This window comes from Streptomyces sp. XD-27 (assembly GCF_030553055.1).
Taxonomy (GTDB): domain Bacteria; phylum Actinomycetota; class Actinomycetes; order Streptomycetales; family Streptomycetaceae; genus Streptomyces.
Genome location: NZ_CP130713.1, coordinates 3995352 through 4110694, shown reverse-complemented (window position 1 = coordinate 4110694; position 115343 = coordinate 3995352). Strand labels below are relative to the sequence as shown.

95 protein-coding genes, 3 tRNA genes and 7 pseudogenes (2 of these 105 cut by a window edge) are annotated in these 115343 nt (G+C 71.7%); 58 read left to right on the top strand and 47 right to left on the bottom strand.

Going from position 1 to position 115343, the window contains the following annotated elements:
• The 5 genes in view from Q3Y56_RS17705 to rpmH are tightly spaced (at most 16 nt apart) and all read right to left on the bottom strand, a layout consistent with a single transcriptional unit that may run on beyond the window.
• Positions 1–147: the beginning of a R3H domain-containing nucleic acid-binding protein gene (locus Q3Y56_RS17705; protein WP_304462880.1), read on the bottom strand. It extends 363 nt beyond the left edge of the window; only the first 147 of its 510 coding nucleotides appear in the window; the start codon lies at positions 145–147; its stop codon lies off the left edge, out of view.
• 14 nt (positions 148–161) lie between these two features.
• Positions 162–1313 carry a membrane protein insertase YidC gene (gene yidC / locus Q3Y56_RS17700; RefSeq protein ID WP_304462879.1) on the bottom strand — a complete coding sequence of 384 codons (1152 nt, stop codon included), beginning with the start codon at positions 1311–1313 and terminating at the stop codon, positions 162–164.
• Between the two features lie 3 nt (positions 1314–1316).
• Positions 1317–1634, bottom strand: coding sequence for a membrane protein insertion efficiency factor YidD (gene yidD, locus Q3Y56_RS17695; RefSeq protein WP_304462878.1), 318 nt, complete (start codon positions 1632–1634; stop codon positions 1317–1319).
• A complete protein-coding gene (gene rnpA / locus Q3Y56_RS17690) occupies positions 1631–2029 on the bottom strand; it encodes a ribonuclease P protein component (protein WP_304462877.1) in 399 nt (132 codons plus the stop codon). The genes yidD and rnpA overlap by 4 nt, the downstream gene beginning before the upstream one ends.
• Before the next feature lie 16 nt (positions 2030–2045).
• Positions 2046–2183 carry a 50S ribosomal protein L34 gene (rpmH, locus tag Q3Y56_RS17685; RefSeq protein ID WP_125638610.1) on the bottom strand — a complete coding sequence of 46 codons (138 nt, stop codon included), beginning with the start codon at positions 2181–2183 and terminating at the stop codon, positions 2046–2048.
• Positions 2184–2605: 422 nt separating this feature from the next.
• Here rpmH and dnaA point away from each other — a divergent pair, with 422 nt between their 5' ends.
• From dnaA to Q3Y56_RS17630, 11 genes and pseudogenes are all read left to right on the top strand, one after another.
• The gene (gene dnaA, locus Q3Y56_RS17680) at positions 2606–4561 is read left to right on the top strand and encodes a chromosomal replication initiator protein DnaA (RefSeq protein ID WP_304462876.1); all 1956 of its coding nucleotides are present in this window, start codon (positions 2606–2608) and stop codon (positions 4559–4561) included.
• 840 nt (positions 4562–5401) lie between these two features.
• Positions 5402–6532, top strand: coding sequence for a DNA polymerase III subunit beta (gene dnaN, locus Q3Y56_RS17675; protein WP_304462875.1), 1131 nt, complete (start codon positions 5402–5404; stop codon positions 6530–6532).
• Positions 6533–6690: 158 nt separating this feature from the next.
• A complete protein-coding gene (gnd, locus tag Q3Y56_RS17670; protein ID WP_304462874.1) occupies positions 6691–7566 on the top strand; it encodes a phosphogluconate dehydrogenase (NAD(+)-dependent, decarboxylating) in 876 nt (291 codons plus the stop codon).
• A 108-nt stretch (positions 7567–7674) separates the two neighbouring features.
• Positions 7675–8805, top strand: a complete 1131-nt coding sequence (gene recF, locus Q3Y56_RS17665; RefSeq protein ID WP_304462873.1) for a DNA replication/repair protein RecF — start codon at positions 7675–7677, stop codon at positions 8803–8805.
• The gene (locus tag Q3Y56_RS17660; RefSeq protein ID WP_304462872.1) at positions 8802–9377 is read left to right on the top strand and encodes a DUF721 domain-containing protein; all 576 of its coding nucleotides are present in this window, start codon (positions 8802–8804) and stop codon (positions 9375–9377) included. Before recF ends, Q3Y56_RS17660 begins: the two co-directional genes overlap by 4 nt.
• Before the next feature lie 316 nt (positions 9378–9693).
• Complete coding sequence (gene gyrB, locus Q3Y56_RS17655; RefSeq protein ID WP_304462871.1) at positions 9694–11724, top strand: DNA topoisomerase (ATP-hydrolyzing) subunit B; 2031 nt, start codon at positions 9694–9696, stop codon at positions 11722–11724.
• A 43-nt stretch (positions 11725–11767) separates the two neighbouring features.
• A pseudogene (gene gyrA, locus Q3Y56_RS17650) lies at positions 11768–14394 on the top strand (DNA gyrase subunit A).
• Positions 14395–14525: 131 nt separating this feature from the next.
• A complete protein-coding gene (locus Q3Y56_RS17645) occupies positions 14526–15131 on the top strand; it encodes a DUF3566 domain-containing protein (protein WP_304462870.1) in 606 nt (201 codons plus the stop codon).
• Between the two features lie 65 nt (positions 15132–15196).
• A tRNA-Ile gene (locus tag Q3Y56_RS17640) sits at positions 15197–15270 on the top strand.
• Positions 15271–15452: 182 nt separating this feature from the next.
• Positions 15453–15587 (top strand): DLW-39 family protein, encoded by a 135-nt coding sequence (locus tag Q3Y56_RS17635; protein WP_003958712.1) that lies wholly within the window; start codon positions 15453–15455, stop codon positions 15585–15587.
• 178 nt (positions 15588–15765) lie between these two features.
• Positions 15766–17199 (top strand): hypothetical protein, encoded by a 1434-nt coding sequence (locus tag Q3Y56_RS17630; RefSeq protein ID WP_304462869.1) that lies wholly within the window; start codon positions 15766–15768, stop codon positions 17197–17199.
• Here the strand turns inward: Q3Y56_RS17630 and Q3Y56_RS17625 are convergent.
• Together Q3Y56_RS17625 and Q3Y56_RS17620 are read right to left on the bottom strand one after the other, a co-directional pair.
• Positions 17183–18675 (bottom strand): annotated as a pseudogene (locus Q3Y56_RS17625) (serine/threonine-protein kinase). The gene Q3Y56_RS17630 and the pseudogene Q3Y56_RS17625 overlap by 17 nt on opposite strands.
• Positions 18676–18749: 74 nt before the next feature.
• Entirely contained in the window at positions 18750–19295 is a 546-nt protein-coding gene (locus tag Q3Y56_RS17620; RefSeq protein ID WP_304462868.1) for a DNA-binding protein, read from the bottom strand.
• A gap of 120 nt (positions 19296–19415) precedes the next feature.
• Between Q3Y56_RS17620 and Q3Y56_RS17615 the strand changes: the two genes are divergently transcribed.
• Positions 19416–19488, top strand: a tRNA-Ala gene (locus tag Q3Y56_RS17615).
• Between the two features lie 90 nt (positions 19489–19578).
• Here Q3Y56_RS17615 and Q3Y56_RS17610 read toward each other — a convergent pair.
• Entirely contained in the window at positions 19579–20142 is a 564-nt protein-coding gene (locus Q3Y56_RS17610; protein WP_304462867.1) for a hypothetical protein, read from the bottom strand.
• Positions 20143–20466: 324 nt separating this feature from the next.
• On the opposite strand from Q3Y56_RS17610, the gene Q3Y56_RS17605 reads away from it, so the two are divergent.
• The 3 genes from Q3Y56_RS17605 (at position 20467) to Q3Y56_RS17595 (ending at position 24324) form a co-directional block, all read left to right on the top strand.
• Positions 20467–21696, top strand: coding sequence for an MFS transporter (locus Q3Y56_RS17605; protein WP_304462866.1), 1230 nt, complete (start codon positions 20467–20469; stop codon positions 21694–21696).
• Between the two features lie 124 nt (positions 21697–21820).
• Positions 21821–22351 (top strand): hypothetical protein, encoded by a 531-nt coding sequence (locus Q3Y56_RS17600; RefSeq protein WP_369696858.1) that lies wholly within the window; start codon positions 21821–21823, stop codon positions 22349–22351.
• A gap of 41 nt (positions 22352–22392) precedes the next feature.
• Positions 22393–24324, top strand: a complete 1932-nt coding sequence (locus Q3Y56_RS17595; RefSeq protein WP_304462864.1) for an AarF/ABC1/UbiB kinase family protein — start codon at positions 22393–22395, stop codon at positions 24322–24324.
• A 130-nt stretch (positions 24325–24454) separates the two neighbouring features.
• On the opposite strand, the gene Q3Y56_RS17590 is transcribed toward Q3Y56_RS17595, so the two are convergent.
• The 4 genes from Q3Y56_RS17590 to Q3Y56_RS17575 form a co-directional block, all read right to left on the bottom strand.
• On the bottom strand, positions 24455–24655 hold the full coding sequence (locus Q3Y56_RS17590; RefSeq protein ID WP_304462863.1) for an SCO3870 family protein: 201 nt from the start codon (positions 24653–24655) through the stop codon (positions 24455–24457).
• 96 nt (positions 24656–24751) lie between these two features.
• Positions 24752–25405 carry a response regulator transcription factor gene (locus Q3Y56_RS17585; protein ID WP_304462862.1) on the bottom strand — a complete coding sequence of 218 codons (654 nt, stop codon included), beginning with the start codon at positions 25403–25405 and terminating at the stop codon, positions 24752–24754.
• A gap of 156 nt (positions 25406–25561) precedes the next feature.
• Positions 25562–27271 (bottom strand): sensor histidine kinase, encoded by a 1710-nt coding sequence (locus Q3Y56_RS17580; RefSeq protein WP_304465659.1) that lies wholly within the window; start codon positions 27269–27271, stop codon positions 25562–25564.
• Positions 27272–27730: 459 nt separating this feature from the next.
• Positions 27731–28456 (bottom strand): DUF5324 family protein, encoded by a 726-nt coding sequence (locus Q3Y56_RS17575; protein WP_304462861.1) that lies wholly within the window; start codon positions 28454–28456, stop codon positions 27731–27733.
• Positions 28457–28685: 229 nt separating this feature from the next.
• On the opposite strand from Q3Y56_RS17575, the gene Q3Y56_RS17570 reads away from it, so the two are divergent.
• Together Q3Y56_RS17570 and Q3Y56_RS17565 are read left to right on the top strand one after the other, a co-directional pair.
• Positions 28686–29219 (top strand): peptidylprolyl isomerase, encoded by a 534-nt coding sequence (locus Q3Y56_RS17570; protein WP_304462860.1) that lies wholly within the window; start codon positions 28686–28688, stop codon positions 29217–29219.
• Between the two features lie 109 nt (positions 29220–29328).
• A complete protein-coding gene (locus tag Q3Y56_RS17565; protein WP_304462859.1) occupies positions 29329–30219 on the top strand; it encodes a rhomboid family intramembrane serine protease in 891 nt (296 codons plus the stop codon).
• 307 nt (positions 30220–30526) lie between these two features.
• On the opposite strand, the gene crgA is transcribed toward Q3Y56_RS17565, so the two are convergent.
• Positions 30527–30784 carry a cell division protein CrgA gene (crgA, locus tag Q3Y56_RS17560; protein WP_304462858.1) on the bottom strand — a complete coding sequence of 86 codons (258 nt, stop codon included), beginning with the start codon at positions 30782–30784 and terminating at the stop codon, positions 30527–30529.
• Positions 30785–30988: 204 nt separating this feature from the next.
• Between crgA and Q3Y56_RS17555 the strand changes: the two genes are divergently transcribed.
• From Q3Y56_RS17555 to Q3Y56_RS17530, 6 genes are all read left to right on the top strand, one after another.
• Entirely contained in the window at positions 30989–31723 is a 735-nt protein-coding gene (locus Q3Y56_RS17555) for a DUF881 domain-containing protein (protein WP_304465658.1), read from the top strand.
• A gap of 42 nt (positions 31724–31765) precedes the next feature.
• On the top strand, positions 31766–32533 hold the full coding sequence (locus Q3Y56_RS17550) for a class E sortase (protein WP_304462857.1): 768 nt from the start codon (positions 31766–31768) through the stop codon (positions 32531–32533).
• Between the two features lie 97 nt (positions 32534–32630).
• Positions 32631–32807 (top strand): hypothetical protein, encoded by a 177-nt coding sequence (locus Q3Y56_RS17545; RefSeq protein ID WP_304462856.1) that lies wholly within the window; start codon positions 32631–32633, stop codon positions 32805–32807.
• Positions 32804–33457 carry an aminodeoxychorismate/anthranilate synthase component II gene (locus Q3Y56_RS17540; RefSeq protein WP_304462855.1) on the top strand — a complete coding sequence of 218 codons (654 nt, stop codon included), beginning with the start codon at positions 32804–32806 and terminating at the stop codon, positions 33455–33457. Before Q3Y56_RS17545 ends, Q3Y56_RS17540 begins: the two co-directional genes overlap by 4 nt.
• Complete coding sequence (locus Q3Y56_RS17535; protein ID WP_304462854.1) at positions 33454–35211, top strand: class E sortase; 1758 nt, start codon at positions 33454–33456, stop codon at positions 35209–35211. Before Q3Y56_RS17540 ends, Q3Y56_RS17535 begins: the two co-directional genes overlap by 4 nt.
• Before the next feature lie 52 nt (positions 35212–35263).
• A complete protein-coding gene (locus Q3Y56_RS17530) occupies positions 35264–36001 on the top strand; it encodes a class E sortase (RefSeq protein WP_304462853.1) in 738 nt (245 codons plus the stop codon).
• A gap of 137 nt (positions 36002–36138) precedes the next feature.
• On the opposite strand, the pseudogene pknB reads toward Q3Y56_RS17530, so the two are convergent.
• The 6 genes and pseudogenes from pknB to Q3Y56_RS17500 all read right to left on the bottom strand — a co-directional run bounded on the left by pknB (position 36139) and on the right by Q3Y56_RS17500 (position 44361).
• Positions 36139–38132, bottom strand: a pseudogene (gene pknB / locus Q3Y56_RS17525) (Stk1 family PASTA domain-containing Ser/Thr kinase).
• Between the two features lie 201 nt (positions 38133–38333).
• The gene (locus Q3Y56_RS17520; RefSeq protein WP_304462852.1) at positions 38334–39809 is read right to left on the bottom strand and encodes a penicillin-binding protein 2; all 1476 of its coding nucleotides are present in this window, start codon (positions 39807–39809) and stop codon (positions 38334–38336) included.
• Positions 39806–41239 (bottom strand): FtsW/RodA/SpoVE family cell cycle protein, encoded by a 1434-nt coding sequence (locus tag Q3Y56_RS17515; protein WP_304462851.1) that lies wholly within the window; start codon positions 41237–41239, stop codon positions 39806–39808. Before Q3Y56_RS17515 ends, Q3Y56_RS17520 begins: the two co-directional genes overlap by 4 nt.
• 22 nt (positions 41240–41261) lie before the next feature.
• The gene (locus tag Q3Y56_RS17510; RefSeq protein ID WP_304465657.1) at positions 41262–42869 is read right to left on the bottom strand and encodes a PP2C family serine/threonine-protein phosphatase; all 1608 of its coding nucleotides are present in this window, start codon (positions 42867–42869) and stop codon (positions 41262–41264) included.
• A gap of 75 nt (positions 42870–42944) precedes the next feature.
• Entirely contained in the window at positions 42945–43481 is a 537-nt protein-coding gene (locus tag Q3Y56_RS17505) for an FHA domain-containing protein (protein WP_304462850.1), read from the bottom strand.
• Between the two features lie 10 nt (positions 43482–43491).
• Positions 43492–44361 carry an FhaA domain-containing protein gene (locus Q3Y56_RS17500; RefSeq protein WP_304462849.1) on the bottom strand — a complete coding sequence of 290 codons (870 nt, stop codon included), beginning with the start codon at positions 44359–44361 and terminating at the stop codon, positions 43492–43494.
• A gap of 481 nt (positions 44362–44842) precedes the next feature.
• Between Q3Y56_RS17500 and Q3Y56_RS17495 the strand changes: the two genes are divergently transcribed.
• A tRNA-Leu gene (locus tag Q3Y56_RS17495) sits at positions 44843–44926 on the top strand.
• A gap of 112 nt (positions 44927–45038) precedes the next feature.
• Here Q3Y56_RS17495 and Q3Y56_RS17490 read toward each other — a convergent pair.
• On the bottom strand, positions 45039–45692 hold the full coding sequence (locus Q3Y56_RS17490; RefSeq protein WP_304462848.1) for an FMN-dependent NADH-azoreductase: 654 nt from the start codon (positions 45690–45692) through the stop codon (positions 45039–45041).
• Between the two features lie 157 nt (positions 45693–45849).
• Here Q3Y56_RS17490 and Q3Y56_RS17485 point away from each other — a divergent pair, with 157 nt between their 5' ends.
• From Q3Y56_RS17485 to Q3Y56_RS17470, 4 genes are all read left to right on the top strand, one after another.
• Positions 45850–46221, top strand: a complete 372-nt coding sequence (locus Q3Y56_RS17485) for a helix-turn-helix domain-containing protein (protein ID WP_304462847.1) — start codon at positions 45850–45852, stop codon at positions 46219–46221.
• Between the two features lie 388 nt (positions 46222–46609).
• Complete coding sequence (locus Q3Y56_RS17480; protein ID WP_304462846.1) at positions 46610–48025, top strand: DUF2252 domain-containing protein; 1416 nt, start codon at positions 46610–46612, stop codon at positions 48023–48025.
• Positions 48026–48236: 211 nt separating this feature from the next.
• Entirely contained in the window at positions 48237–49049 is an 813-nt protein-coding gene (locus Q3Y56_RS17475; protein WP_304465656.1) for a hypothetical protein, read from the top strand.
• A gap of 72 nt (positions 49050–49121) precedes the next feature.
• Complete coding sequence (locus Q3Y56_RS17470; RefSeq protein ID WP_304462845.1) at positions 49122–49469, top strand: rhodanese-like domain-containing protein; 348 nt, start codon at positions 49122–49124, stop codon at positions 49467–49469.
• Positions 49470–49500: 31 nt separating this feature from the next.
• On the opposite strand, the gene Q3Y56_RS17465 is transcribed toward Q3Y56_RS17470, so the two are convergent.
• The 6 genes from Q3Y56_RS17465 to paaA all read right to left on the bottom strand — a co-directional run bounded on the left by Q3Y56_RS17465 (position 49501) and on the right by paaA (position 54352).
• Positions 49501–50673: an acyl-CoA dehydrogenase family protein gene (locus tag Q3Y56_RS17465; protein ID WP_304462844.1), complete on the bottom strand. Its 1173-nt coding sequence runs from the start codon at positions 50671–50673 to the stop codon at positions 49501–49503.
• A 149-nt stretch (positions 50674–50822) separates the two neighbouring features.
• Entirely contained in the window at positions 50823–51917 is a 1095-nt protein-coding gene (locus tag Q3Y56_RS17460) for a 2Fe-2S iron-sulfur cluster-binding protein (RefSeq protein WP_304462843.1), read from the bottom strand.
• Entirely contained in the window at positions 51917–52414 is a 498-nt protein-coding gene (paaD, locus tag Q3Y56_RS17455; protein ID WP_304462842.1) for a 1,2-phenylacetyl-CoA epoxidase subunit PaaD, read from the bottom strand. The genes Q3Y56_RS17460 and paaD overlap by 1 nt, the downstream gene beginning before the upstream one ends.
• Positions 52408–53109, bottom strand: a complete 702-nt coding sequence (gene paaC / locus Q3Y56_RS17450; protein ID WP_304462841.1) for a 1,2-phenylacetyl-CoA epoxidase subunit PaaC — start codon at positions 53107–53109, stop codon at positions 52408–52410. Before paaC ends, paaD begins: the two co-directional genes overlap by 7 nt.
• A complete protein-coding gene (paaB, locus tag Q3Y56_RS17445) occupies positions 53106–53405 on the bottom strand; it encodes a 1,2-phenylacetyl-CoA epoxidase subunit PaaB (RefSeq protein WP_304462840.1) in 300 nt (99 codons plus the stop codon). The genes paaC and paaB overlap by 4 nt, the downstream gene beginning before the upstream one ends.
• Entirely contained in the window at positions 53402–54352 is a 951-nt protein-coding gene (gene paaA / locus Q3Y56_RS17440) for a 1,2-phenylacetyl-CoA epoxidase subunit PaaA (protein ID WP_304462839.1), read from the bottom strand. Before paaA ends, paaB begins: the two co-directional genes overlap by 4 nt.
• Before the next feature lie 231 nt (positions 54353–54583).
• Here paaA and Q3Y56_RS17435 point away from each other — a divergent pair.
• From Q3Y56_RS17435 to Q3Y56_RS17425, 3 genes and pseudogenes are all read left to right on the top strand, one after another.
• A pseudogene (locus Q3Y56_RS17435) lies at positions 54584–55245 on the top strand (DUF5819 family protein).
• Complete coding sequence (locus Q3Y56_RS17430; RefSeq protein ID WP_304462838.1) at positions 55242–56648, top strand: HTTM domain-containing protein; 1407 nt, start codon at positions 55242–55244, stop codon at positions 56646–56648. Before Q3Y56_RS17435 ends, Q3Y56_RS17430 begins: the two are co-directional and overlap by 4 nt.
• Positions 56649–56755: 107 nt before the next feature.
• Positions 56756–57538 (top strand): RNA methyltransferase, encoded by a 783-nt coding sequence (locus tag Q3Y56_RS17425; protein WP_304462837.1) that lies wholly within the window; start codon positions 56756–56758, stop codon positions 57536–57538.
• Positions 57539–57584: 46 nt separating this feature from the next.
• Here the strand turns inward: Q3Y56_RS17425 and paaN are convergent, their stop codons facing one another.
• The gene (paaN, locus tag Q3Y56_RS17420; protein WP_304462836.1) at positions 57585–59291 is read right to left on the bottom strand and encodes a phenylacetic acid degradation protein PaaN; all 1707 of its coding nucleotides are present in this window, start codon (positions 59289–59291) and stop codon (positions 57585–57587) included.
• 201 nt (positions 59292–59492) lie between these two features.
• On the opposite strand from paaN, the gene Q3Y56_RS17415 reads away from it, so the two are divergent.
• Entirely contained in the window at positions 59493–61028 is a 1536-nt protein-coding gene (locus Q3Y56_RS17415; RefSeq protein ID WP_304462835.1) for a 3-hydroxyacyl-CoA dehydrogenase, read from the top strand.
• Complete coding sequence (locus Q3Y56_RS17410; RefSeq protein WP_304462834.1) at positions 61025–61615, top strand: TetR/AcrR family transcriptional regulator; 591 nt, start codon at positions 61025–61027, stop codon at positions 61613–61615. The genes Q3Y56_RS17415 and Q3Y56_RS17410 overlap by 4 nt, the downstream gene beginning before the upstream one ends.
• A 24-nt stretch (positions 61616–61639) precedes the next feature.
• Here the strand turns inward: Q3Y56_RS17410 and Q3Y56_RS17405 are convergent, their stop codons facing one another.
• A complete protein-coding gene (locus tag Q3Y56_RS17405) occupies positions 61640–62128 on the bottom strand; it encodes an Lrp/AsnC family transcriptional regulator (RefSeq protein WP_304462833.1) in 489 nt (162 codons plus the stop codon).
• Positions 62129–62296: 168 nt separating this feature from the next.
• Here Q3Y56_RS17405 and pdhA (Q3Y56_RS17400) point away from each other — a divergent pair, with 168 nt between their 5' ends.
• The 8 genes and pseudogenes from pdhA (Q3Y56_RS17400) to Q3Y56_RS17365 all read left to right on the top strand — a co-directional run bounded on the left by pdhA (Q3Y56_RS17400) (position 62297) and on the right by Q3Y56_RS17365 (position 71610).
• Positions 62297–63439 (top strand): pyruvate dehydrogenase (acetyl-transferring) E1 component subunit alpha, encoded by a 1143-nt coding sequence (gene pdhA, locus Q3Y56_RS17400; protein WP_304462832.1) that lies wholly within the window; start codon positions 62297–62299, stop codon positions 63437–63439.
• On the top strand, positions 63436–64482 hold the full coding sequence (locus tag Q3Y56_RS17395) for an alpha-ketoacid dehydrogenase subunit beta (protein ID WP_304462831.1): 1047 nt from the start codon (positions 63436–63438) through the stop codon (positions 64480–64482). The genes pdhA (Q3Y56_RS17400) and Q3Y56_RS17395 overlap by 4 nt, the downstream gene beginning before the upstream one ends.
• Positions 64482–65980 (top strand): annotated as a pseudogene (locus Q3Y56_RS17390) (dihydrolipoamide acetyltransferase family protein). The gene Q3Y56_RS17395 and the pseudogene Q3Y56_RS17390 overlap by 1 nt, the downstream one beginning before the upstream one ends.
• Before the next feature lie 138 nt (positions 65981–66118).
• Entirely contained in the window at positions 66119–66976 is an 858-nt protein-coding gene (locus tag Q3Y56_RS17385) for an NTP transferase domain-containing protein (protein WP_304462830.1), read from the top strand.
• A complete protein-coding gene (locus tag Q3Y56_RS17380) occupies positions 66973–68928 on the top strand; it encodes a molybdopterin molybdotransferase MoeA (protein ID WP_304462829.1) in 1956 nt (651 codons plus the stop codon). Before Q3Y56_RS17385 ends, Q3Y56_RS17380 begins: the two co-directional genes overlap by 4 nt.
• Positions 68929–69085: 157 nt before the next feature.
• The gene (locus Q3Y56_RS17375) at positions 69086–70063 is read left to right on the top strand and encodes an NAD(P)H-quinone oxidoreductase (RefSeq protein ID WP_304462828.1); all 978 of its coding nucleotides are present in this window, start codon (positions 69086–69088) and stop codon (positions 70061–70063) included.
• Positions 70064–70290: 227 nt separating this feature from the next.
• The gene (locus Q3Y56_RS17370; RefSeq protein ID WP_304462827.1) at positions 70291–70782 is read left to right on the top strand and encodes a hypothetical protein; all 492 of its coding nucleotides are present in this window, start codon (positions 70291–70293) and stop codon (positions 70780–70782) included.
• Positions 70783–71046: 264 nt separating this feature from the next.
• The gene (locus Q3Y56_RS17365; protein ID WP_304462826.1) at positions 71047–71610 is read left to right on the top strand and encodes a bacterial proteasome activator family protein; all 564 of its coding nucleotides are present in this window, start codon (positions 71047–71049) and stop codon (positions 71608–71610) included.
• 255 nt (positions 71611–71865) lie between these two features.
• Here Q3Y56_RS17365 and Q3Y56_RS17360 read toward each other — a convergent pair.
• Positions 71866–73550, bottom strand: a pseudogene (locus Q3Y56_RS17360) (protein kinase).
• 350 nt (positions 73551–73900) lie between these two features.
• Between Q3Y56_RS17360 and Q3Y56_RS17355 the strand changes: the two are divergent.
• On the top strand, positions 73901–75562 hold the full coding sequence (locus Q3Y56_RS17355) for a protein kinase (RefSeq protein ID WP_304462825.1): 1662 nt from the start codon (positions 73901–73903) through the stop codon (positions 75560–75562).
• An 88-nt stretch (positions 75563–75650) separates the two neighbouring features.
• Here the strand turns inward: Q3Y56_RS17355 and Q3Y56_RS17350 are convergent, their stop codons facing one another.
• The 3 genes from Q3Y56_RS17350 to Q3Y56_RS17340 all read right to left on the bottom strand — a co-directional run bounded on the left by Q3Y56_RS17350 (position 75651) and on the right by Q3Y56_RS17340 (position 78117).
• Complete coding sequence (locus tag Q3Y56_RS17350; protein WP_304462824.1) at positions 75651–76703, bottom strand: phosphotransferase; 1053 nt, start codon at positions 76701–76703, stop codon at positions 75651–75653.
• 24 nt (positions 76704–76727) lie between these two features.
• On the bottom strand, positions 76728–77279 hold the full coding sequence (locus Q3Y56_RS17345) for a pyridoxamine 5'-phosphate oxidase family protein (RefSeq protein ID WP_304462823.1): 552 nt from the start codon (positions 77277–77279) through the stop codon (positions 76728–76730).
• A 166-nt stretch (positions 77280–77445) separates the two neighbouring features.
• Positions 77446–78117 (bottom strand): response regulator transcription factor, encoded by a 672-nt coding sequence (locus Q3Y56_RS17340; RefSeq protein WP_304462822.1) that lies wholly within the window; start codon positions 78115–78117, stop codon positions 77446–77448.
• A 324-nt stretch (positions 78118–78441) separates the two neighbouring features.
• Between Q3Y56_RS17340 and pdhA (Q3Y56_RS17335) the strand changes: the two genes are divergently transcribed.
• The 3 genes from pdhA (Q3Y56_RS17335) to Q3Y56_RS17325 are packed head-to-tail and all read left to right on the top strand — an operon-like array spanning position 78442 to position 82062.
• Positions 78442–79605 carry a pyruvate dehydrogenase (acetyl-transferring) E1 component subunit alpha gene (gene pdhA / locus Q3Y56_RS17335; protein WP_304462821.1) on the top strand — a complete coding sequence of 388 codons (1164 nt, stop codon included), beginning with the start codon at positions 78442–78444 and terminating at the stop codon, positions 79603–79605.
• Position 79606: 1 nt separating this feature from the next.
• Complete coding sequence (locus Q3Y56_RS17330; RefSeq protein ID WP_304462820.1) at positions 79607–80587, top strand: alpha-ketoacid dehydrogenase subunit beta; 981 nt, start codon at positions 79607–79609, stop codon at positions 80585–80587.
• Between the two features lie 23 nt (positions 80588–80610).
• Positions 80611–82062, top strand: a complete 1452-nt coding sequence (locus tag Q3Y56_RS17325; protein WP_304462819.1) for a dihydrolipoamide acetyltransferase family protein — start codon at positions 80611–80613, stop codon at positions 82060–82062.
• 167 nt (positions 82063–82229) lie between these two features.
• Here the strand turns inward: Q3Y56_RS17325 and Q3Y56_RS17320 are convergent, their stop codons facing one another.
• Positions 82230–83012 (bottom strand): class I SAM-dependent methyltransferase, encoded by a 783-nt coding sequence (locus Q3Y56_RS17320; RefSeq protein ID WP_304462818.1) that lies wholly within the window; start codon positions 83010–83012, stop codon positions 82230–82232.
• Between the two features lie 172 nt (positions 83013–83184).
• On the opposite strand from Q3Y56_RS17320, the gene Q3Y56_RS17315 reads away from it, so the two are divergent.
• The 4 genes from Q3Y56_RS17315 (at position 83185) to Q3Y56_RS17300 (ending at position 87289) form a co-directional block, all read left to right on the top strand.
• Positions 83185–84021, top strand: coding sequence for a GNAT family N-acetyltransferase (locus tag Q3Y56_RS17315; protein ID WP_304462817.1), 837 nt, complete (start codon positions 83185–83187; stop codon positions 84019–84021).
• Between the two features lie 72 nt (positions 84022–84093).
• Positions 84094–84765, top strand: a complete 672-nt coding sequence (locus Q3Y56_RS17310; protein WP_304462816.1) for a GntR family transcriptional regulator — start codon at positions 84094–84096, stop codon at positions 84763–84765.
• A complete protein-coding gene (locus tag Q3Y56_RS17305; protein WP_304462815.1) occupies positions 84762–86087 on the top strand; it encodes a nitrate/nitrite transporter in 1326 nt (441 codons plus the stop codon). Before Q3Y56_RS17310 ends, Q3Y56_RS17305 begins: the two co-directional genes overlap by 4 nt.
• A 113-nt stretch (positions 86088–86200) precedes the next feature.
• On the top strand, positions 86201–87289 hold the full coding sequence (locus Q3Y56_RS17300; RefSeq protein ID WP_304462814.1) for an alanine racemase: 1089 nt from the start codon (positions 86201–86203) through the stop codon (positions 87287–87289).
• A gap of 139 nt (positions 87290–87428) precedes the next feature.
• Here Q3Y56_RS17300 and Q3Y56_RS17295 read toward each other — a convergent pair whose 3' ends face one another.
• Positions 87429–88256 (bottom strand): maleylpyruvate isomerase family mycothiol-dependent enzyme, encoded by an 828-nt coding sequence (locus Q3Y56_RS17295; RefSeq protein WP_304462813.1) that lies wholly within the window; start codon positions 88254–88256, stop codon positions 87429–87431.
• A 146-nt stretch (positions 88257–88402) separates the two neighbouring features.
• On the opposite strand from Q3Y56_RS17295, the gene Q3Y56_RS17290 reads away from it, so the two are divergent.
• Both Q3Y56_RS17290 and Q3Y56_RS17285 read left to right on the top strand, forming a co-directional pair.
• Positions 88403–89221: a carbon-nitrogen family hydrolase gene (locus tag Q3Y56_RS17290; protein ID WP_304462812.1), complete on the top strand. Its 819-nt coding sequence runs from the start codon at positions 88403–88405 to the stop codon at positions 89219–89221.
• A gap of 149 nt (positions 89222–89370) precedes the next feature.
• On the top strand, positions 89371–91203 hold the full coding sequence (locus Q3Y56_RS17285) for an NHL domain-containing thioredoxin family protein (RefSeq protein WP_304462811.1): 1833 nt from the start codon (positions 89371–89373) through the stop codon (positions 91201–91203).
• Between the two features lie 119 nt (positions 91204–91322).
• Here the strand turns inward: Q3Y56_RS17285 and Q3Y56_RS17280 are convergent, their stop codons facing one another.
• From Q3Y56_RS17280 to Q3Y56_RS17265, 4 genes are all read right to left on the bottom strand, one after another.
• The gene (locus tag Q3Y56_RS17280) at positions 91323–92045 is read right to left on the bottom strand and encodes a DUF4232 domain-containing protein (protein WP_304462810.1); all 723 of its coding nucleotides are present in this window, start codon (positions 92043–92045) and stop codon (positions 91323–91325) included.
• Between the two features lie 119 nt (positions 92046–92164).
• Positions 92165–94255 (bottom strand): BTAD domain-containing putative transcriptional regulator, encoded by a 2091-nt coding sequence (locus Q3Y56_RS17275; RefSeq protein WP_304462809.1) that lies wholly within the window; start codon positions 94253–94255, stop codon positions 92165–92167.
• A gap of 1 nt (position 94256) precedes the next feature.
• Positions 94257–95549, bottom strand: coding sequence for a M18 family aminopeptidase (locus tag Q3Y56_RS17270; RefSeq protein ID WP_304462808.1), 1293 nt, complete (start codon positions 95547–95549; stop codon positions 94257–94259).
• A 122-nt stretch (positions 95550–95671) separates the two neighbouring features.
• Positions 95672–97498, bottom strand: coding sequence for an acyl-CoA dehydrogenase (locus tag Q3Y56_RS17265; protein WP_304462807.1), 1827 nt, complete (start codon positions 97496–97498; stop codon positions 95672–95674).
• Positions 97499–97667: 169 nt separating this feature from the next.
• Between Q3Y56_RS17265 and Q3Y56_RS17260 the strand changes: the two are divergent.
• Together Q3Y56_RS17260 and Q3Y56_RS17255 are read left to right on the top strand one after the other, a co-directional pair.
• Positions 97668–98438, top strand: a pseudogene (locus Q3Y56_RS17260) (RNA-guided endonuclease InsQ/TnpB family protein).
• 34 nt (positions 98439–98472) lie between these two features.
• Positions 98473–98952: an SseB family protein gene (locus tag Q3Y56_RS17255; RefSeq protein WP_304462806.1), complete on the top strand. Its 480-nt coding sequence runs from the start codon at positions 98473–98475 to the stop codon at positions 98950–98952.
• A 58-nt stretch (positions 98953–99010) separates the two neighbouring features.
• On the opposite strand, the gene Q3Y56_RS17250 is transcribed toward Q3Y56_RS17255, so the two are convergent.
• Both Q3Y56_RS17250 and Q3Y56_RS17245 read right to left on the bottom strand, forming a co-directional pair.
• Positions 99011–99655 (bottom strand): TetR/AcrR family transcriptional regulator, encoded by a 645-nt coding sequence (locus Q3Y56_RS17250; protein ID WP_304462805.1) that lies wholly within the window; start codon positions 99653–99655, stop codon positions 99011–99013.
• Complete coding sequence (locus Q3Y56_RS17245; RefSeq protein WP_304462804.1) at positions 99655–100527, bottom strand: class I SAM-dependent methyltransferase; 873 nt, start codon at positions 100525–100527, stop codon at positions 99655–99657. The genes Q3Y56_RS17250 and Q3Y56_RS17245 overlap by 1 nt, the downstream gene beginning before the upstream one ends.
• A 181-nt stretch (positions 100528–100708) precedes the next feature.
• On the opposite strand from Q3Y56_RS17245, the gene Q3Y56_RS17240 reads away from it, so the two are divergent.
• Both Q3Y56_RS17240 and Q3Y56_RS17235 read left to right on the top strand, forming a co-directional pair.
• Positions 100709–101662 carry a pirin family protein gene (locus Q3Y56_RS17240; protein ID WP_304462803.1) on the top strand — a complete coding sequence of 318 codons (954 nt, stop codon included), beginning with the start codon at positions 100709–100711 and terminating at the stop codon, positions 101660–101662.
• A 216-nt stretch (positions 101663–101878) separates the two neighbouring features.
• Entirely contained in the window at positions 101879–103003 is a 1125-nt protein-coding gene (locus tag Q3Y56_RS17235; RefSeq protein ID WP_304462802.1) for an AI-2E family transporter, read from the top strand.
• 64 nt (positions 103004–103067) lie between these two features.
• Here the strand turns inward: Q3Y56_RS17235 and Q3Y56_RS17230 are convergent, their stop codons facing one another.
• Positions 103068–105278, bottom strand: coding sequence for a SpoIIE family protein phosphatase (locus tag Q3Y56_RS17230; protein ID WP_304462801.1), 2211 nt, complete (start codon positions 105276–105278; stop codon positions 103068–103070).
• Between the two features lie 163 nt (positions 105279–105441).
• On the opposite strand from Q3Y56_RS17230, the gene aspS reads away from it, so the two are divergent.
• The gene (aspS, locus tag Q3Y56_RS17225; RefSeq protein WP_304462800.1) at positions 105442–107220 is read left to right on the top strand and encodes an aspartate--tRNA ligase; all 1779 of its coding nucleotides are present in this window, start codon (positions 105442–105444) and stop codon (positions 107218–107220) included.
• A gap of 189 nt (positions 107221–107409) precedes the next feature.
• On the top strand, positions 107410–108306 hold the full coding sequence (locus Q3Y56_RS17220) for a L,D-transpeptidase family protein (protein ID WP_304462799.1): 897 nt from the start codon (positions 107410–107412) through the stop codon (positions 108304–108306).
• A 16-nt stretch (positions 108307–108322) separates the two neighbouring features.
• Here Q3Y56_RS17220 and Q3Y56_RS17215 read toward each other — a convergent pair whose 3' ends face one another.
• From Q3Y56_RS17215 to Q3Y56_RS17190, 6 genes are all read right to left on the bottom strand, one after another.
• On the bottom strand, positions 108323–109105 hold the full coding sequence (locus tag Q3Y56_RS17215; RefSeq protein ID WP_304462798.1) for a polysaccharide deacetylase family protein: 783 nt from the start codon (positions 109103–109105) through the stop codon (positions 108323–108325).
• A gap of 111 nt (positions 109106–109216) precedes the next feature.
• A complete protein-coding gene (locus Q3Y56_RS17210) occupies positions 109217–109654 on the bottom strand; it encodes a DNA-binding response regulator (protein ID WP_304462797.1) in 438 nt (145 codons plus the stop codon).
• A gap of 96 nt (positions 109655–109750) precedes the next feature.
• Complete coding sequence (locus Q3Y56_RS17205; RefSeq protein WP_304462796.1) at positions 109751–110146, bottom strand: type II toxin-antitoxin system VapC family toxin; 396 nt, start codon at positions 110144–110146, stop codon at positions 109751–109753.
• Positions 110143–110409: a hypothetical protein gene (locus tag Q3Y56_RS17200; protein ID WP_304462795.1), complete on the bottom strand. Its 267-nt coding sequence runs from the start codon at positions 110407–110409 to the stop codon at positions 110143–110145. Before Q3Y56_RS17200 ends, Q3Y56_RS17205 begins: the two co-directional genes overlap by 4 nt.
• Positions 110410–110458: 49 nt before the next feature.
• On the bottom strand, positions 110459–112189 hold the full coding sequence (gene metG / locus Q3Y56_RS17195; protein WP_304462794.1) for a methionine--tRNA ligase: 1731 nt from the start codon (positions 112187–112189) through the stop codon (positions 110459–110461).
• Positions 112190–112404: 215 nt separating this feature from the next.
• Entirely contained in the window at positions 112405–114705 is a 2301-nt protein-coding gene (locus Q3Y56_RS17190) for a VWA domain-containing protein (RefSeq protein WP_304462793.1), read from the bottom strand.
• A 440-nt stretch (positions 114706–115145) separates the two neighbouring features.
• Here Q3Y56_RS17190 and Q3Y56_RS17185 point away from each other — a divergent pair, with 440 nt between their 5' ends.
• On the top strand, positions 115146–115343 hold the beginning of the coding sequence (locus Q3Y56_RS17185; RefSeq protein WP_304462792.1) for a PhoX family phosphatase. Its footprint extends 1875 nt past the window's final position; only the first 198 of its 2073 coding nucleotides appear in the window; its start codon is at positions 115146–115148; its stop codon lies off the right edge, out of view.

Sequence of the window (115343 nt, the reverse complement as noted above, 5' to 3'; positions counted from 1 at the left end):
GTCGGCCTCGACGTCCATGTCGATGTCACCGTCGAGGTCCGCGATGTCCAGCAGCCCTTCCAGGTAGTCGGCCGCGATCTCCCCTTCCTGCTCAAGGCGGGTCAGGGTGTCGCTCCCCTCAGCAGCTGGCGTGGTGCCTTCCGTCACGGATGGACTCCTTCTTACTTCTTGGACGGGTGCTTGGGCCGCTGCTGGCCCTTGCGCCCACCGGACTTGGCCTTACCGGAGGAACCGCCGGCCGGCTTGCCGCCCTGCGCCTCGTTCTTCTTCTCTCCCTCGCCCTTCTGCAGCGAGGTGGAACCGGCGGCCTTCGGGCCCCCGGTCTGCGCCCGGGACCGGCCCTGCGGCTGCCCGCCGCCGGTCTGCCGCTGCGGCTGGGCACCGGCGGTGTGCCGCTTCGCCTTCGTCTGGCGCTTGGGCTGCTGCCGGGCGGCACGCGCCGCCTCCGCGGCCTTCTTCGCCTCGACCTCGGCGGGCTCCTCCTTGATCTTGCCCTTGGCCCGCAGCCGCTCCTGGCGCTGCTCGTACGCGACGCTGCCCGGAGTGGGGTTCCGGCGGATGATGAACATCTGCTGGCCCATGGTCCACACGTTGGTGGTCAGCCAGTACACCAGCACACCGACCGGGAAGTTGATGCCGAAGACGGCGAACATGACCGGGAAGATGTACATCAGCATCTTCTGCTGCTGCATGAACGGCGTCTTCGCCGTCAGATCGACGTTCTTCGTCATCAGCTGGCGCTGCGTGAAGAACTGCGACGCCGACATCAGCACGATCATGGTGATCGTGACGACCCGCACGTCGGTCAGCGAGGCACCGAGGTCGTGGACCTTCTCCGCGCTGGACATGAACTTCACGGCCAGCGGGGCGCCGAAGATGTGCGCCTGGCGGGCGCTGTCCACCAGGTTGCCGTCGATGAAGCCGACTTCGTGGCCGTTCGAGACCTTGTTGAGGACCTGGTAGAGCGCGAGGAAGAACGGCGACTGGGCCAGAATCGGGAGACAGCTCGCGAGCGGGTTGGTACCCGTCTCTTTGTAGAGCTTCATCATCTCTTCTTGCTGGCGCTGCCGGTCGTTCTTGTAGCGCTCCTGGATCGCCTTCATCTTCGGCTGAAGCGCCTGCATGTTCCGCGTCGCCTTGATCTGCTTCACGAAGAGCGGGATCAGGCAGATACGGATCAGGACGACCAGCGAGACGATGGACAGACCCCACGCCCAGCCACTGTTCTTGTCGAAGATCAGGCTGTAGAACGAGTGGAACTGGACGATGATCCAGGAAACTACGTCATAAAGAGGACCGAGGATCGTGTCCACGAATCAGACTCCTTGGGCATTGGGCTGAGTGTCGGGCTGTGCGGCGGGCGGAACAGCGGGGTGCCCACCGAGGCGGCTCCTCAGCCGCTGATGCCAGACCGGACGCTTCCGGGGTGGGACGTGGTCGACGCCCCCGAGCGACCACGGATTGCAGCGCAGGATGCGCCAGGCGGTCAGCGCCGTCCCTTTCACCGCGCCGTGCACGTCGATGGCCGTGTAGCCGTAGTGCGAGCATGACGGGTAGTACTTGCAGACGGGCCCCAGCAGGGGACTGATGGTCCACTGGTACAGCTTGATCAGCCAGAGCAGCGGGTACTTCATCGCGGTACCCTCCCCGTGCCTTCGGTAGGGGCGGCCCCGCCCAGCAGCCGCTGCAAAGCGGTGTCCAGGTCACGGGCCAACTGGTCGTGGCCCGCTTCACCCGCACCGGGCAGCGCCCTCACGACCACCAGGCTACCCGCGGGCAACCGATCGAGGCGGTCGCGCACGAGATGGCGCAGCCTCCGCTTCACCAGGTTGCGGACGACCGCTCCGCCCACCGCCTTGCTGACGACGAAACCCGCACGCACCGGGGAAGCACTCTCCCCAGGTGCGTGCGGGTCCGTTGTACCGCTACGTAGGTGGACGACAAGGAGCGGGCGACCGGCCCTGCGTCCTCGGCGTACCGCGGCCGCGAAGTCCTCGCGCCGCCTCAGCCGATGCTCGGTAGGCAGCACGACATGACCTGTTTGATCAGGCGGACAGGCGTGCGCGACCCTTGCCACGGCGGGCCGCGAGAATCGCGCGGCCGGCACGGGTGCGCATCCGCAGCCGGAAGCCGTGGGTCTTAGCGCGGCGGCGGTTGTTCGGCTGGAAGGTGCGCTTGCTCACTCGGGGGCTCCAGAAATGAATCGTGTGGTGGCGGGACATCGCCTGGCTGTCACCGTGCGCCCACGAGTAGCTCGCAATACGCCCGAGTGCACCGCTTCATGACCACACCAGGTGATCGTTGCCCATCGGAGGCAGGCGGCAGCAGCCATCGACAACTCGACCTGGTTACGGTACGCGCGGCTACGCCATCCGGTCAAACCGGCAGCGCCCACTCCGCTCCCCGCACCGCCGCCACGGGGGCAGTAGAACGCGGGGCGACATCGCATGGCACATTTGTACACACCCTGTGGACAACGACTTGAACCGCGCACCTCGGCCTGACTACCGTGGCCAAGCTCCGATTCCTTCCCGCCCGTCCCGAGAACCACACATTCGTGGGACCTGTCGGCGTCCCCCACCCAGCGAGTGAGAGAGCGTGCCCTGTGGCTGACGTACCTGCCGATCTTGCCGCAGTGTGGCCACGCGTGCTCGAACAGCTCCTGGGCGAAGGCCGGGGCCACGGTGTCGAGGCGAAGGACGAGCACTGGATCCAGCGATGCCAGCCGCTGGCCCTGGTCGCCGACACCGCGCTGCTCGCCGTACCCAACGAGTTCGCCAAGGGCGTACTGGAAGGCCGGCTGTCCCCGCTGATCAGCGAGACGCTCAGCCGCGAGTGCGGCCGCCCGATCCGGATCGCGATCACCGTCGACGACTCCGCGGGCGAACCGCCCGCCCCGCCGCAGCGCCCGCAGCCGTCCTCGCGCTACGAGGACCCCCAGCGCGACACGTACGAGCGCGACGACCGCGACGGCCGTGAGACGTACGACCGCGACGGCTATGAGTCCCGCGACGGCTACGGCGGCCGGGACACCTACGACGGCGGCCGCGAGGGCTACGAGAGCTACGGCGCGCGGGCCGCGGACGACCTGCCGACCGCCCGCCCCGCCTACCCCGACTACGACCGGCCGCGCCCCGAGCCCGGCGCCTGGCCCCGGGCAGGCGAGGACTACAGCTGGCAGCAGCAGCGGCTGGGCGGCTTCCCCGACGGCGGCGACCCGTACTCCTCCCAGCACACGCCGCGCCCATACGAACAGCAGCGCCGTGACCTGCCCGAACACCGGGACCGGCCGCGCACGGGTCCCGGCGGCGGGCCCGCGGGCCCCGGCGGTGCCAACAGCCCCGGCGGACCCGGCCCCGGCGGCCGCGGCGGCCCCGGGGGCGCGCACCGCAGCCCCGGTGGATCCGGTGGACCCGGTCGACCCGAGGGCCACGGCGGGCCGTCCGGGCCCGGTGGCCCGAGCGCGCCCACCGGCGCCCCCGGCCCGCTCGCCGCGCAGCCCGCGCCCGCCTCGGGCCCCGGTGAGCCGACCGCGCGCCTGAACCCCAAGTACCTCTTCGACACCTTCGTGATCGGGGCGTCCAACCGCTTCGCGCACGCCGCCGCGGTCGCGGTCGCCGAGGCCCCCGCCAAGGCGTACAACCCGCTGTTCATCTACGGCGAGTCCGGCCTGGGCAAGACGCACCTGCTGCACGCCATCGGGCACTACGCGCGCAGCCTCTACCCGGGCACCCGCGTGCGCTACGTGAGCTCCGAGGAGTTCACCAACGAGTTCATCAACTCCATCCGCGACGGCAAGGCGGACGCGTTCCGCAAGCGCTACCGCGACATGGACATCCTGCTCGTCGACGACATCCAGTTCCTCGCGAGCAAGGAGTCGACGCAGGAGGAGTTCTTCCACACCTTCAACACCCTCCACAACGCCAACAAGCAGATCGTGCTCTCCTCCGACCGGCCGCCCAAGCAGCTGGTCACCCTGGAGGACCGGCTGCGCAACCGCTTCGAGTGGGGCCTGATCACCGACGTCCAGCCGCCCGAGCTGGAGACCCGGATCGCGATCCTCCGCAAGAAGGCGGTGCAGGAGCAGCTCAACGCGCCGCCGGAGGTACTGGAGTTCATCGCGTCGCGGATCTCGCGCAACATCCGCGAGCTGGAGGGGGCGCTGATCCGGGTCACGGCCTTCGCCAGCCTCAACCGGCAGCCGGTGGACCTCGGCCTCACCGAGATCGTCCTGAAGGACCTGATCCCCGGCGGCGAGGACACCGCGCCCGAGATCACCGCCACCGCGATCATGGCGGCGACGGCCGACTACTTCGGGCACACCGTGGACGACCTGTGCGGCGCCTCGCGCAGCCGGGTGCTGGTGACCGCGCGGCAGATCGCGATGTACCTGTGCCGTGAGCTGACCGACCTGTCGCTGCCGAAGATCGGGGCCCAGTTCGGCGGCCGCGACCATACGACCGTGATGCACGCCGACCGCAAGATCCGGGCTCTGATGGCCGAGCGGCGCTCCATCTACAACCAGGTGACCGAGCTGACGAACCGCATCAAGAACGGCTGACGCGGCCGCCGCGCCCCCTCCCAAGGCGCTCCGGGACAACCTCCCGGAGCGCCTTTCGCCGTCTCCGTGCCCGGAACGGACCGCCGAACACACCGTCGCCGGTGTTCGATTACCGCTCTGAGCAGCGAGTTCTCCACAGAATCCACGACTGTCCACCGTCCACACCCTGGGGAAGTCGAGGTTGTCCCGATCCTGTCCACAGGGGGCGGCTGTGGAACAGTGTCAGTCCAGGTCAGCGGGTTGTGGAATTGTGGCAAACGGCTGTCCACAGACTGTGGACGACGCGACCGTCCACAGGGGGCCCGCGCGGTTGTCCACCGCCCGCCCACAGCGAGATCGTGGTTGCCCACAGCTTCTCCACACCCTTGTCCACTGTTCGGCAACGCGACACCCCCCGTCGCTGACACGAGTGAAAGGCGTCACATCAAGATGCCGGGTTGGGCTGTGGGGAACCTGGGTAAAACTGGGGACAGCGCTGGGGAGAACCAGGGCTCCTCTGTGCATGGCCTGTGCAGAACTTCCGGCGATCCACAGACACCCCCGGTTATCCACCGCGGCCACCCACAGGGCCGGTGGATAAAAAACCCGCTCTGACCTGCGAAAAGGCAGTTGTCCACGGTTTCCACAAGCCCTACTACTACGACCACGTAGTTAGAGCGAGGAAATCGTTTCGAAGCGGGGCCTGTGCACAACTCGGCTCCGAGCCGCACCGCGCCTCTGGCCCCGACTTGACCCCGAGCCGCACCGGCTGTCCGTGGCGTGCGTCAGACTGGTCAGGCGGCAGTCAGCCGACGACGAAGGCCAGCAGGGCGAGCCAGCAACAGCAGGAGGCGGCTTACGGTGAAGATCCGGGTGGAGCGCGATGTACTCGCGGAGGCAGTGGCCTGGGCGGCCCGCAGCCTTCCGGCCCGTCCGCCGGTGCCGGTTCTCGCGGGCCTGCTGCTGAAGGCGGAGGAGGGCGCGCTGAGCCTCTCGTCCTTCGACTACGAGGTCTCGGCCCGGGTGTCGGTGGAGGCGGACATCGACGAGGAGGGCACCGTTCTCGTCTCGGGCCGCCTGCTCGCCGACATCTGCCGCGCCCTCCCCAACCGGCCGGTGGAGATTTCCACAGACGGTGTACGAGTGACCGTGCTCTGCGGCTCCTCGCGGTTCACACTCCACACCCTGCCTGTGGAGGAGTACCCGGCCCTGCCCCAGATGCCGACCGCGACCGGCACCGTGCCCGGCGAGGTCTTCGCCGCGGCCGCCGCCCAGGTCGCCATCGCCGCGGGCCGCGACGACACGCTCCCGGTGCTCACCGGCGTCCGGATCGAGATCGAGGGCGACACCGTCACGCTCGCCTCCACCGACCGCTACCGCTTCGCGGTCCGCGAGTTCCTGTGGAAGCCCGAGACGCCGGACATCTCCGCGGTCGCGCTGGTGCCCGCCAAGACCCTTCTCGACACCGCCAAGTCGCTGACCAGCGGTGACACCGTCTCGCTGGCGCTGTCCGGCTCGGGCGCGGGCGAGGGGCTGATCGGCTTCGAGGGCGCCGGACGGCGCACCACCACGCGGCTGCTGGAGGGCGACCTGCCCAAGTACCGCACGCTCTTCCCGACCGAGTTCAACTCCGTCGCGGTGATCGAGACGGCCCCGTTCGTCGAGGCGGTCAAGCGCGTGGCGCTGGTCGCCGAGCGCAACACCCCGGTGCGGCTGAGCTTCGAGCAGGGCGTGCTGATCCTGGAGGCCGGCTCCAGCGACGACGCACAGGCTGTGGAGCGCGTGGACGCGCAGCTCGAAGGCGACGACATCTCGATCGCCTTCAACCCGACGTTCCTGCTGGACGGCCTCAGCGCGATCGACGCCCCGGTGGCCCAGCTGTCGTTCACCACGTCCACCAAGCCCGCGCTGCTCAGCGGTCGCCCGGCGGTCGACGCCGAGGCGGACGACGCGTACAAGTACCTGATCATGCCGGTGCGGCTGTCGGGCTGAGTCTGACGCCATGGCCGGCCTGCGGGGCCTGGCGGAACGGCTCGGCCGGTGGCGCGAGTGAGCGGCTGAGCCCACGGATGTGCGCGGGGGCGCGGGCGTAGGCTCGTAACCCAGTACGAAGCGCGCGACAGCGCAACGACGACGTCAAAGGATCACTGATGGAGCTCGGTCTCGTCGGCCTCGGCAAGATGGGCGGCAACATGCGCGAGCGCATCCGCCGCGCAGGCCACACCGTCATCGGTTACGACCGGAACCCGGACCTCGCCGATGTCCACAGCCTGAAGGAGCTTGTGGACGGGCTGCAGGGCCCGCGGGTCGTGTGGGTGATGGTCCCCGCGGGCGCGGCGACCCAGTCCACCATCGACGAGCTCGGCGAGCTGCTCTCCCCCGGAGACGTGGTCGTGGACGGCGGCAACTCCCGCTGGACCGACGACGAGAAGCACGCCGAGGAGCTCGCCGCCAAGGGCATCGGCTTCGTCGACTGCGGCGTCTCCGGCGGCGTCTGGGGCCTGGAGAACGGCTACGCGCTCATGTACGGCGGCGACGCCGAGCACGTCGCCAAGGTCCAGCCGATCTTCGACGCGCTCAAGCCCGAGGGCGAGTTCGGCTCCGTGCACGCGGGCAAGGTCGGCGCGGGCCACTTCGCCAAGATGGTCCACAACGGCATCGAGTACGCGATGATGCAGGCCTTCGCCGAGGGCTGGGAGCTGCTGGAGGCCGTGGACTCCGTCACCGACGTCCGCGAGGTCTTCCGCTCCTGGCAGGAGGGCACGGTCATCCGCTCCTGGCTGCTCGACCTGGCCGTGCGCGCCCTGGACGACGACGAGCACCTGGACAAGCTGCGCGGCTTCGCGGCCGACTCCGGCGAGGGCCGCTGGACGGTCGAGGCCGCCATCGACAACGCCGTCCCGCTGCCCGCGATCACCGCGTCCCTCTTCGCGCGCTTCGCGTCCCGCCAGGACGACTCCCCGCAGATGAAGATGATCGCCGCGCTGCGCAACCAGTTCGGCGGCCACGCCGTAGAGAACAAGTAACCCGGCAACACCCAGCACCACAGCAGCAGCCGGGGGAGGATGGGGTACCGCCCAGAGCCCGGAGGTCCCCCAGCTACCGCTGGGAGGTACCCCCAGGGGGAGGTCACCGTGCACGTCTCACATCTGTCGCTCGCCGACTTCCGCTCGTACGCCCGGGCTGAGGTTCCACTCGACCCGGGCGTCACCGCGTTCGTCGGGCCCAACGGCCAGGGCAAGACCAACCTGGTCGAGGCGATCGGCTACCTGGCCACCCTCGGCAGCCACCGGGTCTCCTCCGACGCACCGCTGGTGCGGATGGGCGCTGACCGGGCCGTCGTACGGGCGGCGGTGGTGCAGGGCGAGCGGCAGCAGCTCATCGAGCTGGAGCTCAACCCGGGCCGCGCGAACCGGGCCAGGATCAACAGGTCCTCCCAGGTCAGGCCGCGCGACGTGCTCGGCATCGTGCGGACCGTGCTGTTCGCGCCGGAGGACCTGGCGCTGGTCAAGGGCGACCCCGGGGAGCGCCGCCGGTTCCTGGACGAGCTGATCACCGCGCGCGCTCCGCGGATGGCCGGGGTGCGCTCCGACTATGAGCGGGTGCTCAAGCAGCGCAACACCCTGCTGAAGTCCGCGGCCATGGCCCGACGGCACGGTGGCAGGTCCATGGACCTGTCCACGCTCGACGTCTGGGACCAGCACCTGGCGCGGGCGGGCGCCGAACTGCTGGCCCGCCGCCTCGACCTGATCGCCACGCTCCAGCCGCTGGCCGACAAGGCGTACGAGGAGCTGGCGCCGGGCGGCGGCCCGCTCTCCTTCGACTACCGCGGCTCGGCCGGTGAGGCGACCGCGGACGCGCGCGGCCGCGAGGAGCTGTACGAGGTGCTGCTCGCCGCGCTCGCCGAGGCCCGCAAGCAGGAGATCGAGCGCGGTGTCACGCTGGTCGGTCCGCACCGCGACGACCTCGTGCTACGGCTGGGGCAGCTGCCCGCGAAGGGGTACGCGAGCCACGGCGAGTCCTGGAGTTACGCGCTGGCGCTGCGCCTGGGCAGTTACGAGCTGCTGCGCGCGGAGGGCAACGAGCCCGTACTCGTCCTGGACGACGTCTTCGCCGAACTGGACGCGCGGCGCCGCGAGCGGCTGGCCGAGCTGGTCGCCCCGGGCGAGCAGGTGCTGGTGACGGCCGCGGTGGACGACGACGTACCGCGGGTGCTGGCCGGTGCCCGGTTCGCGGTCGCGGGCGGCGAGGTGACGCGCGTATGACCGGGCAACCCGGCCTCCCACAGGGAGGCGCGCCCCACGGCGGCACCCCGGGGACCCCGGCTCCGAGCGGCCCCGAGCCCTCCGGAGTGGACCTGGCGCGGGTCGCGCTGCGCGCCGCCAAGGAGCAGGCGCGCGCCCGCGGCGCCGCGGCGCAGGCGAAGAAGCAGGCGCGGCGCGGCGGCCTGCGGTCCGGGGCGCGTGCCGACGGGCGCGATCCGCTGCCGCTGGGCGCGGCGATCAACCGCCTGATCACCGAGCGCGGCTGGGAGGCGCCGGCCGCGGTCGGCGGGGTGATGGGCCGGTGGCCGCAGATGGTGGGCCCGGAGGTGGCGCAGCACTGCGAGCCGCAGCGGTACGACGAGGAGGCGCGGGTGCTGACGGTGCGCTGCGACTCCACGGCCTGGGCGACGCAGCTGCGGCTGCTGGCTCCGCAGCTGGTCGCGCGGCTCAACCAGGATCTGGGCCAGGGCACGGTGCGGCTGATCAAGGTGCTGGGGCCGGGTGGCCCCGCGCGGCGCTACGGGTCGCTGCGCGCGCCGGGGAGCACGGGTCCGGGCGACACCTACGGCTAGGGCGGGGTGGGTCCGGGCGGTTTTGCCACCGGGTTGTGCCGTTTTGCCACGGGGTCGCGGCCCGGTCCCCGGGTTCGGTTGCCACGGGTTGACAGTCGGAAGCGCTGAGTGCCTGTGTGAGCCTCTTGGAGCCCTCACCCAGATATGGGGAGTCGGCTGAGGCCGGTTCAGGGCGGCACATGCGTACTCAGGCGCCCGCAAACCCCCATTCATGTCACCGCTACCGGTAGACTGAGGGGAAATCCCGCCCCACTCCGCGGGACACGTCGACAAGCACTGAACGACGCAGCCGCTCCCGATTGCCCGGAGCCGGCGTGTGCTGTGCCAGAAAGGGCGCTTCGTGGCCGATTCCGGCAACCTCAACGAGAACATCCCGTCCGACACCGACGGCGACGCCATGGCATCGCCGTCGTACGACGCCAGCGCGATCACCGTCCTGGAGGGTCTGGACGCGGTCCGCAAGCGCCCCGGCATGTACATCGGTTCCACCGGTGAGCGGGGCCTGCACCACCTGGTGCAAGAGGTCGTCGACAACTCCGTCGACGAGGCGATGGCCGGTCACGCGGACACCATCGATGTCACGATCCTCGCCGACGGCGGCGTGCGCGTCATCGACAACGGCCGTGGCATCCCGGTGGGTATCCACCCCGTCGAGAAGAAGCCGGCCGTCGAGGTCGTGCTCACCGTGCTGCACGCGGGCGGCAAGTTCGGCGGCGGCGGCTACGCCGTCTCCGGCGGTCTGCACGGCGTCGGTGTCTCCGTCGTGAACGCGCTGTCGACCAAGCTCGCCGTCGAGATCAAGACTGACGGCCACCGCTGGACGCAGGACTACAAGGGCGGCGCCCCGACCGCCCCGCTCGCCCAGCACGAGGCCACCGACGAGACCGGCACCTCGGTCACCTTCTGGGCCGACGGCGACATCTTCGAGACCACCGAGTACTCCTTCGAGACGCTGTCGCGGCGCTTCCAGGAGATGGCGTTCCTCAACAAGGGCCTGACCATCTCGCTGACCGACCTGCGCGAGGCGCACGTCGACGAGGAGGGCAAGCCGCTGTCGGTCCGGTACTTCTACGAGGGCGGCATCGTCGACTTCGTGAAGTACCTGAACTCGCGCAAGGGCGAGATGGTCCACCCCACCGTCATCGGCTTCGAGGCCGAGGACAAGGAGCGGATGCTCTCCCTCGAGGTCGCGATGCAGTGGAACACCCAGTACAGCGAGGGTGTCTACAGCTTCGCGAACACCATCCACACCCATGAGGGCGGTACTCATGAGGAGGGCTTCCGCGCCGCGCTGACGACGCTGATCAACCAGTACGCGCGCGACAAGAAGCTGCTGCGGGAGAAGGACGACAACCTCACCGGCGAGGACATCCGCGAGGGTCTGACCGCGATCATCTCGGTCAAGCTCGGCGAGCCGCAGTTCGAGGGCCAGACGAAGACCAAGCTGGGCAACACCGAGGCGAAGACCTTCGTTCAGAAGATCGTCCGCGAGCAGCTCAACGACTGGCTGGACCGCAACCCCAACGAGGCCGCGGACATCATCCGCAAGTCGATCCAGGCCGCGACCGCCCGTGTGGCGGCCCGCAAGGCGCGCGACCTGACCCGCCGCAAGGGCCTGCTGGAGTCCGCGTCGCTGCCGGGCAAGCTGAGCGACTGCCAGTCCAACGACCCGGCGAAGTGCGAGATCTTCATCGTCGAGGGTGACTCCGCGGGCGGCTCGGCCAAGTCCGGCCGCAACCCGGAGTACCAGGCGATCCTCCCGATCCGAGGCAAGATCCTCAACGTGGAGAAGGCCCGCGTCGACAAGATCCTCCAGAACAACGAGGTCCAGGCGCTGATCTCGGCGTTCGGCACCGGTGTGCACGAGGACTTCGACATCAGCAAGCTCCGCTATCACAAGATCATCCTGATGGCGGACGCCGACGTCGACGGCCAGCACATCAACACCCTGCTGCTGACCTTCCTCTTCCGCTTCATGCGGCCGCTGGTCGAGGCCGGGCACGTCTTCCTCTCCCGTCCCCCGCTGTACAAGATCAAGTGGGGTCGGGACGACTTCGAGTACGCCTACTCCGACCGCGAGCGCGACGCGCTGATCCAGGCCGGGCGGGAGAACGGCAAGCGGATCAGGGACGACTCGGTCCAGCGCTTCAAGGGTCTGGGCGAGATGAACGCCGAAGAGCTGCGCGTGACGACGATGGACGTGGAGCACCGCGTCCTGGGCCAGGTCACGCTGGACGACGCCGCGCAGGCGGACGACCTGTTCTCGGTGCTGATGGGCGAGGACGTCGAGGCACGACGCTCCTTCATCCAGCGCAACGCCAAGGATGTCCGCTTCCTCGACATCTGAGTCGGCCCGCACCAGCACCGCTTCGAAAGGATTTTGACCAGCCATGGCCGACGAGATCACCCCTTCGCCGTCCGACGCCCCCACGCCCGCCGAGGCGTCCGCCGCTGCCGCCGCCGAGGGCGCCGGTCTCCGCATCGAGACGGTCGGTCTCGAGACGGAGATGCAGCGCTCGTACCTCGACTACGCGATGAGCGTCATCGTGAGCCGCGCGCTGCCGGACGTGCGGGACGGCCTCAAGCCGGTGCACCGCCGCGTGCTGTACGCGATGTACGACGGCGGCTACCGCCCGGAGAAGGGCTTCTACAAGTGCGCCCGCGTCGTGGGCGACGTCATGGGTACGTACCACCCGCACGGCGACTCCTCGATCTACGACGCGCTGGTGCGGCTGGCGCAGCACTGGTCGATGCGCATGCCGCTGGTGGACTCCAACGGCAACTTCGGTTCTCCGGGCAACGACCCGGCCGCGGCCATGCGGTACACCGAGTGCAAGATGATGCCGCTGGCCATGGAGATGCTCCGGGACATCGACGAGGAGACCGTCGACTTCCAGGACAACTACGACGGCCGCAACCAGGAGCCGACGGTCCTGCCGTCCCGGATCCCGAATCTGCTGGTCAACGGCTCGGCCGGCATCGCGGTCGGCATGGCGACCAACATCCCGCCGCACAACCTGCGCGAGGTCGCCGAGGGCGCCCAGTGGTTCCTGGCCAACCCCGAGGCCACCCCCGAGGAGCTGCTGGACGCGCTGATCGACCGGATCAAGGGCCCGGACTTCCCGACCGGCGCGCTGGTCGTGGGCCGCAAGGGCATCGAGGAGGCGTACCGCACCGGCCGCGGCTCGATCACGATGCGCGCGGTGGTCGAGGTCGAGGAGATCCAGGGCCGCCAGTGCCTGGTGGTCACCGAGCTGCCGTACCAGGTCAACCCGGACAACCTCGCGCAGAAGATCGCCGACCTGGTGAAGGACGCCAGGATCGGCGGCATCGCGGACGTCCGCGACGAGACGTCCTCGCGCACCGGCCAGCGGCTGGTCATCGTGCTCAAGCGGGACGCGGTCGCCAAGGTCGTCCTCAACAACCTGTACAAGCACACCGACCTCCAGACGAACTTCGGCGCCAACATGCTGGCGCTGGTCGACGGGGTGCCGCGGACCCTCTCCCTGGACGCGTTCATCCGCAACTGGGTGACCCACCAGGTCGAGGTCATCGTCCGCCGGACCCGCTTCCGGCTGCGCAAGGCCGAGGAGCGGGCGCACATCCTGCGCGGTCTGCTCAAGGCGCTGGACGCGATCGACGAGGTCATCGCGCTGATCCGGCGCAGCGACACGGTCGAGGTGGCGCGCGAGGGCCTGATGGGCCTGCTGACCATCGACGAGATCCAGGCCAACGCGATCCTGGAGATGCAGCTGCGCAGGCTCGCGGCCCTGGAGCGGCAGAAGATCATCCAGGAGCACGACGAGCTCCAGGCGAAGATCAACGAGTACAACGCGATCCTCGCCTCGCCCGAGCGGCAGCGGCAGATCATCAGCGAGGAGCTGACCGCGATCGTCGAGAAGTTCGGCGACGACCGGCGGTCCCAGCTGATCCCCTTCGACGGCGACATGTCCATCGAGGACCTGATCGCCGAGGAGGACATCGTCGTCACCATCACGCGTGGCGGCTATGTGAAGCGGACGAAGACCGACGACTACCGCTCGCAGAAGCGCGGCGGCAAGGGCGTGCGCGGCACCAAGCTGCGCGAGGACGACATCGTCGACCACTTCTTCGTCTCCACCACGCACCACTGGCTGCTGTTCTTCACCAACAAGGGCCGGGTCTACCGGGCCAAGGCGTACGAGCTCCCCGACGCCGGCCGGGACGCGCGCGGGCAGCACGTGGCGAACCTGCTGGCCTTCCAGCCGGACGAGCAGATCGCCCAGATCCTCGCCATCCGCGACTACGAGGCCGTGCCGTACCTGGTGCTGGCCACCAAGTCGGGCCTGGTGAAGAAGACGCCGCTGAAGGACTACGACTCGCCGCGCTCCGGCGGCGTCATCGCCATCAACCTCCGGGAGACCGACGAGGGCGGCGAGGACGAGCTGATCGGCGCCGAGCTGGTCTCGGCCGAGGACGATCTGCTGCTGATCAGCAAGAAGGCGCAGTCGATCCGGTTCACCGCCACCGACGAGGCCCTGCGCCCGATGGGGCGCGCGACCTCGGGCGTCAAGGGCATGAGTTTCCGCGAGGGGGACGAACTCCTCTCGATGAATGTCGTCCGGCCCGGTACGTTCGTGTTCACCGCCACCGACGGTGGATACGCCAAGCGCAGCCCCGTGGACGAGTACCGCGTCCAGGGCCGCGGCGGCCTGGGGATCAAGGCCGCCAAGATCGTGGAGGACCGGGGTTCGCTGGTGGGCGCGCTGGTGGTCGAGGAGCGCGACGAGATCCTCGCCATCACCCTCGGGGCGGTGTGATCCGTACGCGGGTCAACGAGGTCAGGGAGACGGGCCGTGACACCATGGGCGTCCAACTGATCAACCTGGGCAAGCGCGATGCCGTCGTGGGCATCGCCCGGAACGCCGAGGCCGGCAGCGAGGCCGAAGAGGTCGAAGGGACCGAGGCGGCCGACGCGGCCGAGTCCGAGGTGCCGGCCGAGGGCATGGCGCCCCCGGCCGAAGAGACCGAGGAGTAGGCAGTGAGTGGAGCCACGGGCACCCCGGAGCGCGGCGGGGCGGCGGATTCCGAAGGAAATCCGGCGGCCGGACCGACGATCGAGGGTGGTGCCCGTGGCTTCGCCGCAGACTCCCGAGGGGGACGCAGACCGTGACGGACGGCCGAGGGGCGCAGCAGGGCTACGAGTCGTATCCGGCGGGCCCCCTCCCCGGCGAGCGGTCCGCCCGCCCGCAGCCCGCGCAGCCGTACCACCCGCCGCAGGCGTACACCCCGCCCGCGGCGGACACGTCCTCCGGCGCGGGCAGCACCGCCGTGCCGGCGGGCAAGGCCACCGCCCGCCGCCCTCGCCCGCAGGCCCCGGCCGCCGCGGGCCGTACGGTCCCGCGGACCCGCAAGGCGCGGCTGCGGGTGGCGAAGGTGGATCCCTGGTCGGTGATGAAGGTCAGCTTCCTGCTGGCCATCGCGCTGGGCATCTGCACGATCGTCGCGGTCGCGGTGCTGTGGTCGGTCATGGACGCGATGGGCGTGTTCAGCACGGTCGGCGGGACGATCAGCGAGGCGACCGAGTCCAAGGAGGGCAGCGGCTTCGACCTGGAGTCCTTCCTCTCCCTGCCGCGCGTGCTGGTCTTCACCTCGGTCATCGCGGCGATCAACGTGGTGCTGGCGACCGCCCTCGCCACGCTGGGCGCCTTCATCTACAACCTGTCGGCGGGCTTCGTGGGCGGCGTGGAGGTCACGCTGGCGGAGGACGAATAGCGCCCGCCGGCGACCGATTTTGGGACATGGCCACTGGTGCGCTAATCTTTCGGTGCAGCGAACGCGCGGGTATAGCTCAGACGGTTAGAGCGCATCCCTGATAAGGATGAGGCCCCAGGTTCAAGTCCTGGTACCCGCACCGTGTATGACCGGAAGGTCACAGACGCCCGGAACCTCCTCGGAGGGGCCGGGCGTTTCGCATAGGTCCCGGCCTTGATTGCTTCGGTATCGGTGTGGGTATAGGTCACCGATTGATATCGGGCGGTGTGTATCATCGGGCGCCAGAGGTCCCCTACGTCAAGGAAGAGACGAGGTCGCGCGGTGAAGAAGCTTCTCCTGGTCGCACTGGCCGCCATCGGCGGGCTCCTCGTGTACCGCCAGATCCAGGCGGATCGCGCCGAGCAGGATCTGTGGACGGAGGCGACTGACTCCGTGCCCGCAGGTTCGGGTGTCTGAGTCGACAAGTCCTGTGCGGGGCCCTGATCGCGATGGCGGTCGGGGCCCCGTTGACGTTGGCCGGCGGAATCGGGCGGCTCAGGGCAATCGCGACTCGGCACGGCGATTCACTTTCGCGAACTGATTGATTGCAGTGGCAAAGCGTGTGCGGCGGCGGCCGGACGAGGGGTGACGCGTGATGAGGGACCGCAGCAAGGTCAGGACCGGCCTCGCCGCGGTGGGGGCGGCGCTGGGGGTGCTCGCGGGGACGCCCGGGCCGGTGCTGGCCGCGCCCGCCGACGGATCCGAAGGCGTCGCGTCGTACCGCCCCCGGGGTACGGAGATCGCCGGCACCTCCGGCAAGGACGGTGCGCCTCGCCTGGCGCCCAAGGGCACGTACGTGGACGGCATCGGCCCCGGCCAGCGGCGGCACTACCGGGTCGAACTCGACGCCGACTCCACCGCGTACCTCTCGGCGGTCGCGGTCCCGCCGCCCGGCTCCGACCCCGCCGCGCGCGCCGACGGCATCAAGGTCTCGCTGCTCGACGGCGACGGAGCCGTCTGCGACCGGACGGACGTGCGGGCCCAGGTGCGCGGAGTGGCGTTCCCGCTCGCCGGATACGCCTCCCGGCGGAAGGAGACCGGCCCGCGCGCGACCTGCCAGGAGGCCGGTGCGTACGACTTCGTGGTGGAGCGCACCGGCGTATCGGGCGGCGCGTCGGACGAGGGGACGGGGGAGGCGGCGGAGGGCCTCTCGGGCGGGGACCGCTGGCCGCTGGAGCTGAGTTTCCAACGCGAACCCGCCGTCAGAGGCGAGGAGTCGGCGCGCCCGGCGGCACAGGGGCTGCCTACGCGTCCGTCCGAAATGCCCCAGGGGCCGGCACGTGAACTGAGGCCCGGCGGCACCGGGTTCAGCGACGCGCGGGCGCTGTCCACAGGCGTGTGGAAGCTGCGGATGAAGCCCGGCGAGACCCGCTTCTACCGTGTGCCGCTCGATTGGGGGCAGCAGTTCTACGCCGACGTCGAACTCCCCGACGCCACCCGGGGGGTGGACAAGGACCGGGGCACGGGCGCGCCCACGGGCCCGGGAACGGGCGGCGGAACGGGCACGGGAACGGGCAGCCGCACGGGGTCGGGCGCGTACGTGGGCGACGCGCTCGGGGTCTCGCTGTACAACCCGGCGCGCGGGCTGGTCCAAAGAGGCGCGTTCGCGCCGTACAAGGGAGCCAGGGCCGAGGACCGCCTGGGCCTCACCGCACCCGTCACCTACGGCAACCGCTACGAGAGCGCGAAGGCGCGGGTCCGGGCGATGAGCGTGGCCGGTCCCTACTACCTGGCGGTCACCCTCAACGCCGGTACCGCGCCGTACTTCGAGGGCAGCGCGCCGGTCACGCTGCGGGTGGCCGTCGAGGGCGAGCGGCGGCCCGCGCCGGGCTACCGGGAGGATCCGGACGGCGCCGGCCTCGGGGCGCCGCGCGGGGACGGACCGGCCGCGGCCTCCGGCACGGACGACGGGCCCGACGGCACCCTGCGGGCCGTCGCCTACGCGTCGTTCGGCACGGGCACGCTGCTGCTGCTCGGGCTGGGCCTGTGGACGGTGCTCGGAGTACGGCGGCTCAGCCGGACGCCATGAAGGCCCACGCCCCCACGGCGAAGCACAGCAGCGCGAGCAGCAGCACGGGAACGGCCACCTTCGCGGGGGCCCGGGCCGGGGGCGCCGCGCGGCGGCGGGTGCTGCGGGCGCCGTGGGGCGCGGAGCAGGCTGCTGAGCGGACTGCGGAACGGTGTACGGCCGTGTCGGGGCGCTGCCGTAACCGGGCGGCGTGTGGGCCCCTGTGAGCGAAGGCGTGGGCGTGGACGTCGGTGTTGGTGTCGGTGTCGGCGGCATGGGCGGGCCGAAGGGCGGCGGAGTGAACGACGGGGTCGCCGTGGGCGGCCCCGGCGGCACCGGTGGCGGGGCCCCGGCCGACATCGGCGGACCCGCCACCGGCCGCCCGGGCCCCGGAGCCGCCGGGTGGTCCGGGTCCGGGTGGTCCGGAGCCGGGTCCGCCCCGTCCTGCGGCCCGCCCGGCAGCGGCGGCGGGAGATGGAAGCTTCCGGTGTCCGACATCGACGGCACCGGTGCGACGGTCGTCGCCTCGGAGGAGCCGGGAGAGGGGGACGGGGACGGGAACGGGGAGGGAGCGGGAGAAGAGGCGGCCGGCTTGCGGTGGGAACGTTTCGGCCTGCGCTCCGGCCCGTCCGGGCCGAACCCCGCCGGAAGCGGCCCGAGATGGTCGAAGACCTCGATCACCTCGTCGTCCAGATCCGGCTCCGGCAGCAGTTCGACCGCCGAGGCGAGCGCCTTGCGCGCCCCCGTCGCCGTACGGAACCGGTCCTCCGGATCGGGTTGCAGCAGGTTGGCGATCACCTGCCACAGCGGCTCGGGCACGCCCTCGGGCGCCCCCGGCACGCCGTGCTCCTCGAAGCGCCGCACGATCGCGTCGGCGTCCGGCTTGTGCCCGCTGATCAGGTACAGCGCCACCAGCCCGACGGCGAACAGGTCGGCGGGGAAGTCGGGTTCGGCGCCCTGCATCTGCTCCGGCGCGAAGTAGCCGGGCGTACCCATCACGAAGTCGGCCTCGGTGAGCCGGGGCTCGCCCTTGGTCAGCGCGATGCCGAAGTCGGAGAGGCGGACGTGCGGCCGCCCGGTGCCGGTCGCCTCCAGCAGGATGTTCGCGGGCTTGATGTCGCGGTGCACCACGCCCTCCGCGTGGACGGCCGCCAGCCCCGAGAGCAACTGGTCCAGCAGCGTGCACACGTAGACCGGCGGCAGCGGGCCGTAGTCCCCGATGAGGTGCGCGAACGAGCCGCCGCCCACCAGGTCCATGGTGAACAGCACCTTGTCGTCGTCGGCCGCCCAACTCGCGGGCGCCAGCACGTGCGGGTGGTCGATGCGCAGCGCCTGTTCGCGGACGAAGCGCAGCAGGGTGTGCGCGTCGCTCTGCTGGAGCACCTTCGCCGCGACGTAGCGGCGGCGCCGCTGGTCCCAGGCGCGCCATACGGCTCCCACGCCGCCGCGGCCGATCGGATCCACCAGTTCGTACCGGCCTGCGAAGACCTCACCCATCCGTTCCGTCCCGCCCCGCGCCTGTTCCGTGTCCCAGTGACCAGTCCCCGGTGCCCGCCCCGGCGGCCCGGGTGTCAGTTCTGGTGCGCCTCGTAATGGGCGACCGCCTCGGCGGTCCGGCCGGCGCCGTAGACCCGCAGGAACTCCGCGAGTTCGGGGTGGGTGGCGGCGAGGGAGTCCGCGGCGTCGATGATGTCGCCGGCCGCGGCCACCGAGCGCAGCAGCGACTGGATCTCGCGGACCACGCGGCGCACGGTCGGCGCGCCGGTGCTGGCGGTGGTCTGCGTGGTGTTGAGCACGGATCCGCCCGCGGTCTTCTTGATCTCCTCCATGCGCTCGGCGGCCTCCGCGGCGCTGACCCGGCCGTCCGCGACCTGGCTGGAGAGCTCCTGGAGCGCCTGCACCCGCTGGACGACGGCGGGGTTTCCGATCTTCGCGCGCTGTCCGCTCATGAGCTGCGAGAGCATGGGCGCGGAGAGGCCGAGTACGGACGCGAGGCGGGCCTGGTTGAGGCCGAGGTCGTCGATGAGGCGGCGGAACAGCGCCCCCAGCGGCTCCCCGTACCAGCTGCGCTGCAGCTCCCGTGCGCGGGCGGTGGCGTCCTGCTGTGCTGCGTCCATCTCGCTGTCTCCCCTTCGCTTCGCTGCCGCGAATCTCGCGAGGCATCCTACGGACGGTGGCACGCACGAGCGATACCCGGTCGGGAAAGGGTCCCGACACCGGGTATCCTGATCGGCGACGGGGCCTTAGCTCAGTTGGTAGAGCGCCGTCTTTGCATGGCGGATGTCAGGAGTTCGACTCTCCTAGGCTCCACGTCGTAAGACCCCTCTGACCTGCGGAAACGCTGGCAGAGGGGTCTTTTTTGTGTTGATTTCCCTGTGACCGGGCTGTGCGGTGACCGGGTCAGGGGATCCAGACGCTGAAGGTGCCGTCGGCGGTCAGCACGATGTACGCGCCGTTGGCGTTGACGGCGGTGTCGCGCCCGTTCGCGTCCAACGTGGCCATCACGTGCCCTCGGTGAACGATCTGCATGCGGGCGTGGTGGGCTCCCACCTTGGTCACCTTGGCGGTGGAGCCGTCGGCCAGCTTGAACGTCCCCGGCCCGTACTGCTCCCCACCCGTCCAGGAACGCACCTCGCCGTCGGCGGTGAACACCACGAACATGCCGTTGGCGTTGACGCCGGTGTCCCGCTGGTTCGCGTCCAGCGTCGCCACCACGTAGCCCTGGGAGACGATCTTCAGGGTGTGGTGGTGGGCGCCCCGCTTGTAGATCTTGGCGGTGCTGCCGTCGATCAGCTTCTCGGTGCGGACCGAGCCGACGATCTCGGACCGCGCGGCGGCGGGGGCGGGAGCCTTCGCCGGGCCTGCGGCGACGGCGCTCGCGGCCGGCGCGAGGAGGGCGGCCGCCAGGGCCGCGGCGGCGATGGCGGGAACGGCGGTGCGGCGGCGGAGCTTGACGATGGGCATGCGTATCTCCAGGTCAGGGAGGTAAGCGGGCGATTGGGCCACATGCCGCCTGTGCTCTCGTGTGGGGCCGTGAGGTCTGGCCGGCTGCGTTGCCCAACGTAAAGATCACGTCCGTCGGAATCATCTCGTCCACGTAACGGATATCCAGCGGGAATGCCCCGTTTCTCCATCGCTCATACGGTTCCCCGACGAAGCCGATTTCTTGGCATGCGCTCGGCCGTATCTCCCGCATCGCCACCCACCGGCAGCCGCATGAAGTGGCCCAGTAAATGAGGCCCTCATTGTCCTGTCTGAGCGAGCCACTGCCTGTGTACCGTTCGAGCCATGTCCCCCCTGCTGCCGCCTGCCGGTCCCCAACGCAAGCTTGCTCTCGCCCAGTTGAGTAATTCCGTGGGTGACGGCGCGTACTACGTCACCTCGGCCCTGTATTTCACGCATGTCGTCGGTCTGGCACCCGCCAGGATCGGTCTCGGCCTCACCCTGGCCTGGGCGGTCGGCTCGGTCGTCGGGGTGCCGCTCGGCCGGATCGCGGACCGGCGTGGCCCACGCGGCACATCGGTGCTGCTCGCCCTCGCGACCGCCGCCGCGGTCGCGTCCTTCCTGGTCGTACGGGACTTCGTGCCGTTCGTCGCGGCTGCCTGCCTCTACGCCACCGCGCAGTCGGGCCTCGCCGCCGCCCGGCAGGCGCTGCTCGCGGGCCTGGTCTCCAAGGAGGAGCGCACCCGTGCGCTGGCCCATCTGCAGTCGACGCTCAACGGGGGCCTCGCGGTGGGCGCCGCACTCGGCGGGCTCGCGCTCTCCGCGGGGACCCGGTCGGCCTATCTCGCCGTCTTCGCGATCGATGCCCTGAGCTTCCTGTGCTGCGCGCTCCTGCTGTCGCGGTTGCCTGCCGTCGTGCCCGTTCCCCTGGTCCGGGGCGCGAAACTCCAAGTCCTTCGGGATCGGCCGTACGTCGTCGTGACGCTCCTCAACACCGTGCTGCTGCTGCGGATGCCGCTGCTCAGCCTCGGCCTGCCCCTGTGGATCACCGAGCGCACCGACGCCCCCGAGTGGCTGGTCTCCGCGCTGTTCATCCTCAACACCGGTGGCGTGATGCTCTTCCAGGTCCGTGCCGCCGGCTCGGTCACCGGACTGCCCACGGCGGCCCGTGCCATCCGTCGATCCGGCGCACTCATGCTGCTCACGTGCGGGGTCTTCGCGTTCTCGGCCGGTCGTTCGCCCTGGGTCGCGGTCGCCGCCCTGGTCGGCGGCTCGGTGCTGCTGGTCGCTGCCGAGATGCTCCAGTCGGCCGGTTCCTGGCAACTCGGCTTCGATCTGGCACCGGTGGGGCGCGTCGGCGAGTACCAGGGCTTCTTCGGCACCGGCACCACGGTCGCCCGCACGCTCGGGCCGCTGATACTCACCGGGCTGCTCATGGGGATGGGCGCGACGGGCTGGCTGCTGCTCGGCGGACTGTTCCTGGTGGCGTCGTACGCGATGGGGCCGGTGGCGCGGTGGGCTGCGGGAACCCGCAGCGAGCAGGCCCTGGTGCCCGAGGCCGTACGGACCGTCTGAGCTCACAGGCGTACGGGCAGGCGCTCCGTGTCCCAGGTCCTCCCTCAGCGGATGTGCCCTCCTCCGCGAGGCGGAGACGGTCCGCCGTAGCGAACGATGCGCGGCTGTCATGGCTACGGCCAGCATGGACGTCATGACGACAGCGACCGCGCCCCTCCCCACCCCGGCAGGCGCCACCACCCCCGCACCCGCGCCTGTCTGGGCTCGTCGCGCCGCCCACGCCATCGCTCTGTGCGCCCTCCCGTCCGGCCTGTGGCGCATCGCCATGGCATCCGGCGTCTACGTGGGCTACAGCGACCAGGTGCTGCGCGACGTCTTCGACATCCCGGGCTGGGGCATCGCCTACGTCGTCGGCCTCTCTGTCCTTGCCGAACTGGCCGCTCTGCTTCCGCTGCTGCTCGTCAGCGACCGGTGGCGGCCGCTGCGCCCGCGGACCCTTGCCGCGCTGGCCTGGACGGCCTCGGGCGTCCTGATCCTGGTGGCGCTGTGGCAACTCGTGGTCGCTTTCACCGTCGAGAGCCAGACGTACATGACGAGCGGTACGGCACAGACCGTCTGGGGCTTCGTTTTCGCCCCGCTGTTCGCCATCCCGGCCCTGATGACCGCGGTGACCTGGTCGTACGCAAAGCGGCACCGTGCGGGGGGACAGGCATAACCTCCCACCGCGTTCGCACACGCGTGCTGTTGGATGACTTCATGTGGATCACCGGTGCGTTGGTCGGGACGCTCGTCTTCTTGCTTGTGGTGGTGGCGCCTGCGGTGGTGGGGCGGCGGCTGCTGGGGGTGCGGGCGGGGGCGGTGCGCGTCGGGACTGCGGGGATGTGCGGACTCGCGGTGTCCGGGGGGCTGTTCGGGCCCCGGCTGGAGGAGTCGGGGGAGCTCGCGCCGCTGCTGTCCTTGATGGTCGGGGTGGGGATGCTCGCCTCGATGGTGGTGCTCATCGCGCTGGACATCGTGGTGCCCATGGGGACCGTACGGCCGCTCGGGTGGGCGCAGTCGGTGCGGGGGCGGATCGCGCGGGCGCGGCGGTACTCCGGGGTGGTGCGCATCGCCACCCGGCACGGGCTCGGGCCGTATCTGCGAGGGCGGCGGCGCGCGCCCGGGGTGCGGCACGAGTTGCTGGCGCGGGAGCTGCGGCAGGCGTTGCAGGCCGGCGGGACCACCTTCGTGAAGCTGGGGCAACTGATGTCGACCCGGCGGGACCTGCTGCCCGAGGTGTATGTCGAGGAGCTCAGTCTCCTTCAGGACCAGGTGCCGCCCGCGCCCTGGGGCGAAGTCGAGACACAGCTCCAAGAAAGCCTGGGAGCGCCGGTGCGGGACCTGTTCGCCACGTTCGAGCGGGTCCCGCTGGCCGCAGCCTCCATCGCGCAGGTGCACGCGGCCGTCCTGCATGACGGCACCGAGGTCATCGTCAAGGTGCAGCGGCCCGGGATACCGGAGCTCGTGGAGCGCGACCTGGACATCGTCGCGCGCCTGGCCGCCGCCCTGAGCGACCGCACCGCCTGGGGGCGTGGTCTCGGGCTGAACGAGCTGGCGCAGGGCTTCGCCGTCGCGCTGCGCGAGGAACTGGACTTCCGCGTCGAGGCTCGCAACATGACCGCGGTGCGCCGGGCCGCCGAGGCCCGCGGCGACTCCAGCGTCGCCGTCCCCGTCCTGCACGGGCAGTTCACCACGGAGCGCGTCCTCGTCATGAGCCGCATCGAGGGCACCTCGCTCGGCAAGGCGGTCCCCGACGACGAGCGGCACGGCACCAAGCTGGCCGAGACCCTGCTCACCGCGCTGCTCAACCAGATCATGCTGGACGGCGTCTTCCACGCCGATCCGCACCCCGGCAACATCCTGCTCCAGCCCGACGGCACGGCCGCCCTGCTCGACTTCGGATCCGTCGGCCGGATCGACGCCGGGCTCCGCGAGGCGATGGGCGGTCTCTTCCTCGCCGTCGACCGCGGCGATCCGCTTGCCCTGCGCGAGGCCCTCCTGGAGATCACCGACCGTCCCGAGGAGGTCGACGAACAGCGGCTGCTGCGCGTGCTCGGGCAGTTCAGCGCCCGCCATCTGGGGCACGGATCCGCGCCCGACGTGGAGATGTTCAGCGATCTGTTCCGGCTGGTGGCCGACTTCCGGCTGGCGGTTCCGCCGGAGATCGCGGCCGTGTTCCGGGCCCTGGCCACCCTGGAGGGCACACTGGTCCGCCTCTCCCCCGGCTTCAACATGCTGGAGGCGTCCCGTACGTACGCCTCAGCCCGGCTCACCGACCGGCTGGGACCGCAGAGTGCCCGTGACACGGCCCGCGACGAGCTGATCGCGCTGCTGCCTGTCCTGCGGCGGCTGCCGCGCCGCCTCGACCGCCTTGGCGGTGCGCTCGAGGAGGGGCGGCTCGGGGTCAATGTGCGGCTCTTCGCCGATCCCCGCGACCGGCGGGTCGTCGGCGAGCTCGTCGGGCGGGTGGTGCACGCCCTCGTCGGGATCTTCCTCGGGTTCGCGGGCCTCCGACTCCTGGGCATGGACGGCGGGCCGCGCGTGGGCGAGGACCTCGGGCTGTACGGGCTGATGGGCTGCAACCTCCTGGTGCTCTCCGCCGCCGTCGTCCTCCGCACCGTCTATGTCACCAGCCGGCCCATGGAGTGATCGGCCTTCTTGCACTCGCTCCGGCACATCGGTGCCACCGACGAACAGGGGCGACACCGAACGGCGGCGGCGCCAGGGGCAGATGCCCTGGCGCCGCCGCCGTGGTCGAAGGATTGGTCGCGGCCGAAGCTCAGCCCGAGCGCAGCCGGCGGTCACGGGCCCACGCCACCCCGACCATGATCGCGGCGACGTACAGCACGACGCTGGCGTTGTTCACCGATCCGACGTACTGCTCGTAGCCGTCTGCGCGCAGCTCGATCGCGAGGAAGCCCAGCGCGGTCGCGAGCGCCGCGAGCGCGGCGACCAGGGCGCCGAAGGGGGCCTGTGACATCTCATCTCCTACGTACGGGTCGTCAACTACCCTACGCCTCCCCAGAACAGCGCAGCTCACGCACGTGGTGAAGCACTTCGGACAGGTGCCCGGGGCTCAGGTGCCCAGACCTGCGTCCCGCGCCAGCAGCGCGGCCTGCACCCGGTTCTCGCACCCGAGTTTGGCCAGGATGCGGCTCACGTACGTCTTGACCGTGGCCTCGCTCATACGGATCCGCTGACCGGCGTCCGCGTTGGACAGGCCCTCGCCCAGCAGCGCCAGCACCTCCACCTCGCGCGCCGTCAGCGTCTCGAGCCGACGGCGTGCCCGCTCGGCGCGGTGCGTGGTCCGGCCGGACGCCAGCGAGTCCACGACATGGCGGGTGGCGCCCGGCGACAGGTACGCGTCGCCGGCCGCGGCGGCCCGTACCGCCCGCATGAGCTCCGCGGGCGCCGAGTCCTTGAGCAGAAAGCCCGCGCTGCCCTCCGACAGGGCCCGCAGCACGTTCTGCTGCTCCCCGAACGTCGTCAGGATCAGCACCCGCGTGTCGGGGACGGTCCGGCGCAGCTCGGCCAGGGCCGTCAGCCCGTCCATGACCGGCATCTGGATGTCGAGCAGCACGACGTCCACGCGCCGGCTCCGAGCCACCTCGACCGCCTCACGGCCGTCGGCTGCCTCCGCGACCACGTCGATGTCGTCGGCGGAGGAGAGGATCATCTTGATGCCCGCCCGGATGAGCGGCTCGTCATCCGTGACGAGAACCCTGATCACGACTCTCCTGCGCGGTCTTGAGCGGTCATACCTGCGGGCACCTCGCCATCATCCCCGATCGAGCCGCCCGCCCTGAAGCACGGCCCCGGTCGTCCCCAACCCCTGACCGCGCCCCCAGCCCTTGACCGCGCCTCCCCGGCCCTTGACCTCGGGTCCTCAGCTCTTGACCTCGAAGGACTTCTTCTCGATCAGCTTGCCGTCCTTGAAGCAGAACCGGAAGACCGGCTCCTTGTCCAGGCTGCTGCCCATCTCCGTGGACATCAGGCTGAGGCACTTCGCCCCCTTGGGCTCGGGCGGCGCGCCCTTGTCGAGACCGTCGGTGAGGAACGAGTCTCCGTTGGGCAGCCGGTCCCGGACCTCCGCCTCGGTCTGGCCCACCTTCACCGCGTCGTACTGCTTCGGCTCGATCATGGCCTTGTCCGTCTCGCCCATGAACAAGAACGCCCCGACGACCACCGCGATCACCAGCACCAGGCCGATCAGTGCCACCACCCCGCAGCCGATGGCTATGCCGCTCCGCTTCTTGTCCCTGCTCATTGCCTTGGCCAGCTCCTTCGGCACGCCGTTCCAGTCGATGACCGGATCACCCTCGCCGAGGGAGCCCCCGGGTATCTGCTCCCGAAAGTCGCCTGCCGGATCAACGAACGTCGGTGCCCCCGCGCCGTCGGGCGGCGGGTCCGGGAAACCGCCCTCGGGCGAGGTGTACGGCAGCACGCCCGCCAGCCGGAAGCCGCCGTCCGCCGTCGGGCCCGCGTGCACCATGCCCCCGATCAGCCGGGTCCGCTCGCCGAGCCCGGTCAGCCCCTGACCACCGCTGACCGCACCGCGGCCGGCATCCGCCGCCTCGGGCACGGGGCCATTGGCGACCTCCACGACCAGCGCGTCCGGCTCGTACCGCAGCTCGATGGTGATCGTGGCGCCCGGGGCGTGCTTGTGCGCGTTGGTCAGGCCCTCCTGGGCCACGCGGTACGCCGCGTGGTCGGCGGTCGGGGCGAGCGGGCGCGGCTCGCCGGAACTCCGCAGCTCCACGGCCGTGCCCGCGCCCCGGGACGCCTCCACCAGGCCCGCGATACCGGCCACCCCGCGCGACGGCGCCTTGGCCTCCTCCTCCCCCAGTGCCTCAAGGGCCTGGGAGGAGCCCGCGTGGCCGGGGGCCTCCGTGCCGTCCCGCAGCAGCCCCACCACCTCGCGCAGCTCGTGCATCGCGGCCACCGACGCCTCGCGCAGCACGCCAACGGCCTCCCGCTGCCGTCCGGTCAGCTCGCGGTCCACCTCCAGCGCGCCGGTGTGCACGGAGATCAGGGCCAGCTGATGGCCGAGGCTGTCGTGCATGTCCTGTGCGATGCGCTGCCGCTCCCGTATCCGGGCCTGTCCGGCGACCATCGCGCGTTCGCGCAGCAGCTGGGCGTTGTACTCCCGGAGCGTGTCGGTCAGCGCGCGGCGCTGCGCCGAATAGCGGCCGGCGAGGCCGGGCACGACGATCGCGACCAGCAGCCACAAGGTGACGAAGACCAGGAGCGACAGCGAGAAGTGCGGCAGTTCCTGTAGGACGAGCAGCGCGAGGGTGAGGACGTAGGCGAGGGCGAAGGTGCCGGCCGCCCTGCCGACCCCGTCGATCCGCCGCCCGGCCGACCAGGCGGCGATGAGGACCAGCGGGGCGAGGCCCATGAACGCGGAGGAACCGACGGCGATCACCAGCAGCACGGTCGCGGGCAGCACCCGGCGCAGCGGTGACAGCAGCCCGGCGGCCAGCCCGACCGCGACGATCCGCACGAGGCCGCCGTCGACGGCCTCGGCAGCCGCCGCCAGCAGCCCGAACAGCACGCTCAGCAGCGATTCGCCCACGATGCGCCGGGCAGGCCACATCCCGGGCGCGAAGAGCGCCCTGGCCGGGTCGGCCAGCCGCCCGGCCGCCGAACGCAGCCGCGCCACCGGCGCCTGGCGGGTCGCCGATGCCTGGCGAGCCACTGGCGCTTGGCGGGCCACCGGCACCTGGCGGGCCGATGCCGCAAGGGCCGTAGATTCCACACGAGTCACGCAGCCACGTTAGGGATCCCCGGCCGGACACCGCATCGGCCATTGGTCGCGACGGCCATATACGAAAGTCACACGCTCGTGCCGACTACTTCGCCGGAGCCGGGGCAGGGGACGCTGCCCCGTAGCGGGCGCGGCCGAGGCTCGCCGTGACGGTCAGCGGCACCGTGAGCACCGCCGTGACAGTCAGGCGCCGTGAGCACCGCCGCGACCAGGAAGAGGCCCCGATACGCCCCGTGCTCGGCCGCGCCCGCGCCCGCGTCCGCCGTGACGCCGCCGAACGCCCGGCGGTCAGGGCTGGTCGCCCTTTTCCCTTCGCTCCGGCGACTCCCGCCCGGACCGCTCGTCCGGGGCGCCGCCTTCCGGACCGCTGCCGTCGACCGAGGTCAGCTGCTGGCCCTCGGCGAGTTCCGTCGGGGCGGGCGGCTCCACCAGCCAGTCCGGGTTCGCCTGCTTGTCCCACCACTTCCAGGCGGCGTAGGCGCCGCCCGCCAGGAGGCCCCCTGCCGTGAACCGCTTGAACGCCCGCCGGGTGCGGGCCCGGCGGGCGCGGTGCTTGGCGATCCTGGTGATCTCCGCGGCGGTCACCTGGCCGCGCAGGGCGGCGAGGGCCGCCGTGCCGCGGGCCATGGCCTCCTCGCGGGCGGGCTGGGCGACGGCCCGGGTCGCGGCGACCGCGTGCTCGACGCGCGGCGCGGTGTAGTCCGCGGCGTGGCGCGCGGCCTTGCGGGTACGGGTCGCGGCGCGCGTCGCGGCGGCGTCGACCTTCGGCGGTAGCGCGCCGCGGGCGTGTTCGACCTGGCGGGCCACGGGGCCGTGGTACCAGGCCGCGGTCGTCGCCCCGGCCCGGTGCGCGGCGTGGGAGACCTTGGGCCCCAGCCGGACGCGGGCATGGTGGGCGTAGTGCGCGGCGGCTTCCTTGGCCGTGCCGGCGTACGGCGCCACCACCTCCGCGGCGTGCAGAACGCTGTCCTTCGCGGTGCCGGTCGCGGCGCGCACGCTGTCAGTGCGGGTCACGGCATCCTCCTCCTCGGTGGCCTACTCCGGGATCCGGGGCTGTCCCCACTTGGAGATCATGCCTGCCGGTGCGCCACGCGGCATGTGAGGGCGGGCATACGGGGCATAACGGGCCCCCTGTGCGGTGGCCGCCGCGCGACCCGCTCCCGCGCCCGCCGCCGCGGTTGCTCCTGGTGCCCCGGTCCATGCGAGGATCGGAAGGGTCAGTGAAGACTATGGAAGGTAGATCGTGGCCGAGCAGCTCTACGCCACCCTGAAGACCAACCACGGCGACATCGAGGTCCGGCTCCTGCCGAACCACGCCCCGAAGACGGTCAAGAACTTCGTCGAGCTCGCCGAGGGCTCCCGTGAGTGGGTCCACCCGAAGACCGGGAAGAAGACCACGGACAGGCTGTACGACGGCACGGTCTTTCACCGCGTCATCAGCGGCTTCATGATCCAGGGCGGTGACCCGCTGGGCAACGGCACCGGCGGCCCCGGCTACAAGTTCGCCGACGAGATCCACCCGGACCTGTCCTTCAACAAGCCCTACCTGCTGGCCATGGCCAACGCCGGTCCGGGCACCAACGGCTCGCAGTTCTTCATCACGGTCTCCCCGACCACCTGGCTGACCGGCAAGCACACGATCTTCGGCGAGGTCACCAGCGACGCCGGCAAGAAGGTCGTCGACGCGATCGCCGGCGCCCAGACCAACCCGCGCACCGACCGCCCGGTCAACGACGTCGTCATCGAGTCCGTCGTCGTGGAGAAGCGCGAAGGCTGACCGCCTCCGGGGGACCGTACGGGAACCCTGTGCCCCGCCCGTCCGTCTTGAGGGCAGGCGGGGCGGTTCGGCCGGACAAGCGAACACACAGGGCAGGGCAAGGGGAGACATGGAAGACCAGGCGGTCTGCTGCTACCGGCACCCGGACCGGGAGACCGGCATCAGCTGCACGCGCTGCGAGCGGCCGATCTGTCCCGCGTGCATGGTCAGTGCTTCGGTCGGTTTCCAGTGCCCCGAGTGCGTGCGCGGCGCGCACGCCGCGTCCGACCCGGCCGCGGGCCCCGGCGTCCGCGCTCCGCGGCGCACACCGATGCAGCCGCGCACCATATCCGGCGCGTCGCTGGCCGCCGACCCGCGGTTGATCACCAAGGTCCTGCTGGGGATCAACCTCGCCCTGTGGATCGCGGTCTTGGCGTACGGCGACCGGCTGCTGGACGATCTGATGCTGATCGGCCAGGCCAGCGTGCCGCACGGCGTCCAGTTGGAGGGAGTGGCCGAAGGCGATTGGTACCGGCTCCTGACGGCGGCCTTCCTGCATGAAGAGCCGATGCACATCGCGTTCAACATGCTGTCGCTGTGGTGGCTCGGCCCGCCGCTGGAGGCCGCGCTCGGCCGCGCCCGCTTCCTGGCGCTGTACCTGCTGTCCGCCCTCGGCGGCAGCGCGCTGACCTACCTGATCTCCGAGCCCAACCAGGGCTCGCTGGGCGCCTCCGGCGCGATCTTCGGTCTGCTGGGCGCCACGGCGGTGCTGATGCGCCGCCTCGACTACGACATGCGGCCGGTCCTCGTCCTGCTCGGACTGAACCTGGTCTTCACCTTCGCCCTGAGCGACATCGCCTGGCAGGCCCACATCGGCGGTCTGATCACCGGGACGGCGGTGGCCTACGGGCTGGTGCACGCGCCGCGGGAGCACCGCGCCCTCGTCCAGCGCGGAACGTACGCGCTGGCGCTGCTGGCGATCGTCGTCCTCGTGGGTGTGCGGACGGCCCAGCTCGGCTGAAGGCCGACGCTGCGGACCGAGCGCTGCGGACCGACGCTGAGGACCGATGTTGTCCACAGCATGTGTTCGAGTTCGCGCTTCCTGTGGAGAAAATCCGCCGACGCCCGCGTGGCCGACCCGTTCGGCGTTTCCCCAGGACAGAACGGGTGTGGCCGACCGTTCTCATATGTGCGGTGCGGTCAGACCGGCGTCAACGCCACAGAGGTTATCCACAGATCTTCTGAGTTTTTCCCCTGCTGTGGATAACTCTGTGGACACCTCTGGGGAGGGGCGCCGGGGAACGCTCACCGACGGGAGCCGGAAGCGCCTACTTCCACTGTGTGGAAACCACGAACCCCGCGGCGATGAACCCGAAGCCGACCACGATGTTCCAGTTGCCGATCGCCTCGATCGGCAACTGCGCATCGGTCACGTAGAACAGCACGATCCACACCAGACCGAGCAGGAACATGGCCAGCATCAGCGGGGCGACCCAGCCGCGGCCCGCGTTCAGGTTGATGGTGGTGACCTGCTTCGCGGGCGGCGGCGTGTAGTCGTCCTTCTTGCGGATCCGTGACTTCGGCACGAGGAACTCTCCTGTCGATGCGCTGCGTGACCGCGCGGAAACTATAGGGACGGCTGCGCCGGGGCCGGACGGCGCAGGGGCAGCACTTCCTTCCCCCGGCGTCCGTTAGCGTAGTGCTTCCGCGGCGTCGTAAGGAGTAAGGGTACGTTGAGCAATTCTGCTGACTCCAACGCCCCGGCACCGCGCCGCCCCTTCTTCCGCCCCATGCGCCCGTCCTTCCGCCCCATGCGGCTGCTGACACTGGCGATCTTCGCCCTCGCCGGGCTCATCTTCTGGATGAGCTTCAACACCGCCAAGGGCACCGACCTGCGCAGCGACGAGTCCATGCTGCGGCTGTCCGACCTCATCCAGGAGCGCAGCCGCAAGAACGCCGATCTGGAGGAGAGCACCGGCAAGGTCCGCTCCGAGGTCGACGCGCTCGCCCGCCGCGACGACGGCAGCACCAAGGAGGAGGACGCCCGCCTCGCCGCCCTGGAGAAGGCCGCCGGGACCCGCCCCGTGCGCGGCGCGGGCCTGACCGTCACCCTCTCCGACGCCCCGGCCGACGCCACCGCACGCATCCCCGGCGTACCCGAGCCGCAGCCCAACGACCTGGTCATCCACCAGCAGGACCTCCAGGCCGTCGTGAACGCCCTGTGGCAGGGCGGCGCCAAGGGCATCCGGGTCATGGACCAGCGGCTGATCTCCACCAGCGCCGTCCGCTGCGTCGGCAACACCCTGATCCTCCAGGGCCGGCTCTACTCGCCGCCGTACAAGGTGACCGCCGCCGGCGACCCGGACGCGCTGCGCCGCGCGCTCGCCGAGTCCCCCGCGATCCAGAACTACCAGGGGTACGTCGAGGCCTACGGGCTCGGCTGGGATGTCGAGCAGCATGACACGGTGACTCTTCCCGGCTACTCCGGCACAGTGGACCTGCATCAGGCGCAGCCCGTGAAGTAGCGGCCGCACGCGGCGGCCGCCGGCCAGCAGCTGGAGCAGCCGATGAGGGTGCGGACGGTCGTCAGGACGCTGAGCGAGATCTGCCTCACCTTGGGCACCGTGATCGTGCTGTTCGTGGTCTACGTCCTGTACTGGACGGGGGTGCGCGCCGACGCCGCCATGGACCGTGAGATCGACCGCCTCCAGGACCGCTGGTCGACCGGCGCCCTGACCGGCACGGATCCGGGCGCGGGCACGGACACCGGCACCGGCCCGGACGCGGACGCGGACGGCGGCAGCGGGTCCGGAGCGGACGCGGACGGCGCCGACCCCGGCCCGGGCTCCCGCGCCCGCCCCGGCCGCCCCGGCGAGTCCTTCGCGATCATGTACATCCCCCGGTTCGGCCGCGACTGGGCCAAGCCCGTCCTCGAGGGCACCGCCGCCGGCACCCTCAAGAAGGGCCTCGGCCACTACACCGGCACCGCCGCTCCCGGGGCCCGCGGCAACTTCGCGGTCGCCGGCCACCGCCGCACCTACGGCGACCCGTTCAAGGACGTCCCCCGGCTGCGCCCCGGAGACGCGGTGGTGCTCACCGACGGCACCACCTGGTACACGTACCGCGTCGACGCGAAGCCGTACCGGACCCTGCCCTCCGACACCGGCGTCATCGCACCCGTCCCCGAGCGGTCCGGCTACCGTCGCCCCGGCCGCTACCTCACCCTCACCACCTGCGACCCCGAATGGGGGCACAGCCACCGGCTGATCGTCTGGGCGCACCTGGAGCGCACCTCGCCCGCCGCCCTCGGGAAGCCGGACACTTTGCCCGGCTGACCCTCCGGCCCCGCCCTCCGACCCTTACTCTGTTGCTGCGCTCCGGTGCTCGTCTCCGGTGCCGCGCACGGCTTGGTCATCGGCGAGTAGGGACGGCATGTACGGCTGGATCTGGCGGCATCTGCCGGGCAACGCGTGGATTCGGGCACTGATCTCGGTCATGCTCGTGCTCGGGATCGTCTATGTGCTCTTCCAGTACGTGTTCCCGTGGGCGGAGCCGCTGCTGCCGTTCAACGACGTGACGGTCAACGAGGGACGGGCGGTCAACCGGTGAGCAAGGCACGCGTCCTCGTCGTCGACAACTACGACAGCTTCGTCTTCAACCTCGTCCAGTACCTCTACCAGCTCGGCGCCGAGTGCGAGGTGCTCCGCAACGACGAGGTCTCCCTCAGCCACGCTCAGGACGGCTTTGACGGCGTCCTGCTGTCGCCCGGACCCGGCACCCCCGAGGAGGCGGGCGTCTGCGTCGACATGGTGCGCCACTGCGCCGCCACCGGCGTACCGGTCTTCGGCGTCTGCCTGGGCATGCAGTCCATGGCCGTCGCGTACGGCGGCGTGGTGGACCGCGCCCCCGAGCTGCTGCACGGCAAGACCTCGCTGGTCGAACACGAGGGCAAGGGCGTCTTCGCCGGGCTGCCTTCGCCGTTCACCGCGACCCGCTACCACTCGCTGGCCGCCGAACCCGCCACCGTCCCGGACGAGCTGGAGGTCACGGCCCGTACGCACGACGGCATCATCATGGGGCTGCGCCACCGGGAACTCCCGGTCGAGGGCGTGCAGTTCCACCCCGAGTCCGTCCTCACCGAATGGGGTCACCGCATGCTCGCCAACTGGCTGGTGACGTGCGGGGACACCGGCGCGATACGACGGTCGGAGGGGCTGGCGCCAGTGGTCGGCATGGTCGGCGGCAAGGCCGTCGAGTGACCGCACTCCGCCCCGAGCGTGAGGGCGCGGACCCCCAGGACACTGCGCCGTACGCGCACGAGACGTACGAGGCGCGGGAAACGTACGGCACGGACGGCACGTACGGGGCCTACGAGGCGTACGACGCCTACGGGGAGCGGGCCGCGCTCGCGGCGGCCGTCGACCGGCTCGATGATCCGCTCAACGATCCGCTGCCGCCACCGCCGCCGGTTCCGGGGACGGGGGAGCGGCCGGGAACGACGCCCGGCGCGGCGTCCGGAGCGGCTCCGGGAACGGCCTCGGGAGCCGCCTCGGGAGTGGAGGAGCCGCCGAACAGCGCCGCTTACGGCCGTGTCCCGCTGCCGCCCGAACGGTCGGTGCGGTACGAAACACCGGTGGGATACGAACAGTCGGTGCGGGACGACGAGACCATGGCGCTGCGGACCGCGCGGCCGCGGTCACGGCCGCCGTCGTGGGCATATACGCAGGCGCCATCGTGGGCACAGCCGCTGCCGCAGCAGCAGCAGCCGGCGCGGCCGGGGCCCGGGGCGTCGGAGCCCGGGTCGGAGCCGCCGCCGTCCCGGCCGGAGCCGGACTCCGGTCCGGAGCCGGGGGCCGGGCCGCCGCAGGAGTCCCCACCGCAGCCGCCGCAGGAGTCCCGGCCGTCGCAGGAGTTCCAGCCGCCGACGGGGCCGGGGACGGGGACGGTGCCACCGCCCCGCGACGACGAGACCGTCGCGCTGCGCCGGCTGCCGCCCGGCACCGCGGAGGCCACGCGGGAGGTGCCGTCACCGCGGGCCCCCGAGGCGCCGCAGCCACCCGAGTCGCCGGAACCGCAGGAATCCGCATCGCAGGAAACCCCGTCGCGGGGCACCGGGTCCGAGGCGGCTGCACCGGAGGCACCCGCGCCGGGTGGACGGGCCGCGCGCCGCAAGGCGGCCAGGGCCGCCCAGGAGGCCGCCCGCCGGGGCGGCAGACGCGGGCGCCGCGCACCCGCGGCCCCTCCGAAGTCCCCGGCGGCGTCAGGCAGCGACAGCACCGCCAAGGCGGCGCCCCGTACCCGGCTGGAGGCGAGGCGCGCCGCCCGTGCCCGCAAGGACAGCCCGGGCATCGTCGTCAGCCGGGTCGCCGGCGAGCTGTTCATCACGCTCGGCGTGCTGATGCTGCTCTTCGTCACCTACCAGCTGTGGTGGACCAACGTCATGGCCCAGCAGATCGCCAACCGCGAGACCGACAAGCTCCACAAGCAGTGGGCCGAGCGCGGGAACGAGCGGGCACCGGGCACGTTCTCGCCCGGCAAGGGGTTCGCCATCATGTACATCCCCAAGCTCGACGTGAAGGTCCCTGTCGCCGAAGGCATCAACAAGCACAAGGTCCTCGACCGCGGCATGGTCGGCCACTACGCGCAGGGCGCGCTCAAGACCGCGATGCCCTGGGACAAGAAGGGCAACTTCGCGGTCGCCGGGCACCGCAACACCCATGGCGAGCCGTTCCGCTACATCAACCGCCTCAAGCCCGGCGACGAGATCGTCGTGGAGACGCAGAGCGCCTTCTTCACGTACGAGATGACCAGCATCATGCCGCAGACGTCCCCGTCCAACGTCGCCGTCATCCGGCCGGTGCCGCTCGGGTCCGGGTTCACCGCCCCCGGCCGCTACATCACCCTCACCACCTGCACGCCCGAGTTCACCAGTACGTATCGGATGATCGTGTGGGGCAAGATGGTCGACGAGCGGCCGCGCAGCGAGGGCAAGCCGGACGCGCTGCTCGGCTGAGCGAGAAGCGTCGGCCGAGCGAGAGCTCGCGCGAGAAACGGAGTACCCGGCGGTGGCACGGACCGAGCAGGACGAACGACAGGACAGCGAGTCCGCGCCGGAACCGGCCCCGCGCCCGCGCCGCGCCCGCGGCCGTATCGCCACCGCCGTCAGCGTCCTGGGCGAACTGCTCATCACCATCGGGGTGATCATGGCGCTGTTCGTCCTGTACTCCCTTTGGTGGACGAACGTGCTCGCCGACCGCGAGGCGAAGCGGCAGGGCGACCGGGTCCGCAAGCAGTGGGCGCAGGGCCCGGGCAAGCTCGACACCAAGGACGGCATCGGCTTCCTCCACGTACCGGCGCTGAAGGAAGGCGAGATCCTGGTCAAGCGCGGCACCACGACCAAGATCCTCAACGACGGGGTCGCGGGCTTCTACACCAAGCCGGTCAAGTCCGCCATGCCGTGGGACAAGAAGGGTAACTTCACCCTCGCCGCACACCGCGACGGCCACGGCGCGAAGTTCCACCACATCGACAAGCTCGACGACGGCGATCCGATGGTCTTCGAGACCCGCGACACCTGGTACGTCTACAAGGTCTTCGCCAAGCTCGACGAGACCTCGAAGTTCAACGTGGACGTCCTCAACCCGGTCCCCAAGGAGTCGGGCAAGAAGAAGCCGGGCCGCTACATCACGCTGTCGACGTGCACGCCCGTCTACACCTCGAAGCACCGGTACATCGTGTGGGGCGAACTGGTCCGCACGGAGAAGGTCGACGGGGACCGCACCCCGCCGGAAGAGATCCGCTGAGCGGCTGCTGAGAAATTCAGCCGACGCCCAGGGCACCCGCTGCTGAGGCATGCATAAGGAAATCGCCGGACACCTCTGGTGTCCGGCGATTTCGCTGTGAAGTGACTGGCTATGCGTCGGTGCGTCCGCCTTGGCGGCTACCCGAATATTCCGCCGTCGCCGTCGCCACCACCCTGGTCACCGCCGTTGCCGTTGCCGCCCGTGCCCGGCATGGTCCAGATGGTCACCGCCGTGCCCTTGGGCACCTCGGAACCCGCAGGCGGGTTGCTGGCCATGACCGTTGCGTTGTCGTCCTGCGGCCCGTTGATGGTGCCGAGGGTCAGGCCCGCGTCCTGCAGCGCCTTCTTGGCGTCCTTGACCGACATGCTGGACAGCGACGGGACCTGGACGTTCTCCGGGGTCGCGGGCTCCTTCGCGATCTTCACGTTGATCGTGTCGTTGGCGTTGGCGTCCTTACCGCCCTCGGGGTCTGCTCGAAGATCTTCCCCACCTCGGCGCCGGGCTTCTCCTCCTCCACCGAGGCGATCTTCAGGCCCTTGCTCTGGAGCTTGGTCGTGGCCTCTTCGAGGGTCATGCCGATCACCGACGGGACGACCACCTGGGTCCGCGCCTTGGCGACGGTCAGCGTGACCGTCGTACCCCGCGCGACCGTCTCGCCGCCGGTCGGATTCTGGCTGAGGACCGAACCGGCGGGCTGGTCGGACTCCTCGGGCTTCTTGTCGACCTTGAAGCCCTTGCCCTCCAGCGTCGCCTTCGCCGTTTCGTAGGTCTCCGTGGTCACGTCCGGGACCTGGACCTTCTCGGCCGGCTTGGGACCCTTGGACAGCTTCACCGTGACCGTGCCGTACCGCTCGATCTCGCCGCCGGCTTCGGGGTCCTGTGAGCAGACGGTGTCCTTCTTCTGCTTGCAGAACTCTGTGCCCGACTCCACGACCTTGAAGTCACCGTTCTTGCCCGAGGCCTTCGCTTCCTTCAGCGTCTGCCCCTCCAGCGACGGCACCGTCACCATCTTGTCGTCCTTGCCGCCCCCGAACACCGACTTCCCGATGAAGATCGCACCGACCAGCACCAGGATGCCCGCGAGCACCAGCAGGATCGTCGACGTGTGGCTCTTCTTCTCGCCGCCGCGGCGGCGGCCGTCGGGCCGCTCGTCGTAGCCGAAGCCGCCGTCGTCGTCGCGCATCGGCGGCAGCATCGACGTCTGCGGGCCCGAGTCCTGGGCCCGCAGCATCGTCGTCGGCTGGTCCTCGCCGTAGCCCGCGGCGCCCAGCGCCGCCGTGGCCGCGACCGGCTGGCCCTCCAGGGCCGCCTCGATGTCGGCGCGCATCTCGTCGGCCGACTGGTAGCGGTACTCGGGGTCCTTCACCAGCGCCCGCAGGACGATGGCGTCCATCTCGGGCGTGATCTCGGGGTCGTACGTGCTCGGCGGCTGCGGCTCTTCCCGTACGTGCTGGTAGGCGACCGCGACCGGCGAGTCGCCGACGAAGGGCGGGCGCACGGTCAGCAGCTCGTACAGCAGGCAGCCGGTGGAGTACAGGTCGCTGCGGGCGTCGACGGACTCGCCCTTGGCCTGCTCGGGGGAGAGGTACTGCGCGGTGCCGATGACGGCCGCGGTCTGCGTCATCGTCATCCCGGACTCGCCCATGGCGCGGGCGATGCCGAAGTCCATGACCTTGACCTGGCCGGTGCGGGTCAGCATCACGTTCGCCGGCTTGATGTCCCGGTGGACGATGCCGTTGCGGTGCGAGTACTCCAGCGCCTGGAGGATCCCGGTGGTCATCTCCAGCGACCGCTCGGGCAGCAGCTTTCTCCCGGAGTGCAGCAGCTCACGAAGGGTGGAGCCGTCCACGTACTCCATCACGATGTACGGGATCGAGACGCCGTCGACGTAGTCCTCGCCGGTGTCGTACACCGCGACGATCGCGGGATGGTTGAGCGAGGCGGCCGACTGGGCCTCCCGGCGGAACCGGGCCTGGAAAGACGGATCGCGGGCGAGGTCCACCCGCAGCGTCTTCACGGCGACGGTGCGGCCGAGCCGGGTGTCATGGGCGAGGTAGACCTCCGCCATGCCACCGCGCCCGAGCACCGAGCCCAGTTCGTACCGGCCGCCGAGGCGACGCGGCTCTTCCATAGCTACTCCAGCCCTCTTCCGTCATTCCGACCTCCCCCAGCGCGGCCGCTGGGAGGTGCCCCCAGGCGTGGGGCCCGGCGATGTGCAGCTGTTGCTCGGGCATACGCTACCCGCCAGCTTGTACGGGCCCCGGCCGTGACCGTTACCTGATACCCGACCGGTACAGGGACGTGCGGAATCGGTATCACGGCGTGACCGGTCTCACTTCTTCTCGCTGGCGAGTACCGCCTTCATGACGTCCTTCGCGATGGGCGCGGCCAGCTTGCCACCCGCGATGTCGTCACGCGTCGTGTTCGAACCCTCGATGACCACGGCGACGGCGACCGGGGAGCCGTCGTCACCCTTCGCGTACGAGATAAACCACGCGTACGGGTTCTTGCTGTTCGCCACGCCGTGCTGGGCGGTGCCGGTCTTGCCGCCGACGGTGACGCCCTGGATCTGGGCGTTCTGGCCGGTGCCGGTCGCGACGACCGTCTCCATCATGTCCTGGAGCTTGTGGGCGGTGTCCGAGGAGACGGCCTGCCCCATCTCCTTCGGCGAGTGCTGCTCGATGACGTTCAGGTTCGGGGCGCGCAGCTTGTCGACCATGTACGGCTGCATCAGCTTGCCGTCGTTGGCGATCGCCGCGGCCACCATGGCCATCTGCAGCGGGGTGGCGCGGGTGTCGTACTGGCCGATCGCGGACATCGCGTTCGACGGCCGGTCCATCTCCTCCGGGTAGACGCTCTCGGCGGCGCGCACCGGCGTGTCGATCTCGGGGTCGTTGAAGCCGAACTTCTCCGCCTGCTCGCGCATCTTGTCCTTGCCGAGATCGTCGCCGAGCTTGCCGAAGACGGTGTTGCAGGAGACCCGCAGGGCTTCGCGCAGGGTGGCGTTCTCGCAGGGGATGGGGCCCTCGTTCTTCAGGTCCCGGCTGGACAGCGGCAGCCGCCACGGCAGCGGCGAGTCGGTCTTCTCGTCGATGCCGCTGTACTTGCCGGACTCCAGGGCGGCGGCCGCGGTGACGACCTTGAACGTCGAACCCGGCGGGTACGTCTGCCGCAGCGCCCGGTTCAGCATCGGCGTGTCGGTGTTCTTCTTGCTGGTCAGCGACGTCCACGCCTTCTCGTCGTCGTGCCCGGCGATGGTCGACGGGTCGTACGACGGCGTGGAGGCCAGCGCGAGGATCTTGCCGGTGCGCGGGTCGATCGCGGCGACGGCGCCCTTCTTGTCGCCCAGCCCCTTGAAGGCGGCCCGCTGCGCCTTGGAGTTGAGCGTCGTGAGGACGTCGCCGCCCTTCTTCTCCTTCCCCGTGAACATGTCGACCGTCCGGTTGAAGAACAGCCGGTCGTCGTCGCCGGTGAGGATGCCGTCTTCCAGCTTCTCGATCTGGTTGGCGCCGTAGACCTGGGAGGCGTAGCCGGTGACCGGCGCCCACATCGCGCCGTTCTTGTACGTGCGCTTGTACTGGAAGTCGGCGCTGTCCTTGGTCTCGACCGAACCGGTGATCGCCGTCGAGCCGCCGTCGACGAAGATGTTGCCGCGCGGCTGGCTGTAGCGGGCGATCAGCACCCGGCGGTTGTTCTTGTGGTCCTGGAGCTCCTCGGCCTGCACGTACTGCAGCCAGTTGTCGCGCAGCAGCAGGGCGAACACCAGCAGACCGCAGAAGATCGCGATACGGCGGACGGGCTTGTTCACGGTCGGACCACCTGGGTCATCTCGGCGTCTGGGGACGGAGCGGGCGCCGGGGCCGGGCGGCGGGCGGTGTCACTGATCCTGATCAGTACGGCGACCAGCGCCCAGTTCGCGATCACCGACGAACCGCCGTTCGCCATGAACGGCATCGTCATACCCGTCAGCGGGATCAGCCCCATGACGCCGCCGGCGACCACGAACACCTGGATCGCGAAGGCCGCGGACATGCCGCACGCCAGCAGCTTGCCGAACGGGTCGCGGGCCGCCAGCGCCGTGCGCACCCCGCGCTCCACGATCAACGCGTAGAGCAGCAGGATCGCCATGGTGCCGCCCAGGCCCAGCTCCTCGCCGACCGTGGCGAGGATGAAGTCGGAGTTCGCGGCGAAGCCGATCAGGTCGGAGTTGCCCTGGCCCAGGCCCGTGCCGACGGTGCCGCCGGAGCCGAACGCCATCATCGCCTGCGCGATCTGCTCGGTGTTGGCCCAGCTCGGGCGCGGGTTGTCGTAGACGGCGAAGGGGTGCAGCCACGTGTTCACACGCAGCTTCACGTGCGGCTCGACCGAGCCGACGACCGCCGCGCCCACCGCGGACATCAGCAGACCGAACACGATCCAGCTGGTGCGCTCGGTCGCCACGTACAGCATGACGACGAACATGCCGAAGAACAGCAGCGAGGTGCCCAGGTCGGTCTCGAAGACCAGGATGAGGATGGACATCGCCCACACCACGAGGATCGGGCCCAGGTCGCGGCCGCGCGGCAGGTACAGGCCCATGAAACGCCGGCTGGCCAGCGCCAGCGCGTCGCGCTTGACCATCAGGTACCCGGCGAAGAAGACCGCGATGACGATCTTCGCGAACTCGCCGGGCTGGATGGAGAACCCCGCGACGCTGATCCAGATCCGGGCGCCGAAGACGTTCATGCCCAGGCCCGGCACGAGCGGCAGGAGCAGCAGGATCAGCGCCCCGACCATCGAGATGTAGGTGTAGCGCTGGAGCCTGCGGTGGTCCTTGAGCAGCATCAGCACGGCGACGAACAGCGCGATGCCGATCGCGGAGAACATCAGCTGCTTCGGCGCGGAGGCGATGTACTCGTGCCCCTGGTTGTGGGCCGTCTGCGCCAGCCGCTTGGACTGGTCCAGCCGCCAGATCAGCACCAGGCCCAGACCGTTGAGCAGCGTCGCCAGCGGAAGCAGCAGCGGGTCCGCGTACGGCGCGAACCTGCGCACCACGATGTGCCCGACCGCGGCCATGAGACCCAGCCCCAGGCCGTAGTTCAGCAGGCCGGACGGCAGCTCGTCACTGAGCGCGAGACCCGCGTTGGCGTACGCGAACACCGGGATGATCACCGCGAAGGCGAGCATCGCCAGCTCGGTGTTGCGCCTGCTCGGCGGCCCGACCGTACTGATCGTGGTCGTGTTGGTGGTACTGCTCATGAGTCGAAGGCCCCCTACGGCTTCACTGCTGGGCGCTGCTGCACTGCGAGGCCAACTCCTGCTCCTCCTCAGTGAGGGTGGGGCCGGGCTTCGGTGCGGGAGGCGGGGTCGGCGCGGCCTGCGCGGCGTTCGCCGCCATCCCCGTGCCGTCGGTCCCGCCGGTGCCGCCCGGGGCCTTGCTCGGCTGGGTGCCGCCCGGGGCCGTGCTCTGCTCGGTCTTGCCGCCGGACGCGCCGCCCGTCTGGCCCTTGTCCTTGCTCAGGTCCTTCTGGGCGTCCTCGGCCTTCCGCCGCTCCTCCTCGGCCTTCTGCCGCTCCTCCACCTTGCGGCAGGCGCTGGCCAGCGTGCCGAGGTCGTGGGCCCTGGCCTGGGCCTGGTTCAGGCTGCTGAACGCGATGGTCTCCTTGACCCGGTTCCGCTGGTCCTCCGGCAGGTACTTGAGTTCGATGGCGCGGTAGTCCTCATGGACCTCGTGGAGGCTGATCCACGCCAGGTCCTGGCTGATGCCCTGGTAGATCGCCACGTGGTCGCCGTTGGCGCCCACGTAGTACTGCTCCTGGGTCCACCGGTAGCCGCCGTACAGGCCGCCGCCCAGCACCGCCAGACTCAGCGCGATGTACAGGCCCCGCTTGGCCCACCGGCCGCGCGCCGGCTTCTTGGTGAAGTCCTCGTCGACGTAACCGCCGAAGCCGCCCTCCGGCAGCCCGCCCAGCGACGGGTCCCCGCTCCCGGGCGGCCCGAAGCCCCCCGGAGCGTCCCCCTGCTGCGGCACGGACCGGCCCAGCTCGGCCGCCCGGCCCGCCGGGGTCTGCGCGGCGCCGCCGTCACCCAGCTGCACCTGGTTCTCCGCGACCGCGCCCACGATGACCGGGGTGTCGCTGAGCTGCGCCGCCAGCGCGTCGTTGTCGTCGACGTCCAGCACGTCGGCGACGATGCACGTGATGTTGTCCGGGCCGCCGCCGCGCAGCGCGAGCTGGATCAGCTCCTGCACCGTCTCGTGCGGGCCCTGGTAGCTGGCGAGCGTGTCCTCCAGCGTCTGGTGGCTGACCACCCCGGACAGACCGTCCGAGCAGATCAGATACCGGTCCCCGGCCCGCACCTCGCGGATCGACAGGTCCGGCTCCACATGGTCGCCGCTGCCCAGCGCGCGCATCAGCAGGGAGCGCTGCGGGTGGGTGGTGGCCTCTTCCTCGGTGATCCGGCCCTCGTCGACCAGCCGCTGCACCCACGTGTGGTCCTGGGTGATCTGCGTGAGCACCCCGTCCCGCAGCAGATACGCGCGCGAGTCACCCACGTGGACCAGACCGAGCCGCTGGCCGGTCCACAGCAGGGCGGTGAGCGTCGTGCCCATGCCCTCCAGCTGGGCGTCCTCCTCGACCATGACACGCAACTGGTCGTTGGCGCGCTGCACGGCGCTGCCGAGAGAGGTCAGCAGGTCGGAGCCGGGCACGTCGTCGTCGAGCTGCACCAGGCTGGAGATCACCTCGGAGCTCGCGACCTCACCGGCGGCCTGGCCGCCCATGCCGTCCGCGACGGCGAGCAGGCGCGGCCCGGCATAGCCGGAGTCCTCGTTGCCCTCGCGGATCATGCCCTTGTGCGATCCGGCGGCGAAACGCAGCGACAGACTCATGCGCACCTCACCCGTCGGCTCCGGGAACAGCCCCTTCGCGGCCACGCTGCCCACCCTCCGGTCGTCATGGTCGTACTACTTCCGCAGCTCGATGACGGTTTTGCCGATACGGATCGGCGCGCCCAGCGGAACAGGGGTCGGCGTGGTGAGCCGGGTCCGGTCGAGATACGTGCCGTTGGTGGACCCGAGATCCTCGACGATCCACTGGCCGTCACGGTCCGGGTAGATCCTGGCATGCCTGCTGGAGGCATAGTCGTCGTCCAACACGATCGTCGAGTCGTGCGCCCGGCCCAGCGTGATCGTCTGTCCCTGGAGCGCGACCGTGGTCCCCGCCAGGGTGCCCTCGGAGACGACCAGCTTGGTCGGCGCGCCTCGCCGGCCCCGGCCGCCGCTCCGCCCGCCGGACTGCTGCTGCCGTTGCTGCTGCGGCGGCGCCGACGCCTGCCGCTGCCCCTGCTGCGGCCGGTCGGGGGCGCCCCGGCGCGCGGATCCGCGCTGTGTCACGCGGGTCCCGAACAGGTCGCTGCGAATGACCTGTACGGCCACGATGACGAACAGCCACAGTACGGCGAGGAAACCCAACCGCATGACCGTGAGGGTCAGCTCTGACATTGCCCCCGCTTCACCCTTCGGCTTGCCGGTAAACGATGGTGGTGCTGCCCACGACGACGCGCGAGCCGTCGCGGAGCGTAGCGCGCGTGGTGTGCTGTCCGTCTACCACGATGCCGTTGGTCGACCCCAGATCCTGGATGGTCGAGGGTGATCCGACCCGGATCTCGCAGTGCCTGCGGGACACCCCGGGGTCGTCGATACGGACGTCCGCATCGGTGCTGCGGCCCAGCACGAGCGTGGGCCGGGAGATCTGGTGGCGGGTGCCGTTGATCTCGATCCAGCGGCGGGTCTGCCCGTGGGACGGGGCACCTCCCGCGCCCGGACGCGAACCGGCCCTGGCGCCGCCGGGCGGGGCACTGGGCATGGGCGGCGCGCCCGCGGGCTGCGGCGGATAGCCGGGCCCGGACCGCCCGCCGGCGGACCGCTGCGAGGGCGACTGCGGGGTCGGCCCCTGCGCCTGGCGGCCCGGCCCGGGCTGCGCGCCCTGCTGCGGACTCTGCGACTCGCTGGCGGCCAGCGTGCGGCTGCGGACCCGGTACAGCCCGGTGTCCAGGTCGTCGGCCTTCTCCAGGTGCACCTTGATGGCGCCCATGAACGTGTACCGCTGCTGCTTGGCGTAGTCCCGCACCATGCCGGACAGCTCGTCGCCGAGTTGTCCGGAGTACGGGCTGAGGCGCTCGTAGTCCGGCGCGCTCAGCTCGACGATGAAGTCGTTGGGGACGACCGTCCGGTCGCGGTTCCAGATGGTGGCGTTGTTGTCGCACTCACGCTGGAGCGCGCCCGCGATCTCCACGGGCTGGACCTCGGACTTGAACACCTTGGCGAAGGTGCCGTTGACGAGGCCTTCGAGACGCTGCTCGAAGCGCTTGAGTACTCCCACGGGGCACCTCCTTCCTCAGTCTTCCTCAGTGTCGTCCTGATACTGCTTACTGATCGTATCCACGCGTCGGGAAATCGGGTGGTTCCCCTTCCTGGCCCTGTGGAGCAGTGTGACCTCTCACAAGGGATCGTAGAGGCGCCTTCAAGACAGTGTCCCGCAACCGGCGAGGTCTTCGGACGCCCGGGGGCTGCCCGCGTGGGGCAGGGCGGCCGTGGGCTGGGCCTCCGGGGGCCTTCCCCGCTCCGCGCGCGCGGTCCGGTGCCCGGTCTGATGCTCGGTCCGGTGCTCGGTTCGGTGACCGGTCCGGTGCTCGGTGCGGTGTGACGCACGCCCTTGATCGCCGCCCGCCGCCGGCGACGGAAACGGGTGTGAAGGCACCCTCCGCAGCGTGCTAATGTTCTGCATGTCGGAAGGCGCTCACGAAAACGAGCCGGGCGGAACCGCCCGGTGACTTGAGAGAGAATCTCACGACAACACCCATGCGCGGGTGGCGGAATAGGCAGACGCGCTGGATTCAGGTTCCAGTGCCCGAAAGGGCGTGGGGGTTCAACTCCCCCCTCGCGCACATAGAGAGAACGGGTCTCCGTTCGTGACGAATGTCACGAGTGGGGGCCCGTTCTCGTTTCTGTTTTCTGCTTGAGGTTACGCGGTTCCGGGTGAGGTGACGCGGTGTGGGGTTACGCGGTGAACCGGGCGGCGAGCTCCTTGGCCTTGCTGACGGCGTCCTCGTGGGCCTTGGCCTTCGAGGCGTCCGCGAGCTCGATGAGGTCGGCCATGGCCGGGTTCGTCCGGGCCATGGTCAGCTCCGGAACGATGAAGTCGACGTCGAGGCCGAGCGCGCCGTCGAGGGTCTTGCCCAGGTAGTTCGTCACGAACTCGAAGCTCTCGCGCGGGGTGCCCGGACCGTAGCCGCCGCCGCGGCTGGCCACGACCACCGTGGGGGTGCCGGCGGCGCTGGGAGCCTCTGTGAGGGACGTGCGCCCGATGATGATCACGTGGTCCAGCCATGCCTTGAGGGTGGACGGGATCGTGAAGTTGTACATCGGGGCGCCGATCAGGACCACGTCCGCCTGTTCGAGCTCGGCGGCCAGCGTGTCACGGAGCGCGAAGGCGGCCCGCTGCTCGGGGGAGCGCTCGTCCGGGCTCACGAATCCCGCCGCGAAGGCGGCGGCGTCCAGGTGCGGCAGCGGGTCGGTGGCCAGGTCCCGGTATATGACCGTGCCGTCGGGGTGCTGGGTCTCCCATTCCTTGCGGAAGGCGTTGGTGACGGGGCGGGAGGCAGAGCCCTCGGTGGGGTGCATGGACGAGTCGATGTGCAGCAGCGTGGGCATGGTGTGGCTCCGTGGATGGGTGGGACGTCGGCAACGGCATCGGTGCGCGGGGCCCCGGCGTGAGGACCCCGGAGTTCGGTAGTTCGGTGCGTAACTATGTTTAGCACAGTAGCTTACTTTTTTATAGTCCCGCACGGGAAGGTAGTACCCTGAGGGCATGAGGGATCCCGGCGGGCGCGGCGAGCAGGCGTGCAAGAAGGTCGGCGACGACATGACGCGTGTCTTCGAGCTCTTCGGGAAGCGGTGGACCGGGCTGGTCGTCGCGGTACTGATGGAGGGCGGGGCCTACTTCGCGGAGGTCCGGCGGGCGATCCCCGGCATCAGCGAGCGGATGCTGTCGGACCGGCTCGCCGAGCTGGCGGCGGTGGGCCTGGTCGTACGAGAGGTCGACGATGGGCCCCCGCTACGGGTCGGCTACCGGCTGACCGCTGCGGGCAAGGCGATGGAGCCCGCGCTGCGGGAGCTGGCGCGGTGGGCGGAGACCTACCTCCCGGACGGTGGCGGCTGCCCCGACCGGTTCCGTAGCTGATCGGTTCCGTAGCTGACCTGGGCAGATTCGCTGGCGGCTGAGTAGCCGAGGGCGCTGCACCGATAGTTATCCACAGGCTCTGACGGGCTTGTGCCCCTGGTTGTACCGTCGAGGCAGTCGACATCGGCCCGGTCTTGGGAGAGGCCGGGTGGAGAGAAACGGGGGGCTCGCGATGACTGATGCCGGGACGCCAGGGGACGGGGCGGCGGATACCGCCGGGGCCACGAGGACATCGGGGTCGGCAACCGGGGGTGAGACGGCACTCGGGGGCGAGGCGGCAACGGGGGTCGAGGCGGTAACCGGGGCGGCACTCGGGGCCGAGACGGCATCCGGGGCGGCATTCGGGGGTGAGACGGCATCCGGGGCGGCCGAGGCGGCATCCGCGGCCGTGGCCCGGCCGGTGGAGCAGTTCCTTCCGACGAGCCGACGGCTTCCCCACGTGCAGGGCTTCGCCAGGAAGCGGAACGGCGGCGCGAAGCGGGAAGGCAAGGCCCTGCGCGAGCGCGCGCCTCGGTCCGCGCACGCCCAGCTGGACATAGCCGACGGGCGGCCGGACGCGGTGACCGCGGTCAGGGAGTCCAGCGCCGGGCGGCTGCCCGAGCTCACGCCGATACGGGTCGGCCGGATGGCCGCGACACCGTTCGCCTTCCTCCGCGGATCGGCCGGACTCATGGCGTACGACCTGACCCCCACCCCGGTCACAGGCGTGGGGACGCAGATATGCGGCGACGCGCACGCCGCCAACTTCGGGCTGTACGGCGACGCGCGCGGCGGCCTGGTCATCGACCTCAACGACTTCGACGAGACCGTGCACGGTCCGTGGGAATGGGACGTGAAGCGCCTGGCGACCTCGCTGGTCCTGGCGGGCAGGGAGACCGGCGCGGACGAGACCACCTGCCGGGCGGCGGCCTACGCCGCGGTCGGCGCCTACCGGCGAACCCTGAGGCTGCTGGCCAAGCTGCCCGCGGCCGAGGCATGGCACGCCATCGCCGACGAGGAACTGGTCTCCCACGCCGACGCCAAGGACCTCCTCGGAACGCTGGAGCGCGTCTCGGACAAGGCCCGGCGGAACACCAGCGCCCGGTTCGCGGCCCGGTCGACCGAGCCCACGGCGGATGGCGGACGGCGCTTCGTCGACGCCCCACCGGTGCTGCGCCGGATACCCGACGAGGAGGCGGCCGCCGTCGCCGCGTCGCTGGGCGAGTATCTCGGGACGCTCCCCGAAGACCGGCTGCCGTTGCTCGCGCGCTATGCGATACAAGACGTGGCGTTCCGGGTGGTCGGCACCGGAAGCGTGGGGACCAGGTCCTATGTGGTGCTGCTCCTGGATCACCGGGGCGAGCCCTTGGTGCTCCAGGTCAAGGAGGCCCGGCCCTCCGCACTGCTGCCCCATGTGGCGAAGGCGGGCTTCGACGTGCCGGTGGTCGAGCATGAGGGCCGGCGCGTGGTGCTCGGACAGAAGCGGATGCAGGTCGTCAGCGACATGGCGCTGGGGTGGACCACGGTGGAGGGGCGCCCGTACCAGGTTCGGCAGTTCCGCAACCGCAAGGGCAGCGTGGACCCGGCGGCACTGACCCCCGACCAGCTGGACGACTACGGCCGGATGACCGGCGCGCTCCTGGCGCGCGCCCACACGCACACCGCGGACCCGCGCCTGCTCGCGGGCTACTGCGGCAAGAGCGAAGAGCTCGACGAGGCCGTCGCCGCGTTCGCCGTGGCGTACGCCGACCGCACGGAAGCGGACCACGCCGACCTGGTCGCGGCGATCCGCACGGGCCGCATAGCGGCAGAGCCGGGGGTCTGACCAGGCAACGGAGGGGGGCCGGGGAGGGAGGGGAGGGAGGGGGGAGGGGCCCCTCCCCCCGAGGAGCCGCCGGGGGACTGGCCGAGCCGCCCGGTTGGGTGTGCCCTGCGGCGGGGATGTCTCGGCGGCGGTGGGCCGGACGTAGGCTGGGCGGGTGACGAACCCGGAAGCGCACCAGGCAGGGCGGTCGGCCGCGGGAGCGGAGCCGCAGGTGGACGCGGCAGCGGCCGAGGCCGCGCAGGCAGCGGAGGCGGCGGGCACGCAGCGGCTGGAGCAGGCGGTGCGAGCGGCGGAACAGGCGCTGATCGAGTTCGAGATCGCGGTGGAGACCTTCCGGATCGAGGTGGAGAACTTCTCCCGCCTGCACCACCAGCGGCTCGGCCCCGTGTATTCGCGGCTCGACGAGCTCGACGCGCTGATCGCGGAGGCGATCGCGGCACGCACCGGGGACCCGGAAGACGTGCGCCGGGCGCAGGAGGCGCGCGGGCTGGTGATGCCGATGCCGGACGTGGAGGAGCTGTTCTTCGGCTGGATCGACTCCGAGGGCCTGTCGCCGGAGGGGGCGGCGATGCTCAACGAGCAGCCGGTGCAGCCGCCGTCGCGGGTGCGGCCGAGCGAGGAGGCCCGGCGTCTCTACCGTGAGCTGGCCCGCAGTGCGCATCCGGACCTGGCCGATTCCGAGGACGAGCGGGCGCGGCGCGGCGACTTCATCGTGCGGGTCAACGCGGCGTACGCGGCCGGGGACGAGACAGCGTTGCAGGCGCTGGCGGACGAGTGGGCGGCCGGCCCGCGGCCCGCGGAGCGGCGGGCGAGCCGCAGCGAGGAGCTGTACGCGCGGCTGGAGTGGCTGGCCGAGCGTAAGGAGCTGCTGGCCGCCATGGCCGCCGAGATGGAGTCGAGCGCGATAGGCGCGATGATCAAGATGGCGCCGGAGGACCCGGACGGGTTGCTGGAGGAGATCGCCGAGCAGCTGCTCGCGCAGGTCTCCGAGAAGGAAGCCCGGCTTGCGGAGCTTGTGCAGTAGGTTCCGTTAGCCCAGGTTCTACGGCCGGATCATGTGTGAGACCGGACCAGGTGTGTGAGAGAGGTACGACTGATGCGATTTGGCCAGCTTCCCGAGGTCGCCGCCGCGGCGGTGCCCGTCGACGGTTTCCTCCTGGATGTTCGGGAGGACGACGAGTGGGCGGCGGGGCATGCCGAGGGGGCGCTGCACATCCCCATGGGCCAGGTCGTCGCCCGGTTCGGTGAGCTGACCGAAGCGGTCGCCGATGGTCGGCGTGTCCATGTGGTGTGCAGGGTCGGTGGCCGGTCGGCGCAGGTGGCGCAGTATCTGATCGCACAGGGTCTGGACGCGGTGAACGTCGATGGCGGCATGCTCGCCTGGGACGCGGCCGGCCGTCCGCTGGTCAGCGGGCGGGCTGAGGCGGACGCCTTCGTCCTCTAGTGGCTCTGGCCGGCCGGCTCGGGTGGCGGGGTCAGGTGAGGGGGTGGGCGGCGAGTAGGTCGCCGAGTGCCTCCTCGTGTGCGGCGGCGGAGCCGAGCGACAGTTCCAGCTGTTTGGCCCAGGCGTGATAGCGGTGCAGCGGGTAGTCGGTGACCGCGCCGAAGCCGCCGTGCAGGTGCTGGGCTGTCTGCACGGTCCGGCGTACTCCTTCGGCGGCCCAGATCTTGGCGACGGCGATGTCCGCGGCGGCGGGGAGGATGCCTACCCCGGTCTCTGGGTCCTGGGGTTCGGTGGGGGGCTGGTGGTCGGTGGTGAGCCGCCACGCGGCCTGCCAGAGGGTGGCTTCCATCGCCTGCTGGTCGATGTAGCGGTCGGCGGCCTGGACGGCGACTGCCTGGAAGGTGGCCAGCGGGAAGCCGAATTGTTCGCGTTTTCCGGTGTACTCGCTGGTCATGGCGAGTACGCGGGTGGCGAGGCCGAGGGCGAGCGCGCAGGTTCCGGTGGTGAGCAGGTGCCGCAGTCGTTCCCATGCGCCGTCTGCGGTGATGACGTCGGTGTGGTTGATCCGCACGGCGTCCAGGCGGAGTTCGGCGTACTGCTCGCCGTTGGTCGAGATCTGCTCCAGTAGCGTGACGCCGTCCTGGGTGCGGGGGATCAGCGCCAGCACGGTGTGGCCCGCTTCGGTCCGGGCGGGGGTCAGCACCCTGTCGGCGTGCTGGGCCCAGGGCACGGTGGTCTGCACGCCGTCGAGGGTCCAGGTGCCGTTGGGGTGGTGGTGTGCCTGGACGGCCTGTTCGGCCGGGTCGTGTCCGCTGCGTCCGCTGGCGGCGGTGGTGAGGATCAGTTCGCCGCGCCCGGTGCGGGGGAGTACGGCGTGGCGTAGTTCGGTGCTGCCGTGGGTCTGGATGGTGAGCGCGGCGGCGCTGTTCTCCAGCAGGGGTACGCGGGCGAGTACGTGGCCTGCTTCGCGCAGGACGAGGCAGAGCGCGATGGGGTCGAGTCCCGCGCCGCCGTACTGTTCGTCGAGGGTGAGGGCGAGTAGGTCGGCCGCGGCGAGTTTCCGCCAGAGCGGGCGGTCGATGTCGTCGGCGACCGCCCCCGGGGTGAGGGCGGGGCTGGGGACGTCGTCCGGCTGGGTGCCGGAGAAGACCGCTCGTGCCGTCTCCATGGCGGCCTGCTGCTCTTCGGTGAAGGTGAAGTCCACTGTCGCCGTCCCTCCGTACGCACCGGACTGTCTGACGGGGAGTCACATGACCTGACGGCTCGTCAAGATAGAACAGGTTCTAGGAGAAGGGAACGGATCGGCACGGTCGGCGCGCGCCGGAATCGGGTGCATCCGGCCGGGGGCGCGGGTCAGCGGTCGAAGTCCAGCTCCACCTCCTCGTCGAGCGGGTGCGACTGGCAGGCCAGCACATAGCCCGCGGCCACCTCTTCCGGCTCCAGTGCGAAGTTCCGGTCCATCCGCACCTCGCCGGAGACCAGGAACGCCCGGCAGGTGCCGCACACGCCGCCCTTGCAGGCGTACGGCGCGTCGGCGCGGTTGCGCAGGACGGTCTCCAGCAGCGATTCCCCGTCCTGTACGGGCCAGCTGCCCGACCGGCCGTCCAGTGTCGCGGTCACCGTGCTGCGGCTGGGGGCCGGTCCGCTGACCGGCGCCGGTGAGGCGCCGTCGTCCACATGGAAGATCTCCTGGTGGACACGGTCGCGGGGGACGCCGAGGGCGCGCAGCGCCCGCTCCGCGCCTTGGACCAGTCCGTACGGACCGCACAGGAACCAGCCGTCTATCGATGGCACGGGCAGCAGGGTGGGCAGCAGCGCGGTCAGCCGCTGCTCGTCCAGCCGACCGGAGGCCAGCCCGGCCTGCTGCTCCTCCCGAGAGAGCGCGGTGACCAGCTGGAACCGGTCCGGCCAGCGGTCTTTCAGGTCGGCAACCTGGTCGAGGAACATCGTCGAGGCGGCGGTGCGGTCGCTGCGGATGAGGCAGAAGCGGGTGTCGGTGCGGCGTTCCAGCAGCGTCGTGGCGATGGACAGTACGGGGGTGATGCCGCTGCCGCCGACGATCGCGGCGAAGTTCCCGGCCCGCGGTTCGAGGACGAAGCGTCCGGCGGGGGCCATCACCTCGATGGTGTCGCCGGGGGCGAGTTCCTTCAGGGCGTAGGTGGAGAACTCTCCGCCGTCGACGAGCCGCACTCCCACCTGGAGGGACTCCGGGCCGGCGGCGGTGTCCGGCGCGGGGGTGCAGATCGAGTACGTGCGCCGGATCTCCGTGCCGTCCACGAAGCGCCGCACCGCGATGTGCTGTCCGGGCAGGTGGCGGAAGGTGCCGCGCAGTTCGTCCGGTATGGCCAGGGTGAGGGCGACGGAGTCGTCGGTGAGCTGTTCCACCGCTGTCACCCGCAGGGGGTGGAAGGCGCCGTGGTGGCCTGCGGTGGGCGCTTCGCTGGCCATCACAACTCCTTGAAGTGGTCGAAGGGTTCGCGGCAGGACTCGCACCGGCGCAGGGCTTTGCAGGCGGTGGAGGAGAAGCGGCTCAGCAGGGTGGTGTCGATGGAGCCGCAGTGCGGGCAGCGGATGGCCAGGGTCAGTGGCACCGGTCCTGCCGCCGCGGCGACGGCTCGGGGCGGTGCGATGCCGGACTCGGCCAGTTTCCTGCGCCCTTCGGCGGTGATCGCGTCGGTGGTCCAGGGCGGGGACAGCACGGTGCGGACCTCGACCTGCGGTATGCCGTGGTCGTGCAGGACGCGTTCGATGTCCGCGGTCATGGCCTCGATGGCCGGGCATCCGGTGTAGGTGGGGGTCAGTTCGACCTCGACTCTGCCGGGCGCCACGACGTGGAGTCCGCGCAGCACGCCCAACTCGGCGAGGGTGACGACGGGCAGTTCCGGGTCGGGTACGGCTCCGGCGAGCTCGGCGAGCTCGGCTTCGAGTGGGGTGAGGGTCACCATGTCGCCCCCGGGTGGCTGCGGTGCAGGTGCTGCATCTCGGCGAGCATCCGGCCGAACGGCTCGGTGTGGATGCCCTGGCGTCCGCCGCCGGCTGTCCACGCGTCGCGCTGCGGTCCTTCGGGCAGGGCCAGGGTGGCGCGGTCCAGTACGGACCGGATGCGGTTCAGCCAGTTGTCGTGCAGGGCGGTCCAGTCGGCGTCGCATCCCTCGACCGGATCGAACAGTTCGCCGGTGTAGCGCCACAGGGCGTCCAGTCCGCGGCGCATCCGCTGGTGGCTCTCGGCGGTGCCGTCGCCGAGCCGCAGTGTCCAGTTCTCGGCGTGGTCCCGGTGGTAGGCGACTTCCTTGACCGCCTTGGCGGCGAGTGGGGCGAAGGCGCTGGAGCCGTCGGCGAGCTGTTCGAACAGCAGCTCCTGGTAGGTGGAGAAGTACAGCTGGCGGGCGATGGTGTGGGCGAAGTCGCCGTTGGGCTGTTCGACGAGCTGGACGTTGCGGAAGGCGCGTTCCTCGCGGAGGTAGGCGAGTTCGTCCTCGTCTCCGGCCAGGGACAGCAGGACCCGCGCCTGGCCGAGCAGGTCCAGGGCGATGTTGGCGAGGGCCACCTCCTCTTCCAGGACAGGGGCGTGTCCTGCCCACTCCCCCAGCCGGTGGGAGAGCACGAGCGCGTCGTCGCCGAGGGCGAGTGCGGCGGTCACAGGTGCCGCACCCCCTCGGGGATCTCGTAGAACGTCGGGTGCCGGTAGGGCTTGTCCGCGGACGGCTCGAAGAACGGGTCCTTCTCGTCCGGCGAGGACGCGGTGATCGCGGCGGAGGGCACCACCCAGATGGAGATGCCTTCGGAACGGCGGGTGTAGAGGTCGCGGGCGTTGCGCAGCGCCATTTCGGCGTCCGGTGCGTGCAGGCTTCCGGCGTGGGTGTGGCTCAGTCCGCGCTTGCTGCGGACGAACACCTCCCACAGCGGCCAGTCGCCCCGGCCTGTGTCCGTGCTCATGACCGTGCCTTTCCGTGCTTGGCGGCATAGGCCGCGGCCGCTTCGCGCACCCAGGCGCCTTCTTCGTGTGCCCGGCGCCGCTGGGACAGCCGCTCGGCGTTGCACGGGCCGTTGCCCCGCAGCACCTCGTGGAACTCGTCCCAGTCGATGGCCCCGAAGTCGTGATGGCCCCGTTCCTCGTTCCACCGCAGGTCGGGGTCGGGGAGGGTCAGGCCGAGGCTCTCGGCCTGGGGGACGCAGATGTCGACGAAGCGCTGGCGCAGTTCGTCGTTGGAGTGCCGCTTGATCTTCCATGCCATGGACTGGGCGGAGTGCGCCGACTCGGCGTCCGGTGGGCCGAACATCATCAGCGATGGCCACCACCAGCGGTCGACGGCGTCCTGTGCCATGGCGTGCTGTTCCGCGGTGCCCTTGCTGAGGGCCAGCAGCAGCTCGTATCCCTGGCGCTGGTGGAAGGACTCCTCCTTGCAGATGCGGATCATGGCGCGGGCGTAAGGGCCGTAGGAGCAGCGGCACAGCGGCACTTGGTTGGTGATCGCGGCGCCGTCCACCAGCCAGCCGATGGCGCCGACGTCGGCCCAGGTCAGCGTGGGGTAGTTGAAGATCGACGAATATTTCTGGCGGCCCGAGTGGAGTTTGTCCAGCAGCTCGTCGCGGCCGGTGCCGAGGGTTTCCGCCGCGCTGTACAGGTACAGGCCGTGGCCTGCCTCGTCCTGCACCTTGGCCATCAGGATGGCTTTGCGCCGCAGGGAGGGCGCGCGGGTGATCCAGTTGGCCTCGGGCTGCATGCCGATGATCTCGGAGTGCGCGTGCTGGGCCATCTGGCGGACGAGTGAGGCGCGGTATGAGTCCGGCATCCAGTCGCGTGGCTCGATGCGCTCGTCCGCGGCCAGTGCGGCGTCGAACACTGCCTCATACGCGTCCGCGTCCGCCGCCATCGTGGTCATGCCAGCCCCCTCGCCGTCGCTGCCGGGTGACCGGCCGACCAACCGACCGATCGTTCGGTTCAATGGTGGGCCGAGGGAACGTAGGGTGTCAACCCTGTGGATAACTCCGAGGCATCTGTGCCTGGTGCGCCCGCCTGGGTACCGTGCCGGGACGGGACGTCGGACCGTGCGGCCGCGCAGCGGCGGCGGCAGGAGGCAGCGCAGGGCAGGACCACGGGGATCGGGGCGGGAATGGAGCCGGAACAGCAGAAGGCGGGCGGCGCCGCCGGGCTCTCGCTGCCCGGACAGCTGATCATCGCGCTGGCGGCCGCGGCCGTCGCGGTGGCTGTGGCCGTGCACCTCACCATGGTGTTCCTGCACGTCGCCCCGCCGAACACCGCCAGCAAGCAGCACGGCGAGACGATCGACGACTACATCTATCCCGAGTTCGAACAGAACTGGAAGCTCTTCGCCCCCAACCCGCTGCAGCAGAACGTCTCCGTCCAGGTCCGCGCCCAGGTCCGCGCACCGGAGGGGGAGTCTCCACCACCGACTGGAAGGACCTGACCGCCCGGGACGGGGACGCCATCCGCCACAGCCTCCTGCCCAGCCACACCCAGCAGAACGAACTGCGCCGCGCCTGGGACTTCTACGTAGGCTCGCACGACTCCCAGGACCAGCCCATCGGCCGCCGCGGGCAGCTCTTCGGGGAGTACCTGCGGCGGATCGTGATGCTCCGCATCGGCGGCGAAGAGGACGGCGGCACGGTCCTGCGCGTGCAGATCCGGTCCGTGACCAGACCCGTCGCCCCGCCGCCGTGGAGCGACGAGAAGATCGACCTGAGGACGGTCCAGCGGCAGCTGCCGTGGTGGACCGTGACCGCCGCCGACATACCCGAGGGGACCAGCCGGTGACCCATCCCGCCGCGCCGCCCTCCCCTGGCCACGAGCCGGAGCCCGCACCGGACACCCAGCCGGGCTCGGGCCCGTCGCACACGCCCGCCCCGCCGCCCCCGCCCACGCTGCCGCGGCAGGTGCCGCCGACGCCCCCCGTGCCGCCTTCCGCCGCCGTCCTGGCACCGCCTCCCCCGTACGCGCCGCCCGCTGCCCCACCGCGCCCCGCGCCGTCGGCCCGGGCCCGCTTCGGCCGCCGCGTCGAGGCCGCGTTCGCCCAGGTCACAGGCTCCTCCCTCGGCCCGTACCAGAGCGCTGTCATACGGATAGGGTTCGCGTTCACCTGGCTGTGCTTCCTGCTGCGCGAGTGGCCGCACCGCCGGCAGCTGTACGGACCCGACGGCCCGTTCAGCGTGGACATGGCGCGCCAGCTCATCGACGGCAACCACGCCTTCACGATGCTCGTGTGGTCCGACAGCACGGTCTGGTTCGAGATCGTCTACGCGCTCGCGATCGTCTCCAGCGCCCTCTTGATGCTGGGCTGGCGCACCCGCACCATGTCCGTCCTGTTCATGATCGGGGTGCTGTCGCTGCAGAACCGCAGCGTCTTCCTCGGGGACGGCGGCGACAATGTCATCCACCTGATGTCGACGTACCTGGTGCTGACCCGCTGCGGACAGGTGTGGTCCCTCGACGCGCGCCGTGCCGCCCGGCAGGGCGCGGACGGGCAGCCGCGCGACGCCACCGGTGTCGTGCTGTGGGCAGGCACCGGACTCGCCCTCGCCGCCCTCCAGATGTTCACCGACTCCCAGCTGGCCTGGACGGCGAACGGACCGCTCCCGGGCCTGGGCTGGGCCGCCTTCCTGTGGGGCCTGTGGTGCGTCCAGGCGCTGTGGTGGCTGGTACGGCGCTACGCGCCGGGCGAGCCGCGGACCGTCCTGGACGCGGTCGCCCACCTGATCCACAACGGCACACTGCTGGTGATCATGGCGGAGGTCTGCCTGATATACGCCACCGCCGGCTGGTACAAGGTCCAAGGATCGCGCTGGCAGGACGGCACCGCGCTCTACTACCCCCTGCACCTGGACTACTTCTCCCCTTGGCCGGCGCTGGCGGACCTGCTCGTGAAGAGCGGCATCGTGGTGATGGTGCTCACCTACGGCACGGTCGTCATCCAGGTGGCCTTCCCGTTCACGGTCTTCCACCGGAAGATAAAGAACGTGCTGATCGCCCTGATGGTGCTGGAGCACGTCGGCATCGCGATCCTGCTGGGCCTGCCGTTCTTCTCCCTCGCCATGATCTCGGCGGACGCGGTGTTCCTCCCGACGGCCTTCCTGATCTGGGCGGGGGCGCGGGCCCGGCGCGTACGGCAGTGCCTTCTGCCACGGCGGTTCGCCGCCGGAGGCCCGAGCGGAGCGTTGTGACTGCTGCTGGGCACCGCTGGGCGCGGACGAAGTCGAGACCGGCTGGGGTTCCGCGCGCCCGCAGGAGCGAAGGCCCTGGTGAGAGCCCCGAGCCGTAGTCTGAGGGGATGACCGACGACGAAGCCGCGAGGGCTGTGCAGCAATGGCGCGAGATGGCCCCTGACGGTGTGCTGCTTGACGGTTTCCATGCCCTCAAGCACGCGCTCCGCTTCGGGGCGAACGTGCGGCTGGCGCTGACGAGCGACAAAGACTCCGTGCTGGCACTCGCGGCCGACTTGGCCGACGACCTGAGTGACCTGATGGGCGATCTGGTTGTCGAGGTGCCGGCGCAGGCCTTGCGGGATCTGCTGCCCCGGGTTCACCCCACGCAGGTCGCCGCCGTGGCGGTCAGGCCCAGCCGTCAGGCGAACCGGGACGAGCTGTCGAGGCTCCCGCGGTTGTCGCCGGTCGTCGTGTTGGACAACCCCCGCAATCTCGGGAATGTCGGTGCCGTGGTCCGGCTCGCCGCTGGTCTCGGAGCCACGGGTGTGGTCACCACGGGTGACATGGATCCATGGCACCCCAACGCGGTGCGAGCAGGTGCCGGTCTCCACTTCGCCACCGCAGTGGAGCGAGTGTCGCTCGATGATCTCCCGCCCGGGCCGCTGTACGCCCTGGACCCGGAAGGCGAGGACATCAGGTCCGTGGTGCTCCCGGATGATGCGCTGCTCGCATTCGGGTCCGAGCGCCACGGGATCTCGCCGGAGCTCCGCAGCCGGGCGACCAAGCTCGTAGCACTCCCCATGCGACCCCAGGTGTCCAGCTACAACCTCGCCACGAGCGTGGCCATGGCTCTCTTCCACTGGGGAGGCCCGCCCCCGGCCCAGACCGGCCAGCTGCCGCGCCGCTGACCGTGGCTCCCGGGCCGGAAGGGGGCCGGCCCGGGAGGGCCGGGCGTCAGGCCGGGCGGCGGACCTCCACCATGCGGAAGCGGTTCGCCACGAACGCCCCGTCGCACAGCGCGGCGTTGGCGGCCGGGTTGCCGCCGGAGCCGTGGAAGTCGGAGAAGGCCGCGGTCTGGTTCACATAGACCCCGCCGGTGAGGTTCAGCGAGAGCTGAGCGCACTCCTCCAGGCATGCCTCCTCGATCTGCCGCTCCACGCCGGGCGAGGTGGTGTACGCCCCGACCGTCATCGCGCCCTTGTCCCGGACCGTGCGGCGCAGCAGAGCGACCGCGTCGTCGGTGGAGTCCACGGCGACGGCGAAGGACACCGGTCCGAAGCACTCGGTGAGGTACGCGGCGTCGGCGTCCGCGTCCTCCCACTGCTTCCGCGCGCCGTCCTGCTTGACGATGACCGGCGTGCGCACCGTGGCGCCGGGGAAGTCGGGGTTGGCGACCGGGCGGGAGGCGAGGGCGACCTCGCCCAGCGAGGCAGCGGCGTCGATGCGCTCGCCCACCTGCGGGTTGACGATGGCGCCCAGCAGGGCGTTCGCCCGGGCGTCGTCGCCCAGCAGCCCGTCGACCGCCGTGGCCAGGTCGGCCACCACCTCGTCGTAGGTCTTGCGGCCGGCGTCGGTGTCGATGCCGTCGCGGGGGATGAGCAGGTTCTGCGGGGTGGTGCACATCTGGCCGCTGTAGAGGGAGAGGGAGAACGCCAGGTTCCCCAGCATGCCCTTGTAGTCGTCGGTGGAGTCGATGACGACGGTGTTGACCCCGGCCTTCTCGGTGAAGACCTGCGCCTGGCGGGCGTTGGTCTCCAGCCAGTCGCCGAAGGCGGTCGAGCCGGTGTAGTCGATGATGCGGATGTCGGGGTGGACGGCGAGCGTCTTGGCCAGGCCCTCGTCGGGCCGCTCGGCGGCGAGGGCGACCAGGTTCGGGTCGAAGCCCGCGTCGCTCAGCGCCTCGCGGGCCGCCTGCACGGTGAGCGCGAGCGGCAGTACGGCGCGCGGGTGCGGCTTGACCAGCACGGGGTTCCCGGTGGCCAGGGAGGCGAACAGGCCGGGGTAGCCGTTCCAGGTCGGGAAGGTGTTGCAGCCGACCAGCAGGGCGATGCCCCGGGGGGCGGCGGTGAACGCCTTGCGCAGCTCCAGCGGGTCGCGCTTGCCCTGGGGCTTGGACCAGTCGGCGGTCAGCGGGGTGCGGGTCTGCTCGGCGAAGGCGTACGCGACCGCCTCCAGACCGCGGTCCTGGGCGTGCGGGCCGCCGGCCTGGAAGGCCATCATGAACGCCTGGCCGCTGGTGTGCATGACAGCCTGGGCGAATTCGTGGGTGCGGGCGCTGATCCGGGCGAGGATCTCCAGGCAGACCGCGGCCCGGCCCTCGGGCCCGGCATCGCGCCAGGCCGCCATTCCGGCGCGCATCGCGGGGAGCAGCACCTCGATGTCGGGGTGTGGATACTCCACGCCCAACTCGATGCCGAACGGCGAGACTTCGCCGCCCACCCAGCCGTCGGTGCCGGGCTGGCCCAGGTCGAGGCGGGTGCCGTGCAGCGCGTCGAAGGCGGCCTGGCCGTCGGCGGCGCTCAGGCTGCCGCCGTCGCCGTACGCCTTGGGATGCTCGGGGTGCGGGGACCAGTACGCGCGGGTGCGGATCGTGTCCAGGGCCTGGTCGAGTGTGGCGCGGTGCTTCTCGATCAACTGCGCTGTGCTGAATCCGGCGGTCACGACTGACCAACTCCTCGGTGAGCTCCAGGAAAGGGGCGCCGGCGGCGTCCCCGCGCGGCGGTCGCCGCATCTCGGCACTTCGGGCGGTACTGAGAGACGGGTGGGCGGCTGGGGTGTGACAGGGATAGATTAACCGAACGATCGGTCGGGGCAAGGGGGCCTGTCGAAGCTGTGGACAACTTGTCCGGGAGGATGAGCGGCATGACTGCGAATGACCGGGACGACAGCCAGGGAATCGCGCACGACAGCACCGTCGCCGTGGTCGGCACCGGCACCATGGGGCAGGGAATCGCCCAGGTGGCGCTGGTCGCCGGTCACCCGGTGCGGCTCTACGACGTGGCTCCGGGCCGGGCCAGGACCGCCGCCGACGCGATCATGGCGCGCCTGGACAGGCTGGTCGACAAGGGGCGCATGCCGGCCGAGGAGCGGGACGCGGCGCGCGAGCGGCTGACCCCTGTCGGCGAACTGGCCGGGCTGGCGGACGCCGCCTTGGTCATCGAGGCGATCCTGGAGGAACTGGGCGCCAAACAGCAGCTGTTCACCGCCTTGGAGTCGGTGGTCTCCGAACGGTGTCTGCTCGCCACCAACACCTCCTCTCTCTCCGTCACCGCCGTGGCGGGCGCCCTGCGGGTGCCCGGCCGCGTCGTCGGCCTGCACTTCTTCAACCCCGCGCCGCTGCTGCCGCTGGTCGAGGTGGTCAGCGGCTTCACCACCGACGCGGCCGCTGCCGACCTGGCGTACGGGACCGTCGCGGCCTGGGGCAAGTCGCCGGTGCGCTGCACCGACACCCCCGGCTTCATCGTGAACCGGGTCGCGCGCCCCTTCTACGCCGAGGCCTTCCGCGTCTACGAGGAGCGGGCGGCCGATCCGGCCACCATCGACGCCGTTCTGCGCGAGTCCGGCGGCTTCAAGATGGGGCCGTTCGAGCTCACCGACCTCATCGGCCAGGACGTGAACGAGGCCGTCACGCGATCCGTATGGGAGTCGTTCTTCCACGATCCGAAATTCGTCCCCTCGCTGGCGCAGCGGCGGATGGTCGAGGCCGGTCTGCTCGGCCGGAAGTCCGGCCGCGGCTGGTACGACTACGCGGAGGGCGCCCAGCGCCCCGAACCGCACACCGCCGAGCCCGCGGACCCGCCCGCGTCGGTCGTCATCCGCGGAACCCTGGAGGGGTCGGCGGCGGCGCTGCCCGCGATGATCGAGGAGGCGGGGATCCGGGTGCGCCGCACCGACGCGGACCGGCCCGCCATCCATCTCCCGGCCGGCGGCAGGCTCTGCCTGGCCGACGGCGAGACCTCCGTCGAGTACAACGACGTCGTCTATTTCGACCTCGCGCTGGACTACCGCTCGGCCACGCGCGTCGCCGTCTCGGCGGCGGAGGACACCCCGCGTGCCCTCGTCGACGACGCGGTCGGACTGTTCCAGGCGCTCGGCAAGAAGGTCAGTGTCATCGGTGACGTCCCCGGCATGATCGTGGCCCGGACGGTCGCGATGCTGGTGGACCTCGCCGCCGACGCGGTCGCCAAGGGCGTGGCCTCGCCGGAGGACGTCGAGACGGCGATGCGCCTCGGCGTGAACTATCCGCAGGGGCCGCTGGCCTGGGGCGAGCAGGTGGGTCACGGGACGCTGTTCGACCTGCTCACGCAGCTGCACAAGCGTTTCCCGACCGGCCGCTACGCCCCGTCGCTGGGCATGATCCGCCGTGCGTACGCGGCAGAGGATGTGGTTCCCTCATGACCATGGCAGCCAAGCGCGACACCTACACGCCCGAATCGCTGCTCGCGGTCGCCGTCGAGGTGTTCAACGAGCGCGGCTACGACGGCACCTCGATGGAGCATCTCTCCCGTGCCGCCGGAATCTCCAAGTCCTCCATCTACCACCACGTCAAGGGCAAGGAGGAGCTGCTGCGGCGGGCGATAAGCCGCGCCCTCGACGGCCTGTTCGGGATCCTCCAGGAGCCCGCCGCGCGCGAGGGCCGGGCGATCGACCGGCTGGAGTACGTGACCCGGCGCACCACCGAGGTGCTGATGGCGGAGCTGCCGTACGTCACGCTGCTGCTGCGGGTGCGCGGCAACACCGACACCGAGCGGTGGGCCATGGAGCGGCGGCGCGAGTTCGACCACGAGGTGGCCGAGCTGCTCAAACACGCGGCGGCCGACGGCGATCTGCGCGGGGACGTGGACGTCCGGCTGGCGACCCGGCTGCTCTTCGGCATGATCAACTCCATCGTGGAGTGGTACCGGCCGGGCCGCGGCGGCGCGGCGAGCAGCGAAGAGGTCGCCGAGGCCGTGGTCCGTACGGCGTTCGCGGGCCTGCGGACCTGAGCCGCGCCGACCCGGCGGGCCGGGTCAGGGCCCGGTGGCCAGGTCCGTCTCCTCGAACACCAGCAGCGTGCGGCTGCTGAGCACCTCCGGGATCGACTGGATCCGGGTCAGCACCAGCTCCCGCAGCGAGCGGTTGTCGGCCGTGTGCACCAGCAGCAGCACATCGAAGTCGCCGCTGACCAGGGCGATATGGGCGGCGCCCGGCAGGGCGCGCAACTGCTCGCGGACCGTGCGCCAGGAATTCTGCACGATCTTCAACGTGATGTACGCGGAGGCGCTCTGCCCCGCCCGCTCCTGGTCCACCTGGGCCGAGAAGCCGCGGATCACCCCGTCGTCCACGAGGCGGTTGATGCGGGCGTAGGCGCTGGCGCGCGAGATGTGTACCCGCTCGGCGACGGAGCGTATCGAGGCGCGGCCGTCCGTCTGGAGCATGCGCAGGATGTCGCGGTCGACGCCGTCCAGCGGCCGGGCGGGGGGCCTTCCTCCGTGGTTGGCCATCTGTTCGTCCTGCATACCGCCCCGCCTCCCCTTCGTGGACGCTCTGCCTTCATCCCATGCTGTGGAAAACCGTTTGTCCACAGGCTGCGGCCGCCTGTAGCCAAAATGTGCCGACGACCGAACAATCGGTAGGTGAGGGATCTACCCGGTCCCTGCCCAGCTTCCCCCTACGAGGAGGTCGCCATGACGGTCCTTGAGCAGCCCGGTGCGTACCGGCCGACTCCCCCGCCCGCCTGGCGGCCGCGGGTCGAGGCCGAGCCGCTGCTGCCCGACGCGGAGCCGTTCCGCGTGCTGGGTACGCCCGCCGCCGCGGACGTCGCCCCCGAGCTGCTGACCAGGCTGTACGACGAGCTGGTGCGCGGCCGCCGGTACAACGCGCAGGCGACCGCGCTCACCCGGCAGGGACGACTGGCCGTCTACCCCTCCTCCACCGGTCAGGAGGCGTGCCAGGTGGCCGCCGCGCTGGCGCTGCGCGAGCAGGACTGGCTCTTCCCCAGCTACCGCGACACCCTGGCCGCCGTTGTCCGCGGACTGGACCCGGTGCAGGCGCTCACCCTGCTGCGCGGCGACTGGCACAGCGGCTACGACCCGCACGAGTACCGCGTGGCCCCGCTGTCCACCCCGCTGGCCACCCAGCTTCCGCACGCGGTGGGCCTCGCGCACGCCGCGCGGCTCAAGGGCGACGACGTGGTGGCACTCGCCCTGGTGGGGGACGGCGGCACCAGCGAGGGCGACTTCCACGAGGCGCTGAACTTCGCGGCGGTCTGGCAGGCACCGGTGGTCTTCCTCGTCCAGAACAACGGGTTCGCGATCTCCGTGCCGCTCGCCAAGCAGACGGCGGCCCCCTCCTTGGCCCACAAGGCCGTCGGATACGGCATGCCCGGCAGGCTCGTCGACGGCAACGACGCGGTGGCGGTCCACCAGGTGCTGTCCGAGGCCGTCCGCCGGGCCCGCGAGGGCGGCGGGCCGACGCTGGTGGAGGCCGTCACCTACCGGGTGGAGGCGCACACCAACGCCGACGACGCGACCCGCTACCGGTCCGAAGCGGAGCTGGCCGCGTGGCGCGCCCACGACCCGATCGACCTGGTGGAAGCCGAGCTGACAGGACGCGCTCTCATCGACGACGACGGCATAGAGGCCGCCCGTCAGGCGGCCGAGGCCATGGCAGCACGGCTCCGGGACGGCATGAACCAGGAGCCGGTGCTGGACCCGATGCAGTTGTTCGAGCATGTCTACGCCGAGAAGACCAGCCAGTTGCGGGAGCAGGCGGCACAGCTGCGCGCCGAGCTCGACGCCGAATCGCAGGAGCAGGAGGGGGAGCGATGACCACCGCGACGGTCGAGACCGCCCGGAAGCCTGCCACCATGGCGCAGGCGCTGGGCCGCGCGCTGCGCGACGCCATGGCGGAGGACCCGTCGGTGCACGTCCTCGGAGAGGACGTGGGCACGCTCGGCGGCGTCTTCCGGATCACCGACGGCCTGGCCAAGGAGTTCGGCGACGACCGGTGCACGGACACGCCGCTGGCGGAGGCGGGCATCCTCGGCACCGCCGTCGGCATGGCGATGTACGGCCTGCGACCGGTGGTCGAGATGCAGTTCGACGCCTTCGCCTATCCCGCGTTCGAGCAGCTCATCAGCCATGTCTCGCGGATGCGGAACCGCACGCGCGGCGCGCTGCCGATGCCGCTGACCGTGCGCGTGCCGTACGGCGGCGGGATCGGCGGGGTCGAGCACCACAGCGACTCCTCCGAGGCGTACTACATGGCCACGCCCGGCCTGCACGTCGTCGCCCCGGCGACCGTCGCCGACGCCTACGGGCTGCTGCGCGCGGCCATCGCCTCGGACGACCCGGTGGTCTTCCTCGAACCCAAGCGGCTGTACTGGTCGAAGGCGGACTGGTCGGCGGACCGGCCGGAGGAGGTCGCGCCCATAGGTCGCGCGGTGGTGCGGCGGCACTCCTCGGGCGCCGGGGGAGCCGCGACGCTCGTCTCGTACGGACCGTCGGTGCCCGTGTGCCTGGAGGCGGCCGAGGCGGCCCGTGCCGAGGGCTGGGACCTCGAGGTGGTCGACCTGCGCTCCCTGGTGCCGTTCGACGACGAGACGGTCTGCGCGTCGGTGCGCAGGACCGGCCGGGCGATCGTGGTGCACGAGTCGACCGGGTTCGGCGGCCCGGGAGGAGAGATCGCCGCACGGATCACCGAGCGCTGCTTCCACCACCTGGAGGCGCCGGTGCTCAGGGTCGCCGGGTTCGACATCCCGTACCCGCCGCCGATGCTGGAGCGGCACCATCTGCCCGGGGTGGACCGGGTGCTCGACGCCGTCGCCCGGCTCCAGTGGGAGTCCAAGTGGACCGAGGGGAGCGGGGACTGATGCCGGTGGTACGCGAGTTCACGCTGCCCGATCTGGGCGAGGGCCTCACCGAGGCGCTGATCGTGCGCTGGCTGGTGGACGTGGGCGAGGTGGTCGCCGTCGACCAGTTGGTGGTCGAGGTCGAGACCGCCAAGGCGATGGTGGAGGTGCCGTGCCCGTACGGGGGCGTGGTGACCGCCCGCTTCGGCGAGGAGGGCACCGAACTGCCCGTGGGGGCGCCCCTGCTGACCGTGGCCGTCCCCTCCGCGGAGGGCGCCGCGGGCGGTGCGGGCGGCGCGGCGGACACCGGTGCCGATGAGAGCTCGGGCAATGTGCTGGTCGGCTACGGCACCGGAGCACCGGCTGCCCGCAGACGCCGGGTACGGCCGGTGGGCGGCGGCCCGGCGGTGAGCGGTGTGGTGCGGGGTTCCCGGGCCGCGGGCGCGGTGGGCGGTGGTGCGATGGCGGCGGAGCGCGTGGAGGCGGCGATCGCCCCCGACGCACCGGTGCCGGTGATCTCCCCGCTGGTCCGGCGACTTGCGCGGGAGCATGGGCTGGACCTGCGGACGGTGCCCGGTAGCGGCCCCGACGGACTGATCCTGCGGGCCGATGTGGAGCGCGCCGTACGGGCGGGCGCGGACGGCGCGGCAGCGGTCACCGGCGCGGGGGTGTCCGTCGGCGAGCGTGCGGGCGTGCCGGCGGGTGCCGGGTCCGGGGCGGGCGCTGCGGAGGTGGGTGCAGGGGTCGGTGCGGGCGCTGCGGCGCCGGGTGCCGGGATCGGAACGGGCATGGCGGCGGCGGGTGCCGGTGTGCCGACCGGGCTGCCGACGGGAGTGGAGCGCATACCGCTGCGGGGGCTGCGCGGGGCGGTCGCGGACAAGCTCAGCCGCAGCCGGACCGAGATCCCGGACGCCACCTGCTGGGTGGACGCCGACGCCACCGAACTCCTCGCGGCCCGCGCCGCGATGAACGCGGCCGGCGGCCCCGCGATCTCCCTGCTCGCCCTGCTGGCACGGATCTGCACGGCCGGACTGGCCAGGTTCCCCGAGCTCAACGCGACCGTGGACACCGAGGCCCGGGAGATCGTCCGGCTGCCCGCCGTCCACCTGGGCTTCGCGGCACAGACCGAGCGGGGGCTGGTCGTCCCCGTCGTACGGGACGCGCACACGCGCAGTGCCGAGGGGCTGGGCGCGGAGATGGCGCGCCTGACGGAGGCGGCGCGGGCGGGCCGACTGACCCCCGCCGAGCTGACGGGCGGCACCTTCACGCTGAACAACTACGGCGTCTTCGGAGTCGACGGGTCGACGCCGATCATCAACCACCCCGAGGCTGCGATGCTCGGCGTCGGCCGGATCGCGCCCAAGCCGTGGGTGCACGAGGGAGAGCTGGCGATACGGAAGGTGGTGCAACTGTCGTTCACCTTCGACCACCGGGTGTGCGACGGGGGACCGCCGGAGGGTTCCTGCGGTACGTGGCCGACTGCGTCGAGCATCCGGCGGTACTGCTGCGGTCCGTCTGACCTCCTCCTGGGACCGCGCGGCGGGTCGGGTCCGGCAGGGCGTCGGTGGCAGGAAGACGGCGTACACCGGGACGGGGTGGCGCAGGGACGGGGTGGCGCCGGGAGAGGGTGGCGCCGGGATGCGGCCATACTCGTGGGATGAGCGCGGGTGGATACGACGCGGTGGTCCTCGCCGGGGGTGCGGCGCGGCGGCTGGACGGTGCCGACAAGCCCGGCCTGAGCGTGGGTGGGCGAGCACTGCTGGACCGGGTGCTGAGCGCGTGCGCCGACGCCCGGCGGACCGTTGTCGTCGGCCCGCGCCGCCCCACCGTACGGCCCGTGCACTGGGTGCGTGAGGAACCCCCCGGTGGTGGTCCGCTGGCCGCGCTCGACGCCGGGCTGCGCGAGGTGACCGCCCCGGTCGTGCTGGTGCTCTCGGCGGATCTGCCGTTTCTCACGGCGGACACCGTCGGAGCGTTGCGGGCCGGGCTCGCCGAGGGCGGAACGGAGGGCGTGCTGCTCACGGACGCCTCGGGCCGAGAGCAGCCGCTGGTGGCCGCGTACCGCGCCGAACCCCTGCGCCGCGAGCTGGCGCTGCTCGCCACCGAGCACGGCCGGCTCGGCGGCCTGCCGCTGCGGCTCCTGACCACCGAACTGTCGATCGGCCGCCTCCACCACCCCAGCGCCTCGTTCGACTGCGACACCTGGGAGGACCTCAGCGCGGCCCGCGCGCGCATCAGGGAGCATGGACACGTGCTGGATGAATGGATCTCCGCAGTCAAGGCGGAACTCGGCATCGACCTCGACGTCGACACGGCCGCACTTCTCGACCTGGCTCGGGACGCGGCCCACGGGGTCGCCCGCCCTGCCGCGCCGCTGACCACCTTCCTCGTCGGCTATGCCGCCGCGCAGCGGGGTGGCGGCCCCGAAGAGCTGGCCGAGGCGACCCGCAAGGCCGTCGCGCTGGCCGCCCGGTGGGCCGACGAGACCGGGACACCGGGACAGTCCGCGGGATGACCGGTCGGGAGCGGGAGCGGGAGCAGGCGCGGGAACAGGAGCGGGACGTGGACCGCGAGGTCGAGCAGGCGCTGGCGCTCGCCAATCACGGGCGCGGCGCGGTTGCCGGTGACGACCGGTCCGGTGCGTCTTCCCGTACGCCGTCCGACGCACGCGCCGACTGGGACCCGTGGGAGGAGCGGGACGAGCGGCATGAGCGGCCGGGTTCGCGTTCCGGTGCTGGTTCCGGGGCTGGTTCCGACCGCGGTCCGGATCCCGGGGTTGGTTCCGGGGCCGGTTCGGGTCCGGGGGCGGGTTCGGGGTCGGGTGCGGGTTCGGGTCCGGGGTCGGGGGCGGGTTCGGGTCGCTCCGGCGGTGGGGCCGTAGGCCATCGGGAAGGGATCGCCTGGGCAGAGGCACGTGCCGTCGCGGCCCATGCCGCGGCGCCGCTGAGCTCCGCCGTACGGCCGCTCGGTGGTGCGCTCGGGCACGTGCTCGCCGCTCCCCTCACCGCTCTGACCGACCTGCCCTCCTTCGACACCTCCGCCATGGACGGCTGGGCTGTGGCCGGCCCCGGCCCATGGCGGGTGCCCGATCAAGGGCGAGGCATCCTCGCTGGTCAGGCCCCGTCCGCCCCGTTGCCCGACGGCTACGCGGTGCGTATCGCGACCGGTGCCCGCGTTCCCGCGGGAGCCACGGCCGTCGTGCGCAGCGAGCACGGCACGCTCACGGACGAGAGTTCCAGCGCGCCCGAGGGCCCCGGTGCGGGTGCGGCGGCCTTGCTGCGGGCTGTCGCCGGGCACCCGGTGGTGCACGGGCAGGACATCCGGCCGCGGGGCCAGGAGTGCCGCGTCGGGGACGAGTTGCTGCCCGCCGGGACGCTGGTGACCGCCGCTGTCCTGGGCCTGGCCGCGGCCGCGGGTTACGACGAGCTGGTGACGGTGGCCCGCCCGCGGGTGGAAGTCCTGGTCCTCGGTGATGAGCTGCTGACCGAGGGACTCCCCCGGGACGGCCTGATCAGGGATGCCCTGGGGCCGATGCTCGGGCCGTGGCTGGCGGCCCTGGGCGCTGAGGTCCTGGCGACACATCATGTTCCCGACGAGGTCGGGGCGTTGTACGCCGCCGTTGACGCCTCGACCGCCGACGTCGTCGTCACCACCGGAGGAACCGCGTCCGGGCCGGTCGACCATGTGCATCCGATGCTGCGGCGGTTCGGCGCCGAGCTGCTGGTCGACGGCGTCGCCGTCCGGCCAGGGCACCCGATGCTGCTGGCCCGGATCGCGCCGGGCAAGCACGTGGTCGGGCTGCCCGGGAATCCGCTGGCGGCCGTCTCCGGGCTGCTGACGCTGGCCGAACCGCTGCTGCGTACGCTCTCGGGCCGCCCCTCGGCTGCCCTTCCGGCCACGCGCGCGCAGACGGGCGTTCCTCCGACGGAGGCCGCGTCTGCGACCGAGAGCGCTGCCGCGGCGGCGGCGACCGCGACGGGGGCCGGGACGGGGACGGGGGCCGGTACGGGGGCGGGTTACGGGAACGCGGTGGCGGAGGCCGGATTCGGTACGGGGGGCCCGAACGCCGTGAAGGAGGCCGGGCTCAGGACGGGGGCCGATACCGCCGGGACGGCGCCCCCGCCCGATACCGCCGGGACGGCGCGCCTGCCCGTTACCGCCGGGACGGCGCGCCTGCCCGTTACCGCCGCGACGGCGCCCCCGCCCGCGACCGCTCGGCTCACCGCGGCTGTTCCCGGGCATCCGCGGGACACCCGGCTCGTACCCGTCTGCTGTCGCAGCGGCGTGGCGACCCCGTTGCGCTTCCACGGTCCGGCGATGCTGCGCGGTATCGCGGTCGCCGACGGGCTCGCCGTGATCCCGCCCGGCGGGGCGGAGCGCGGTGCCCGGACCGAGGTACTCCCTCTGCCCTGGGCGGCGTCGGTGCCCCCGGCCGCGCCCTCCACCGCGGCCCCTGGCATGCCGTAGCGCCGCCTCGGGCCGCTGCCGCGGTGGCGGGAGCACGCGGTGGCAGGAGCACGCGGTGGCCGTCGTCCGACGGCGAGGACCGCCGTCCGGGCGTCGCGGCGGTCGGGGCCTGTGGGTGGAGGACCGGCGGGACGGCATCAGGAGTAGCCTCGCGGCCATGCATGCGATCACCATCCCCGAACCCGGCGGCCCCGAAGCCCTCGTCTGGGCGGAGGTCCCCGATCCCGTGCCCGGTGAGGGAGAGGTCCTGGTCGACGTCGCGGCCAGCGCCGTCAACCGTGCCGACCTGCTGCAGCGTCAGGGCTTCTACGATCCGCCGCCCGGCGCCTCCCCGTACCCCGGACTGGAGTGCTCGGGCCGGATCGCCGCGCTCGGCCCGGGAGTCACGGGCTGGGCTGTCGGCGACGAGGTGTGCGCGCTGCTGGCCGGCGGCGGCTACGCCGAGAAGGTCGCCGTACCCGTGGGGCAGTTGCTTCCCGTCCCGGCGGGCATCGACCTCGTCACGGCCGCCGCGCTGCCCGAGGTCGCCTGCACCGTGTGGTCGAACGTGTTCCTCGTGGCCCATCTTCGGCCTGGTGAGACGCTGTTGGTGCACGGCGGTGCCAGCGGCATCGGAACCCTGGCCATCCAGCTGGCGAAGGCGGTCGGGGCGCGGGTGGCGGTGACGGCGGGCAGCGCGGACAAGCTCGCCGAGTGCCGCAAGCTCGGTGCCGACATCCTCGTCAACTACCGCGAGCAGGACTTCGTGGAGGAGATCCGCGAGGCCACGGCGGGCGCAGGCACGGACGTCATCCTCGACATCATCGGAGCGAAGTACCTCGACCGGAACGTCCAGGCCCTCGCCGTCAACGGCAGGCTGGCGATCATCGGCCTGCAAGGCGGCGTCAAGGGCGAGTTGAACCTGGGCACGCTGCTGGCCAAGCGCGCCGCCGTCACGGCCACCTCGCTGCGTGCGCGGCCGCTGGCCGAGAAGGCGACGATCGTCGCGGCGGTACGGGAACATGTCTGGCCGCTGATCGAGACGGGGCGGGTCCGGCCGGTCGTGGACCGTACGCTTCCGCTGCGCGAGGCGGCGGAGGGACACCGGGTGCTCGACGCGGGCACGCATGTGGGCAAGGTGCTGCTGACGGCCTAGTCGGCCTGGTGGGCCTGCCCTCCCTGGTCGCCCCGCCTGCCCTCCGCCTCCCTGCCCTCCCTGCCCGCCTTGGTCGGCCCGATCGGCGTGCTCGGCCTGGTCCCGCCGGTCGGCTTCGTGGGGCCTGGTCCCCGTCCGGCGAGCTGTTCCCGGGATGCCGTGCGCCTTCACTCGTGTGACCCTGTACCCGTCACCTGGCGGAGCTTCGGGCACGGGAGGATGACGGCGTGGCGGCAGCGCATGGTTCGCGACGGTTGGCGGTCGGCCTGCTGGCCGCCGTTCTCTCGCTCCCCGTATCGGCCGCCCTCGCCGCGGCCGACGACCCTGGTGACCTCGCGGGCAACCGTCCCGGCCAAGGCCGTACCCACCCTGGCCGTTCGACGCCTCCCGGCTTCCCGCCCAGGGCCGACGAGGACCGGCAGGACGGCAGTGTCCGCGCCTCGGCCCCGCCGGACGCCACTTCCGTCGCCCCTCCTGCCGCCACGTCGGCCGCCGCCACGTCGCCCGCCGCCGCGGTGCCCGCGGACCCGCCGCCGTACGCCGCCGGGCACGCCGCCGAGGCCGCCGGCGACCCCGCCACCGGCCCCGCTGCCGGTCGGCGGCGGCAGGCCGACGGGCCGGCCGCCGGTCGCGCGATGCGGGTGCTGCCGCTCGGCACCGGGATGGCTCTCGCGGGGCTGGGGCTCGCGTACTTCGGACTGCGGCTCAGGCGCCGCTGACGGCATATCCGCTCGGGTCAAGGCGCGGGCGCCGAAACCGGCCACCCTGGGACGACGTGGCCCGGCCGCTCGCCCTCGAGCAGGTCCCGCCCTCGAGCAGCTCATCGCCGGGGAGCGTCGCCATCGCCCGCGGCCGCCCCGCGCACCCGCCCGGCCGCACGTTCCGGCGGTGTGCCGAGCGCGTCGGCATCGGCCGAAAAGCGGTGGATCAGCTGGGAGCGGGGGCATCATCGACCCGAACCACAGGTGCGAGAGAATGGCCACATGAACCAGCCGATGAACGAACGGTCGCAGGAGAGCCCGCACGTCCTGGTCGTCGGCCCGGACGGCATGGCCCTCGGCAGCGCCGGTGCAGGCGACGGCAGCAGTGACGACGAGTCCCGCGAGGTTCCCGTGACGGACATGGTCGAGCAGCCCGCGAAGGTCATGCGGATCGGCAGCATGATCAAGCAGCTGCTGGAGGAGGTCAGGGCGGCGCCTCTCGACGAGGCCAGCCGGGTCCGGCTGAAGGAGATCCACTCCAGTTCGGTCAAGGAACTGGAGGACGGCCTGGCGCCGGAGCTCATCGAGGAGCTGGAGCGGCTCTCGCTGCCCTTCACCGACGAGGCCGTGCCGACCGAGGCGGAGCTGCGGATCGCCCAGGCACAGCTGGTCGGCTGGCTTGAAGGCCTGTTCCACGGGATCCAGACGGCCCTGTTCGCCCAGCAGATGGCGGCCCGCGCGCAGCTGGAGCAGATGCGCCGTGCGCTGCCCGCGGGGATCGCGGGCGGTGAGGACGACGAGCACGGGCCGCACCACGGTGGTGCGCGTTCCGGCCCGTACCTCTGACAGAGTTCCGGCCCGTACCTCTGACAGAACGGGGTCCGGGGCTTCGTCCCCGGACCCCGGTTCAGCCGCGCATGGCGACGGGCCGCGATGAGCGGCAGCCCGCGCGCCCCGGCGCCCGCTCCCGCCGAAGGACGTCAGGGCTGGCAGCGGGCACGGACAACGATCACCGGCCAGCGACCGCCGACCAGCGACCGCCGACCAGCGACCGCCGACCAGCGATCACCGGCCAGCGACCGTCGGTCGAAGCCTTCGCGCCTACTCCGGGATGCCCGTGGAGACGGTCAGCGTGATCACGTTGTTCGTGGACGGCGTGAACCGGTCGTCGTAGGTGCCCTTGGGGGAGTAGTCGAGCACCGCGCCCTTGCCCCAGACCGCCTCGTCCTTCTCTTCGACCTTGTACTTCCAGCCCGCGTCCGTGATGCACTTCTTCACGGACTCGGCGGACATGAACTGGAAGTTCGGCAGGTAGTAGGCGCTCGTGTCGGTGGACATCGTGTCGGCGTCCGTGCACTTCTCGGGGTCGACCACCTTGCCCTTGATGTCCGAGCCGTCGTTGAAGCCGGACGGGAGGGTGCTCGCGGTCGGCGTCGGCTTGTCGTCCGCCTCGTCGTCCTTGCCGCTGCCGCCGCTGAGCGCGATGACGAGCACCACGCCGAGCACCGCCAGCGCCGCGACCACCGCCGAGCCGATGATCACCTTCTTGTTGCCGTTGCCACTGCCCCGTTGCCTCCGCCGCCGGAAGCGGCCGGGGTCGGCGCGGCGTTGTACGGCGGCGGGGTGGAGGGCCCGCCCGGGTACGACACGGTGGGCGCCTGGGGGGCCGGGGTCGAGGCCGGTGCCGACGCCGCGAACGGCTGCTGGTGGGTGGGCCCCGACGGCGGGGTGGACGGCCCGAAGCCGCCCTGGTACTGGCCGGGGCCCGGCTGCGGCTGGTACGGCGTCTGCACGCCCTGCACGCCCGGAGCCGGAGTGTCCAGCGGCGGGAAGACCGCCGAGCCCACGCCCGCGCCGCTGCGCGCCGGCGGCCCGCCGGTGATGATGATCGGCGAGGCGCCGGTCTGGCCGGTACGGCCGACCCGCTCGCACTCGTCGCGCATGGCCTCGGCGGTGGGGAAGCGCTCGTTGGGGTTCTTCTTCAGCGCGCGCGCCACCAGCGCGTCCACCGCGGGCGGTATGGACTGGTTGATGGTGGAGGGCGCGACCGGCTCCTCCTGCACGTGCGCGTACGCGATGGCCAGCGGCGAGTCCGCGTCGAAGGGCAGCCGTCCGGTCAGCAGCTCGAAGAGCATGATGCCGACCGAGTACAGGTCGCTGCGCGCGTCCACGCCGCGCCCCAGCGCCTGCTCGGGCGAGAGGTACTGCGGAGTGCCCACGACCATGCCGGTCTGCGTCATCGACGTGACGCCGGACTGCATGGCGCGCGCGATGCCGAAGTCCATGACCTTGACCACACCGCGCTTGGTCATCATCACGTTGCCGGGCTTGATGTCGCGGTGGACCAGGCCCATCTCGTGGCTGACCTCGAGAGCCGCGAGCACATCGCCGGTGATCTTCAGGGCCTTGTTGGTGGGCATCGCCCCGTACTGCTGGACGTCGGCGTCCAGCGCCGAGCGCAGCGGCTGGCCCTCGACGTACTCCATGATGATGTACGGCATCAGGGAGCCGTTGATCTCGTCCTCGCCGGTGTCGAAGACCGAGACGATGTTGGTGTGCGAGAGCTTGGCCACGGCCTGCGCCTCGCGCCGGAAGCGCTCCCGGAAGGACTGCTCGCGTCCCAGCTCGGTGTGCAGGGTCTTGATGGCGACCTGGCGGTCCAGCGCGGTGTCGTAGGCGAGGTGCACCGACGCCATGCCGCCCTCACCGAGCAGATCCTGGAGCTGGTACCGGCCGCCGCCGATCGACTGGCCCGCGAAGCGGCCTTGTGCGCCGTGCTGGCTCATTGTTTTACTTCCCCCTCGGCGCACTGCCCTGACGCATGGATCCGCGCTCTGATCGTCTTGCAATCGTCTCAGATGAGTCGCTGACCGTGATCGTGGTGATCGCCGTGTCTTGATCTCGCTGTTCCCGTATATCTTCGCCAAGTCTGCCGCAGGCCACGGACACGTCAAGCCGCGTGCCCGATCCGTGACCGGATGCGCAAGAAGCCGTCACGTGATTTGCGTCGCTTCCCCCATAACGGGTTTGATGACCGGTCCATCCCGGACCGGAGTGCGGCGCGGAGCCTGTAGCGTGAAGAGCCGGAGCACCGTATACGCCCGCGCGAGCGGACAGATCACGACGGCGAGGACCGATGGCACAGACCCAGAGCGCCCAAGGGCCCTCCGAACCTGATGCTGGGAGCGCCGTGGGCGGAAGCGGAATGCCTGATTCACCAGAGATCTGGGGCAATGGCGGGTTGGTCGGCGACGGCCGCTACCGCCTGACCCACCGGCTCGGCCGCGGCGGCATGGCCGAGGTCTTCGCCGCCGAGGACGTCCGACTGGGCCGTACGGTCGCGGTGAAGCTACTCCGCGCCGACCTGGCCGAGGACCCGGTCTCCAAGGCCCGGTTCACGCGCGAGGCGCAGTCGGTCGCCGGGCTCAACCACCATGCCGTCGTGGCCGTCTACGACTCGGGCGAGGACACGGTCGCGCACGGCGGCTCCGCCGCGGGCGGCCAGCACACCGTCCCGTACATCGTGATGGAGCTGGTCCAGGGCCGGACCATCCGCGACCTGCTGATCAACGCCGACGCGCCGCCGCCGGAGCAGGCGCTGATCATCGTCTCCGGGGTGCTGGAGGCGCTGGCCTACAGCCACCAGCACGGGATCGTGCACCGCGACATCAAGCCGGCCAACGTGATCATCACCAACAGCGGCGCGGTGAAGGTCATGGACTTCGGTATCGCGCGCGCCCTGCACGGCGCCTCGTCCACCACCATGACCCAGACCGGCATGGTCATGGGCACGCCCCAGTACCTCTCCCCCGAGCAGGCCCTCGGCAAGGCCGTGGACCACCGCTCGGACCTGTACGCCACCGGCTGCCTGCTGTACGAACTGCTGGCGCTGCGCCCGCCGTTCGTCGGCGAGACCCCGCTGTCGGTGGTCTACCAGCACGTCCAGGACGTGCCGGTGCCGCCGTCGGAGATCTCCGACGGCGCGGTGCCGCCGGAGCTGGACGGACTGGTGATGCGCGCGCTCGCCAAGGACCCGGACGACCGGTTCCAGAGCGCGGAGGAGATGCGCGGCCTGGTGCAGTACGCGCTGCAGATGCTCCAGGAGACCGGTGGCCACACCGGTACGTGGAACACCGGGCCGATCCCCCAGCACCTGGGCGGCTCCACCGCGGCGATGGGCCTGCCCGGCACCACCGCCCTGCCCCACCCCGGTCAGGGCGGGGACACCTCGCAGCAGCCGGCCGTGCCCGGCCACTACGGGGACGACGGCGGCTACAGCGGCTACGACGGCTATGACGGGTACGACGACGGGTCCGGGCGCGGCGGGGGCGGCCGCCGCGGTCGTGGGAAGGTCGTGCTGCTGGTCGTGCTGGCGGTGATCGCCATCGCGGCGGGCGTCGCGTTCGCGCTGGACCTCGACGGCAAGGACAAGGGCACCGGCAGGGACGAGCCGAAGCAGACCACGACGCGCAGCAGCACCAAGGAGCCGACGAAGAAGCCGACCGAGGTGCCGACGCAGACCGAGCAGCCGGGCGGTACGGGCGGCAGCACGGGCGGCTGGACGCCGAGCGAGCAGCCGAGCTACCCGACGTCCACCCCGAGCACGGGTCCGACGGACGACTCGACGGTCTCGCCGAGCGATCCGCCGACCACTCCGCCTACGGGCGACCCGTCAACTGGTGAGCCGCCGACCGGTGAGCCGCCTACGGGCGACCCGTCGACTGGTGAGCCGCCGACCGGCGACCCCGCGGACATCGGCGGGGTGTCGGCCGGCGGCGACGGCGGAGAGGGCTCCTGACGGCTGCTCTCTGCGCGGGCTGAGCGCCGGTCAGCCCGCGAACGACTCGCGGCCGCTGGTCAGTTCGTGAATGCCTCGCGGCCGCTGGTCAGTTCGCGAATGCCTCGCGGACGGCGTCGTACTCCCGCGTCCACCACACCGCGAGCGCCGCGGCCGCCGGGAACTGGTGGTCCGCCCGCCGGTCCCCCAGCTGGTAGCGCCAGCGCAGCATCCAGAAGTCGTTGAGCCGTTCCCACCACACCCGGTGGGCGGCGGCGGCCAGTTCGGCGGGTCCGGCGCCCGTGGTGCGGCGGTACGCGCGCGCGTAGGCGCGCACCTTGGCCAGCTCCAGCGTGCCGCCGGGCCGGACGAAGAAGATGGCGGCGGCCCGTACCGCCTCCTCCGCGCGCGGCTGCACCCCCAGCCGGTCCCAGTCCACGATCGCGGCGGGTTCCGCATCCCGGTAGAGCAGGTTCAAGGGGTGGAAGTCGCCGTGGACCCAGCCGGTGGCGGGGACGGCGGCGGCCGCCGGGCGGCGGTGCGCGTGTCGTTCCAGCAACTCCCGCCGCTCCACCAGCCGGTGCACGGCCAGCTCGTCGAACGCGTCATGGCCGCGGCGGGCGCGGGCGAGTGCCAGCAGCCGGTCGATGAGGGCGAAGGTGTGCGCGGGGTCGGCGCCGGCCTCGTCCGGGGCGTGCGGCGCCCGGGGCGCGGGCGTTCGTGGGTCGATGACCTCCTCCAGGCAGGTGTGCACCAGCCCCAGCAGGGCGCCCAGCCGCGCGGACTGAATCCGCGTCAGTTCGCCGCCGTCGCGGTGCTGTCCGTCGATCCACGGGTGCAGCGCCCAGCAGCGGCCGTCGATGACGGTGACCGTGCGGCCGTCCGTGTCGGCGACGGGCGGCGCGACCGGCAGCCCGAGGGCGTCCAGCCGCAGCGTCACCCGGTGCTGGCGGGCGATGGCGGCCCGGTCGCCGTCGAGGTGGTGCTTGAGGAAGTAGCGGCCGCGGGTGGTGGCGAGCCGGTAGCCGCGGTTGAGCAGGCCCTGGGCGAGCGGCTCGCACGAGAGCGGCTCGCCGGGGATGTCGTAGCGCCGCAGCAGCGTGTGCAGTGTCGTCCCGTCGGGAGGGGAGGTCTCGGCGAGGGGGACAGGTGAGCGCGGCACGCGACAGATGTTAAATGACGCGCGTCACGGAGAGTGCTCAGCTTGCGACGCGGCGATACCTGCGATGTGATGGACGGTTACGAACCGTGGTCGCAGACGCAGATACACCGGGTCGTACGGGGCGTCGTCGGCGAGCCGGGGGACCGGCCCCAGGCGCCTGAGCTCATCGGGTTCCGGGTGTACGGCGCGGGCGGTGCCGACGCACTGCACGGACCAGAACTCGTCGGCCGCCGGCGTGCCGGAGGGGCCACCATGGCCGCTATGGCCGCCCGAGGGGGTGTCGCCGCCCGCGGGGCCGCCGCCGGCCAAGCCCGCGGGGCCGCCGCCCGCGGGGCCCTCGGTGCCCGCCGGGCCTTCGCTGCCCGCGGTGTCGACCCCGTAGGCGACGACATTCCCGTCGCACGCCCGGTGGTAGCCGTGGCCGCGGTGCAGGCGCAGCAGGACGTCGGCGCCGCTGACGGTGTGCCGGGCCACGGTCACGAAGGGGAGTGCGCCGATGCTCACCGAGATCCGGCCGTAGCGGGTACGGCGGAGCAGGTCCAGGGCGCGGGGGTCGCGGTGCTTGTCGGTGGGCATGGCTCCACCTTGCCCTTGCGCCGACGGCGCATATAGGGGCGGCGGGCCCGGGGGCGCGGGGCTTAGGTCCCGCCCGGCCGCGGCGTCGCCCGGGCCGGACGGCTCGGCCCTCGGCCCGGCGCCGCTCAGTCCTGCCCGCCGGGTCCGGCTCAGCCCTCGGCCCGGCTCAGTCCTGCGTGCCCGGTCCGGACGCCTGGAGTCGGGCCACGTACGCCGCCGCCTGCGAGCGCCGCTGCATGCCGAGTTTGGACAGCAGGCTGGAGACGTAGTTCTTGATCGTCTTCTCCGCGAGGTGCAGCCGCTCGCCGATCGCCCGGTTGGTGAGCCCCTCCCCGATGAGGTCGAGGATCCGGCGCTCCTGCTCGGTGAGGTCCGCCAGCCGGTCGTCGGTCCGGGGCCCCGAGCCCTCCCGGAGCCGCTCCAGTACCCGCGCCGTGGCCACCGGGTCCAGCAGCGACCGGCCCGCCGCCACGTCCCGGATCGCGGCCAGCAGCTCGCTGCCGCGGATCGCCTTGAGGACGTAACCCGACGCGCCCGCCATGATCGCGTCGAACAGTGCCTCGTCGTCGGCGAAGGACGTGAGCATCAGGCACCGGATGGCCTCGTCCCGCGACCGGACCTCACGGCACACCTCGACGCCGCTGCCGTCCGGCATGCGGACATCGAGAACGGCGACATCGGGGCGTACGGCCGGAATCCGGGTGAGCGCCTCCGCGGCCGTCCCCGCCTCGCCGACCACCTCGATTCCCGGCTCCGCGGCGAGAAGATCGTGCACGCCACGCCGGACGACTTCGTGGTCGTCAAGGAGAAATACCGTGATTTTTCCTTCTTCGGGCACGGGATCCAGTCTCACACACAAAGTCTTCCCTTGCTCTTGCCCTGCGGGATACCGTGCGCCTGTTCCGCGGGCCTGCGGGGCTCTGACCAGTGAAAGCTCCCGATCCCTCGCGATTTACTTGGATATCCAAGCAAAATTGCAGGTCAGGAAGGGTTTCGCAGAGATGTGACCCACTGGGTAACGTGCTTTTTGCAGGCATCCGCCGGGACTACCTGTCACGCCTGGCCGGCCCTCGGCGCACACCACCCCGTGCGCCATCGCCGCCAGGCGAGCCGCACTGGCCCGTCGGTGGACCCCGGGGGCCGGACAGACGGAGGAGCACACGTGACCGTGGACAGCACTGCCGCGCGCAAGCCACGCCGCAGCAGCACCAAGCGCAGCAGCGCTAAGCAACGCCCGGCGGATGAGCCTCAGCTCGTGCAACTGCTGACGCCGGAGGGCAAGCGGGTCGAGCACCCGGACTACTCCATCGACCTGACCCCCGAAGAACTGCGCGGCCTGTACCGGGACATGGTGCTGACCCGCCGCTTCGACGCCGAGGCCACGACGCTCCAGCGCCAGGGCGAGCTGGGCCTGTGGGCCTCGCTGCTGGGCCAGGAGGCCGCCCAGATCGGCTCCGGCCGGGCCCTGCGCGACGACGACTACGTCTTTCCGACCTACCGCGAGCACGGGGTCGCCTGGTGCCGCGACGTCGACCCGACCAATCTGCTGGGCATGTTCCGCGGCGTGAACCACGGCGGGTGGGACCCGAACTCCAACAATTTCCACCTGTACACGATCGTCATCGGGTCGCAGACGCTGCACGCCACCGGATACGCGATGGGCGTGGCCAAGGACGGCGCGGATTCCGCGGTCATCGCCTATTTCGGTGACGGCGCCTCCAGCCAGGGCGACGTCAACGAGGCGTTCACCTTCGCCGCCGTCTACAACGCGCCGGTCGTCTTCTTCTGCCAGAACAACCAGTGGGCCATCTCCGAGCCGACCGAGAAGCAGACCCGGGTGCCGCTCTACCAGCGCGCCGCGGGCTTCGGCTTCCCGGGCGTGCGGGTGGACGGCAACGACGTCCTCGCCTGCCTGGCCGTCACCCGGGACGCGCTGGAGCGGGCCCGCACCGGCCAGGGCCCGACCCTGGTGGAGGCGTTCACGTACCGCATGGGCGCGCACACCACCTCCGACGACCCCACGCGCTACCGCAGCTCCGAGGAGCAGGAGCTGTGGGAGGCGCGCGACCCGATCCTGCGGCTGCGCACCTACCTCACCGCCGAGGGCCTCGCCGACGAGGCGTTCTTCACCGAGCTGGAGGCGGAGAGCGACGCGCTCGCCAAGCGGGTGCGCGACGCGGTGCGGGCGATGCCTGATCCCGAGAAGATGTCGCTCTTCGACCACATCTACGCGGACGGCCACGCGCTGGTCGACGAGGAGCGCGCCGAGTTCGCCGCGTACCAGGCGTCGTTCGTGACCGATTCCGCGTCCGAGGAGGGCAACTGACATGGCCACCCAGAAGATGTCGCTCTCCAAGGCGATCAACGCGTCCCTGCGCACCGCGCTGGAGAACGACCCCAAGGTCCTGATCATGGGCGAGGACGTCGGCAAGCTCGGCGGCGTCTTCCGCGTCACCGACGGCCTCCAGAAGGACTTCGGCGAGGACCGGGTCATCGACACCCCGCTCGCCGAGTCCGGCATCGTCGGCACCGCGATCGGCCTCGCCCTGCGCGGCTACCGCCCGGTGGTGGAGATCCAGTTCGACGGCTTCGTCTTCCCCGCGTACGACCAGATCGTCACCCAGCTGGCCAAGATGCACGCCCGTTCGCTGGGCAAGGTCAAGATGCCGGTCGTCATCCGCATCCCCTACGGCGGCGGCATCGGCGCGGTCGAGCACCACAGCGAGTCCCCCGAGGCGCTGTTCGCGCACGTCGCGGGCCTGAAGATCGTCTCCCCGGCGAACGCCTCCGATGCCTACTGGATGATGCAGCAGGCCATCGCCAGCGACGACCCGGTCATCTATTTCGAGCCGAAGCGCCGCTACCACGACAAGTCCGAGCTGGACACCTCCGCCATCCCCGGCCCGCTGCACGTGGCCCGGGTGGTCCGCGAGGGCACCGACCTCACGCTCGCGGGCTACGGGCCGATGGTGAAGGTCTGCATGGACGCCGCCGCGGTCGCCGCCGAGGAGGGCAAGTCGGTCGAGGTCGTCGACCTGCGGTCGATGTCGCCGATCGACTTCGACACCGTCCAGCGGTCGGTGGAGAAGACGGGCAGGCTGGTGGTGGTGCACGAGGCGCCGGTCTTCATGGGCATGGGGTCGGAGCTGGCCGCCCGGATCACCGAGCGGTGCTTCTACCACCTGGAGGCCCCGGTGCTGCGGGTTGGCGGCTTCCACGCCCCGTACCCGCCGTCCCGGTTGGAGGACGAGTACCTTCCGGGACTGGACCGGGTACTCGACGCCGTCGATCGCGCGCTGGCGTACTGAGGGGCTTGAGGAGAGTCGTGACCATGACTGGAACCGATCAGCGCTTCCGCGAGTTCAAGATGCCCGACGTGGGCGAGGGGCTCACCGAGGCGGAGATCCTCAAGTGGTACGTGGCGCCGGGCGACACGGTGACCGACGGCCAGGTGGTGTGCGAGGTCGAGACGGCCAAGGCCGCCGTCGAGCTGCCGATCCCGTTCGACGGCGTGGTGCACGAGCTGCGCTTCGGCGAGGGCACCACGGTCGACGTCGGCACGGTGATCATCTCGGTGGACACCCAGCCGGGCGCGGGCCCGGCGGCGCCGGCCGCCGAGGCCGCGCCCGCCGCTCCCGAGACGCCGGCGGAGGAGGCGGACGAGGAGCCGCAGGGCCGCCAGGCGGTCCTCGTCGGCTACGGCGCGGCCCCGTCGTCGACGAAGCGGCGCCCGCGCAAGCCGGTGCCCGGCAGGGGAGCCCCGGAGGAGCGGCGGGCGGCGGCCGCGATACAGAGTGAGTTGAACGGACACGGCGCAGCCCCGGCCCCTGCGCCCGCGCCCGTGGCTCCCGCACCCACCGGCACCTTCACCACCGCACCGATCGGCGTGCGCCCGCTGGCGAAGCCGCCGGTGCGCAAGCTCGCCAAGGACCTGGGCATCGACCTGGCGACGGTGACCCCGACCGGCCCGGACGGGACCATCACCCGCGAGGACGTGCACGCGGCGGCGGCCCCGGCCGCGGCGGCCGTGGCCCCTGAGCCCGAGGCCGCTCCCGTCCCTGCTCCGGCCGCTGTCGGCGCGGACCGTGAGCGCCGGGTGCCGGTCAAGGGCGTACGGAAGGCCACCGCGCAGGCGATGGTGGCGAGCGCCTTCACCGCGCCCCATGTGACGGAGTTCGTCACGGTCGACGTGACCCGGACGATGAAGCTGGTCCAGGACCTCAAGCAGGACCCGGACATGGTGGGCCTGCGGGTCAACCCGCTGCTGCTGGTCGCCAAGGCCCTGCTGGTCGCCATCCGGCGCAACCCGGACATCAACGCGACCTGGGACGAGGCCAACCAGGAGATCGTCTACAAGGACTTCGTCAACCTGGGCATCGCGGCGGCCACCCCGCGAGGCCTGATCGTCCCGAACATCAAGGATGCCGGGCGGAAGACCCTCCCCGAACTGGCGGCGGAGCTGGGCGACCTCGTCGCCACGGCCCGCGAGGGCAAGACCAGCCCGGCGGCGATGTCCGGCGGCACGGTCACCATCACCAACGTCGGCGTCTTCGGCGTCGACACCGGCACCCCGATCCTGAACCCCGGAGAGTCGGCGATCCTCGCCTTCGGCGCGGTCAAGCTCCAGCCGTGGGTCCACAAGGGCAAGGTCAAGCCGCGCCAGGTGACGACCCTGGCCCTGTCCTTCGACCACCGCCTGGTCGACGGCGAACTGGGCTCGAAGGTGCTGGCGGACGTCGCGGCGGTCCTGGAGAACCCGAAGAAACTGATCACCTGGGCGTAGTTGTCGCCTGTACGGCACGGTGAGGGGCCGGGAGCGCTTGCTCCCGGCCCCCTCAGCTCTGCGCGGCGGTCACGCAGGTCTCGGTGAGCGGCCCAGGCGAGGAAGTCGGGGATGCTGGAGCTACCGCTCGACGCCTGCTGATCCGACATCGGCCCTTGGGGCCGCCGTCACGCGTGCGTGACCCGGATCTTGGACTGCCCGTGCGGCCGCCGCTCCCAGTCCTCCATGAAGCGGGCGGCGAGCCCATGGCGGCGCGCCAGCTCCAGCAGGGTCTCGGTGCGGTAATAGAAGTCCTCGCGGAGCACGTGGTGCTCCTTGCCCTCGGTGCGGTCGAAGGTGAAGTCGAAGAACCCGCCGGGCGCCAGGACCCGGCCGACGTGGGCCAGGCACTCCTCGATGACGTGCAGTGGGGAGTGCGAGAAGACGCTGTGTGCGTGGACGACGGTGAAGCGAGCGCTGGGCAGGAAGTCCAGCGTCAGATCGGTGGTGAGCGCCAGATGCGGCAGCTTGTCCTGCAGACCGCGGCGGACGAGCGTCCTGTGGGCCTGGACCAGGATGTCGGGGGATATGTCGATCCCGTAGTAGTGGCCGGGCTCCAGGTAGTCGATGAACCGCCAGCCCGCCCGGAGATTGCCGCAGCCGATCTCCAGCATGCGGTCCCGCGGGGTGAGCCCGTGCTCGGTGAGGTAGTCGAACTGCATCCGGCCGAGCGCCAGCCACCGCTCCGCCGACCCGCTCCCCACCGCCGTGTCGGCGCTCCGCGCCGTATCCGAGGCCATGACGGCCCGGTAATACGCGACGTGGTCGCGGTGGCGGGCCCGCAGCCATGCGTCCCGCACCGACCGCCGCAGATGGGCGGGGATCCGCTGGGGGTGCCGCAGCGCGTAGCGGGCCTTGTGGGCGAGGGCGGTGCGGTTCCGGGAGAGCCTTGGCGGTGATATGTCAGGCATGCGCGGTTCTCCGGTGTCTCGGCTGTCTCGGCGTGGTCTACGCGGATGCGGGCGCCCCCTCGGGGCGAGCGTAAGCGGGCGCGCCCGGCGCCGCAGCCGGGGCGGGCGGGACAGGTGACGGGCCCTGTAAAGGCGTTTGCGCGGGCCCTCCGCGCTGCCTACGGTCGGTCGGATGAGCTCGGAAACGATCATTCGCCCCTACCGGCCGGCCGACGAGGAAGCCGTGGTCGATCTGTGGTCGCGGGCCTCGAAGGCCGCGCACCCGTTCATCGGCGGGGAGGGCGAGGGCACCCGGGCCCGCAAGATCCGGGAGGTGTATCTCGTGCACGCCGACAACTGGGTCGCCGAGTCCGCGGAGGGCGCCGTCGTCGGGCTGCTCGGGCTGCTGGAGGCCGAGATCGGTGGGCTGTTCGTCGCGCCGGAGGCGCAGGGGACCGGGGTCGGGCGGGATCTGGTGGAGCACGCCGTCACCTTGCACGGCGAGATGACGCTGGAGGTCTTCGAGCGGAACCTCCGCGCCCGCCGGTTCTACGAGCGCATGGGGTTCGTGGAGCGCGGGCGGCGGATGGACGAGGAGACCGGACACGAGCTTGTTGCGCTGTGCCGGCCCGCGCCGCTGGAATCCGTGGCCTGGCTGTGCGTACGGGACGGGCGGGTGCTGAACGTACGGACCAAGGGCAGGGAGGTCTTCTATCTGCCCGGCGGGAAGTACGAGGCGGGCGAGACCGCGCCGCAGGCGCTGGCCCGCGAACTGGCCGAGGAACTGGGAGTCGTGGTGGACGCCGACGCGCTGACCGAGGCGTTCACCGTCCATGACGTCGCCCACGGGCAGAACGGCCGCCCGCTGCGGATGCGGTGCTTCACCGGCGGGCCGGAGGACGCCGACCCGGTTCCCGGGCGCGAGATCGCGGAAGTCGAGTGGATGGGGCGCGCGGACGTCGACCGCTGCGCGCCCGCCTACCGGCAGGTGATCCGGCGGCTCGCGGCCGCGGGTGTGCCGGTGGCCTGAGCCTGCCCACCTGCCGGTCCGGATCGTGGACGGGCCCTGTGCGCGTATACGTGTTGTATCTATGCTGTGCGCATGCCCTCCGCCGCCGCCCCAGCCTCCGCTCCCGCCAAGCAACCCCCCGCCGCCGAGCGGGTCTACGCGCACGTCAAGCAGGGGGTTCTCGACCGGAGCTACGAGGGTGGGACGCTGCTCACCGAGGGGGATCTCGCCGAAGCCGTCGGGGTGTCGCGGACGCCGGTGCGGGAGGCGTTGCTCCGGCTTGAGGTGGAAGGGCTGATCAAGCTCTATCCGAAGAAGGGCGCGCTGGTCCTGCCGGTGTCCGCGCAGGAGATCGCCGACGTGGTCGAGACGCGCCTGCTGGTGGAGGAGCACGCCGCCCGCAAGGCCGTGCCCGCGCCCCCGTCGTTGCTCGCCCGGCTCGAGGAGCTGCTGGAGCGGCAGGAGCGGGAGGCGGCGGCCGGGGATCTCGCGGCGGTGGCGGTCAGCGACCGGTGCTTCCACGCCGAGATCGTGCGGCACGCGGGCAACCAGATCCTCTCCCGGCTCTACGACCAGCTGCGCGACCGGCAGTTGCGCATGGGCGTGGCCGTGATGCACGCGCACCCGGACCGCATCGCCAAGAACATCGCCGAACACGGGGAGATCCTGCGGGCGCTGCGCGGCGGTGACGCGGACGCGGCCGCCGCCGTCGTACACCGGCACGTCAGCTGGGTGAAGAACCTGGCGCGGGGCGAGGCGCGATGAGCGTCTCCTCCGGGGCGAGCCGCACCGGCGGCGGCCCCGCGCTGCCGGGGGACCCGCCCGGTGGTCGGCGTGCGATGGCCGTCTGGGGCCTGGGTGTCTCGATCTACTTCGTGGCGATCACGTACCGCACGAGTCTGGGCGTGGCGGGGCTGGACGCCGCGGACCGGTTCGACGTCGGCGCCTCGGCGCTGTCCACCTTCTCCATACTCCAGCTGCTGGTGTACGCCGGGATGCAGATACCCGTCGGCCTGCTGGTCGACCGGCTCGGCACCCGCAAGGTGCTCGTCATGGGCATCGTGCTGTACACGACCGGGCAGTTGGGCTTCGCGCTGTCCCACTCCTACGGCATGGCGCTCGCCTCCCGCGCCCTGCTCGGCTGCGGCGACGCGATGACGTTCATCAGCGTGCTGCGGCTGGGCGCGCGCTGGTTCCCGGCCCGCCGCGGTCCGCTGATCGCGCAGACCGCCGCGCTCTTCGGCATGGCGGGCAACCTGATCTCGACGCTGGTGCTGGCCCAGCTGCTGCACCGCTTCGGCTGGACCCCGACCTTCGCGGGCAGCGCCCTCGGCGGCGTGCTGGTGCTGGTCCTGGCGCTGCTGTTCCTGCGCGACCACCCAGAGGGGTACGAGCCGCCGCCGGCCGCGCACGCCGACAAGGGCTTCGTACGGCGGCAGATCGCCGCGGCCTGGCGCGAGCCCGGCACCCGGCTGGGGATGTGGGTGCACTTCACCACCCAGTTCCCGGCGATGGTCTTCCTGCTGCTGTGGGGGATGCCGTTCCTGGTCCAGGCGCAGGGGCTGGACCGGGCCGTGGCCAGCGAGCTGCTGACCCTCATCGTGCTGTCGAACATGGCGGTCGGCCTGGTCTACGGGCAGATCATCGCCCGGCACCACGCCGCCCGGGCCCCGCTGGCCCTCGGCACGGTCGCCGCCACCGCGCTGCTGTGGGGCGGTGTCCTGGCCTGGCCGGGGGAGCACGCCCCGCGCCTGGTGCTGATCGCGCTGTGCGTCGTGCTCGGGGCCTGCGGCCCTGCCTCCATGATCGGCTTCGACTTCGCGCGGCCCGCGAACCCGCCGGAGCGGCTCGGCACCGCCTCGGGCATCGTCAACATGGGCGGTTTCACGGCCTCCATGATGACGCTGCTGGCCGTCGGCCTCCTCCTCGACGCCACGGGCGACGACTACCGGATCGCCTTCTCCTCCGTCTTCGTCCTCCAGGCGCTGGGCCTGAGCCAGATCCTGCGCCTGTGGGGCCGGGCGCACCGGCGCGAGCGGGAGCGGGTGGTGGCCAGCCGCGTGGAGGCGGTGCATGTGCCGGTCTGACGGCCCCGTACGGGATGGCCAGGCCGGCGTCACCATGTGGACGGATCGTGACGTGGCGGCCTGTATCCCCCATTATGTGCCCGTACTGATGACCGAGTTCCAGGAGCGATGACGTGACGATTCGGCCGCCCGCGGGCGTGAGCACACCGGCGCTGGTAGTGGACGCGGACATCCTGGAGCGCAACATCGCCAGGATGGCCGACCGGGCCCGCGCCCACGGCTTCGCGCTGCGGCCGCACGCGAAGACCCACAAGAGCCCGCGTCTGGCGGAGTTGCAGCTCCGCGCGGGGGCGACGGGGCTCAGCGTCGCGACCCTCGGCGAGGCCGAGATCTTCGCGGACGCGGGGGTCGAGGACCTCTTCATCGCCTACCCGCTCTGGGTGGACGATGCCAAGGCGCGGCGGCTGCGGAGCCTGGCCGAGCGGGTCACGCTGAGCGTGGGGGTGGACTCGGCCGAGGGCGCGGCCCAGTTGGGGCGCGCTGTGCGCGATGGCGCGCGGCCGCTCCAGGTCCTGATCGAGATCGACAGCGGCCACCACCGCACGGGCGTGGCCCCCGACCGTGCGGCGGCCGTGGCACGGGCGGCCACCGATGCGGGACTGCTGGTGCGGGGCGTCTTCACCTTCCCTGGCCACGGGTACGGGCCCGAGGCCCGGGAGTCCGCGGCCCGCGACGAGGAGCGCGCGCTGGGTGACGCGGCCCGCGCCATCGAGGGCATCGGTCTGGCGGCTCCCGTGATCAGCGGCGGCTCCACCCCCACCGCGGGTACGGCGCGGGCCGGTGTGGTCAACGAACTGCGGCCCGGGGTCTACGTCTTCAACGACGCGACCCAGGTCGCGCTGGGCAGCTGCACCGTTCAGGACGTCGCCCTGGCGGCCGCCGCCACGGTGGTCAGCGTGCCGGCCCCCGACCGCTTCGTCCTCGACGCGGGCAGCAAGATCCTCGGTACGGACACCTCGTCGCACGTGCCCGGCCACGGTCTCCTTCCGGAGCTGCCCGGCGCAGTTGTCACCTCGCTGTCCGAGCACCACGCCGTCGTCACGGTGGAGCCCGGCACCGTGCCGCCGCGGCCCGGCTCGCTCCTGGCCGTCGCGCCCAACCACGTGTGTACGGCGGTGAATCTGGCCGATGAGCTCCTGGTGACCAGGGGCGGCGTGGTGGTCGACCGGTGGGCTGTGGCGGCCCGGGGCGCCAACGTCTGACGTATGGCTCGGCGTGTCCGCGCCCTGTTCCGCGATGTCACGCGGCAGGGCGCTCCGCCGACGGTGTTTCACGTGAAACACCGCGTCCGCGCTACGGCGTCACCCCGCTAAGGCGTCACCGTGCTACGGCGTCACCGTGCTACGGCGTCACCGCGAAGTCCGCCAGGATCGCGCGCGCCAGCTCCTGATCACCCTCGATCTTGACCCGCTCCGCCACGGCCTCCGGCCGTACCCGCCCGCAGGCCAGCCGCAGATACGTCTCCCAGTCCAGCGCGAGCGTCACGGCCGGGCCCAGCGAGACGCTGCCGTCGACCGTCGTCTTGCCCTCGGCGTCCACCCGGACCGTACGCATGAACTCCAGCGGCCCGTTCACGTCGACGACGACCGCCGAGCCCGCGGGCGCGCCCGCCCGCTCGCCGACCACCGACGGCAGCCCCGCGAGCAGCACGTCCCGGGCGATGTGGCCACCCGGCGAGTCCAGGTTGCCGGGCTGCCCCAGGGCCCGGCGCAGATCCTGCTCGTGCACCCACACGTCGAACGCCCGCAGCTTCAGGGCCCGTTCGAGAGGCATCTCCTGGCCGCCCAGCACGGTGCGGATCACCGTGTCCGGCTGCCGCTTCTCGTTCCGCAGCTGCCGGGACCGGCGGATGATCGTGTACTCCAGTTCGGACGTCATCTCCGGCGCGGTGTGGCAGCGCCGCACGTCGACCTGCACCTCCATGTAGCGGGAGAGCTCGTCCTTGACGTGGAACAGATCGCGCGGCAGCGAGTGGATCGGACGCGGATCGCCCAGCATCTCGCACTCCAGGCCGATGACATGGGAGACGATGTCGCGCACCGACCAGCCTGGGCACTCGGTGGCCCGGTTCCACTCGCCCTCGACGAGTGGGGTGACCAACGCGGATATCGCCTCGATGGAGTGGGTCCAGGCGTCGATGGAGGTCTGAAGGCTGGGATGGACGGTCACGGGACCCCTCGGGCGGTTGATACGCGGGCTGGGTGCTGTCTGGCTGTCTGGCGTTTAAGTTACGCTGCGCGGGAGTACCCCGGCAGTGCTTTCGCAACTGATCGTAGGCCCCGATTGACGGCTCGATAGCTGAGAGCGGTGGTAGTGTGCGCGCCTCCTTGATCCAGATCGGTGTGGACCCGGACGAGTCGGTGGAAAACCGCCGGGCGCGGGCGGCCGCGCTCGTCCGTGCACAGGCCGGAGCCGATCTGGTCGTCCTGCCCGAACTGTGGCCGGTGGGCGCGTTCGCGTACGAGTCGTTCGCCACCGAGGCCGAGCCGCTGGACGGCCCGACGGCGAAGGCCATGTCGGCGGCCGCGCGCGACGCCGGGGTGTGGCTGCACGCGGGGTCCATCGTGGAGCGGGCGGCGTCCGCCAGCGGCTCCGCTGAGAGGGAGGGGCCGCTGTTCAACACCTCGCTGCTGTTCTCCCCGGACGGCGAACTGGCCCGTACGTACCGCAAGATCCACCGCTTCGGCTTCGACAAGGGCGAGGCCGTCATGATGGGCGCGGGCGAGGAGATCGCCACCGCCGTCCTCCCGGACACCACGATCGGCCTGGCCACCTGCTACGACCTGCGCTTCCCCGAGCTGTTCCGGCTGCTGGTGGACGCGGGCGCGCAGCTGCTGGTGATCCCGGCGGGCTGGCCCGCCCGGCGGCGCGAGCACTGGACCCTGCTGGCCCGCGCCCGCGCGGTGGAGAACCAGGCGTACGTCCTGGCCTGCGGCACCGCGGGTACGCACGCCGGGGTGGAGCAGGCCGGACACAGCATCGTCGTCGACCCGTGGGGCGAGGTGCTCGCCGAGGCGGGGCCGGACGAGCAGGTGCTCGACGTCGAACTGGACCTGGCGCGGGTGGCCAAGACCCGCGAGGAGTTCCCGGCCCTGAAGGACCGACTCCTGGGCCTGCCCACGCCGCGCCGGTAGGCCACGCGCGGACAGGCCACCTGACGGGCCCCGGCACGGCCCCAGGACGACGGCCTCGGTACGGCCCAGGACGTCCCCGGTACCGCCCCGGTCCGGAAACGCGCGGCGTCCGGGAATGCGCCGCCGCCCCCGTGATGTTTGATATCGGCATGGCAACACGTGCACGCGTCCGCGCTCCCGAGCTGATCGGCAAGGGCGGCTGGCTCAACACCGGCGGCAACGACCTCACCCTCGCCGACCTGCGGGGCCGCATCGTCATCCTCGACTTCTGGACGTTCTGCTGTGTGAACTGCCTGCACGTCCTGGACGAGCTGCGGGAGCTGGAGGAGAAGCACCGCGACACCGTGGTGATCGTGGGCGTGCACTCGCCGAAGTTCGTGCACGAGGCCGAGCACCAGGCCGTGGTCGACGCCGTCGAGCGGTACGAGGTGCACCACCCCGTCCTGGACGACCCGGAGCTGGCGACCTGGAAGCAGTACGCGGTACGGGCCTGGCCGACCCTCGTCGTCATCGATCCCGAGGGGTACGTCGTCGCCCAGCACGCCGGCGAGGGCCACGCGCACGCCATCGCCGCGCTGGTGGAGGAACTGGAGACCGAGCACGCCGCCAAGGGCACCCTGCGGCGCGGCGACGGTCCGTATGTGCCGCCGGAGCCGGTCGCCACCGATCTGCGCTTCCCCGGCAAGGCGCTGCGCCTGCCCGCAGGCACCTACCTGGTGTCCGACACCACGCGGCACCAGCTCGTGGAGCTGGCCGCCGACGGGGAGACAGTGCTGCGCAGGATCGGGCAGGGCGACCGCGGGCTGACGGACGGCGACCCGCGCCGGGCCCGGTTCCAGGAGCCGCAGGGGCTGGCACTGCTGCCGGACGGGACGGTGGCGGTCGCCGACACCGTCAACCACGCCCTGCGCCGCTTCGACCCGGAGACGGGGAGGACCACCACCCTGGCCGGGACGGGCTCCCAGTGGTGGCAGGGCTCGCCGACGTCCGGGCCCGCCCGCGAGGTGGACCTGTCCTCGCCCTGGGACGTCGCGTGGTTCGCGGACCGGCTGTGGATCGCCATGGCGGGCGTCCACCAGCTGTGGACGTACGACCCGGAGACCGGGACCGTCGAGGCGGCCGCCGGCACCACCAACGAGGGCCTGGTCGACGGGCCCGCGGCCGAGGCGTGGTTCGCGCAGCCGTCCGGGCTGGCCGCCACCGCGGACCGGCTGTGGATCGCCGACTCCGAGACCTCGGCGCTGCGGTGGGTCGAGCGCGACCCCGACCGCGCCGACGGCTTCGCGGTCCGCACGGCGGTCGGCACCGGCCTGTTCGACTTCGGGCACCGGGACGGACCGGCCGCCGAGGCGCTGTTCCAGCACCCGCTGGGCGTCACCGCCCTGCCCGACGGCTCCGTCGCCGTCACCGACACGTACAACCACGCGCTGCGCCGCTACGACCCGGCGACCGACGAGGTCAGCACGTTGGCCACGGACCTGCGGGAGCCCTCCGGGGCGGTGCTCGCCGACGGCGACATCGTCGTCGTCGAGTCCGCGCGGCACCGGCTGACCCGGCTGCGGCTGCCCGAGGAGGCGGTCCGGGTCGAGGCGGTGGCCCACCGTACGCAGCGGGCGGCCACCGAGGTCGCACCCGGCGCGCTCCGGCTGGACGTGGTCTTCCAGGCGCCCGCGGGCCAGAAACTCGACACGCGCTACGGACCCTCCACCCGGCTGCTGGTCAGCTCCACCCCGCCCGAACTGCTCGCCGACGGCGCGGGGCCGGGCACGGACCTCAGCCGCGAACTGGTCCTGGCCGACGGCATCACCGAGGGCGTGCTGCACGTCTCCGCGATGGCCGCGTCCTGCGACGACGATCCAGAAAACGAGTACCCGGCGTGCCATGTGCACCAGCAGGACTGGGGCGTTCCGGTGCGGATCGCCGAGGGGGGCGCGGACCGGCTGCCGCTGGTGCTGGCCGGGATGGACGAGGCGACGGCATGACGACGGGCCGTTCCCGGTCAGCCCCTTTCGGGTCCCTGATGTGACCGGGAACGGCCCGTCCGATCCGCTCCGCCTGTAGGGGGGGCAACGGGCGGAAACGGATCCGTATGTGAGGCGGGTCAGAACGTGAGGGCGTCGTTCAGGTCGCTCTGCCAGTACGTGACGCTGGCGGAGTCGTCCACCGTCAGGGCGCGCGGCAGCGACAGCTCCGCGGTGCCGCCGACGCTGCCGCCCTGGCTCGGTCCCGCGAAGGACACCCGCAGCTTGGCGGCCTTGCGCGGGTTGTCGCCCTCGCCGCTCGCCGAGGCGTAGGCGATGCCCGCGTAGGCGGTCCGGCCCGGCGCCAGGGTCGTGACGGCCTGCGGCTTGCTGTCCTCGAAGACGCTCATGGTGGCCTGGTCGCCGTTGAACCCGAGGAACGGGAAGCCGTAGGCGTTGCAGGCGCTCTTCGAGGTGTTGGTGGCCTGGAGCACCAGGTGGTTGACCGGCCGCTTGGCCTCGCTGACCTTGAGCGACACCTGGGCGGTGGTGCAGGTCGCCGTCTTGCCGTCGGCCTCCGGCTGCTTGCTGCCGTCGGAGGCGTTCTGCTCCTTGGCGCCGCCGGTGCCGGCCGTCCCGCCGGAGCCGGTCCCGCCGCTGGAGCCCGTCCCCGCGCCGTCGGACGCCGCCTCGTCCACCTGCTTGCCCGAGGCGGCCGACGTGGTCGACGACCCCGTGCCCGTCGTCTTCACCCCGTCCTCGTCGGAGCCGCAGGCAGTGAGGGTGAGCGTGGCCGCGGCGGCCAGCGCGACGGCACTCCACAGGACGCGGGAGCGGCGGGTGTCGGCGGCGGTGGCATTCATGGCGGATTCCCCCCGGAAGCGAGTGCTGTTCCTCGGTACGGATATGAGCTTCCCCCACGCCGCTGCCGTACCGTTGCCGTCCCGCTAACGTCCCACTAACGGCCTAGCGTCCCCTCGCCCTAACGGCCGTTCTCCTTCTCCTCGTCCTGCGCGAAGAGCTTGACCAGATCGCTCATCACATAGCGGTCGGTGGCCTCTTCGTCGATCAGGTGCATCTCCGCGAGCCGTCCCAGGCCGTCCCGGGTCAGCTCCGGATCCGACCCGGCTATCTCGGCGACCGCGGACACGTCCACCTCCCGGGCGAAGCTGCTGCCCAGGGTGGCCAGCAGCCGCGCGTCGTCCGCCGACAACCGTGCCACGGACGCGCGCAGCGCCGCCGCCACGCCGGTGTCCTCCGCGGACAGCAGCGCGAGCCGGCGGCGTTCGTCGCGCAGCGCCGCCGCCAGCCGGGCCAGCCGCCAGCGGGGGCGGGCGGTGAGCTGCGCCGCCGCGGCCCGCAGCGCAAGCGGCAGACCGTTGCACAACCCGACCAACTCCTGTGCGGCGACGGGGTCTTCGGCGACCCGGTCCGGCCCCAGTACGGCACCCAGCAGCGCCACTCCGTCATCGGGGCCGAGCGCGCGCAGCGGCACCGCACGGGCCGAATCGGTGGCGACCAGCCCGTCCAGCCTGCTGCGGCTGGTCACGAGTGTCACGCAGTGCGGACCGACCGGGAGCAGCGGCCGGACCTGAGCGGAACTGCGGGCGTTGTCCAGTACGACCAGCAGGGCGCGGCGCGCCGACAGCGACCGGTACAGCGCGGCGGCGGCGTCCACCGACTCCGGGATACGGGCCGCCTCGACGCCCAGCGCGAGCAGGAAGTCCCGCAGCACCTGGGCGGGTTCGGCCTCCTGGCCCGCGCTGAAGCCGCGGAGGTCGGCGAAGAGCCGACCGTGCGGGAACGCGCGGGCGTGCGCGTGCGCCCAGCGCACGGCGAGGGCGGTCTTGCCGACGCCGGCGGGGCCGGTGACCAGGACGACGGCGCTGTCGGTGACGGCCCCGGGCAGCGCGAACCGCGTCAATCGCTCCAGTTCCGCCCCTCGCCCGAAGAACCCGGCGGGCGCCCGCGGCAGCATCTGCGCCCCGACCTCGACCTCGTGCTCCGCGGTGGCTTGCGCGCCGACGTCGACCCGGTGCTCCGCCGTGGTTTGTGTGCCGAAGTCGCCCCGGTGCTCGGCCGCGGCCTGCGCGCCGATGTCGGGCCCATGGGCCCGACCCCGGTGGCCATCTGCCCCGTGCGGGCCCGGTCCGGTCCCCCCGCCTGCCCCGGCAGCACCAGCGGCACCCGGACCACCGGCAACACCGGCGCCCGCCGCGTCCGCGGCCGCCGCGTGCGCGCCCCGGACCGCGGCGCGGGCGCCGGCGCCGTCAGCCGTACCCGGCCGGGGACCGGTACGGGCGCGCGGCACGGCCGCGCCTCGCCGCCCGACCCGGTCGCCCGCCAGGATGTGCTCGTACGCGTCGCGCAGGCGCTCGCCCGGGTCGACGCCCAGTTCGTCGGCGAGCATCCGGCGCGTGCGGTGGTACCACTCGATCGCGTCGGACTGCCGCCCCGCCCGGTACAGCGCGAGCATCAGCGCCGCGACCAGGCCCTCGCGCAGCGGGTGCGCGACGGCCTGCGGGGACAGCGCCGCCGCCGCGCGGTCGTGTTCGCCCAGGGTTCCGTACGCGGTCGCCAGCGCGGTGACGGCCGCGAGCCGCCGCTCCTCCAGCGCGTGCGCCGCGGCGGCGAACGGCGGGGTGGAGACGGTGCCGGTCAGCGCCGGGCCGCGCCACAGGGACAGCGCCTCGCGCAGCAGCCCGACCGCGTCCTCGGGGGCGGTCTCGGGGCGGGCCAGCGCCGCCAGTTCACCGAACCGGTGCGCGTCCACCAGCGATTCGGGCAGCCGCAGCAGATACGCCGAGCCGTGCGTGGTCAGTTCGACGCCGTACTCCGCCGCGCCGCCCTCGGAGAGGGCGGCGCGCAGCTTGGACACATGCCCCTGGATGACCGTGCGGGCGTGCGCGGGCGGCTCGTCCTCCCACAGGGAGGCGGTCAACTGCTCGACGGAGAGCGTCGTGTTGGGCTGCAGCAGCAGCATGGCCAGGACGCTGCGCCGCTTGGGCGGGCCCAGCGGCAGCTCTCCCCGCCCGGTGGCGACGGTGACCGGGCCCAGCAGTGCGAACTCCACATCAACCCTCCAGGAAGGAGGCCAGCGCGGTGGCGAGCAGGTGCGGGTCTTCCGCGCCGCACAGCTCGCGGGCGGAGTGCATGGACAGGATCGCGGCACCGATGTCGACGGTGGCGATGCCGTGCCGGGCGGCGGTGATCGGTCCGATGGTCGTGCCGCAGGGCATGGCGTTGTTCGAGACGAAGGTCTGCCACGGCACCCCGGCGCGCTCGCAGGCGGCGGCGAACACCGCGCGCCCCGCACCGTCGGTGGCGTACCGCTGGTTGACGTTGACCTTGAGGATCGGGCCGGCGTTGGGCAGCGGATGGTGGCCGGGCTCGTGCCGTTCCGCGTAGTTGGGGTGGACGGCGTGGCCGGTGTCGGAGGAGAGGCAGACGGTCCCGGCGAACGCGCGCGCCCGGTCCTCGTACGCGCCGCCGCGGGCGAACACCGAGCGCTCCAGCACGTTGCCGAGCAGCGGCCCGTCGGCGCCGGTGTCGGACTGGCTGCCGTTCTCCTCGTGGTCGAAGGCGGCGAGGACGGGGATGAACGGCAGGCTGTCGCGGGCGGAGACGGCGGCCAGCGCCGCCGTACCGGCGTGTACGGACAGCAGGTTGTCCATCCGGGGCCCGGCGACCAGCTCGCGGTCCCGGCCCAGGTACGCGGGCGGCTCGACGCTGTGCACCATCAGGTCCCAGCCGGTGACGTCCGCGGCGTCCAGCCCGCTCTCCTCGGCGAGGAAGCGGATCAGGTCGCCCTCGTCCGGCTCGCCCAGGCCCCAGATGGGCGTCATGTGGCGCTGCTTGTCGAGCTTGAGGCCCTCGGCGGTGACGGACCGGTCGAGGTGGATGGCGAGCTGCGGCACGCGCAGCAGCGGGCGGTCGACGGAGACCAGGCGGCTGCCGCCGTCACGCAGCGAGAGGCGGCCGGACAGGCCCAGGTCGCGGTCGAGCCAGGTGTTCAGCAGCGGGCCGCCGTACACCTCGACGGCGATCTGCCGCCAGCCGTGCGCGGCGGTGTCGGGAATCGGCTTGACGCGCAGATTGGGAGAGTCGGTGTGAGCACCGACAATCCGGTACGGAGTGGACGGGGTCGCGCCCTCGGGCACGTACCAGGCGATGATCGCCCCGCCCCGCAGGACGTACCGGCCGCCCGTGCCGCCGTCCCATTCGTCGGTCTCCTCGACCTGCCGGAAACCGGCCTTCTCCAGCCGCGCCGCGGCGTTGGCCACGGCGTGGTACGGGGACGGACTGGCGGCGAGGAAGGAGAGCAGGTCGTCGGTGTGGCCGCGGTCGAAGCGGTACGGAGAGCTCATAGCTTTCAGGATAAGGAGCGGCCGTCCTTCCGGCCCTGATGCGCGGGCCCCGCTTACGCGGCCGGGGCCGCCTCCTGGGTGAGGAGGCGGCCCCGGCGCGGTGGTCGCGCGGACGGCGGTGACTAGAACGCGGCCTCGTCCAGCTCCATCAGGGACTGGTCGACGGACTCGGCCAGCGTGCGCTGCACCGAGAGGCCCGGCAGGATCTCCTTGGCGAAGAACTTCGCCGCCGCGATCTTGCCCGCGTAGAACGCCTTGTCCTTGGCGGAGGCGTCGGCGAGCTTCTCGGCGGCGATCGCGGCGCCCTTGAGGAGCAGGTAGGCGACGACCACGTCACCGGAGGCCAGCAGCAGGCGGGTGGTGTTCAGGCCGACCTTGTAGATGGACTTGACGTCCTTCTCGGTGGCGGCGAGGTCGGTCAGCATGGCGCCGACGATCGCTTCCAGGTCGACCGCGCCACGGGCCAGCGCGTCGCGGGCGTCGGCCAGCTCCTCGCCGCCGTGTGCCTCGGCCAGGAACTTCTTGATCTCCTCGGACAGGATGGTCAGCGCCTGGCCCTGGTCGCGGACGATCTTCCGGAAGAAGAAGTCCTGGCCCTGGATGGCGGTGGTGCCCTCGTAAAGGGTGTCGATCTTGGCGTCCCGGATGTACTGCTCGACCGGGTACTCCTGGAGGTAGCCGGAGCCGCCGAAGGTCTGCAGCGACTGGGCCAGCTGCTCGTACGCCTTCTCCGAGCCGTAGCCCTTGACGATGGGCAGCAGCAGGTCGTTGAGGCCCTCCAGCGCCTTGGCGTCCTCGCCCGCGGCCTCCTTGACGGCGATCGCGTCCTGGACCGAGGCGGTGTACAGCACCAGGGCGCGCATGCCCTCCGCGTACGCCTTCTGCGTCATCAGGGAGCGGCGCACGTCCGGGTGGTGGGTGATGGTGACCTTGGGCGCGGTCTTGTCCATGAACTGCGACAGGTCGGAGCCCTGGACGCGCTCCTTGGCGTACTCGAGGGCGTTGAGGTAGCCCGTCGACAGGGTGGAGATCGCCTTCGTGCCGACCATCATGCGGGCGAACTCGATGATGCGGAACATCTGGCGGATGCCGTCGTGCTTGTCGCCGATCAGCCAGCCCTTGGCGGGGTGCTTGTCGCCGAAGGTCATCTCGCAGGTGTTGGACGCCTTGAGGCCCATCTTGTGCTCGACGTTGGTGGCGTAGACGCCGTTGCGCTCGCCCAGCTCGCCGGTCTCCCAGTCGAAGTGGAACTTCGGCACCAGGAAGAGGGAGAGACCCTTGGTGCCCGGGCCGTGGCCCTCGGGACGGGCCAGCACGTAGTGGAGGATGTTCTCCGACATGTCGTGCTCACCCGAGGTGATGAAGCGCTTCACGCCCTCGATGTGCCAGGAGCCGTCCTCCTGCTGGATGGCCTTGGTGCGGCCTGCGCCCACGTCCGAGCCGGCGTCCGGCTCGGTGAGGACCATGGTGGAGCCCCACTGCTTCTCGACGGCGACCTGGGCGATCTTCTTCTGCGCGTCGTTGCCCTCCTCGAAGAGGATGCCGGCGAACGCCGGGCCCGAGGAGTACATCCAGATCGCCGGGTTGGAGCCGAGCAGCAGCTCCGCGTAGGCCCAGATCAGGGAGCGCGGCGAGGTGGTGCCGCCGATCTCCTCGGGCAGGCCCAGACGCCAGTACTCGGAGTCCATGAAGGCCTGGTAGCTCTTCTTGAACGAGGCCGGGATCGGGGCGGTGTTGGTCTCCGGGTCGAAGACCGGCGGGTTGCGGTCGGCGTCGGCGTAGGACTCGGCGAGGTCGTTCTCCGCGAGGCGGGCGATCTCCTCAAGGATGCTCTTGGCGGTCTCGACGTCCATCTCGGCGAACGGGCCGGTGCCGTACAGCTTGTCGCGGCCGAGCACCTCGAAGAGGTTGAACTCGATGTCGCGGAGATTCGACTTGTAGTGCCCCATGGCGACGGCTCCGTAAGGCTCGGGAGGAGGGACCTCTTAGACAATCCAATCGGTAATCACCATGATGCTACCCGTGGGTAATAAGAGGCAACCCTCAACCGGTGAACTGTGACCGAGCTTGCGTTGAGATCCTGGACAATGTATATCTATGCGCCCAGGCTGCATGGATATGCGGCTCCGGTATGGGTTCCGTGTGTACCCCGAGCCTGCCCAGCGCCGTGCGCTGGCCCAGGCGTTCGGGTGCGCCCGCGTGTTCTTCAACGACGGGCTGGGACCTGCACACCGCCTACCGGAACTTCTTCGCCTCCGTGACGGGAAAGCGCAAGGGACCGAAGATCGCTCCGCCCCGGTTCAAGTCCCGTAAGGACCGGCGGCAGTCGATCCGGCTCACCGCCAACGGCTTCAGCCTGCGCGGCAACGGACGGTTGTATGTGGCCAAGGTCGGAGACCTGCGCGTGCGCTGGTCTCGCATGTTGCCAGCGACGCCCACGAGCGTCACGATCACGAGGGATGCCGCTGACCGGTACTGGGCGTCGTTCGTCGTCGACAGCGAGCCCGAGATCCTTCCCGAGGTGGGGACCGATACCGGGATAGATCTCGGCAGTACAAGGCTGCCAAGCACGGCCGGACCTTCGCCAAGGTGGACCGGGCGTTGCCGTCCTCCCAGGTGTGCTCGGCCTGCGGGCACCGGGACGGTCCCAAGCCCCTCCGCGTGCGCCGGTGGGCGTGTGGCGAGTGCGGTACCGAGCATGACCGCGATCACAACGCAGCACGCAACGTCCTCTTCGAAGGACGTCGCATCGTCGCCGCCGGACGGGCGGAGACGCTAAACGCCTCGCAGAGCGCGGGTATGACCAGGGCGAGAGTCCCGGCACAGCGCGTTGAAGCAGGAAGTCACCGAGGCGGTCAGCCGATCGTGGCAGGAATCCCTGGCCTTTAGACCAGGGAGCACGTCAATCAGTACGCTTCTGGGCATGTACGGCTACGACCAGAACGCGGGCGCGGGACAGGGTTACGCGGCTCCGCCGCCACCGCCGCAGCAGCCGCAGACGCCGGGCGGCGGCTACGGTGAGCAGCCGCTGTACCCCGAACCGTCGCCGCCCTCGCTGGCCGACGCGGTGCGCGCCTTCACCACCGGCTCGATGGCGGCCGAGGACTTCCAGCAGATCTTCGCGACCTCCAAGGTCTACTGCCCGCGCGGGGAGAACCCGGGCTTCCTGGCGCTGCACAACACCCAGCAGCCGGTGATCCCGATGTTCACCTCGCTCAAGGAGCTGCGGTCCTACGCGGGCAAGGAGTCGAAGTACTTCGTGATCACCGGCGCCGAGGTGATCGACCTGCTGCCCACCGGGTACGGCTTCGTCCTGGACATGGAGGGCGACCACCGGATGGTCTTCGACGCGAAGGCCGTGGAGCAGATGGTCGAGTTCGTGATGCGCCGGATGTACGGATAGCGGTCGCCGTACGGGTAGTGGTCGCCCGTACGGGGCGTGGTCGTCGTACGGAGAGCGGTCAGCCGGCGCGGTCGCCGGTGCGGCCGATGCCGTCGAGTACGGCGGTGACCAGGTCGTCGACGGCCTCCGGGCCGAGTGGCGGTGCCGTCGGCGTTCCGGCTCCCTGGAACAGCAGCGACAGGACCGTCTCGTGGCAGACGCCGACGATCATCGCCGCCGCCGACTCCACTCGGGCGCCGGGGGCGAGCCGCCCCAGGTCGCGTTCCGCGCGCAGGTAGCCGGTCAGTCGGTCGCGCCAGTCGCCGCCGGGCTCGGCCAGGCCGGCGAAACCGGCGAGCACCTTGGGATGAGCCAGCAGTCCGGCGAAGGCGGGCAGGATGCCCCGGTGCAGGGCGAGGCCGTAGCCGATGTGCGCGCGCAGGTTGGCCTCGACGGTGCCGCTGCCGGGCTCGGGCAGGCCGCCGAGGCCCGCCTCCACGGTCCGCACGTGGGCGCGCAGCGCGTGAGCCAGCAGTTCTTCCTTGTCGGCGAAGTGGTTGTACAGCACTCCGTCGGCGACCCCGGCCTCGCGGGCGATCGCGCGCACCGTCAGCCCGAGGCCCCCGCGCTCGGCGATCAGGCGCTCGGCGGTGGCGATCAGGTGGTGTCGCAGGTCGTGGTCGCCGCCGCTGTAGCGCAGCACCGCGGCTTTTCTGGGGGACATCACCCCGCATCGTAGTGGCGTGGCTGCTCACCGCCCGTCGGGCGCCCGGCCGTGACCAGCCACGCCGTGCCGCGCGTCCGGACGGCGTCGGGGTGGGCGTAGGGCCGCAGGGCGTCGGCGAGCGCCTGCCGGGCCCGGGCCGCGGCGTCCGGCCCGGCCTGCCGCAGGTGGTGGGCGACCGGTCCCCAGTCGCCGAGGAACGCGGCCGCGTCCGCCACGTCCCGCCCCCAGATCTGGTCGGCTTCGACGCGGGTGCACCGGACGTCCGCGAAACCGGCGGCGGCGAGGACGGTGCGGACGCGGGCGGGGTCCGCGAACGAGGTCGGGCCGGTGCCGTCCGGTCCGGTGGGCCGCGGCACGTGGGCGCTCATCGCGTCCAGGACGGTCCCCAGGTCGGTGCCGTCGAGTGCCGTCAGGCACAGGAACGCCAGCCGCCCGCCGGGGCGCAGCGCGCGGGCGACGTTGGTGAACGCGGCCACGGGATCGGCGAAGAACATCACCCCGAACCGGCTGACGGCCGCGTCGAACCCGCCGTCCGGGAAGGCGCGGACCTGGACGTCGTCCTGCGCGAAGGCCACGTTGGGCACGCCCTCCTCGGCCGCGCGGGCCCGCGCCGTGGCGAGCATGGGAGCCGACAGGTCGACCCCGAGGGCCTGCCCGAGCGGGGCGCGGCGGGCGGCCAGCCGGGTCAGCTGGCCGTTTCCGCAGCCGATGTCGAGCACCCGGTCCCGCTCGCCGAGGGCGGCGGCGTCGAGCAGGACGTCGTTGAATCCGCTGTTCACGGCGTCGTAGCGGTCGTCGTGGGCGGCCCAGTGCTCGCCCTCGTATCCGTTCCATGCCTCGGCCTGCTGGGTGTTGACGATGCGGCTCATCGAACCCTTCCTCTCCGGTCGCACGGTAATGAACATGCGTTCATGAACATGCGTTCATGAACGCATGTTCATCATGCGCGCCGACGGCGCGGTCCGTCAAGGGTGAGTGGCGGAATAAGGCCCTCTTGCGGGTGGTTCACCGTTCAACTAAGTTGAATCCTGAACGACCGAGGAGGCCGTCATGCCAGCAGTGACCATTGACAATCCGCTGACGCTGCCCCGCGTCGCGGCGCCCGAGGGGGCCCGGCAGCGCCCGGTGCTGGGGGTCGCCACCGCTCCCGGCGGCTTCGAAGGCGAGGGCTTTCCGGTGCGGCGGGCGTTCGCCGGAATCGACTACCAGCACCTCGACCCGTTCATCATGATGGATCAGATGGGCGAGGTGGAGTACGCGCCGGGCGAGGCCAAGGGCACCCCGTGGCACCCGCATCGCGGGTTCGAGACCGTCACGTACCTCATCGACGGCACCTTCGTGCACCGCGACTCGCACGGGGGCGGCGGCACGATCAACGGCGGCGACACCCAGTGGATGACCGCGGGCTCCGGACTGCTGCACATCGAGGCGCCGCCGGAGTCCCTGGTGGTCAGCGGCGGGCTCTTCCACGGCCTCCAGCTGTGGGTGAACCTGCCGAAGAAGGACAAGATGATGCCGCCGCGCTACCAGGACATCGGCGGCGGCCGGGTCAAGCTGCTGACGTCGGCCGACGGCGGCGCGCTGCTGCGGCTGATCGCGGGTGAGATCGACGGCCACCGGGGACCGGGCGTCACGCACACGCCGATCACGATGCTGCACGTGTCCGTGAACCCCGGCGCGGAAGTGACGCTCCCGTGGCGCGCGGACTTCAACGGCCTGGCGTACGCGCTGGCCGGCCGGGGCACCGCGGGCGCGGAGGGGCGGCCCTTCCGGACGGGTCAGACGGTGGTCTTCGGAGCGGGCGACGCGCTGACCGTACGGGCCGACGAGGGCCAGGAGTCGCGCAGCCCGAACTTCGAGGTCGTGCTGCTCGGCGGGCGGCCGATCCGCGAGCCGATGATGCACTACGGACCGTTCGTCATGAACACGCATGCCGAGCTGGCGCAGGCCTTCGAGGACTTCCAGGCCGGGCGCCTCGGCACGATCCCCGCCGACGCGGAGTAACCGGCCGGGGCCACCCCAAGGCTCACCGGCCGGGGCCACCCCAAGGCCCGCCCGGCGACACCCCAAGGCTCACCGGCCGGGGCCACCCCAAGGCCCGCCCGGCGACACCCCAAGGCTCACCGCCCGGGGCGCCCCCAGACAGTCGGCTGACGGAGAGTCACCCCGTCGGGGGCGCCGGGCGCGCAGGCCCGGTGGGCGCGTGGTGGGGTGAGCTGTGTGGGCACCGATCAGACCGGCACCGATCAGACGGGCGCCGACCAGACGCCGAACCGTCGGCTCCTGCCGGACGGGGCCCGCCGGCTGGCGGCCTGGTGCGTCGTGGTGCTGCTCGTCGCCGGTGTCGGCGGCGTCGGGGTCTGGCTCTGCGCGCAGGTGAAGGCGGCCGTGACGCCCGTCCTGCTCGCCCTGCTGGGCACCGCGCTGCTCGGCCCGCTGCACCGGCGGCTGGTGCGGATGCGCGTGCACCGCTCGCTGGCCGCCGGGCTGACCTGCCTCGCCCTGGTCGCCGTCGTCGGCGGCGCCGGATACATCGTGGTCACCGCGCTGATCGACACCGGCGACGAGATCCTCGCCGCGATCAAGGACGCGGCGCGGAAGCTGTCCGACCACTTCGGTACGGCGGGCAGCTCCGTCGACGACATCGCCTCCAACGTCAAGGAGCTGGGCAGCAGGTTCGGCGGGACGGCGGCCCTGGGCGTGTTGCAGGGCATCAGCATCCTCGGCGAGATGATCGCCATCTCGGTGCTGGCGCTGTTCCTGACCTTCTTCTTCCTGCGCGACTCGTACAAGGCGGCCGCCGTGCTCCACTCCCTCGCCCCGACCGGGCGCGGCCACCACCTGGAGGCCATGGGCCGCCGCGCCTTCGCGGCCGTCGAGGGCTTCATGCGCGGTACGACGATCATCGCGCTCATCGACGCCGTGCTCATCGGGATCGGGCTGCTGGTCCTGGGCGTGCCGGGCGCGGCGGGGCTGGCCGCGCTCGTCTTCGTCGGCGCGTACATCCCGTACCTGGGAGCGTTCCTCTCCGGGACCGTCGCGGTGCTCGTGGCGCTGGCCGACGGCGGTCTCGACATCGCCGCGTGGACGCTGGGGGTGGTGCTGGCGGTGCAGGTGATCGAGGGGCATGTGCTCCAGCCGGTGGTGCAGAGCCGGACGGTGCAGATGCACCCCGCGCTCGTCATGATCACGATCACCGCCGGTGCCAGTGTCGCCGGCATCCTCGGCATGCTGCTGGCCGTCCCGCTGGCCGCGGCGGCCTTCGGGGTGCTGTCCGAGCTGCGCTCGATGTACGAGGCGAGTGCTGCGGGCCAGGGTGCCCCGGCTGACGACGGCCCCGGCTGACGACGGCCCCGGGCTGGCCCCGGCCCCGGGCTGGCCCCGGCCCCGGGCCGGCCCCCGCCCGGGGCTAGGCCGACCGCGAGCCCTCCCGCAACTCGAACCAGATGCACTTGCCCGTGCCCCGCGGGTCCACGCCCCACGTGTCGGCGAGCATCTCCAGCAGCCACAGGCCGCGGCCCGAGGAGGCCAGTTCGCCGGGCCGGCGGCGGTGGGGGAGTTCGTCGCTGTCGTCCGCCACGTCCAGGCGGAAGCGGCGCGCGCCGCGCTTGCCGCTGATCTCGGCGAGCATCAGCGCGTCGCCGTCGGTGTGCACCAGGACGTTGGTGATCAGCTCGGAGACCAGCAGCACGGCCGACTCGACCTGGTCGGGGTCCAGCCAGTCGTGGAGGAGCTGGCGCACCTGCTCGCGGCCGTCGGCGATCCGCTCCGGCTGGGCCTGGGCGACCGTCATCGCCGTACGCCGCAGCGGCGCCGACCGCGCCCCCACGACGCACACCTCCGCGTCCCGGCTGATCAGCAGCAGCGCGATGTCGTCCTCGCGGCGGTCGGCGAGCGGGCCGGTGGTGTGGTGGGAGGCGGGGCCGTGCACGGCCTGGACCAGGGCGTCGGCCAGGCCCTCCAGGCCGCCGGGGCTGTCGGCCGGGTGCGCCTCGCAGACCTCGCGGATCCGCGCCCAGCCGCTGTCCAGGTCGTGCCCGCCGGTCTCGATCAGGCCGTCGGTGCACAGCAGCAGCGTCTCGCCCGGGTCGAGCACGATCCGCGTCGTCGGATAGTCGGCGTCGGGGTCGATCCCCAGCGGCAGCCCGCCCGCGGTGGGCCGCGTCATCAGCGTGCCGTCGGCGAGCCGTACCGCCGGGTCGCAGTGGCCCGCGCGGGCGATGTCGAGGGTCCCCGCCACCGGGTCCACCTCGGCGTACAGGCAGGTCGCGAAGCGCGGGTCGTAGGCGTCCGGGCCGTACCTGTCCGGGGCGTAGGCGTGCGGGGCGTACGCGTCCGGGGCGTCGTACGCGCCCGCCGCCTGCTGCCCCGACCCGTCGACCAGGCCGGCCAGGAAGCGGGAGGCCCGGGAGAGCACGGCGTCCGGGTGGTGGCCCTCGGCGGCGTACGCGCGCAGCGCGATCCGCAGCTGGCCCATCAGCCCGGCCGCCCGCACGTCGTGGCCCTGTACGTCGCCGATGACCAGGGCCGTACGCCCCGACGGCAGGTCGATCACGTCGTACCAGTCGCCGCCCACCTGGAGCCCGCCGCCGGTCGGCACATAGCGCGCGGCCACCGAGAGCCCGGGTATGTCGGGCTTGGCGGCGGGCAGCATGGTGCGCTGGAGCCCGTCGGACAGCGCGCGCTCCGTGTCGTGCAGGTGGGCGCGGGACAGCGCCTGGGCGAGCATCCGGGCGACCGTGCCGAGCACCGAGCGCTCGTCCGGGCTGAACGCCACCGGATGGTTGAACGCCGCCATCCAGGCGCCCATGGTGTGGCCCGCGACGGTCAGCGGCAGAAAGGCCCAGGAGCGGCGCTTGAACCGCTCGGTGAGCCGGAAGGCGGCCGGGAAGCGCCGCCGGTACTCCTCCGGGGTCGGCAGATAGACCGCCCGCCCGGTACGGATCACCTCGGCGGGCGGATGGTCGCCGTCCACCCTCAGGTCCAGGAACGGCTTCTCGTCCTCCGGCCGGTGCCCGTGGTGCCCGATGATCGTGATCCGGTCGCCGTCGGCGCCCAGGACGGCCATCCCCGACGGCTCGAAGCCCGGCATGGACAGGCCGGAGACCACCCGCAGCACCTCGGTGGTCGAGACCGCCTCGGCGAGCGCCCGGCCCGCGTCCAGCAGGAACGCCTCCCGGCCGCGCCGCCACTCGTCGGTGCCCGCCCAGGTCTCGCCGCCGGGCCGGCCGGCCCCGGTGCCGGGCCGGGCCGCCCCGGCGCCCGGTTGCGGCCCCGCGACCTCCTGGAAGGTGCCGACGAGCTGCTGGTCGCCGGCCGCGGTGGTCGTCAGCCGGCACCGGGTGCGTATGGTCCGCAGCACGGTGCCGCGCCCGTCCACCACCCGCAGCCGGGCCTCCGCCAGGGTGCCCTCGGCTATCGCGAGCTCGGCGACGGCCTGGACCCCGACCCAGTCCACCGGGTGGAAACGGGCGCGGATGGCCGACTCGCCCAGTACGGTCGGCTCGGCGGGCAGCCCGATCAGCCGGGCGGCCTCGGCGTCGAGGGTGACGCACTCCGAGGCACCGTCCCAGCGCCACAGGCCGGTGGCGACGGCGGCCAGGACGTCCTCGGTGCGCATTGCACTACCTTATGAGCATTTGCCACAGCCTTACCAGTGAGAGGCGGGACGCCGGTACCCTTGCGGGTGGCCTACAGCGTGTATCCCGCCTCTCCAGCTCCAGCGGGTGCCCACGCACCCAGCGGGTGTCCACCGCCCTCCGACCAGACGACTTGGATGAACGATGCATCGGTACCGGTCCCACACCTGCGGCGAGCTCCGCGCCGCTGACGTCGACACCGACGTGCGCCTCTCCGGCTGGCTGCACAATCGGCGTGATCTGGGCGGCATCCTCTTCATCGATCTCCGCGACCACTACGGTCTGGTCCAGCTCGTCGCCCGTCCCGGCACCCCCGCCAACGAGGCGCTGAGCCACCTCACCAAGGAGACCGTCGTCCGGATCGACGGCAGGGTCGTCAGCCGGGGCGCCGACAACGTCAACCCCGACCTGCCCACCGGCGAGATCGAGGTCGAGGTCGCCGAGGTCGAGGTGCTGGGCGCCGCCGACCAGATCCCGTTCACGATCAACACGGACGACGGCGTCAACGAGGAGCGGCGCCTGGAGTACCGCTTCCTGGACCTGCGCCGCGAGCGCATGCACCGCAACATCATCCTGCGCTCCCAGGTCATCGCCGCGCTCCGCCGCGAGATGACCGCGCTCGGCTTCCACGAGCTGGCCACCCCGATCCTGTCCGCGACCTCGCCCGAGGGCGCCCGCGACTTCCTCGTGCCGTCGCGGCTGCACCCCGGCAAGTTCTACGCGCTGCCGCAGGCCCCGCAGCAGTTCAAGCAGCTGCTGATGATCGCGGGCTTCGACCGCTACTTCCAGATCGCGCCGTGCTTCCGCGACGAGGACGCCCGCGCCGACCGCTCGCCGGGCGAGTTCTACCAGCTCGACATGGAGATGTCCTTCGTCGAGCAGGAGGACGTCTTCCAGGTCATCGAGAAGGTCATGACCGACCTCTTCGAGGAGTTCGGCGGCGGCCGCCACGTCACCTCGCCGTTCCCGCGCATCCCGTTCCGCGAGGCGATGGTGAAGTACGGCTCCGACAAGCCGGACCTGCGCGCCAAGCTGGAGCTGGTGGACGTCTCGGACGTCTTCGCGGGCTCGGGCTTCAAGGCGTTCGCCGACAAGCACGTGCGCGCCCTGGCCGTGCCGGACACCGCCGACCAGCCGCGCAAGTTCTTCGACCAGATGGGTGAGTTCGCGGTCGAGCACGGCGCGAAGGGCCTGGCCTGGGTCCGCGTCGGCGACGACGGCGCGCTGACCGGCCCGATCGCCAAGTTCCTCACCGAGGACGACGTGGCGGCGCTCACCGAGGCGCTGGGCCTCAAGCCGGGCGGCGCGGTCTTCTTCGGCGCCGGCGAGTTCGACGAGGTCTCCAAGATCATGGGCGCGGTGCGCGTCGAGGCCGCCAAGCGCGCCGGCCACTTCGAGGAGAACGTCTTCCGCTTCTGCTGGATCGTCGACTTCCCGATGTTCGAGAAGAACGAGGACACCGGCCAGATCGAGTTCTCGCACAACCCGTTCTCCATGCCGCAGGGCGGCCTGGAGGCGCTGGAGACCCAGGACCCGCTGGACATCCTGGCCTGGCAGTACGACATCGTCTGCAACGGCGTCGAGCTGTCCTCCGGCGCGATCCGGAACCACGAGCCGGACATCATGTACAAGGCGTTCGGCATCGCGGGCTACTCGAAGGAAGAGGTCGAGAGCGAGTTCGGCGGCATGCTGCGCGCGTTCAAGTTCGGCGCCCCGCCGCACGGCGGCATCGCGCCGGGCGTCGACCGCATCGTGATGCTGCTGGCCGACGAGCCGAACATCCGCGAGACGATCGCGTTCCCGCTCAACGGCAACGCGCAGGACCTGCTGATGGGCGCCCCGAGCGAGGTCGACGAGGCGCGCTGGAAGGAACTGCACCTGTCGCTGCGCAAGCCGGTGCAGATCAAGCAGGCGGAGAAGTAGCCGTCGGACCGCGGTAGCGGTCGGACACGCGTTCGGAGGACCCCGGCCCGGTTGGGCCGGGGTCCTTTGCCGTGTCGCGGCGGGCGTGCGACAGCCGCCAGGCTGAGAGTGGAGTCAGACCCTGCCCCCCTCCGACACCGCTCCGCCCCCCTCCGACACCGCTCGACATCCGTCCGGGAGGACCGCCTGATGCCCGCTCGCCGACCCCTGAGGTTCCGCGTCCTGGCGGCCGCGGCGCTGCTGTTCATGGGCGTGCTGGTCGGTTACGCGAGCCCGCGGGAGACGCCGGACACGCCGGGCGCGGGTGAGGGCGAGGCGCGGCGGGCGGGCGACGGCAAGGCTCCGGTAGCCGGGCCGGGTCGGGCCCGGGCCTCCGGTGACGGCAAGGCCCCGGACGACCGGCCGGGCAGGGCCCACGCCACCGGCCCCGGTGGGGCCCCGGCCGCCGCGGGGCCGCGCCCCCGCCCGGACCTCGCCCTGACCCGCCCCGGCCGGCTCCCGGCGGAGCTGCCGGGCCTCGGCCCGCGGACCCGGGCCCGCGTGCCCCGCGACGCGCGCCAGGTGGTGGTGGTGACCGGCGCGGGCCGCCACTCCTCCCGGTCCACCGTCGTGCTGTACGAGCGCACCGCGGCGGGCTGGCAGGCCGGCCCCGCCTGGCCCGCCCACAACGCGCTGCGCGGCTGGACCGACCACCACCGCCTGGGCGATCTGCGCTCGCCGAGGGGCGTCTTCGGCCTCACCGACGCGGGCGGGCTGCGCCCCGATCCCGGTACGAAGCTGCCGTACGACCACTCGGCCGGCTTCATCGCCACCGGCGTCGACTTCGAGGGCGAGCCGCTGGCCGGGGCCTTCGACTATGTGATCGCCATCAACTACAACCGCGTCGCCGGCACCTCACCGCTGGACTGGACCCGGCCGCTGGGCGCGAAGAAGGGCGGCGGCATCTGGATCCACGTGGACCACGACGGTCCCACGCACGGCTGCGTCAGCCTCTCGCTACAGCACATGGAACGGCTGCTGCGGACGCTGGACCCGGACCGGCACCCGGTCGTGGTGATGGGCGACGCGCGGTACCTGGCCCGCTGACGCGGCGGATGGCCGATTACGGCCGGTAGACCTCGCCCGGCTTCGGCTCGGCCGGGGCGAGCAACTGCGGCACCGTCACGAAGGTGTACCCGCGCTTCTTCAGCTCGGCGATGATCCCGGGGACGGCGGGCACCGTGCCGGCGTAGATGTCGTGCAGCAGGATGATCCCGTCCTGGCCCGCCTGGTCGAGCACCCGCTTCTTGATCAGCTCGGAGTCGGTGGTCTTGTAGTCCTTGGCGGTGACGCTCCACAGGACCTGGGAGAGCCCGAGTTCCTTGCTGACCTTGGTGACCTCGTCGTCGACGCGGCCCTGGGGCGGGCGCATCAGGACGGGCTTGCGGCCGGTGATCTTCTTGATGGCGTCCTGGGTGCGGCCCAGCTCCTCGCGTATCTCGTCGGCGTCGAGATCCGTCAGCACCTGGTGCGTCCAGGTGTGGTTGGCCACCTCGTGCCCCTCGCGCGCGATGCGGCGTACGACGTCGGGGTACTTGAGGACGTGGTTCTTGCCGAGCAGGAAGAAGGTCGCGGGCACCTTCTCCTTCTTCAACGTGTCCAGCAGCTGCGGGGTGTCCTCGCCGGGCCCGGCGTCGAAGGTGAGCGCTATGCACTTGGCCTTGCGGCAGTCGACGGAGCCGAACTTGCCGTCAGCCTCGGAACCGGCGTCATCCCGGGCGCTCTTCGGCGAGGTGGTGTCCATCGACGAACAGCCCCCCAGCGTCAGCGCCAGCGTCACGGCCGCGACCGCCAGTACGGCGGCGGTGGATGCCGTCCGGCGGACCACCGACTTCTTGCTCACCATGGACACAGCTCACTTTCGGCGGAAGCGCCGGTGGGCGAACGGATGGACGGACAGAAAGACGGAGGGACGGGGTCCGCCGTTTACTTCCGGCCATGTGCGATGTGTCACGGGTCAGGAAGGGGCGTACGGGTCCGCACCCGGGCCGGGGAGGTCGCCGAGCTCCCGGTCCACCGCGTACGGCGCCGAGCGGTCCCCCCGCGCCACCCGGTGCACGGCGCGCAGCAGCCGCCGGGGCGTCGTCCGGTGCTGCCAGAGCACGGCCCGTACGCCGTACTCCACCACCACCATCAGGTCCGCCTCCCGCAGCTCCCCGGCCACCAGCACCACGGGCTGCGCCCCACCGCGCACCAGCCGCCGCAGCTCCGCCCCGGCCCTGGCGTCCAGCCGCTCGGCGAGCATGACGGCCACCGCCCCGAGCGGCTCACCGCCGAACGGCCGCGGCCGGTCGATGAGTTCGACGGTGGGTTCCCTCTGGAGATGACGGACGACCCCGGCCCGCGAGAGCGGGTCGGGGCCGTGGACCGTCACCGTGACGCGTCTTGCGGGCACGTGGGTTCCTCGTTTTCCCTGTGGTTCGCGGAGTACACAGGGTCGGTGAGGGGGGTAAACGATCCCTTGCCGACGGCTCAACGAGGTCGACGGGCGTCAGCTGAGCACTTCCACCGCGCAGCGAACACCGGAAGCACGAGACAGACGGGCGTCGGTGGTGAGTAGGGGGCATTCGTACGCCTCGGCGGCGGCCACGTAGGCGGCGTCGTAGGCGGTGAGGTTGCCGCGGAGCTGCCAGATCCGAGGGATCAGCACGCGAGTGAGCGGGACGACCGGGTCAAGCTGGGCCAGCGCCGCCACCGCGTCATCCGCCTGCGGGCGGGAGATCTTGCCGCCCAGGAGGTTTCCCCGGATCACCGACATCACTTCGATGGTCCAGTGCTGCGGTGCGATCCAGCGGTCGTCCGCGGCGAGCGCGGTCCTGCATCGGTCACCCGTGCCGCCTTCGTCGAGCAAGGAGAACGCGAAGACGGAGGCGTCCACGACGATCACGCGTCATCTCCCGGCACGCCGAGCGCGGAATCGCGGGCCGCGCGCTCGCTCCGCAGCACACCCAGGACGTCGTTCTCGGTGAGCGTGGTGCCGTACCGCCTGCCGGAGAACCGCTCCAGGACGGCCAGGTTGTCACGGCGGCGGACCTCATCGCTCACGACGTCCAGGAGGTAGGCCTGGAGGGACTGGCCGCGTTCTCTCGCTATGGCGGACAGGCGGTCACGGAGGTCTTCGGGTACGTCACGAATCTGCAGAGCCACCATGCATGCAGTATTGCATGCATGGTGGCTCTGTGCGATGCGAACCTGCCGGTTACGCCGTCGGCTCCTCCGTGCCGCCGAAGCGCTCCCGGTAGCCCTCCAGGTCCTCCTCCGTGATCTTTGCGAAGAGGACCGGCGGGACCGTGAAGGCCGTGCCCGCCGGGACCGAGGCCAGGGACTTGGCCTGCTCCTGGGAGACCCAGGCCGCCGTGTCGCCGGTCAGCGCGAACGCCGACCGCATGGCCGCCGCCGACGTCGGGATGAACGGCTCGGAGACCACCGCGTACAGGTGGATCAGGTTCATCGCGGTCCGCAGGGTCAGCGCCGCGCCGTCCTGGTCGGTCTTGATCTCCAGCCAGGGCGCCTTCTCCTCCAGGTAGGCGTTGCCCGCGCTCCACAGGGCGCGCAGCGAGGCCGCGGCCTTGCGGAACTGGAGGGCGTCCATGTGGCCCTCGTACTCCGCGAGCAGGCGGGCGATCTCCTCGCCCAGCTTCGCCTCCGCCTCGCCGGCCTCCTTGCCCGCGGGCACCTCGTCGCCGAAGCGCTTGCGCGAGAAGGACAGCACGCGGTTGACGAAGTTGCCGAGGGTGTCGGCGAGGTCCTTGTTGACGGTCGCGGCGAAGTGCTCCCAGGTGAAGGAGACGTCGTCGGACTCCGGGGAGTTCGACACCAGGAAGTAGCGCCAGTAGTCGGCGGGCAGCAGCTCCAGGGCGGCGTCCGTGAAGACGCCGCGCTTCTGGGACGTGGAGAACTTTCCGCCGTAGTAGTTGAGCCAGTTGAAGGACTTGACGTAGTCGACCTTCTTCCACTTGTCGCGGGTGCCCAGCAGCGTCGCCGGGAACATCACGGTGTGGAAGGGGACGTTGTCCTTGCCCATGAACTGGGTGTACCGGACCGTGGCGTCCGCGTCGTACCACCAGGACTTCCAGTCCCGCACCTCGCCGTCGGCGGCGGCACCGGCCCACTCCTTGGTGGCGCCGACGTACTCGAGCGGCGCGTCGAACCAGACGTAGAAGACCTTGCCCTCGGCGGCCAGCTCCGGCCACGTGTCGGCCGGGACCGGCACCCCCCAGTCCAGGTCGCGGGTGATCGCGCGGTCCTGGAGGCCCTCGCTGAGCCACTTGCGGGCGATGGAGTACGACAGCGTCGGCCAGTCCTTGCCGTGCTCCTCCACCCATGCCTCGACCTCGTGGGCCAGCTTGGACTGGAGCAGGAACAGGTGCTTGGTCTCGCGCACCTCCAGCTCGGTGCTGCCGCTGATGGCCGAGCGGGGGTTCACCAGGTCCGTGGGGTCCAGGGTGCGGGTGCAGTTCTCGCACTGGTCGCCGCGGGCCCGCTCGTAGCCGCAGTGCGGGCAGGTGCCCTCGATGTAGCGGTCGGGCAGGAAGCGGCCGTCGGCCACCGAGTAGACCTGGCGGATCGCCCGCTCCTCGATGAAGCCGTTGGCCTTCAGCTCGCGCGCGATGGTCTGGGTGATCTCCACGTTCTCCGGCGAGGAACTGCGGCCGAAGTGGTCGAAGGCCAGGCTGAAGCCCTCGTAGATCGCCTTCTGCGCGTCGTGCTGCTCGGCGCAGTACTGCTCGACCGGCAGCCCGGCTTCCTTGGCGGCCAGCTCGGCGGGGGTGCCGTGCTCGTCGGTCGCGCAGATGTAGAGGACGTCGTGCCCGCGCTGGCGCATATAGCGGGCGTAGACGTCGGCCGGGAGCATGGACCCCACCATGTTGCCCAGGTGCTTGATCCCGTTGATGTAGGGAAGGGCGCTGGTGATGAGGTGTCGAGCCATTACAGGCTGCTCCCAGTTCGATACGGTGCGTGACGTCGCTCGCTCTGCGGGTTTGCTCTGCGAGCCGCCCATATCGTATCCGAGCGGCGCGGGCCAGCGGCGACGCGTTTTACGACTTGGGCCGGGAACGGCGGAGGGGTGCCGCACTGTGCGCGGCACCCCTCCGCCGGGCTGGTTCGTCAGCCCGGACGATCCCGTCCTGATCCGTCAGTCCGTCAGTCCTTGACGATCCCGGCGTTGCGGGCCTCCCGCAGCCACTCGGGGAACTCCGCCATCAGCTCCCGGTACAGCTCGGCGTCCGCCACCTCGCGCGGCTCCGGACCGGCGTGGAAGAAGCCCGCGTTGTCGATCACGCGCTTCTCCGGTACGGCCAGGTCGTCCAGCTTGCGCAGGAAGTCGAAGCCCTTCGCGTCCGGGTCGCCGAAGCCGACGAACTGCCAGAAGATCGGCAGCCCCGCCGCCTCGCACAGCGCCTTCTCGGCCGCGGGCTTGCTGGTGGGCGCGCCGTCGGTCTGGAAGATCACGAACGCGGGGTCCTCGGTGCCGGACTTCTTGTAGTGCTCGACCACGGCGGCGATTGCCCAGTGGTAGTTCGTACGGCCCATGTGCCCGAGGGAGGCGTGGAGTTCCGCGATGCGGCCGCTGTGGTTGGTGAGGTCGAGGTCGGCCGTGCCGTCGACGTCGGTGGAGAAGAAGACGACCGGGACCGTGCCGTCGTCGTCGAGGTTCGCGGAGAGGGCGAGCGCCTGCTCGGCGAGGTGCTGGACGGTGCCGTCCTTGTAGTAGCGGCGCATCGACCCGGAGCGGTCGAGGACGAGGTACACGGCCGCCCGCTGCCCGGCGAGGCCGTGCTTGCCGAGGGTGTCCGCGGCGGCCTTGTAGAGACTGACGAGCGCGGGCGCGTGGGTCTCGACCTTCCGCAGCGAGGGGGCAGCCGCCGGGTCCGACGACGCCTCGGTCGCCTTGGGCTCGGCCGCCGGGGCCGCCTCCGGCGCGGGTACCGGGGTGGGCGCCGCTTCCGGCGCGGTTGCCGGTGCGGGCTCGGGCTCGCCGGCCGCTTCCGGCGCGGGGGCCGGGGCGGGCGCCCTCTCGGGCGAGGCTGTCGGTGCGGGCTCGGGCTCGCCGGCCGTTTCCGGCGCGGGAGTCGCCTCCGGGGCGGGCTGGGTCGCGGTGGTGGGTTCCGCCGCGGGCTCGGCGGCGGCGCCACCGTCCGCGGCCGGGGCCGCGGCCTTGGGCTCAGGGGTGACTCCCGGACCGGCCTCGGAGACCGCGGCGGTCTCCGGCCGGTCTTCGGTGGTGGGCTCCAGCCGGGCCTCGTCGCCGGTCGCGGTGGTCTCGCCGGAGTTCGCCCCGTCGGCGGCCTCGGATTCCGCCTCCGGCTGGGCCAGGACATCCTCGGTGGGCGCATCCGCCGGATCGGCGGCGTCCGGTACAACCTCCACGGCCTCGGCCGTCTCCGCCGCCGGCTCGCTCGCGGGCTCCGCCGGGGAGTCCGCAGTGGCCAGGTCTGCCGACTCGCCGAGTCCCGTCCGGACTTCGGCGGGATCAGTCGACGTGGTCGGCTCCGCCGCTTCGGCGGGCCGCGTCTCGGCGGCCGCCTCCGGCTTGCGCTCGGACGCGGCGCCCTCGGCCGTCGCCGACTCCGTGGTCGTCGGCTCGCCCTCAGGCTCCGCCTCGGCGGCGGGCCTTGCCTCGGGATCCGTGACAGCCGGGGTCGCCGACTCGCCGGGCTCCGGCCGCGCTTCGCCGCGCTCCGTCGGTTCGGGCGTCTCCGCGGCGGCCTCCGGTTCCGGTTCCCGGGCTGGTGGGACGGTTCCGGCCGTGGTCGCCGCCGTGGCGGGTGCCGGCTCCGGGTGCTCCGACGGGGCGTTCGCCTCGGCCGGGGCCGGGGATTCCAGCAGCTCGTCCAGCGTCTTGAGCGGCTTGGTGAAGGCCGGGTCGTCCAGGGTGGGGCCGTCCGGCTCGTCGACCGGCTCGTCGACCGGGCCTGCGGCCCGTTCCGGCCGCACGGCGTCGCCCGTCGGACTGCCGCCGTCCATGTCGCCTGGCCGACTGCCGTCGTACGGTCCCGCGTCGGCCGTCCCGGCCGAGGCCAACGTGCCCGCGTCGGCCGTCCCGGTCGCGGCCGTCGTGCCCGCGTCGAGGGTCCCGATCGCGGTCTCCGCCCTCGTGCCGACCGTTCCGGCAGTGGCCGCCGTACCCGCGTCCGCCGTACCCGCGTCCGTCGTCCCGGCGTCCGCCGGTCCTGCGCTGGTTGTCGTCTCCGCGTCGGCCGTCCCGGCAGCGGCGGACGCCCCCGCGTCGGCCGCCTTCGGCGTGGCCTCGCGCTCCCCGGCCGGCGGCGTCGGCTCCTCCTTCGGCGCCGACCGCGACGTCGCCGCCGACTCCTCGTGCCGCGCCGAACGCGACGCCGACGACGGTGCAGGCGCAGACCCAGACGCAGACGCAGACGTCGACGTCGTCGCCGTCGCCGACGTCGGCTCCTCGCGCTCCGTCGACTCCGCCCGCCCTGCCATAACCTCCGTATCCGACACGGCTGTTTCGTCCCGCTTCGATCGGGAGCGGCCGAAAACATTGCGCAGCAGGTCCCGTATGCCCATGGGAGAACCTCTCACGTGTGTCGGTGATGCGCGCGTGGCGAACGTGGCGCGCGTGCGGAAAGGCTAGCGGGCTCGCGGGGCGGGGTTCGCCGGGTTCGGGGCGGTCTTCCGCGCCGCTCGCGCACCGCGCGCCGCGCCGTCCGTCCGCGGCGCATCGCTTTCGGTTTCCCGGCGTTCACTCCCGGTTCACGCGGCGGTCGCCGCCGCGCGGTTCTCCGCCCATAGCTTCGGCGCCGGATTGATTCCGACGTCATGTCGGCGCGGGGCGCGCCGGTACCACCCATACGGGACCCAGACCAGGCCCATACGGGACCCATCACGGGACCCGACACGGGACATCTCTCGGAGGAGAAAACGTGCGCAAGCTCCTGCCGCTGCTCAGCTCGCAACACGGCGGGCGTTCCGCCATGACCTGCCGCTTCCGCTGCGGCAACGCCTGCTTCCACGAGGCGTCCAACACCAGCGACAACGAGTACGTCGGCGACGTCATAGCCAGCGCGCTGTCGCGCCGCACCATGCTGCGCGCCGGTGCCGTCGTGACCGTGGGCGCCGCG

Bases quoted from the DNA above. Each gene is read 5' to 3' on its own strand.
- yidD (WP_304462878.1), bottom strand. From the start codon at position 1,634: ATGAAGTACCCGCTGCTCTGGCTGATCAAGCTGTACCAGTGGACCATC.
- gnd (WP_304462874.1), top strand. From the start codon at position 6,691: ATGGAGCTCGGTCTCGTCGGCCTCGGCAAGATGGGCGGCAACATGCGC.
- Q3Y56_RS17660 (WP_304462872.1), top strand. From the start codon at position 8,802: ATGACCGGGCAACCCGGCCTCCCACAGGGAGGCGCGCCCCACGGCGGC.
- Q3Y56_RS17630 (WP_304462869.1), top strand. From the start codon at position 15,766: ATGAGGGACCGCAGCAAGGTCAGGACCGGCCTCGCCGCGGTGGGGGCG.
- Q3Y56_RS17620 (WP_304462868.1), bottom strand. From the start codon at position 19,295: ATGGACGCAGCACAGCAGGACGCCACCGCCCGCGCACGGGAGCTGCAG.
- Q3Y56_RS17610 (WP_304462867.1), bottom strand. From the start codon at position 20,142: ATGCCCATCGTCAAGCTCCGCCGCCGCACCGCCGTTCCCGCCATCGCC.
- Q3Y56_RS17605 (WP_304462866.1), top strand. From the start codon at position 20,467: ATGTCCCCCCTGCTGCCGCCTGCCGGTCCCCAACGCAAGCTTGCTCTC.
- Q3Y56_RS17600 (WP_369696858.1), top strand. From the start codon at position 21,821: ATGGACGTCATGACGACAGCGACCGCGCCCCTCCCCACCCCGGCAGGC.
- Q3Y56_RS17595 (WP_304462864.1), top strand. From the start codon at position 22,393: ATGTGGATCACCGGTGCGTTGGTCGGGACGCTCGTCTTCTTGCTTGTG.
- Q3Y56_RS17590 (WP_304462863.1), bottom strand. From the start codon at position 24,655: ATGTCACAGGCCCCCTTCGGCGCCCTGGTCGCCGCGCTCGCGGCGCTC.
- Q3Y56_RS17580 (WP_304465659.1), bottom strand. From the start codon at position 27,271: ATGTGGCCTGCCCGGCGCATCGTGGGCGAATCGCTGCTGAGCGTGCTG.
- Q3Y56_RS17565 (WP_304462859.1), top strand. From the start codon at position 29,329: ATGGAAGACCAGGCGGTCTGCTGCTACCGGCACCCGGACCGGGAGACC.
- Q3Y56_RS17555 (WP_304465658.1), top strand. From the start codon at position 30,989: ATGCGCCCGTCCTTCCGCCCCATGCGGCTGCTGACACTGGCGATCTTC.
- Q3Y56_RS17550 (WP_304462857.1), top strand. From the start codon at position 31,766: ATGAGGGTGCGGACGGTCGTCAGGACGCTGAGCGAGATCTGCCTCACC.
- Q3Y56_RS17545 (WP_304462856.1), top strand. From the start codon at position 32,631: ATGTACGGCTGGATCTGGCGGCATCTGCCGGGCAACGCGTGGATTCGG.
- Q3Y56_RS17515 (WP_304462851.1), bottom strand. From the start codon at position 41,239: ATGAGCAGTACCACCAACACGACCACGATCAGTACGGTCGGGCCGCCG.
- Q3Y56_RS17510 (WP_304465657.1), bottom strand. From the start codon at position 42,869: ATGAGTCTGTCGCTGCGTTTCGCCGCCGGATCGCACAAGGGCATGATC.
- Q3Y56_RS17505 (WP_304462850.1), bottom strand. From the start codon at position 43,481: ATGTCAGAGCTGACCCTCACGGTCATGCGGTTGGGTTTCCTCGCCGTA.
- Q3Y56_RS17490 (WP_304462848.1), bottom strand. From the start codon at position 45,692: ATGCCCACGCTGCTGCACATCGACTCGTCCATGCACCCCACCGAGGGC.
- Q3Y56_RS17485 (WP_304462847.1), top strand. From the start codon at position 45,850: ATGAGGGATCCCGGCGGGCGCGGCGAGCAGGCGTGCAAGAAGGTCGGC.
- Q3Y56_RS17470 (WP_304462845.1), top strand. From the start codon at position 49,122: ATGCGATTTGGCCAGCTTCCCGAGGTCGCCGCCGCGGCGGTGCCCGTC.
- Q3Y56_RS17460 (WP_304462843.1), bottom strand. From the start codon at position 51,917: ATGGCCAGCGAAGCGCCCACCGCAGGCCACCACGGCGCCTTCCACCCC.
- paaD (WP_304462842.1), bottom strand. From the start codon at position 52,414: ATGGTGACCCTCACCCCACTCGAAGCCGAGCTCGCCGAGCTCGCCGGA.
- paaB (WP_304462840.1), bottom strand. From the start codon at position 53,405: ATGAGCACGGACACAGGCCGGGGCGACTGGCCGCTGTGGGAGGTGTTC.
- paaA (WP_304462839.1), bottom strand. From the start codon at position 54,352: ATGACCACGATGGCGGCGGACGCGGACGCGTATGAGGCAGTGTTCGAC.
- Q3Y56_RS17425 (WP_304462837.1), top strand. From the start codon at position 56,756: ATGACCGACGACGAAGCCGCGAGGGCTGTGCAGCAATGGCGCGAGATG.
- Q3Y56_RS17415 (WP_304462835.1), top strand. From the start codon at position 59,493: ATGACTGCGAATGACCGGGACGACAGCCAGGGAATCGCGCACGACAGC.
- Q3Y56_RS17410 (WP_304462834.1), top strand. From the start codon at position 61,025: ATGACCATGGCAGCCAAGCGCGACACCTACACGCCCGAATCGCTGCTC.
- Q3Y56_RS17405 (WP_304462833.1), bottom strand. From the start codon at position 62,128: ATGCAGGACGAACAGATGGCCAACCACGGAGGAAGGCCCCCCGCCCGG.
- pdhA (WP_304462832.1), top strand. From the start codon at position 62,297: ATGACGGTCCTTGAGCAGCCCGGTGCGTACCGGCCGACTCCCCCGCCC.
- Q3Y56_RS17395 (WP_304462831.1), top strand. From the start codon at position 63,436: ATGACCACCGCGACGGTCGAGACCGCCCGGAAGCCTGCCACCATGGCG.
- Q3Y56_RS17385 (WP_304462830.1), top strand. From the start codon at position 66,119: ATGAGCGCGGGTGGATACGACGCGGTGGTCCTCGCCGGGGGTGCGGCG.
- Q3Y56_RS17380 (WP_304462829.1), top strand. From the start codon at position 66,973: ATGACCGGTCGGGAGCGGGAGCGGGAGCAGGCGCGGGAACAGGAGCGG.
- Q3Y56_RS17375 (WP_304462828.1), top strand. From the start codon at position 69,086: ATGCATGCGATCACCATCCCCGAACCCGGCGGCCCCGAAGCCCTCGTC.
- Q3Y56_RS17365 (WP_304462826.1), top strand. From the start codon at position 71,047: ATGAACCAGCCGATGAACGAACGGTCGCAGGAGAGCCCGCACGTCCTG.
- Q3Y56_RS17355 (WP_304462825.1), top strand. From the start codon at position 73,901: ATGGCACAGACCCAGAGCGCCCAAGGGCCCTCCGAACCTGATGCTGGG.
- Q3Y56_RS17345 (WP_304462823.1), bottom strand. From the start codon at position 77,279: ATGCCCACCGACAAGCACCGCGACCCCCGCGCCCTGGACCTGCTCCGC.
- Q3Y56_RS17330 (WP_304462820.1), top strand. From the start codon at position 79,607: ATGGCCACCCAGAAGATGTCGCTCTCCAAGGCGATCAACGCGTCCCTG.
- Q3Y56_RS17325 (WP_304462819.1), top strand. From the start codon at position 80,611: ATGACTGGAACCGATCAGCGCTTCCGCGAGTTCAAGATGCCCGACGTG.
- Q3Y56_RS17320 (WP_304462818.1), bottom strand. From the start codon at position 83,012: ATGCCTGACATATCACCGCCAAGGCTCTCCCGGAACCGCACCGCCCTC.
- Q3Y56_RS17315 (WP_304462817.1), top strand. From the start codon at position 83,185: ATGAGCTCGGAAACGATCATTCGCCCCTACCGGCCGGCCGACGAGGAA.
- Q3Y56_RS17310 (WP_304462816.1), top strand. From the start codon at position 84,094: ATGCCCTCCGCCGCCGCCCCAGCCTCCGCTCCCGCCAAGCAACCCCCC.
- Q3Y56_RS17305 (WP_304462815.1), top strand. From the start codon at position 84,762: ATGAGCGTCTCCTCCGGGGCGAGCCGCACCGGCGGCGGCCCCGCGCTG.
- Q3Y56_RS17285 (WP_304462811.1), top strand. From the start codon at position 89,371: ATGGCAACACGTGCACGCGTCCGCGCTCCCGAGCTGATCGGCAAGGGC.
- Q3Y56_RS17280 (WP_304462810.1), bottom strand. From the start codon at position 92,045: ATGAATGCCACCGCCGCCGACACCCGCCGCTCCCGCGTCCTGTGGAGT.
- Q3Y56_RS17270 (WP_304462808.1), bottom strand. From the start codon at position 95,549: ATGAGCTCTCCGTACCGCTTCGACCGCGGCCACACCGACGACCTGCTC.
- Q3Y56_RS17265 (WP_304462807.1), bottom strand. From the start codon at position 97,498: ATGGGGCACTACAAGTCGAATCTCCGCGACATCGAGTTCAACCTCTTC.
- Q3Y56_RS17255 (WP_304462806.1), top strand. From the start codon at position 98,473: ATGTACGGCTACGACCAGAACGCGGGCGCGGGACAGGGTTACGCGGCT.
- Q3Y56_RS17250 (WP_304462805.1), bottom strand. From the start codon at position 99,655: ATGTCCCCCAGAAAAGCCGCGGTGCTGCGCTACAGCGGCGGCGACCAC.
- Q3Y56_RS17245 (WP_304462804.1), bottom strand. From the start codon at position 100,527: ATGAGCCGCATCGTCAACACCCAGCAGGCCGAGGCATGGAACGGATAC.
- Q3Y56_RS17240 (WP_304462803.1), top strand. From the start codon at position 100,709: ATGCCAGCAGTGACCATTGACAATCCGCTGACGCTGCCCCGCGTCGCG.
- Q3Y56_RS17230 (WP_304462801.1), bottom strand. From the start codon at position 105,278: ATGCGCACCGAGGACGTCCTGGCCGCCGTCGCCACCGGCCTGTGGCGC.
- aspS (WP_304462800.1), top strand. From the start codon at position 105,442: ATGCATCGGTACCGGTCCCACACCTGCGGCGAGCTCCGCGCCGCTGAC.
- Q3Y56_RS17220 (WP_304462799.1), top strand. From the start codon at position 107,410: ATGCCCGCTCGCCGACCCCTGAGGTTCCGCGTCCTGGCGGCCGCGGCG.
- Q3Y56_RS17215 (WP_304462798.1), bottom strand. From the start codon at position 109,105: ATGGTGAGCAAGAAGTCGGTGGTCCGCCGGACGGCATCCACCGCCGCC.
- Q3Y56_RS17200 (WP_304462795.1), bottom strand. From the start codon at position 110,409: ATGGTGGCTCTGCAGATTCGTGACGTACCCGAAGACCTCCGTGACCGC.
- metG (WP_304462794.1), bottom strand. From the start codon at position 112,189: ATGGCTCGACACCTCATCACCAGCGCCCTTCCCTACATCAACGGGATC.
- Q3Y56_RS17190 (WP_304462793.1), bottom strand. From the start codon at position 114,705: ATGGCAGGGCGGGCGGAGTCGACGGAGCGCGAGGAGCCGACGTCGGCG.